The organism is Microbulbifer maximicatervae (SeqCode), assembly GCF_052467615.1.
In genome coordinates this window covers 5,010,575-5,125,917 of sequence record NZ_CP174319.1, presented here as the reverse complement: position 1 = coordinate 5,125,917, position 115,343 = coordinate 5,010,575, and the positions used below count along the sequence as shown (strand labels likewise).

Annotated in this window: 99 protein-coding genes, 1 tRNA gene and 1 pseudogene (2 of these 101 running past the window's edge); 44 read left to right on the top strand and 57 right to left on the bottom strand. The window is 50.5% G+C overall.

Features of this window, described 5'->3' with window-relative positions:
* Together ACJJIM_RS22560 and ACJJIM_RS22555 are read left to right on the top strand one after the other, a co-directional pair.
* On the top strand, window positions 1-71 hold the 3' end of the coding sequence (locus ACJJIM_RS22560) for a YeaH/YhbH family protein (RefSeq protein ID WP_413664237.1). It extends 1,207 nt beyond the left edge of the window; 71 of the gene's 1,278 nt are visible here — the last part of the coding sequence; its start codon lies beyond the left edge, outside the window; it ends in the stop codon at window positions 69-71.
* On the top strand, window positions 71-1,660 hold the full coding sequence (locus tag ACJJIM_RS22555) for a SpoVR family protein (protein ID WP_444912041.1): 1,590 nt from the start codon (window positions 71-73) through the stop codon (window positions 1,658-1,660). The genes ACJJIM_RS22560 and ACJJIM_RS22555 overlap by 1 nt, the downstream gene beginning before the upstream one ends.
* A gap of 76 nt (window positions 1,661-1,736) precedes the next feature.
* Here the strand turns inward: ACJJIM_RS22555 and ACJJIM_RS22550 are convergent, their stop codons facing one another.
* The gene (locus ACJJIM_RS22550; RefSeq protein ID WP_413664235.1) at window positions 1,737-2,309 is read right to left on the bottom strand and encodes a helix-turn-helix domain-containing protein; all 573 of its coding nucleotides are present in this window, start codon (window positions 2,307-2,309) and stop codon (window positions 1,737-1,739) included.
* A gap of 531 nt (window positions 2,310-2,840) precedes the next feature.
* Between ACJJIM_RS22550 and ACJJIM_RS22545 the strand changes: the two genes are divergently transcribed.
* From ACJJIM_RS22545 to ACJJIM_RS22525, 5 genes are all read left to right on the top strand, one after another.
* Entirely contained in the window at window positions 2,841-4,061 is a 1,221-nt protein-coding gene (locus tag ACJJIM_RS22545) for a multifunctional CCA addition/repair protein (protein WP_444912040.1), read from the top strand.
* Window positions 4,045-4,782 (top strand): pteridine reductase, encoded by a 738-nt coding sequence (locus ACJJIM_RS22540; RefSeq protein WP_444912039.1) that lies wholly within the window; start codon window positions 4,045-4,047, stop codon window positions 4,780-4,782. Before ACJJIM_RS22545 ends, ACJJIM_RS22540 begins: the two co-directional genes overlap by 17 nt.
* A gap of 108 nt (window positions 4,783-4,890) precedes the next feature.
* Window positions 4,891-5,586 carry a response regulator transcription factor gene (locus tag ACJJIM_RS22535; protein ID WP_444906520.1) on the top strand — a complete coding sequence of 232 codons (696 nt, stop codon included), beginning with the start codon at window positions 4,891-4,893 and terminating at the stop codon, window positions 5,584-5,586.
* The gene (locus ACJJIM_RS22530; RefSeq protein ID WP_444912038.1) at window positions 5,570-6,817 is read left to right on the top strand and encodes a hypothetical protein; all 1,248 of its coding nucleotides are present in this window, start codon (window positions 5,570-5,572) and stop codon (window positions 6,815-6,817) included. Before ACJJIM_RS22535 ends, ACJJIM_RS22530 begins: the two co-directional genes overlap by 17 nt.
* 202 nt (window positions 6,818-7,019) lie before the next feature.
* Window positions 7,020-8,078: a type 1 glutamine amidotransferase domain-containing protein gene (locus tag ACJJIM_RS22525; protein WP_444912037.1), complete on the top strand. Its 1,059-nt coding sequence runs from the start codon at window positions 7,020-7,022 to the stop codon at window positions 8,076-8,078.
* A gap of 20 nt (window positions 8,079-8,098) precedes the next feature.
* Here ACJJIM_RS22525 and ACJJIM_RS22520 read toward each other — a convergent pair whose 3' ends face one another.
* Entirely contained in the window at window positions 8,099-8,560 is a 462-nt protein-coding gene (locus ACJJIM_RS22520; RefSeq protein WP_444912036.1) for a winged helix-turn-helix transcriptional regulator, read from the bottom strand.
* Between the two features lie 148 nt (window positions 8,561-8,708).
* Between ACJJIM_RS22520 and ACJJIM_RS22515 the strand changes: the two genes are divergently transcribed.
* A complete protein-coding gene (locus ACJJIM_RS22515; protein ID WP_444912035.1) occupies window positions 8,709-9,821 on the top strand; it encodes an NADH:flavin oxidoreductase in 1,113 nt (370 codons plus the stop codon).
* A gap of 68 nt (window positions 9,822-9,889) precedes the next feature.
* Here the strand turns inward: ACJJIM_RS22515 and folK are convergent, their stop codons facing one another.
* Genes folK through tsaD form a run of 3 tightly spaced genes read right to left on the bottom strand, consistent with a single transcriptional unit; the run spans window position 9,890 to window position 11,852 of the window.
* Window positions 9,890-10,381, bottom strand: coding sequence for a 2-amino-4-hydroxy-6-hydroxymethyldihydropteridine diphosphokinase (gene folK / locus ACJJIM_RS22510; protein ID WP_444912034.1), 492 nt, complete (start codon window positions 10,379-10,381; stop codon window positions 9,890-9,892).
* Window positions 10,382-10,383: 2 nt separating this feature from the next.
* A complete protein-coding gene (folB, locus tag ACJJIM_RS22505; RefSeq protein WP_444912033.1) occupies window positions 10,384-10,773 on the bottom strand; it encodes a dihydroneopterin aldolase in 390 nt (129 codons plus the stop codon).
* A gap of 44 nt (window positions 10,774-10,817) precedes the next feature.
* Window positions 10,818-11,852, bottom strand: coding sequence for a tRNA (adenosine(37)-N6)-threonylcarbamoyltransferase complex transferase subunit TsaD (gene tsaD / locus ACJJIM_RS22500; RefSeq protein ID WP_444912032.1), 1,035 nt, complete (start codon window positions 11,850-11,852; stop codon window positions 10,818-10,820).
* A gap of 173 nt (window positions 11,853-12,025) precedes the next feature.
* On the opposite strand from tsaD, the gene rpsU reads away from it, so the two are divergent.
* The 9 genes from rpsU to ACJJIM_RS22455 all read left to right on the top strand — a co-directional run bounded on the left by rpsU (window position 12,026) and on the right by ACJJIM_RS22455 (window position 21,614).
* Window positions 12,026-12,241, top strand: a complete 216-nt coding sequence (rpsU, locus tag ACJJIM_RS22495; RefSeq protein WP_020411530.1) for a 30S ribosomal protein S21 — start codon at window positions 12,026-12,028, stop codon at window positions 12,239-12,241.
* Window positions 12,242-12,438: 197 nt separating this feature from the next.
* Window positions 12,439-12,885, top strand: coding sequence for a GatB/YqeY domain-containing protein (locus ACJJIM_RS22490; RefSeq protein WP_108731584.1), 447 nt, complete (start codon window positions 12,439-12,441; stop codon window positions 12,883-12,885).
* Between the two features lie 15 nt (window positions 12,886-12,900).
* Window positions 12,901-14,865, top strand: a complete 1,965-nt coding sequence (gene dnaG / locus ACJJIM_RS22485; protein WP_444912031.1) for a DNA primase — start codon at window positions 12,901-12,903, stop codon at window positions 14,863-14,865.
* Between the two features lie 196 nt (window positions 14,866-15,061).
* Window positions 15,062-16,930: an RNA polymerase sigma factor RpoD gene (rpoD, locus tag ACJJIM_RS22480; protein ID WP_444912030.1), complete on the top strand. Its 1,869-nt coding sequence runs from the start codon at window positions 15,062-15,064 to the stop codon at window positions 16,928-16,930.
* 90 nt (window positions 16,931-17,020) lie between these two features.
* Window positions 17,021-17,440, top strand: coding sequence for a diacylglycerol kinase (locus ACJJIM_RS22475; protein ID WP_444912029.1), 420 nt, complete (start codon window positions 17,021-17,023; stop codon window positions 17,438-17,440).
* A 285-nt stretch (window positions 17,441-17,725) separates the two neighbouring features.
* Window positions 17,726-17,802, top strand: a tRNA-Ile gene (locus tag ACJJIM_RS22470).
* A gap of 289 nt (window positions 17,803-18,091) precedes the next feature.
* The gene (locus ACJJIM_RS22465) at window positions 18,092-18,757 is read left to right on the top strand and encodes a hypothetical protein (protein WP_444912028.1); all 666 of its coding nucleotides are present in this window, start codon (window positions 18,092-18,094) and stop codon (window positions 18,755-18,757) included.
* A complete protein-coding gene (locus ACJJIM_RS22460) occupies window positions 18,700-19,977 on the top strand; it encodes a helix-turn-helix domain-containing protein (protein WP_444912027.1) in 1,278 nt (425 codons plus the stop codon). The genes ACJJIM_RS22465 and ACJJIM_RS22460 overlap by 58 nt, the downstream gene beginning before the upstream one ends.
* Before the next feature lie 623 nt (window positions 19,978-20,600).
* Entirely contained in the window at window positions 20,601-21,614 is a 1,014-nt protein-coding gene (locus ACJJIM_RS22455) for a zinc-dependent alcohol dehydrogenase family protein (protein ID WP_444912026.1), read from the top strand.
* A gap of 58 nt (window positions 21,615-21,672) precedes the next feature.
* Here the strand turns inward: ACJJIM_RS22455 and ACJJIM_RS22450 are convergent, their stop codons facing one another.
* On the bottom strand, window positions 21,673-22,617 hold the full coding sequence (locus tag ACJJIM_RS22450; RefSeq protein WP_444912025.1) for a GlxA family transcriptional regulator: 945 nt from the start codon (window positions 22,615-22,617) through the stop codon (window positions 21,673-21,675).
* A 506-nt stretch (window positions 22,618-23,123) separates the two neighbouring features.
* Here ACJJIM_RS22450 and ACJJIM_RS22445 point away from each other — a divergent pair.
* Entirely contained in the window at window positions 23,124-24,212 is a 1,089-nt protein-coding gene (locus ACJJIM_RS22445; protein WP_444912024.1) for a hypothetical protein, read from the top strand.
* 128 nt (window positions 24,213-24,340) lie between these two features.
* Window positions 24,341-24,616: a hypothetical protein gene (locus tag ACJJIM_RS22440; RefSeq protein WP_444892674.1), complete on the top strand. Its 276-nt coding sequence runs from the start codon at window positions 24,341-24,343 to the stop codon at window positions 24,614-24,616.
* Window positions 24,617-24,678: 62 nt separating this feature from the next.
* Here the strand turns inward: ACJJIM_RS22440 and ACJJIM_RS22435 are convergent, their stop codons facing one another.
* The 5 genes from ACJJIM_RS22435 to pepB form a co-directional block, all read right to left on the bottom strand.
* Window positions 24,679-25,395, bottom strand: coding sequence for a CARDB domain-containing protein (locus ACJJIM_RS22435; RefSeq protein WP_444912023.1), 717 nt, complete (start codon window positions 25,393-25,395; stop codon window positions 24,679-24,681).
* 292 nt (window positions 25,396-25,687) lie between these two features.
* Complete coding sequence (locus ACJJIM_RS22430; protein ID WP_444912022.1) at window positions 25,688-26,734, bottom strand: DUF3667 domain-containing protein; 1,047 nt, start codon at window positions 26,732-26,734, stop codon at window positions 25,688-25,690.
* 67 nt (window positions 26,735-26,801) lie between these two features.
* Window positions 26,802-27,956, bottom strand: coding sequence for a DUF3667 domain-containing protein (locus ACJJIM_RS22425; RefSeq protein ID WP_444912021.1), 1,155 nt, complete (start codon window positions 27,954-27,956; stop codon window positions 26,802-26,804).
* A 233-nt stretch (window positions 27,957-28,189) separates the two neighbouring features.
* Window positions 28,190-29,344, bottom strand: a complete 1,155-nt coding sequence (locus ACJJIM_RS22420) for a DUF3667 domain-containing protein (protein WP_444912020.1) — start codon at window positions 29,342-29,344, stop codon at window positions 28,190-28,192.
* Window positions 29,345-29,577: 233 nt separating this feature from the next.
* Window positions 29,578-30,867 (bottom strand): aminopeptidase PepB, encoded by a 1,290-nt coding sequence (pepB, locus tag ACJJIM_RS22415; RefSeq protein WP_444912019.1) that lies wholly within the window; start codon window positions 30,865-30,867, stop codon window positions 29,578-29,580.
* Between the two features lie 165 nt (window positions 30,868-31,032).
* Here pepB and ACJJIM_RS22410 point away from each other — a divergent pair, with 165 nt between their 5' ends.
* Window positions 31,033-32,451 carry a hypothetical protein gene (locus ACJJIM_RS22410; RefSeq protein WP_444912018.1) on the top strand — a complete coding sequence of 473 codons (1,419 nt, stop codon included), beginning with the start codon at window positions 31,033-31,035 and terminating at the stop codon, window positions 32,449-32,451.
* 57 nt (window positions 32,452-32,508) lie between these two features.
* Here ACJJIM_RS22410 and ACJJIM_RS22405 read toward each other — a convergent pair whose 3' ends face one another.
* From ACJJIM_RS22405 to ACJJIM_RS22350, 12 genes and pseudogenes are all read right to left on the bottom strand, one after another.
* Window positions 32,509-32,874, bottom strand: coding sequence for a thiol-disulfide oxidoreductase DCC family protein (locus ACJJIM_RS22405; RefSeq protein WP_444912017.1), 366 nt, complete (start codon window positions 32,872-32,874; stop codon window positions 32,509-32,511).
* A gap of 35 nt (window positions 32,875-32,909) precedes the next feature.
* The gene (locus ACJJIM_RS22400) at window positions 32,910-33,377 is read right to left on the bottom strand and encodes a cupin domain-containing protein (RefSeq protein ID WP_444912016.1); all 468 of its coding nucleotides are present in this window, start codon (window positions 33,375-33,377) and stop codon (window positions 32,910-32,912) included.
* 53 nt (window positions 33,378-33,430) lie between these two features.
* Window positions 33,431-34,834, bottom strand: coding sequence for a rhomboid family intramembrane serine protease (locus ACJJIM_RS22395; protein WP_444912015.1), 1,404 nt, complete (start codon window positions 34,832-34,834; stop codon window positions 33,431-33,433).
* Between the two features lie 138 nt (window positions 34,835-34,972).
* Entirely contained in the window at window positions 34,973-37,135 is a 2,163-nt protein-coding gene (locus tag ACJJIM_RS22390; protein ID WP_444912014.1) for a mechanosensitive ion channel domain-containing protein, read from the bottom strand.
* A 99-nt stretch (window positions 37,136-37,234) separates the two neighbouring features.
* On the bottom strand, window positions 37,235-37,819 hold the full coding sequence (locus ACJJIM_RS22385; RefSeq protein WP_444913414.1) for a DUF6515 family protein: 585 nt from the start codon (window positions 37,817-37,819) through the stop codon (window positions 37,235-37,237).
* A gap of 115 nt (window positions 37,820-37,934) precedes the next feature.
* A complete protein-coding gene (locus ACJJIM_RS22380) occupies window positions 37,935-39,191 on the bottom strand; it encodes a PepSY-associated TM helix domain-containing protein (protein ID WP_444912013.1) in 1,257 nt (418 codons plus the stop codon).
* Window positions 39,192-39,268: 77 nt separating this feature from the next.
* Window positions 39,269-40,501, bottom strand: a pseudogene (locus tag ACJJIM_RS22375) (TonB-dependent siderophore receptor); the annotation flags it as partial.
* A 24-nt stretch (window positions 40,502-40,525) separates the two neighbouring features.
* Complete coding sequence (locus ACJJIM_RS22370) at window positions 40,526-41,353, bottom strand: TonB-dependent siderophore receptor (protein WP_444912012.1); 828 nt, start codon at window positions 41,351-41,353, stop codon at window positions 40,526-40,528.
* A gap of 238 nt (window positions 41,354-41,591) precedes the next feature.
* Window positions 41,592-42,710, bottom strand: a complete 1,119-nt coding sequence (locus ACJJIM_RS22365) for an efflux RND transporter periplasmic adaptor subunit (RefSeq protein WP_282934509.1) — start codon at window positions 42,708-42,710, stop codon at window positions 41,592-41,594.
* A complete protein-coding gene (locus ACJJIM_RS22360; RefSeq protein ID WP_444912011.1) occupies window positions 42,707-45,802 on the bottom strand; it encodes an efflux RND transporter permease subunit in 3,096 nt (1,031 codons plus the stop codon). The genes ACJJIM_RS22365 and ACJJIM_RS22360 overlap by 4 nt, the downstream gene beginning before the upstream one ends.
* 231 nt (window positions 45,803-46,033) lie before the next feature.
* The gene (locus tag ACJJIM_RS22355; protein ID WP_444912010.1) at window positions 46,034-46,849 is read right to left on the bottom strand and encodes a LytR/AlgR family response regulator transcription factor; all 816 of its coding nucleotides are present in this window, start codon (window positions 46,847-46,849) and stop codon (window positions 46,034-46,036) included.
* Window positions 46,850-46,853: 4 nt separating this feature from the next.
* Window positions 46,854-47,942, bottom strand: coding sequence for a sensor histidine kinase (locus ACJJIM_RS22350; protein ID WP_444912009.1), 1,089 nt, complete (start codon window positions 47,940-47,942; stop codon window positions 46,854-46,856).
* A gap of 121 nt (window positions 47,943-48,063) precedes the next feature.
* On the opposite strand from ACJJIM_RS22350, the gene ACJJIM_RS22345 reads away from it, so the two are divergent.
* Complete coding sequence (locus tag ACJJIM_RS22345; protein ID WP_444912008.1) at window positions 48,064-48,534, top strand: EVE domain-containing protein; 471 nt, start codon at window positions 48,064-48,066, stop codon at window positions 48,532-48,534.
* On the opposite strand, the gene ACJJIM_RS22340 is transcribed toward ACJJIM_RS22345, so the two are convergent.
* The 6 genes from ACJJIM_RS22340 to ACJJIM_RS22315 all read right to left on the bottom strand — a co-directional run bounded on the left by ACJJIM_RS22340 (window position 48,531) and on the right by ACJJIM_RS22315 (window position 54,739).
* A complete protein-coding gene (locus ACJJIM_RS22340) occupies window positions 48,531-48,722 on the bottom strand; it encodes a DUF3094 family protein (protein ID WP_413664201.1) in 192 nt (63 codons plus the stop codon). The genes ACJJIM_RS22345 and ACJJIM_RS22340 overlap by 4 nt on opposite strands.
* Before the next feature lie 109 nt (window positions 48,723-48,831).
* Window positions 48,832-50,613: an acyl-CoA dehydrogenase C-terminal domain-containing protein gene (locus ACJJIM_RS22335; RefSeq protein WP_444912007.1), complete on the bottom strand. Its 1,782-nt coding sequence runs from the start codon at window positions 50,611-50,613 to the stop codon at window positions 48,832-48,834.
* Window positions 50,614-50,788: 175 nt separating this feature from the next.
* Window positions 50,789-51,154, bottom strand: a complete 366-nt coding sequence (locus ACJJIM_RS22330; protein WP_444912006.1) for an HIT family protein — start codon at window positions 51,152-51,154, stop codon at window positions 50,789-50,791.
* 575 nt (window positions 51,155-51,729) lie between these two features.
* Entirely contained in the window at window positions 51,730-52,737 is a 1,008-nt protein-coding gene (locus tag ACJJIM_RS22325) for a S66 family peptidase (protein WP_413664197.1), read from the bottom strand.
* Window positions 52,738-52,820: 83 nt separating this feature from the next.
* Entirely contained in the window at window positions 52,821-53,711 is an 891-nt protein-coding gene (locus tag ACJJIM_RS22320) for a hypothetical protein (RefSeq protein ID WP_444912005.1), read from the bottom strand.
* On the bottom strand, window positions 53,708-54,739 hold the full coding sequence (locus ACJJIM_RS22315) for an amino acid--tRNA ligase-related protein (RefSeq protein WP_413664195.1): 1,032 nt from the start codon (window positions 54,737-54,739) through the stop codon (window positions 53,708-53,710). Before ACJJIM_RS22315 ends, ACJJIM_RS22320 begins: the two co-directional genes overlap by 4 nt.
* 212 nt (window positions 54,740-54,951) lie before the next feature.
* On the opposite strand from ACJJIM_RS22315, the gene ACJJIM_RS22310 reads away from it, so the two are divergent.
* A complete protein-coding gene (locus tag ACJJIM_RS22310) occupies window positions 54,952-55,551 on the top strand; it encodes a 3'-5' exonuclease (protein ID WP_444912004.1) in 600 nt (199 codons plus the stop codon).
* A gap of 65 nt (window positions 55,552-55,616) precedes the next feature.
* On the opposite strand, the gene bioD is transcribed toward ACJJIM_RS22310, so the two are convergent.
* Window positions 55,617-56,315, bottom strand: a complete 699-nt coding sequence (bioD, locus tag ACJJIM_RS22305) for a dethiobiotin synthase (protein WP_413664193.1) — start codon at window positions 56,313-56,315, stop codon at window positions 55,617-55,619.
* A gap of 232 nt (window positions 56,316-56,547) precedes the next feature.
* Here bioD and ACJJIM_RS22300 point away from each other — a divergent pair, with 232 nt between their 5' ends.
* A complete protein-coding gene (locus ACJJIM_RS22300; RefSeq protein ID WP_282934516.1) occupies window positions 56,548-57,036 on the top strand; it encodes a L,D-transpeptidase family protein in 489 nt (162 codons plus the stop codon).
* A 46-nt stretch (window positions 57,037-57,082) separates the two neighbouring features.
* On the opposite strand, the gene bioC is transcribed toward ACJJIM_RS22300, so the two are convergent.
* From bioC to bioB, 3 genes are read right to left on the bottom strand one after another with little or no spacing between them, the layout of a single operon-like run.
* Complete coding sequence (gene bioC, locus ACJJIM_RS22295; RefSeq protein ID WP_444912003.1) at window positions 57,083-58,627, bottom strand: malonyl-ACP O-methyltransferase BioC; 1,545 nt, start codon at window positions 58,625-58,627, stop codon at window positions 57,083-57,085.
* Window positions 58,624-59,817 carry an 8-amino-7-oxononanoate synthase gene (gene bioF / locus ACJJIM_RS22290; protein WP_444912002.1) on the bottom strand — a complete coding sequence of 398 codons (1,194 nt, stop codon included), beginning with the start codon at window positions 59,815-59,817 and terminating at the stop codon, window positions 58,624-58,626. The genes bioC and bioF overlap by 4 nt, the downstream gene beginning before the upstream one ends.
* Window positions 59,814-60,863, bottom strand: coding sequence for a biotin synthase BioB (bioB, locus tag ACJJIM_RS22285; protein WP_413665834.1), 1,050 nt, complete (start codon window positions 60,861-60,863; stop codon window positions 59,814-59,816). Before bioB ends, bioF begins: the two co-directional genes overlap by 4 nt.
* Before the next feature lie 180 nt (window positions 60,864-61,043).
* Between bioB and ACJJIM_RS22280 the strand changes: the two genes are divergently transcribed.
* Entirely contained in the window at window positions 61,044-61,736 is a 693-nt protein-coding gene (locus ACJJIM_RS22280) for a ComF family protein (protein WP_444912001.1), read from the top strand.
* Window positions 61,737-61,895: 159 nt separating this feature from the next.
* Complete coding sequence (locus ACJJIM_RS22275; RefSeq protein WP_444906554.1) at window positions 61,896-63,041, top strand: beta-ketoacyl-ACP synthase III; 1,146 nt, start codon at window positions 61,896-61,898, stop codon at window positions 63,039-63,041.
* A 135-nt stretch (window positions 63,042-63,176) separates the two neighbouring features.
* Here ACJJIM_RS22275 and ACJJIM_RS22270 read toward each other — a convergent pair whose 3' ends face one another.
* Together ACJJIM_RS22270 and ACJJIM_RS22265 are read right to left on the bottom strand one after the other, a co-directional pair.
* Window positions 63,177-63,665 carry a DUF1203 domain-containing protein gene (locus tag ACJJIM_RS22270; protein WP_444912000.1) on the bottom strand — a complete coding sequence of 163 codons (489 nt, stop codon included), beginning with the start codon at window positions 63,663-63,665 and terminating at the stop codon, window positions 63,177-63,179.
* 96 nt (window positions 63,666-63,761) lie between these two features.
* The gene (locus ACJJIM_RS22265) at window positions 63,762-64,307 is read right to left on the bottom strand and encodes a PadR family transcriptional regulator (protein ID WP_444906556.1); all 546 of its coding nucleotides are present in this window, start codon (window positions 64,305-64,307) and stop codon (window positions 63,762-63,764) included.
* Window positions 64,308-64,549: 242 nt separating this feature from the next.
* Between ACJJIM_RS22265 and alaE the strand changes: the two genes are divergently transcribed.
* The 5 genes from alaE to ACJJIM_RS22240 all read left to right on the top strand — a co-directional run bounded on the left by alaE (window position 64,550) and on the right by ACJJIM_RS22240 (window position 69,152).
* Window positions 64,550-65,047, top strand: coding sequence for an L-alanine exporter AlaE (alaE, locus tag ACJJIM_RS22260; RefSeq protein ID WP_413664185.1), 498 nt, complete (start codon window positions 64,550-64,552; stop codon window positions 65,045-65,047).
* 40 nt (window positions 65,048-65,087) lie between these two features.
* Entirely contained in the window at window positions 65,088-65,789 is a 702-nt protein-coding gene (locus ACJJIM_RS22255) for an aspartate/glutamate racemase family protein (protein WP_444906557.1), read from the top strand.
* Window positions 65,790-66,163: 374 nt separating this feature from the next.
* Window positions 66,164-67,537, top strand: coding sequence for a response regulator (locus ACJJIM_RS22250; protein WP_444911999.1), 1,374 nt, complete (start codon window positions 66,164-66,166; stop codon window positions 67,535-67,537).
* A 168-nt stretch (window positions 67,538-67,705) separates the two neighbouring features.
* On the top strand, window positions 67,706-68,059 hold the full coding sequence (locus tag ACJJIM_RS22245) for a DUF4870 family protein (protein ID WP_413664182.1): 354 nt from the start codon (window positions 67,706-67,708) through the stop codon (window positions 68,057-68,059).
* A gap of 373 nt (window positions 68,060-68,432) precedes the next feature.
* On the top strand, window positions 68,433-69,152 hold the full coding sequence (locus ACJJIM_RS22240) for a cysteine hydrolase family protein (protein ID WP_413664181.1): 720 nt from the start codon (window positions 68,433-68,435) through the stop codon (window positions 69,150-69,152).
* A 562-nt stretch (window positions 69,153-69,714) separates the two neighbouring features.
* On the opposite strand, the gene ACJJIM_RS22235 is transcribed toward ACJJIM_RS22240, so the two are convergent.
* Entirely contained in the window at window positions 69,715-71,022 is a 1,308-nt protein-coding gene (locus ACJJIM_RS22235) for an NAD(P)/FAD-dependent oxidoreductase (RefSeq protein ID WP_444911998.1), read from the bottom strand.
* Window positions 71,023-72,247: 1,225 nt separating this feature from the next.
* Window positions 72,248-74,122, bottom strand: coding sequence for an MFS transporter (locus ACJJIM_RS22230; RefSeq protein ID WP_413664179.1), 1,875 nt, complete (start codon window positions 74,120-74,122; stop codon window positions 72,248-72,250).
* Window positions 74,123-74,444: 322 nt separating this feature from the next.
* Between ACJJIM_RS22230 and ppc the strand changes: the two genes are divergently transcribed.
* Window positions 74,445-77,108 (top strand): phosphoenolpyruvate carboxylase, encoded by a 2,664-nt coding sequence (gene ppc, locus ACJJIM_RS22225; protein ID WP_444911997.1) that lies wholly within the window; start codon window positions 74,445-74,447, stop codon window positions 77,106-77,108.
* 71 nt (window positions 77,109-77,179) lie between these two features.
* On the opposite strand, the gene ACJJIM_RS22220 is transcribed toward ppc, so the two are convergent.
* Window positions 77,180-78,424: a DUF945 family protein gene (locus ACJJIM_RS22220; protein ID WP_444911996.1), complete on the bottom strand. Its 1,245-nt coding sequence runs from the start codon at window positions 78,422-78,424 to the stop codon at window positions 77,180-77,182.
* 682 nt (window positions 78,425-79,106) lie between these two features.
* On the opposite strand from ACJJIM_RS22220, the gene ACJJIM_RS22215 reads away from it, so the two are divergent.
* From ACJJIM_RS22215 to ACJJIM_RS22205, 3 genes are all read left to right on the top strand, one after another.
* A complete protein-coding gene (locus tag ACJJIM_RS22215; RefSeq protein WP_282934530.1) occupies window positions 79,107-79,493 on the top strand; it encodes a hypothetical protein in 387 nt (128 codons plus the stop codon).
* 135 nt (window positions 79,494-79,628) lie between these two features.
* Complete coding sequence (locus tag ACJJIM_RS22210; protein ID WP_444911995.1) at window positions 79,629-80,567, top strand: NADP-dependent oxidoreductase; 939 nt, start codon at window positions 79,629-79,631, stop codon at window positions 80,565-80,567.
* Between the two features lie 47 nt (window positions 80,568-80,614).
* A complete protein-coding gene (locus tag ACJJIM_RS22205; RefSeq protein WP_444911994.1) occupies window positions 80,615-81,214 on the top strand; it encodes a DUF1287 domain-containing protein in 600 nt (199 codons plus the stop codon).
* 27 nt (window positions 81,215-81,241) lie between these two features.
* Here ACJJIM_RS22205 and ACJJIM_RS22200 read toward each other — a convergent pair whose 3' ends face one another.
* From ACJJIM_RS22200 to ACJJIM_RS22190, 3 genes are all read right to left on the bottom strand, one after another.
* Window positions 81,242-82,096, bottom strand: a complete 855-nt coding sequence (locus ACJJIM_RS22200) for an AraC family transcriptional regulator (RefSeq protein WP_444911993.1) — start codon at window positions 82,094-82,096, stop codon at window positions 81,242-81,244.
* A gap of 80 nt (window positions 82,097-82,176) precedes the next feature.
* Window positions 82,177-82,479, bottom strand: a complete 303-nt coding sequence (locus ACJJIM_RS22195) for a DUF1330 domain-containing protein (RefSeq protein WP_444911992.1) — start codon at window positions 82,477-82,479, stop codon at window positions 82,177-82,179.
* 58 nt (window positions 82,480-82,537) lie between these two features.
* Entirely contained in the window at window positions 82,538-82,969 is a 432-nt protein-coding gene (locus ACJJIM_RS22190) for a DUF4345 domain-containing protein (protein ID WP_143729557.1), read from the bottom strand.
* Between the two features lie 209 nt (window positions 82,970-83,178).
* Here ACJJIM_RS22190 and ACJJIM_RS22185 point away from each other — a divergent pair, with 209 nt between their 5' ends.
* The 4 genes from ACJJIM_RS22185 (at window position 83,179) to ACJJIM_RS22170 (ending at window position 88,948) form a co-directional block, all read left to right on the top strand.
* A complete protein-coding gene (locus tag ACJJIM_RS22185) occupies window positions 83,179-84,093 on the top strand; it encodes an SDR family NAD(P)-dependent oxidoreductase (RefSeq protein WP_413664173.1) in 915 nt (304 codons plus the stop codon).
* Between the two features lie 117 nt (window positions 84,094-84,210).
* Window positions 84,211-86,118, top strand: coding sequence for a multicopper oxidase family protein (locus tag ACJJIM_RS22180; protein WP_444911990.1), 1,908 nt, complete (start codon window positions 84,211-84,213; stop codon window positions 86,116-86,118).
* A gap of 572 nt (window positions 86,119-86,690) precedes the next feature.
* A complete protein-coding gene (locus tag ACJJIM_RS22175; RefSeq protein ID WP_444911989.1) occupies window positions 86,691-87,725 on the top strand; it encodes a Mut7-C RNAse domain-containing protein in 1,035 nt (344 codons plus the stop codon).
* A gap of 2 nt (window positions 87,726-87,727) precedes the next feature.
* Window positions 87,728-88,948 (top strand): SDR family NAD(P)-dependent oxidoreductase, encoded by a 1,221-nt coding sequence (locus ACJJIM_RS22170; protein WP_413664170.1) that lies wholly within the window; start codon window positions 87,728-87,730, stop codon window positions 88,946-88,948.
* Between the two features lie 91 nt (window positions 88,949-89,039).
* Here the strand turns inward: ACJJIM_RS22170 and ACJJIM_RS22165 are convergent, their stop codons facing one another.
* The 7 genes from ACJJIM_RS22165 to ACJJIM_RS22135 all read right to left on the bottom strand — a co-directional run bounded on the left by ACJJIM_RS22165 (window position 89,040) and on the right by ACJJIM_RS22135 (window position 97,448).
* Window positions 89,040-89,939 carry a hydroxymethylglutaryl-CoA lyase gene (locus tag ACJJIM_RS22165; protein WP_444911988.1) on the bottom strand — a complete coding sequence of 300 codons (900 nt, stop codon included), beginning with the start codon at window positions 89,937-89,939 and terminating at the stop codon, window positions 89,040-89,042.
* Complete coding sequence (locus ACJJIM_RS22160; RefSeq protein ID WP_444911987.1) at window positions 89,939-91,939, bottom strand: acetyl/propionyl/methylcrotonyl-CoA carboxylase subunit alpha; 2,001 nt, start codon at window positions 91,937-91,939, stop codon at window positions 89,939-89,941. The genes ACJJIM_RS22165 and ACJJIM_RS22160 overlap by 1 nt, the downstream gene beginning before the upstream one ends.
* Before the next feature lie 5 nt (window positions 91,940-91,944).
* Entirely contained in the window at window positions 91,945-92,742 is a 798-nt protein-coding gene (locus ACJJIM_RS22155; protein WP_282934596.1) for an enoyl-CoA hydratase/isomerase family protein, read from the bottom strand.
* A gap of 72 nt (window positions 92,743-92,814) precedes the next feature.
* A complete protein-coding gene (locus tag ACJJIM_RS22150; RefSeq protein WP_371838961.1) occupies window positions 92,815-94,422 on the bottom strand; it encodes a carboxyl transferase domain-containing protein in 1,608 nt (535 codons plus the stop codon).
* A 118-nt stretch (window positions 94,423-94,540) separates the two neighbouring features.
* Entirely contained in the window at window positions 94,541-95,710 is a 1,170-nt protein-coding gene (locus tag ACJJIM_RS22145; protein WP_444911986.1) for an isovaleryl-CoA dehydrogenase, read from the bottom strand.
* A gap of 110 nt (window positions 95,711-95,820) precedes the next feature.
* The gene (locus ACJJIM_RS22140) at window positions 95,821-96,237 is read right to left on the bottom strand and encodes a MerR family transcriptional regulator (protein ID WP_444911985.1); all 417 of its coding nucleotides are present in this window, start codon (window positions 96,235-96,237) and stop codon (window positions 95,821-95,823) included.
* 98 nt (window positions 96,238-96,335) lie between these two features.
* Window positions 96,336-97,448 carry a hypothetical protein gene (locus ACJJIM_RS22135; protein WP_444911984.1) on the bottom strand — a complete coding sequence of 371 codons (1,113 nt, stop codon included), beginning with the start codon at window positions 97,446-97,448 and terminating at the stop codon, window positions 96,336-96,338.
* A gap of 310 nt (window positions 97,449-97,758) precedes the next feature.
* On the opposite strand from ACJJIM_RS22135, the gene serB reads away from it, so the two are divergent.
* Complete coding sequence (gene serB, locus ACJJIM_RS22130) at window positions 97,759-98,868, top strand: phosphoserine phosphatase SerB (RefSeq protein WP_444911983.1); 1,110 nt, start codon at window positions 97,759-97,761, stop codon at window positions 98,866-98,868.
* A 427-nt stretch (window positions 98,869-99,295) separates the two neighbouring features.
* On the opposite strand, the gene ACJJIM_RS22125 is transcribed toward serB, so the two are convergent.
* Window positions 99,296-101,239 (bottom strand): M1 family metallopeptidase, encoded by a 1,944-nt coding sequence (locus ACJJIM_RS22125; RefSeq protein WP_444911982.1) that lies wholly within the window; start codon window positions 101,237-101,239, stop codon window positions 99,296-99,298.
* 311 nt (window positions 101,240-101,550) lie between these two features.
* Between ACJJIM_RS22125 and ACJJIM_RS22120 the strand changes: the two genes are divergently transcribed.
* A complete protein-coding gene (locus ACJJIM_RS22120; protein ID WP_444911981.1) occupies window positions 101,551-103,212 on the top strand; it encodes an alkaline phosphatase D family protein in 1,662 nt (553 codons plus the stop codon).
* Window positions 103,213-103,281: 69 nt separating this feature from the next.
* Here ACJJIM_RS22120 and ACJJIM_RS22115 read toward each other — a convergent pair whose 3' ends face one another.
* From ACJJIM_RS22115 to ACJJIM_RS22105, 3 genes are all read right to left on the bottom strand, one after another.
* Window positions 103,282-105,369, bottom strand: a complete 2,088-nt coding sequence (locus ACJJIM_RS22115) for an EAL domain-containing protein (protein WP_444911980.1) — start codon at window positions 105,367-105,369, stop codon at window positions 103,282-103,284.
* A 381-nt stretch (window positions 105,370-105,750) separates the two neighbouring features.
* The gene (gene epmB, locus ACJJIM_RS22110; protein ID WP_444911979.1) at window positions 105,751-106,791 is read right to left on the bottom strand and encodes an EF-P beta-lysylation protein EpmB; all 1,041 of its coding nucleotides are present in this window, start codon (window positions 106,789-106,791) and stop codon (window positions 105,751-105,753) included.
* A gap of 211 nt (window positions 106,792-107,002) precedes the next feature.
* Complete coding sequence (locus ACJJIM_RS22105) at window positions 107,003-107,230, bottom strand: hypothetical protein (RefSeq protein WP_444911978.1); 228 nt, start codon at window positions 107,228-107,230, stop codon at window positions 107,003-107,005.
* A 577-nt stretch (window positions 107,231-107,807) separates the two neighbouring features.
* On the opposite strand from ACJJIM_RS22105, the gene ACJJIM_RS22100 reads away from it, so the two are divergent.
* From ACJJIM_RS22100 to epmA, 4 genes are all read left to right on the top strand, one after another.
* Entirely contained in the window at window positions 107,808-108,518 is a 711-nt protein-coding gene (locus tag ACJJIM_RS22100; RefSeq protein WP_444911976.1) for a TenA family transcriptional regulator, read from the top strand.
* A 202-nt stretch (window positions 108,519-108,720) separates the two neighbouring features.
* Window positions 108,721-109,515, top strand: a complete 795-nt coding sequence (locus ACJJIM_RS22095; protein WP_444911975.1) for an aldolase — start codon at window positions 108,721-108,723, stop codon at window positions 109,513-109,515.
* Window positions 109,516-109,827: 312 nt separating this feature from the next.
* Window positions 109,828-110,400 carry an elongation factor P gene (efp, locus tag ACJJIM_RS22090; protein ID WP_108731510.1) on the top strand — a complete coding sequence of 191 codons (573 nt, stop codon included), beginning with the start codon at window positions 109,828-109,830 and terminating at the stop codon, window positions 110,398-110,400.
* A gap of 53 nt (window positions 110,401-110,453) precedes the next feature.
* On the top strand, window positions 110,454-111,407 hold the full coding sequence (gene epmA / locus ACJJIM_RS22085; protein ID WP_444906576.1) for an EF-P lysine aminoacylase EpmA: 954 nt from the start codon (window positions 110,454-110,456) through the stop codon (window positions 111,405-111,407).
* Here epmA and ACJJIM_RS22080 read toward each other — a convergent pair.
* The 5 genes from ACJJIM_RS22080 to ACJJIM_RS22060 form a co-directional block, all read right to left on the bottom strand.
* Window positions 111,394-112,206 carry a GNAT family N-acetyltransferase gene (locus ACJJIM_RS22080; RefSeq protein WP_444911974.1) on the bottom strand — a complete coding sequence of 271 codons (813 nt, stop codon included), beginning with the start codon at window positions 112,204-112,206 and terminating at the stop codon, window positions 111,394-111,396. The genes epmA and ACJJIM_RS22080 overlap by 14 nt on opposite strands.
* 92 nt (window positions 112,207-112,298) lie before the next feature.
* Entirely contained in the window at window positions 112,299-113,126 is an 828-nt protein-coding gene (gene cysE / locus ACJJIM_RS22075; RefSeq protein ID WP_413664156.1) for a serine O-acetyltransferase, read from the bottom strand.
* A gap of 1 nt (window position 113,127) precedes the next feature.
* The gene (locus tag ACJJIM_RS22070) at window positions 113,128-114,114 is read right to left on the bottom strand and encodes a serine/threonine protein kinase (RefSeq protein WP_444911973.1); all 987 of its coding nucleotides are present in this window, start codon (window positions 114,112-114,114) and stop codon (window positions 113,128-113,130) included.
* A gap of 159 nt (window positions 114,115-114,273) precedes the next feature.
* Entirely contained in the window at window positions 114,274-114,744 is a 471-nt protein-coding gene (locus tag ACJJIM_RS22065; RefSeq protein WP_413664155.1) for an ankyrin repeat domain-containing protein, read from the bottom strand.
* Window positions 114,745-114,800: 56 nt separating this feature from the next.
* Window positions 114,801-115,343, bottom strand: the final stretch of a protein-coding gene (locus tag ACJJIM_RS22060; RefSeq protein WP_444911972.1) for a catalase. 957 nt of this gene lie beyond the right edge of the window; 543 of the gene's 1,500 nt are visible here — the last part of the coding sequence; the start codon falls outside the window, past its right edge; it ends in the stop codon at window positions 114,801-114,803.

Sequence of the window (115,343 nt, the reverse complement as noted above, 5' to 3'; positions counted from 1 at the left end):
AGCAGATTGTCGATGTACAGGATATTTATCCGGTGTTCCGACAACTATTCCGCCAAAAGGTGACTGCCTGATGCTCGACAAATTTGCCAGTGGCGCTGAAGCATCTGAATCTGAGTCGCGTCAGCCCATATCAACAAGCTCAGAATGGACTTTTGAATTAATTCAGGAATATGATCGCGCCATCGGCGCACTGGCAGAAGAGTTTGGGTTAGATACCTACCCAAATCAGATTGAAGTTATCTGCTCAGAGCAGATGATGGATGCCTACTCCTCGGTAGGAATGCCAGTGGGTTATCACCACTGGTCTTTTGGCAAGCAATTTATCAGCGTGGAAAATAATTACCAGCGCGGATTGATGGGGCTGGCTTATGAAATAGTCATTAATTCTAATCCCTGCATCGCTTACCTCATGGAAGAAAATACCATGACAATGCAGGCTTTGGTGATTGCTCACGCCTCCTATGGGCACAATTCTTTCTTTAAAGGGAATTACCTGTTTCGCTCCTGGACAGATGCCAGCAGTATTATTGACTATCTGATCTTTGCCAAAAATTATATTTCCCGCTGTGAAGAGCGCTACGGGCTTGATGAAGTCGAGGCCATTCTCGACTCCTGTCATGCCCTAATGAACTACGGTGTAGACCGCTATAAACGCCCTTACCCAATCTCGGCTATTGAAGAAGAACGCCAACAGCAAGAGCGAGAAGAGTACCGCCAGAGACAGCTCAATGATTTATGGAGGACCATCCCAAAACTCGGTGACGGTATAGAGGAGACAAAGGAGAAACGTTTCCCCGAAGAGCCTCAGGAGAATATCCTGTACTTTGTTGAGAAAAATGCCCCTCTCCTGGAAAACTGGCAACGGGAGCTGGTGCGTATTGTACGTAAGCTGGCCCAATATTTTTATCCACAGCGGCAAACCCAAGTAATGAATGAGGGCTGGGCTACCTTCTGGCATTACACTCTCTTAACCGAGCTGTACAAGCGCGGGCGGGTGACTGAAGGCTTTATGATGGAGTTTCTTCAAAGCCACACCAATGTTATCTACCAACCCTCTTTTGACAGCCCTCACTACAGCGGTATCAATCCCTATACCCTGGGCTTTAGTATTTTTACTGACTTACGGCGTATCTGTGAAAGCCCCACTGAAGAGGATCGCCGCTGGTTCCCAGACATTGCTGGAAGTAATTGGCGTGAAACCCTTCAATTCGCCATGCGCGACTTCAAAGATGAAAGTTTTATTTTACAATTCCTGTCTCCCAAGGTTATGCGAGACATGAAACTGTTTTGTATCAGCGACAACGATAAAGAGAACGATATCATTGTCAGCGCAATTCACGATGAGAGCGGTTATCGCCAGTTAAGAGAGAACCTTGCGGGACAGTACAACCTGGGCAATCGGGAACCGAACATCCAGGTATATTCAGTAGATACCCGTGGTGACCGTTCACTGACCCTGCACCACACACAGCACCGCCGTCGCCCTCTTGGTAAAGATACAGCAGAGGTATTAAGGCATCTTCACCGGCTATGGGGCTTCGATGTTCACCTGAACAGTTTGAACGGGGATCAAATAACGGCCAGTTGTCACTGCCCGGAGCAAGGTCGGGACCGACCGGAGGGTGAAGAAGAGTCTATGTTAATACCAAAACCCATTTAGGTTTCAGCGCGGGAACTGTTGAAATACCAGCCCCGCACAGAATGGGGAAATAATACCCACTAGCGAATCGCGCTACTTAGGCATCAGCTTCCAACAAAAGCTTGGCCTTTGCAGAAAGTTCACCGTGCTCAGAACGGTGAGTTAAAAGAGCATCAGCTCCAGCATCCAGCCAACGGGCTTTCTCGCCATCGTCATCAGAAGGCACAACCAGAATGCTCAAATTTGAATACTCACTGCGGGACCTGAGGTAGTCCAGCACCTGAAACCCACTCTCCCCAAGCAATCCAGTGTCAACTACTAACAACGCCGGCTTGGCACTCGCCATCAAGATACCGGCGGAAAAACTATCACTGGCTACTTCTACTTCACACCCCATCTGCTGAAGCGCCTGGCGTCCACCTGAAGTCAGCTCAGGATCAGTCGTTAACAAAAGCACTTTTCGACTGGGAACTGCCAGGTCGTTCGGAACTGGCATTGAGTTGTCCCGCAGGAAGCCCACGAAATCCTCAACACAGATACGGTGGTCACCACGCCCTGGAAGTTTGTATGCCTTGAGCTGGCCACGCTCAATCCAGCGAATCACCGTTCGGAAGTTAACACCGCAGTACCTGGCTGCTTCCCCGGTGGTTAGCACATGTAATTCGCTCATCTTTATTCTCCCCAACAACTGCGATTAAAAAGAAGAACAGTCAACTTCCCGAAAGTATCCTCTGCCCCACAGAGTTACACGTGAAATTATCCTGCCCAGCTGAACCGCCCCTATAAATTATGCTGTTTAATGCTGCAAACCCAGCCCGAAATTCGGTCCATGTAATTTATTAACGAACAGCGGAACAACCCCCTCAAAAAATACTAATAGATATAGTTGACAGGTAAGACAGGTTTCTTAGAATGACACTAGATTCGTGACTTGGGACTTGTCACGCGATCCTTTCCAGTGGTGTGGCCGTTAAGTCAGAGCCCCACAGTTGGCAAAGAAATGTTTGCTAAGCGAATACCCTAAGACCCTGGGCCCCCTTGTTTTTTCGGGGCCTTTTTTTTATCTTGCCGAAGCTTCTTACACTCCTACCGCTCATCCTCCGTCCAGCAGACAAACCTGGAACAACGCCGGAACAAATGGACTTATGGCAGTACAATCACCTATCAGATCAGTGGTCCCTCCAGCTCTGGAGCAAATGCTTTGAAGATCTACCTTGTTGGCGGCGCAGTGCGCGACAGACTTTTGAATCGCCCAGTCACCGAGCGTGACTGGGTGGTGGTTGGGGCAGATGCAGATAGAATGCAGGACCTCGGATACAGCCCAGTCGGCAAAGATTTTCCAGTATTCCTACACCCTGAGACCGGTGAAGAATACGCGCTCGCTCGCACCGAAAGAAAGAGCGGACACGGCTATGGCGGTTTTACCGTTAACGCTGATGCCAATATCACCCTGGAAGAGGATCTTCTGAGGCGAGATCTCACTATTAATGCCATTGCAGAAGACAGCGACGGCAATCTAATTGACCCCTACGGAGGGCAGGAAGATCTTGGAGCTCGGCTTTTGCGCCATGTTTCCCCTGCTTTTGCAGAAGACCCGCTAAGAGTTCTACGAGTCGCCCGCTTTGCCGCCCGCTACCATCACCTTGGCTTTAGCGTTGCCCCTGAAACCATGATACTCATGCGCCAGATGGTAGAAGCGGGTGAAGTGGAATATCTGGTGGCCGAGAGAGTCTGGAAAGAGGTAAGCCGGGCGCTTACCGAGCCAGACCCCGATATTTTTATTCGGGTACTGCGAGACTGCGGTGCCCTCTCGGTACTGTTACCAGAACTAGAGAATTTGTTTGGTGTTCCCCAACCGCCCAAACACCACCCCGAAGTGGACACTGGAGAACACGTACTACTAGCCCTGCGCGCCGCCCCGGTAGAGCTCCCCTTGCGTTTTGCAGTACTGCTACACGACCTGGGCAAAGGACTGACTCCCGAGGAGATTCTCCCCAGCCACCACGGCCACGAGGCCGCAGGCGTGCCCCTGGTAAAGGCCGTCTGTGAGCGCTGGCGTACCCCAAAAGACCTGACTGCACTAGCTGTCGGGGTCTGCGAATATCACCTGCACTGCCACAGAGCCTTCGAATTGCGCCCACAGACCATTATGAAAATGATCCGCAGTCTGGATGCCTTGCGACGTCCCGAGCGATTTGAAAACTTTCTTCGCGCCTGCGAGGCAGATGCCCGAGGTCGTGAGGGGCTGGAGAATCGAGATTATCCACAGGTGGACTTTTTACGCGCCGCTCGAGATGGGGCAGCGGCAGTAACTGCCGAGGAGTTGATTAAACAGGGCTACCAGGGTGCGAAACTGGGGCAAGCACTGGACCGGGAGCGCATCAAGGCAATCGCCAGAGTAAAGGATGACTACATTGCGTAATGTGTTGATTACCGGTGCCGCCGCACGCCTGGGCCGTGCTATTGCTGAAGAGCTGCATAGAGATCACAGAGTTGTTATTCACTATCGCAACTCGGCTGATGCTGCCAAGGCCCTGGCAAACGAGCTGAACCAACGTCGCCCCAACTCTGCCATAGCGTTGCACAGTGAGTTGAATAGCGCCGAAGCCTGTTCCAATCTGGCCCAACGTGCACAAGAGGCCTGGGGCGGTATTGATGTTCTGGTCAACAATGCCTCAGCATTTCACCCCACACCTGTGGGAAGTGCAACCGAGGAGGACTGGGATCGGCTGGTAGGCAGCAACCTCAAAGCCCCCTTCTTTCTCACTCAGGCCCTGAAAGAAACACTCAGCCAACAGCTGGGTTGCGTTGTTAATATGGCGGATATTCACGCCGAGCGCCCGATGCCCAAGCATACTATCTACTGCGCCGCCAAGGCTGGGCTGGTAATGCTGACAAAAAGCCTCGCTCTGGAGCTATCGCCCCAGATTCGGGTCAATGCAGTCGCCCCCGGTGCCATTCTTTGGCCAGAACAAGAGGCAACTAACGAAGCCAAGAAAGCAAAAATCACCCAGCGCATTCCTTTGGCCCGAACCGGTGACCCCAGTGATATCGCCAAGACCGTGCGCTTCCTTGCCTGTGATGCCCCCTATATCAACGGTCAGGTTATTGCCGTTGACGGCGGCCGCAACCTCAATATCTAGAGCACTCCAACCAATACCTAAAACAGTTCAACAACGGGGCTTCACTTCAATTTCACCGGCACTCTGTCAGAATGTTTTGTAACTTCCTCTGCCACAAGAGATTTTCCGGTGCGCTCACTGAAGATATTGTTGATTGAAGATAACCCCACTATCGCCCGCCAGCTTGCCGAATTCCTACATGCTGAGGACTGGCAGATAGATTATGCCCACCGGGGTCGCCAGGGCTTACAGCTGGCCCTGGAACAAATCTTCGACCTGATCATTCTCGACCTGGGCCTGCCGGATATGGACGGCTTGGAGGTCTGCGAAAAGATCAAGGCACAAGCGCCAGTTAACATGCCAATCCTGATGTTAACTGCCCGAGATGCTCTCGCAGATAAAGAACGCGGATTTGGTATCGGTGCCGATGACTACTTATGTAAGCCCTTCGAACCAAGGGAACTGATACTGAGATGCCGCGCCCTGGCACGTAGACACCAGCTGCATACCAGTGAAGAAATTAAGGTCGGTGATTTACAGATAAACCAGCGCCAGCAAACGGCCTACCGGGATAAACAACCTCTGCCCCTGACAACTATCGGTTTTCGCATTCTCACTATGCTCGCCCAGGCGTCGCCAGCACCAGTAAGCCGCTCGGCAATAATCCACCATATTTGGGGTGATGAACCCCCAGAAACAGACGCCTTAAAATCCCACATTTATAGTCTTCGCCAAACACTGGATAAGCCTTTCCAGGCCCCTATGTTGAAAACCATCACCAATCTCGGTTATCAGTTGGAAACTCCCAATGCGCGAAACCAGTAATTTACAGAGGAAGGTCTTCGCTATTTTTGGCAGTTTTACCCTGCTGCTATGCTTGGTGTTTTTTGCCATTTGTATGATGGTCGCCTATGTAGTTGAAGACCATTTACTCGATAACTTATTGGCCGGAGAAGTCCGCTACCTCGAACAGCAGGCAAGACTGACTAATACGACCCCAGAGCCACGCCTACCCTATTTAACGCTATACACTGAAAGCAAAATAATTCCGGCCGAACTGCGCACTGCCCTACCAAGCTATGCAGAAAAGGCTGAGTGGTTTAGTGATACTGAACATCACTTCCATTTACGCAGAGTACATTTTCCGGACAACCATTCCGCCGTTCTCGTAGCTGAAGTCAGTGAATTGCTCACTGTTACGCGACAATCTTCAAAACTTCTTTGGCTCTTTGCCAGCGCCTGTATCTTGACCCTACTCTTAGCCCTCTATTGTGCTTTTCGTATTTCCCGTAAAACCATCGCTCCTGTAGTAACCCTTGCTAAAGCAGTTCAGCAGCAGAGAAACTGCGATTCTCAAATTTCCCTGCCCTATAACAATGAACAAGATGAAATCGGTTATCTCGCAAGTACGTTGCAAGATACACTTAACCAGCTCAAGCTAACATTGCGCAGGGAAACTGAGTTTACCCGGGATACGAGCCATGAGTTGCGCACCGGGCTAACCATTCTGAAAAGCACACTGGCTCTCAGTCAAAATCGGGAAATGACTTTAGCTGAGAAAAGTGAGCTATTAGAAACTGTTACCGGTATGGAAAAAACCGTTAAGACACTATTAGCCCTCGCCCGCTCTGAGTCTCTACAGTCGGAAGATATCCCATTGCGTGCTTTACTAGAGGAGCGTCTTTTAACTCAACACCAGCTAATTGTACAAAAGAATTTTAATGTTGATTTAAAATTAGGGCACAAAGCCAGAGCCCTGGCTAATCGACACCTGGTAAGTCTGCTATTCGACAACTTGATCAGCAATGCATTACAGCACGCTACCAGCCCTGAGTTGGTTATTACCTATAAGGGGGACACACTCTTTTTTGAGAACGCCACAGATAACCAATTAGATTTAGAAACCTCCCTCTTACCCGGCCAAAAAAGGGAAGGCAGTGACGGTATTGGTCAAGGCCTTTTCCTGGCCAAGAGAATCTGTGAAGCCTTAAATTGGACCATCTCTATCCAATGTCGGAACAATATTTATCAGTGCGCTCTGTCTTTTACACAGTAGCGTTCTAAGATTCAAATTTTTACCGTATGCGCTCGAGATGCACAGTGAATCGGCATCCATACCTTATACGATCTCGAGTGCAGCTTTTTCTTTCTTCCTAAATAGCAATTACAATCTCACCTGAATTTCACCTTCCGTCCCTTATTCTCCTACGAACTCACTAGAAGATTTTCCGTCTACTACTGCAATTTTGGAGATTAATATGTTGAAGAAAATTGTTATTTCCCTGGCACTGACTTTGTCTGTATTTTTTGGTTTTATTATTTGGATTAAGGGCCTAATTCCACCCCAAGATCAGGACTTTTCCACTACGACAGTAAGTGACCTGCCGTATTTACAACAATTACCCAGGGAAAGCCGAGGAAAAATCTTAGCTGTTGTCACCAGTACTGAAACGATGGGAGATAGTGGCAAGGCGACTGGTTATGAATTAACTGAACTGGCACGCCCCTATTACATCTTTTCAGCCAACGGATTTATTGTCGATATTGCCAGTCCCAAAGGCGGCAAACCGCCTGCGGTGATCGATAAAGATGATCTGGGGCCTTTCGACTATGCCTTTCTCAATGACCCGGAGGCACAACAAAAGGTCAACAACAGTATTCCTATCGATCAGGTATCAGCAGAGGATTACCAGGCCGTATTTTTTGTCGGCGGTAAAGGCACCATGTTCGATTTCCCCGACAATCCCCATATCCAGTCCCTGGTGCGGGAAATCTATAACAGCGGCAAAATTATCGGAGCGGTATGCCACGGGCCAGCAGCCCTTGCCAATGTCACCCTGGATAATGGCAAGCCCTTAATCGCCGATCGGCAGATCAGTGCTTTTACTAACGCAGAGGAGCTTTTTCTTATCCCTGACGCCGAGCAACGATTTCCATTCCTGCTTGAGGATCGCTTACGTGAGCAAGGCGCGTTTTTTCAGGCTGGGCCCACTTACCTGGAACAAGTCAGCGTGGATGGCCAGCTTATTACCGGGCAAAACCCCTGGTCCACCTGGCTGGCGGCTGAGAGTATGGTAAGCGCGATGGGCTATACCCCTGTTCCACGCCAAGTCACTCCAGCGGAGCAGACCGTCAAATTACTACTCACTTATGAGCAACACGGCTTTACCGAGGCCACGGAGAAATTGCATAAGCTTCAGGAGGAAGGGGAAATAGACAAGCGCCTACTGGCCATGCATGGCGTTGTCTCTGCAATGCGTTGGGAGCCGGGTAGGGCATTGGACATAATCAGACTGCTGTCCAAGAGCCAGGATTGATAGAGCCCCTCAAAAGCCAGCTAGCCAGCCTGATCCAGGGGCTGGCCATTTTCATCCACAAATAATACATCGCGGATACTGAGTTTCTGTCCCTGGACATTCTGCACAGCCACTTCGGAGATTGGTTCGCCACTGATTTTATCGACCAGATGCATCCCATCTTTATTGCCATTCCAACGCAGGTTCCACTGACGCAGGGCGATTACCACCGTAAACAGGTCACGGCCTTTTTCTGTTAAGCGATACTCGTAGCGAGTGCCGTGTTCGCCCGCATCAAAGCGCACTAACACCTCGTTTTCCACCAAACGGGATAACCGATCCACAAGGATATTCTTGGCGATTCCAAGGTTTCTCTGGAAATCCACAAAACGGCGGGTACCCAGCATCGCCTGCTTAATTATCAGCAGGGACCACCAGTCCCCCACCTCATTCAGAGCGCAAGCCAGGGAGCAATTGAGATCATCAAAACGTTTACGTGACATACCCCCAGTATACCGGTAAAAAGGTTGCAATACGAAACCAAATGTTGAACTCAACTTCAAAATAAGGTCTTATAACGCAACCATTTTAGTTGTGACCTAGTGGGACCAGTGAGTCCCAGTGTTGAATCGAGACATTCAGGAGAGAAATATGAGTGGTTCCCTGGACAACCTACTGCGTCCCTTCGAGCATAAATCCCTAAAGCTGCGCAACCGGGTTGCGATGGCTCCCATGACCCGCACTATGTCACCGGGCTATGCAGCCAATGATCAAGTGGCCGGCTATTACCGCCGCCGCGCCGAGGGCGAAGTGGGACTGATTATTACCGAAGGCACCTTCGTTAATCATAAAGCTGCAAACGGCTACGAGAATGTTCCGGCAATCTACGGTGAGGCCGCTCTCGCCGGCTGGAAAAAAGTGGTAGACGAAGTACACGCTGCCGGTGGCCAGATTATCCCGCAGTTATGGCACGTAGGCTCCGTGCGCAAAGAGGGCATAGGCCCGGATAAATCAGTGCCCGGCTACTCCCCCTCAGGCCTGTTCAAACCCGGCAAGCCCAATGGCCAGGCGATGAGCAAAGAGGACATCCAGGAAGTTGTACAAGCTTTTGCGGACGCGGCGAAAGCAGCCAAGGAAATCGGATTCGACGGCGTAGAGATCCACGGCGCCCACGGCTATCTGATCGACCAGTTTTTCTGGGAAGGTACCAACCAACGCGATGACGAGTACGGTGGCTCCATCGAAAATCGCACCCGCTTTGCAGTGGAAATTATCAAAGCGGTACGTGAAGCCGTGGGCGAAGATTTTGCCATAGTGCTGCGCTACTCCCAATGGAAGCAGCAGGATTACGAAGCCAAGTTGGCGCAAAACCCGGAAGAACTGAAACGCTTCCTGACACCGCTGGTTGAAGCCGGCGTTGATATTTTCCACGCCTCTACAAGACGCTTCTGGGTGCCAGAATTTGAGGGTTCTGATCTCAACCTGGCAGGCTGGACCAAGGAATTGACGGGAAAACCGGTAATTTCTGTCGGCAGTGTCGGCCTCGACGATGATTTTATCGGCGGCAATAACCAGGGCATGGGCGGCACTGCCAATCCTACCGATTTAGCCGAACTGACCCGCCGTATGGACAACCAGGAGTTCGACCTGATTGCCGTTGGCCGCGCGCTATTACAAGACCCACATTGGTTCGCCAAGGTGCGTGAAGATCGCGCGGAGGAAATCACTCCGTTCACCAAAGAAGCGCTAATGAGCCTAAGTTAATTATTCCTAACAAAAAAGCAGCCTCAAAGGGCTGCTTTTTTATCTGCATTTTTAAAAATTTATTGGAATCACGGCCAAATAAATTCTACCGGCCACAATTTTTGTGAAGCCTGGTCGTACTCATCCCACAACTGGCGGTATGTTTTCTGCTCGACCGGATGCAATACTTCTGGAGCAATTTCTGCCAAGGGCTGTAAAACAAAGGCATTTTTTACAATCTCACCTCTAGGCAATTTTACCCCATCGACAGTTCCCGTCAGGTGATCATAGGTGAGAATATCAATATCCAGGGTGCGCGCGCTGAACTTGGGACCGGAGCGCAGGCGGCCGTTGGCATCTTCAATACCGCGCAGACACAGGGCCAGCTGCCCTACCGGCAGGTCAGTCTGCAGCCCAACCACCAGGTTGTAAAAGTTATCACCCTGGAAACCTACCGCTTCACTTTCGAAGACCCGGGACACCTGTAATTCGCCAAACCGCCCGGTCAGGGCATCCAGCGCTGCGCGGATATATTGCGCGCGATTGATATTACTGCCGAGGCTGAGATACACCTGAGCCACGTTTACACTCCCGCAGACATCGCTGCTGCACCTTTTGCCGGCCTCTCGCCGCGCTCAATAATGACACCCACATCCCTGGACCCTCTGACCGCACCCGGCTTGGACAACCGCAGTCGCAGCCAGTTTACAGAAAACTCTTCCCTGACAATTGCCGCAGCCTGCTCTGCCATGGTCTCCACCAACAGAAACTCACTGCTTTCAATAAAAGCGATCAAGCGCTTGGCCACCGCTTTATAGTTAAGTGTGTACTCGATATTGTCTGTACGCGCCGCCTCACTAATATCGAAGGCCATCTCCAAATCGAGACTGACCGTCTGGCGCACTTCCCGCTCCCAATCGTAAATACCAATAATGGTATTCACCTTTAAATCCCGTATATAAACAATATCCATTTATCGGCTCTTTTCTTTTTAATGCCAGGCTATCCCTGGGATTTTTAAAGTTCGGTCTTGGGCAATTCTGTCATGGGCCAGCGCGGACGCACATCTACCGCAAGGCTCGTCTGCTCCCCTGCTTTTAAGCGCAAACTACCGGCGTAGGCGATCATGGCCCCGTTATCAGTGCAGAATTCATGGCGGGGATAGTAGACGCTGGCGTTATCCTTTCGCAGGCTCGTTTCCAAACGCTCACGCAATAATTTATTTGCGGAAACTCCACCGGCAATCACCAGGGTTTTATAGCCGGAAGCCTTAATAGCGCGACGGCATTTAATCACCAGGGTGTCCACTACCGCCTCCTGGAAAGCCGCAGCAATATCTGCGCAAGTCTGCTCGTCTGGTAAACCATCCTCGAGGGCGTGCTTGCGCACCGTCGTCAGGGTGAAGGTTTTAAGGCCTGAAAAACTGAAATCCAACCCCGGTCGATCAGTCATAGGACGCGGGAAGGTAAAGCGCCTGGCGTCTCCTTTCTCCGCCAGGGCAGCCAAACGCGGGCCACCGGGATAATCCAAATCGAGCATTTTGGCGGCCTTATCAAAGGCTTCGCCGGCGGCGTCATCCAGGGATTCACCCATCAGTTTGTAATCACCGAGCCCCCGCACCTCCACCAGCTGGGTGTGTCCGCCGGAAACCAGCAGGGCCACAAAAGGAAAGGCGGGCGGATTATCCTCCAGCATTGGGGCCAGTAGGTGGCCTTCCATATGGTGCACCGCCACCGCCGGGATATCCCAGCCATAGGCCAGAGCACGAGCCGCGCAGGCCCCGACCATCAGCGCTCCCACCAGACCGGGGCCTGCGGTATAGGCGATGCCATTGAGGTCTGAAGGGCTGGTCTCGGCCTTCTTCATTACCTGGCGAATCAGCGGCAAGAGCTTGCGCACATGATCACGGCTCGCCAGCTCGGGGACTACACCGCCATAATCGGCATGCAGGTCCACTTGACTGAACAGGGCATGGCTGAGCAAACCGGACTCAGAATCGTAAATAGCGACGCCAGTTTCATCGCAGGAAGTTTCTATACCAAGGACGCGCACTTGATCTCATTCTCGTGACTACTTCGAGGGGTGGTTATCATACTGGAAAATGGGGTTGCGATCCCGTATAGGAGTGTTTAGAATTTGCGCCCTCGCTGTGAACCGGCCACCGGATGCAACTGCGAGAGCATTGCCGGAATGGCCGAGAGAAACGAATTTTAACAGGTATCCTAATGCCCTCTGTACGAATCAAAGACAACGAACCTTTCGATATCGCCCTGCGCCGTTTCAAGCGCTCCTGTGAAAAAGCAGGCGTACTGTCTGAAGTACGTCGTCGCGAGTTCTACGAGAAGCCCACCGCTGTTCGTAAGCGCAAAGCTGCTGCCGCTGTAAAGCGTCACGCTAAAAAGCTTCAGCGCGAAAACCGCAAGTTCCAGCGTCTCTACTAAGAGCCGCAGGCTGCATAAGCCTGTCGCAGCGAGGCGGCCGGACGGGCTTAGCCCGTAGCGGAGCTATAAAGAACGGCGTGCGAGCCATACTCGCGCGCCGTTTTTCGTTTGGGCTAACGCATTTCCCCCGCCCAGCAGACAAGCTATCCTAAGCCCCTGATCCAAAATTCATTGCCAACAATCCCGGAACACTCATTATGAGCACTCTCAAGGAAACCCTGACCCAAGCCACTAAAGACGCAATGAAAGCGCGAGACAAAGAGCGCCTGGCCACCCTGCGCCTGATCAACGCCGAGATCAAACGCGTTGAAGTCGACGAGCGCATCGACCTGGATGACGCCCGTATCCTCGCCCTGCTGGACAAAATGACCAAGCAGCGCCGCGACTCCATTACCCAGTACGAGAAAGCTGGCCGGGCTGAACTGGCAGCAGTAGAGCAGGCTGAAATTGAAGTTATCCAGGAATTCCTGCCGAAGCAGCTGAGCGAAGCTGAGATTACCGATATCGTTGCCTCCGCCGTCAAAGACACCGGTGCCAACAGCATGGCGGATATGGGCAAAGTCATCGCCCAGGTTAAACCCCAGGTGCAGGGCCGTGCAGATATGGGCGCGGTGAGCAAACTGGTGAAGGCCCAACTGGCCTAAGCTGAGCGAATCCCCATGGCCGGCAAGATACCCCAGCACTTTATTGACGATCTGCTCGCAAGGGCAGATATCGTCGAGCTGGTGGACAGCCGGGTCAAGCTGCGTAAAACAGGCAAAAACTACTCTGCCTGCTGCCCCTTCCACGACGAGAAAACCCCATCATTTACCGTGAGTGCGGACAAGCAGTTTTATTACTGCTTCGGCTGCGGCGCCAATGGCAATGCCATCGGCTTCCTCATGGAGTACGACCGCCTGCCCTTCCCAGAAGCGGTGGAAAAACTCGCGGCCACCCGTGGACTGGAAGTTCCCAGGGAACAACTGGCACCGGGGCAAGAAAAGCGCCAGCGGGAGAGTCAATCTCTCTACCAGCTCACAGAGAAAGCCGCCGACTACTACCGTGAACAACTGCGCAACCACCCCGCCGCAGGCAATGCGGTGGCCTACTTGCGCAATCGCGGCCTCTCCGGTGAGATTGCCCGGGACTTTGGTATCGGCCTTGCGCCCCCAGGCTGGGACAACCTGCTCAATGCATTAGCCGATACCCCCGAGAAAGCGGATCAACTGGAACTGGCAGGCCTGGCCATTCGCCGCCAGGACAGTGATGGCAACACCAAGCCCAACGCGCGCCACCACTACGACCGCTTCCGCAGCCGTATTATTTTCCCGATCCGCGACCAGCGCGGGCGCGCCATCGCCTTTGGCGGGCGGGTACTGGGCGACGACAAACCCAAGTACCTGAACTCTCCGGAAACCCCAATTTTCCACAAGAGCCGCGAACTCTACGGCCTGTGGGAAGCGCGCCAGGCCAACCGCAATTTAGAGCGCCTGATTGTGGTTGAAGGCTATATGGATGTGGTGGCCCTGGCCCAGTTCGATATCCGCTGCGCGGTCGCCACCCTGGGCACCGCTTGTGGCGAAGACCACATTCAACTCGCCTTCCGCCACACCTCGGAACTGCTGTTTTGCTTTGACGGCGACCGCGCCGGCCGCGCTGCCGCCCGCCGCGCTCTGGAGTCGGCCCTGCCGCAGATGCAGGACGGGCGCAGCCTGCGCTTCCTGCTGCTGCCGGAAGGCGAGGACCCGGACACCCTGGTACGCCAACTGGGCGGTGAACGTTTCCAGCAGTTAATTAAGGAGCAGTCCCTACCGCTGGAAGATTTTCTCTTCGATCTACTGAGCGAAGATATCAACCTGCAGACCATGGACGGCCGCGCGCGCCTGTCCAAGCTCGCCGCTCCCCTGCTGGACCTGCTGCCCGATGGCGTCTACCGCCAGCTGATGTTCCAACAACTGGCCTCGCGCACCGGGCTCGATAAGGAAACCCTGCAAGAGGTTATCCGTACAGAAAAAGCTCGCACGCCGCAGCAGCCCCACCCGCAACCTATAGCTGCACCGGGAGAGCCACACCAAGCACCCTCCCCTCACGAAGAGCTGGAGCACCGCACACCGCCGGAACCCTGGCAGCGCGACAACAACTTCAGTGAAAGTGCAGCACCGAGTTACGACAGTCCGCGCCGCCAGAGCCAATATCTCCTGCCGCCAGAGCGTATGCTGATCGCCCTGCTGTTGCACCACCCGGAGCTGGCAGCACAAATTGAAAATCCACAGCAATTCCCCATTGAGGGCAATGCAGACCTGGCATTGTTTATCCAGCTGGTAGAGCTGTACAAAAGCCGCCCCCAATTAAATTTCTATCAATTGATCGGCCACTGGCGTGCACATCACAGCGCAGAATCTTGCGATACCCTGGCCAAGCTCGCTATTTCTCCACTGGTATCGGTCGCGCGGCAACTCGCCCAGGATGACAGCAACCTGGAATACGATCCGCACACCGAATTTAACGACTGTCTGCTGCGCCTGAAACAAGCTGCGGACAAACAGCGCAACCGCGATTTACTCGATCAACTCAGGAATAGCGCTCAGTTGAGCCCTGAAGAACAACTGGCTCTATTAGCCAATTGGCGAAAAAAGCAGAATTAATAAGCGCCAACCCCTTGAAAACTGCGGGCTCAGCACTATATTCACTCACCCCCGCCGGGCGGGATCGGGAACCCCAGCACCCTAAACATCGCACCTATGCCGTTACTTGACAGCTAGAGTGGTTATTGCTAGTGCAAATACGCTATAATCCCGCGTCTTTGTCCCGTATTTTCATTCCCAGAATTCAGGGTTGTGCATGACCGACAAAACCCAGCAACAGTCCCGCATTAAGGAACTGATCGCCCGCGGTAAAGAGCAGGGCTATCTGACCTATGCCGAGGTAAACGACCACCTACCGGAAGATATTTCCGATCCCGATCAGGTGGAAGACATTATTGGCATGATCAACGACATGGGCATCAAGGTGTTTGAAACCGCACCGGATGCCGAAGAGTTGTTGATGGCTGAAGGCGACAGCTCCGCTGATGAAATCGCCGCAGCCGAAGCTGCCGCTGCCCTGGCAGCCGTAGAGTCCGACGTAGGCCGAACCACCGATCCAGTACGCATGTATATGCGCGAAATGGGCACCGTAGAGCTGCTCACGCGCGAGGGCGAGATCGCCATTGCCAAGCGTATCGAAGAGGGCCTGCGCGAACTGATGGCCGCCCTGGCCTACTGGCCGGGTGCAGTGCAGCAGATTATCGATGAGTACGCTCTGATCGAAAAAGAAGAGCGCCGCATCCCCGATATTATCTCCGGTTGGCTCGACCCCGCCGACGAGGTTCCGCCCGGAGCCCAGGCCGGCCAAGCCGCCGCCGCTGCCAGCGCGCCGGAGTCATCAGATTCCGATGACGACGCCGAAGACGACGACAGCGATGACGACAGCAGCGACGAGGAAGAGGAAGCTACCGGCGGTATCGACCCCGAAGAACTCGCCGAGCGCATGAACGCGCTGATCGCCGCACAGAAAGTTGCCGACGAAGCCATCGCCGCCCACGGTCGCGATTCCAAAGAAGCTGGCCAGGCCCTCGAAGCCGTTGGCGATGTATTCCGCTTCTTTAAACTGGCTCCCCGCCAGTTCGACCCGCTGTACGGCGAAGTTCGCTACGTACTCGATAGCGTGCGCGAGCAAGAGCGCGTGGTTATGGCCATGTGTATCAAACGCGCCCGCATGCCGCGCAAGACCTTTATCAAGGAATTCCCCGGCAACGAGACCAATGATGATTGGATTCCCGCAATCATCAAGAAAAAGCGCGATTACTCCGATGCCCTGCGCCACGTCGTAGACGAAGTTGTTCGCGCCCAGCGCAAACTGGCTCAGTTCCAGGAGCGCGCTAAGCTGGACGTAGGCCAGATCAAAGAGATCAACCGCCGCATGTCCATTGGTGAGGCCCGCTCACGCCGCGCCAAGAAAGAGATGGTCGAAGCCAACCTGCGTCTGGTTATCTCTATCGCCAAGAAGTACACCAACCGCGGCCTGCAGTTCCTGGACCTGATCCAGGAGGGCAACATCGGCTTGATGAAGGCTGTGGATAAGTTCGAATACCGCCGCGGTTACAAGTTCTCCACTTATGCCACCTGGTGGATTCGCCAGGCCATTACCCGCTCTATTGCGGACCAGGCCCGCACCATCCGTATCCCGGTACATATGATTGAGACTATTAATAAGCTCAACCGTATCAGCCGCCAGATGCTGCAGGAAATGGGTCGCGAGCCCACTCCGGAAGAACTGGGCGAGCGCATGGAAATGCCGGAAGACAAGGTGCGCAAAGTCCTCAAGATCGCCAAAGAGCCGATCTCCATGGAGACGCCTATCGGCGACGACGAAGACTCCCACCTGGGTGACTTTATCGAGGATCAAAATCAATCCTCGCCGGTGGATACCGCCACTCAAACTGGCCTGCACGACGCCACCCGCTCCGTACTCTCCGGCCTCACCGCCCGAGAAGCCAAGGTACTGCGTATGCGTTTCGGTATTGATATGAATACCGACCACACTCTGGAAGAGGTGGGCAAACAGTTTGACGTAACCCGCGAGCGTATCCGTCAGATCGAAGCGAAAGCATTGCGCAAACTGCGACACCCCTCCAGGTCGGAGCATTTACGCAGCTTCCTCGACGAGTAAGCGCTAGACTAAAGCCCGGTTCAACCGGGCTTTTTTTTGTGACATAAAGATGACCTCCCCGCGCAGGCTTAGTGAAAGCAGGAGATAAGCATGCAAAAAGAAATGGCGAATAAGCAGGAAAAATCTGAAGAGATTGCCAACAAGCCCGGCAAGAAGGGGTTTGCTCGCCTCCTGGCTGCCACTAGCTACTCCAGTCAGGGGCTCGTCGCTGCGTGGCGCAATGAGGAAGCTTTTCGCCAGGAAGTAATTGCCGCCTGCCTAATGGTGCCTCTCGCACTCTGGGCCGGGGAGACACCTACTGAGCGCGCCATATTGATTGCAGCCGTGATGTTTGTCCTCCCAATCGAACTTATCAACAGCGCTATTGAGGCGACCGTGGACCGCATCGGCCCCGAGAAACACCCGCTGGCCAAGATTGCCAAAGACACAGGCTCCGCCGCCGTCGCCGTCGCCCTCTTCGCTGCATTCCTGGTTTGGTGCTGTATCCTCATCCCTAAACTGCCGATTTAAATACTTTAGTATGAGATTTTGACCTCAATTTCGCATAAACAAGACAGCTGTACCAATTACAACCTCTAATTAATACTATCGAGCCAATTAAGGTGTTTGGCAGCTTTCGCAAGGTGGACGTCTACTCGATAAAGATTCAGTTGTTGGCGAAAGCTTGAGCAACAGGGAAAGAAGATTTCTAGAATTTGCCCATATCAGCCTTGAGTGCTAACAAAGGCATTGATTTGCAAGGGAAAATCTTGTACTTTTCCCAACCGCTTGCAACGATCCTCGCAAGCAATGTGTGGGCCCTTAGCTCAGTTGGTTAGAGCATCCGACTCATAATCGGCAGGTCCTGGGTTCGAGTCCCGGAGGGCCCACCACTTTCCTCTTCTAAAACTCTAAATACTTTACAGTGTTTAAACAGGCTCTCCTTAACCGATAACCACTCTTCAATTAATTTGAAAAAATTACCCCTATTAACCCTGTAAAGATTTACGCCCCGTTCCATATAGGGACTTAGATACCTAGCCTTCTTTATTTTCATAAAAATTCGACTAATAGTTACCACAGCCACCCAGAAAGAAATAGAGCATAAGCTACCCTAGCACTTGCAAAACTAAAATATTCAGGCAACAATTCCGCTTAACTAAACACAATGGACTGTGACAAATGACTGAACTCTTGAAGTCTCGCTTAATCCGCTATATAGCCAAGCACTTAGATAGAGAACTAATTCTTTCTATAGATGACGCTATACGTACCGCGTATGCCAAAGCGAACGCCAGGGTCCAAGAAGACATCAAGAATACCAGTCAAACTCGCCCCCGCGCCCAACTGAGACGCTATTATATTGATGATGCTTTAGCTGGCGCGCTGGCGAAAGGAAAACCATCAGTACAGCAGACCGTTCCTCGTGGTGAGCACTATATCGTGATCTGCTCAGGAAATATTACTCTTAGCCACATCGAACTCCATGGAAATTCTCGGGCGAGGCGCGCCAAACACAGAGCACTTCTCACTAAAAAAAATGCAATTTTAGAACCTGTAACACTTGACCTGTTTAAAGAAGCTCCTCCTAAATTTGACGATGCTTTACACGTGGTTGCAGTAGTTTTACACCCCGCTCCAGAGGTTCAAAACCAGTCTGAGCCGGGCGAGATATTTATTACAGTGCCTTATACGGACTGGACTGGCTACCATTTAGAAATTCCAATTCAAAAACTACTTATGGAGTATGAAACAGAGACAGAACATGATCCAAGCCTAAAGGACGAGGCTTGGCCAACACTGAAAGACGACTTGCAAAGAGAAGAAAATACGTCAAAGAGAAATTAGGTAGCGTTATGAGAACCGGAGTCAGCGGATTCCAGCCTGAGAGATTACTCCAGGCTAGAGAATCATTAGGTATAACAAGGGTCGCACTAGCGACCCTTGTTGGTGTTTCCCCTGCAACCATCTCAAATTGGGAAAAGGGTAGTCAGTTACCGGAAGAAGATAAGCTTCGTGCACTAGGAGAAGCTGTAAAGTTTTCAATGAGTTGGTTTTTAACAGACTCACCCAAGCACGGTGGCGCTCCCTATTTTTTTAGATCACTCTCATCATCAACGAAAACTGCAAGGGAGATGGCAAAAGTTCGATTAAATTGGGTGGCAGAAATGGCCAACATATTAGGTCAATGGGTAAACTGGCCTAAAGTAAATGTCCCCACCATATCGGAAGAAGCATTCCTAAAAATTACAGATTCTGAAATTGAAATGCTAGCTGCTGAGTGTAGAAAAACTTGGAAGCTAGGTATGGGGCCTATCTCTGACGTTGTTCTTACCTTAGAGAATGCTGGGGTAATATTTGCGCGTGACGAAATAGGCCACTTAAAAATGGATGGGGTTTCTCACTGGAGCCAAATAGACGATAGGCCTTATGTTTTTGTGACAGCAGATAAGGCAAACGGAATTAGAAGTAGGTTTGATGCAGCCCATGAACTAGGTCATTTAGTGCTTCATAGGAATATAGATGAATCTATGTTAAAACAACACTATAAAGAAATTGAGCGACAAGCTGACCTTTTTGCAGGTTGTTTTTTGTTACCAGCAGAATCTTTTTCTTTAGAGGTAAGTTGGCCAACATTAGAAACTTTACTATCTCTAAAACCTCGCTGGAAAGTATCAGTAGCTGCAATGATTATGAGATGCTACCAACTAAAAATAATAGATGAAGACCAAAAACTGAGATTATTTAAGGGGCGATCAGCAAGAGGGTGGACGAAAGGTGAGCCCTATGACGACCAATTTGCGTTTGAAAAACCTAGGTTACTGAATAGAGCAGCCAGAATGCTTGTAACAAAAGGTATTCTGAATCAGTCTGAACTTTCTCACAAGCTTGGCCTTTCAGAGTATTTAATAGAGTCATTGTGTGGATTGCCTTCTAACTTTTTTTCCTCTCAACCAATTGAAAATAATTTAGTAGAGTTAAAAGAGACGCTAAAAGAACGTACCGGCAATCAAAAAACAAATAACACTGGGAGTATTCTAAAATTCCCAGCAAACAAGATAAGATAAGCCTGCATATTATAAAAATGGTTGAGTGTAGGTAAGGCCCTCACTCGACCGAGTGGCACTGAAGAATTCTCACTTCTCCTTTAGCATCAGAAAATGGAATTTTTTCAGGAACCCCAGAATTTTTCAGATATAAATACAAAATATGCTCGCTTGTTGAAAATGTCGAAAAAAAATACGCGCCAATACAAATAAAAAACCGTAGATTACGGTCCTCATCCCCTGAAATATCACAAGCACTTTTTAGAGCCTCAATCAAGACCGCCAAGATCACACACCTAAAAGCTCTCATCAATATCAGTCAAACAACAAAGAAAACTAGTGCCAGAGGTGTCACGAAGTCTGAACCCTTAAATTATGCTTCAATAGAAATCAGTAATATATTAATACTCTGAGAAGGATATTAGCTTAAAAGATCGAAATAATTATTGATGATTACAATTTTATCCAACTCAGTTAGATGCCCTTACTCTAAATAATGTCAGATTCACCTACCTGAAACGACCTTTCCTTTAGACGTAGAAGGGCTATCCCTCAATTAATCTAGAAATTCCTCAGTTTATCAAAAGTGCCAAAGTTGATTTATTCTCTAGTGAACTAAGAAACCAATAAAAGGAAGGAAAACTATGAAGGCATTGACGCTAAAAACACCAGGCGGGCTAGAAAATATTTCGGTTAGCGACATCGCTGACCCGGGAGCACCCGGCCCAGGCCAAATCCGTGTTGCAATTAAAGCCTCCTCTCTCAACTTCCACGATCTTTTGGTCGCCAATGGCAGTATTCCCTCAGAAGACGGCCGCATTCTGATGTCTGATGGCGGTGGTATCGTGGATGCAGTTGGTGAGGGAGTTACCGATTTTCAGGTCGGCGATTCTGTTGTGTCATGCTTTTTCCCACAGTGGCCAGCAGGTACGCCTATGGCTTCCGTGGGTAATTTTGCCAATACGCCTGGTGACGGTATCGATGGGATGGCCGCTGAGTTTGTTGTGCGCGATCAGAGCGCTTTTACCCTTGCCCCAAAAGGCTGGAACCACGCTCAGGCGGCAACCATTACTACCGCGGGCCTTACTGCTTGGCGGGCATTGGTAGTAGACGGCAAGGTAAAACCTGGCGACACAATATTGACTCTAGGAACTGGCGGAGTATCTATTACGGTAATTCAGATTGCCAAAATACTGGGGGCCAAAGTTATTGTTACTTCTTCTTCCGATGAAAAACTGGAGCGCGCCAAAAAATTAGGCGCCGATCATGGCGTCAACTATCGCACCCATACACAGTGGTCAAAAAAGGTTATGGAGCTGACGGAAGGCAAAGGTGCGGACCATATTATTGAGCTCGGTGGCCCCGGTACACTAGAGCAATCGATCCATTCAGTCAGAGTTGGCGGCCATATTTCATTGATTGGTGTTTTGACGGGCCGCTCGGGAGAAGTGCCCACAGCACTGTTGATGGCCAAGCAGGCCCGGTTACAGGGCTTGATCGTTGGAAGCCGTAGGGATCAACGGGAATATGTCACCGCATTGGAAGCCAGCCAGATACAGCCAGTGATTGATAAGTCTTACCCTATGGAGGAACTGGCTGCGGCATTTGAGTACCAGGCCAGCGGGTCGCACTTTGGCAAGATCTGCGTCGAGTGGTAATGGAATAGCTCTCAATCTCGCCGCACTCTTAAAGCTAAGACACTTGTGAGAGCGCGGCTTAACGATTCCTACTGAAATATGAGGGGGACACACCAAATTGGCCATAAAAAGCCCGGCGAAAGCTATCATAGCTTGCGAACCCCACCTGCCGAGCTACCTGAACAAGGCTTGCTGATTCACAGGTGATTAAATCCCGCGCCCGGTTTAAACGGAGTTGGTTTAGATAATGTCCGGGGGTGCTATTAAGATGTTGCTTGAACAAGCGAGTTAACTGGCGATCGCTAACAGAAATACGCTCCGCCATATCGGAAACGCTGATTGATTTCTGGTAATTCTCCGACAGCCACTCCAATAGAGGATTGAGCCTCATACTGTCACTGGATTGCACTTTAAGCAGATCAGAGTACTGGGACTGCCCTCCCCTGCGTTGCAGATAAACCACCAGGTCTTTAGCCACACTGGCTGCAATAGTATTACCATAATCCTGGCGAATCACTTCCAGGGCCAAGTCGACTCCAGATAGAATTCCCGCTGAAGACCACAGTTTTCCGCTTTCAATAAACAAAGGGTCCTGCTCAACCTGATAATTGACTGCTTGCTCGGCAAGCTGCCGGCAATGCCGCCAGTGAGTGGTAATACGGTGCTTTTGTTCCGGAAATATATCTGCTAGTAAGAATGCACCTGTACAGATACTCAAGACACGCTCTGCTTTGTCTGCAATTGCACGCAGCGCATTTACCTGCTTAGGACTTAAGCGCAGCTGCCGCATCCCAGTACCGCCAGTAATGACCAGGTAATCAATTTCCCTATCCTGGTAAATATCAAAATCCACTGATAGGGCTTGGCCGTACGCGGTTTTAACTGATGCATTGGTTAAACCTATCAAACGACTTGTATAGGCCTCACTAACGAAACTATTAGTCTCCATAAAGGCATCCAAGGGCCCAAAAAGGTCTAACGCCTGGAATCCATCAGCAACAAAAAAACCTATCTTCTTGGTCATAGCATCTCCTCCACACAGGGAATTGTACTCCAGTGGGTACGTCTGCTATGACACACTTACGACATAAAACGACATTGGTGCTTCACCTGAACTAGCTCAACATAGAACTATCTCCATGAAACTGAACCACCCAATCTCATAAGGCTGACAGAAAATTAGCTAGTCAGTCCAAATCCCACAGCAATTAAAACTCTCACATTCAGCTGCTCAATATTTGTAAGCTTCTTATTGTCTAAACTGTTCGTACCAAATTGTTCAGCTCTTATCCTAAGTAGGAAATTTTACTCAACAGCAAATAATCATTGATAAAATACTCATGGCGCAACTGAACCAACCATGATGCCGGTCAAGTAAAAAAAATTAATTTAGAGTTAACCTTCAGTTTTATTCACCAAACAAACTGCAGTTGTATTTTGCACCTACACCAAGTTTCCACTCTATAAAAAAATTATTACTCCAAAAGTACCAATACCTAAAGCACAAGAAATACAGTAAGGATGTATTAAATGGCGTTACAGAAGCCCCCCGGACAAAAAAGAAAATCAGTGGTACGTACAGTATGTATTTTAGTTTTCCTTATTCTGACTTACTTTCTGTCAAACTATTACTCTCGTGCCAACAATGAATCATTAAGTTGGGTCGAAAATCATCAAGCTCTAGATGCTGAAGTAGTAGCGTTAAGAGAGGAGGAAGAAGAGTACCGGGGCCGCAAAGGTAAAAAGCGCTATCGTACAAATTACTATATTGACTACCAGTTTAACTATGAAGATGAGGACTTTGAATCCTCCGCAGAGGTTTCAAAAGTAATTTATAGTCAATATGAACAAGGTCAACCTATCGAAGTATGGTTTCCAGAGGGCGACATCTACGGGCATGTATTAGCGCAAAATGCTCAAAGAGATGTCGAAAATAACACACCTGTAGGAAACCTGATTCAAGCAGCACCTATCACTATAGGTATCTGCCTCGTCTTATATTGGATTTTAAGCTTCTTGTTTGTAAGGGAGTCAAAAAAAGCACTACCCGAGGGCTTTTATACTGAGACGTCCTGGCTTGATATCGATGATAACTACCTCGTCGCCTTAGAAGGAGATGAACTCGTCTATTTTGATATCCCGAAAAAACAGGCTTCAACTGCTCAATCCGCCTATCAAGCGGGGAAATCCCCTGAAGAAATATATCATTTGTGTAAACCTGATACCGCAGCACGAATCCCTCTCAATGAAATAAGTTCACTTAGCAGTGACCATAATTCAGATGTAATAACTATCAAGCACGGGGATAAGACCCATTCTGTTGAGTTCTTAAATCAAACAGTAAAAGCGCACGCATTAGAACGTATCGAGAAACAACTACCTGAGACAATGGATTATCAGTATATTCAGCGGTCTCGTTTGCAAGCCACTCTACCGTCACTTGTGATAGCAATACTGTTAATAGGCCTTATCTACTGGCTTGACTCATTTATTTTCCGTGCGATAGTTGGTTTTATTGGGCTAACCTCTGTGGCCCCGAACCTTTTGTCCAAATTAATTAGTCCGACAGAGACACGCCTCTGGGAGAAAGTCGAAGAAACCTCTGTAGAGCACGCATAGTGCAGAAGATGGCCAGCTTCGGCTGGCCGCTTTAATAGAGCTATCTGTTGCTCATAATCAAGCTCAGCTATACTGTCCCCAGAATAAACATAACGTCAGTCTGAAGACCCATTGGGATAGCAGAGATTATGAACTTCTCTTCATTAGCTTTTGCCATGCTCACCACAGCTACTACTCCTAATAGTTGCACAGATGGTATCGCTTTACTCCGTGGAGTAACAGCCATTGCCGCTGAATACCCTTGGCTGAGTGCAGATAAAAAAGATTATATAGTCCGAGACTATCCACGAATGTATCTCGTGCTACCTAAAATACCAGGGGAGCAAACAGTCGGTAATGAACAGCCTAATGCTGCGGTGGATAAAGAAAGCTGCCAGGTTATTAATGTGTTTCTTTCGAGCTGATCTTATTTAGTATCTCAAAGCTCCCTACGGCTTAGTTCCGGAAGCTCTCCCCCTATCTACTACTACCCTTGCTCGGCATAAGTCAGTGTATTGTTATTTTCGTTACACTCATCGACGAGATTGGTAAAGTCAGCAGTTACCTCTAAAACCGCATCCGGATCAAAAACCCAGTAACCCAAAGTAAATACAATACTTACAGTGCCACCTGCTGGAATTGCAGGCGTCGCCTGTACATCGTTGGCTAGTGTATCAATATCTAAAAGGCGAGCCTGGCTGATTGGCGCTGCAAGAGCACCTATATTAGTGATATCGACTACGATGATGGATTGCCCGGTTCCAGGATTCCAGATCGGATCATAGATTTGGCTCACTATCAGGTCAGGTTTATTACATACACACAGACACATATAGTGATCATCTTCTTTGACACCATAAGGAGTTCCGACATAGCAAACCGACTTATCGTCAAACTGATTACCATAGAGCCAGTGAGATGATGGGTCATTGACAGGTTTCTCGATTATTTCAGGGTCGCGAGTTACCTTACAAACACTGGTAGATTCAAAATCATCTATCAGGTCAGTAGCAACCTCTGACTCAGGCACCCCTCCAACCCAAGTTGCACAAGTCCGACGACATGTCAGTGGACCCTGTCCCTGCCAATAATTTGGAAACCAACCCGCTTCATAGTTTTGCATACTTAAATCTTGAATTGGATCTGCATAACTGCTAGAAGCTAAAATCCCTAAGATAACTACACGCAATATAGATTTAAACATAACGCCCTCCATTTAAGTGAATACACCTATAAATTTACCCATTCCAGATTCATGTAACTTAGACTGAATTTATGGGTAGAGCGATTGTAAACTGTGCTTAATGAATATCTATGGAAACAGTAAATTTCTGGCGGGCATTAATTTTGCTTTCTATTGAATGAAAACAAAAAACAAACACCTTCAAACCGCGTATTTCTAATAATAATTAGAATAGAAATCCATCTATCATACAATTATAAATAACAAAATTACGCAGCTGGATCAAGAATCACAAATTGGAATAACCAGAAATTTATAATTCAGCCAAACTATAAAATGCGGCCATTACCGTACAGAGTATAATTAGTGGCAGATAAACAAAATTTAAAGCCGAGTATTTAATACAGGTCGAGACCCACCCCTCTTTATAGATATTCTTTTGCATCACTAGTAAATTTATTGGCATCCAAAGGAAAAGCAGCAGCAAAATCCCATAACATAAAATTTCCATCCAGAACAAAGGCTCAACAAATTCTTGCAAGAGAAAAATAGCAGTTCCTAGCAACAACGTTAGGCTCACATAGGCATGACTATGGAGCGATACAATAACATGTTCCATATACAATTTTTCTCTACATGCATAAAGTAGCCACAATATACCTGAGTATATTGGCAGCATAAGTAACAGCATTGTAGGAAGAGATCCGAAGAAAGCTTTGGCAAAGATTGTAGGGTTTTCCGACACTCGCTCAATATTACTTCTCGCCTTTTTGAATTCGATATCAAACCAATGACGCCATGACTGCGGCATAATTTCTACGGCATAGACTTTTTCTTCAATAATTGAGAGTACTCGATTAAAAGATATCGACCATACTTCTTGCTTATTTTCTGCTCCACGAACTTTCAATTTCCTGCCACCAGGCAGATCCCAGTCAAATTGTTTTTCTGTATCACCTGTGGATGACGGAACCATTTTTGCGGCAACATTCTCACTAGTACGGATAGACTGCTCTTGAGCAATACTCCAATCACTACTAATACGAATCAGAAAAAAGGCACTTACGCAAAGAAAGATAAACAGCTTTACCGGGCTTACATATCGTGCTCGCCTTCCAGATAAATATTCTATCGTCAAAAATCCTGGGGATAACAGTAAAGCCGGCAGTGTTCTCCACAAACGTGAATCAAATGCCACAAGGGTATTTAGAAAGTCTCTAATCACACTTGATAAGCGTCTCACAATACCTTCTGCTGACTGTCCACAGCCATAACAGAAATGCCCCAATAAAATTGTATTACAGTTAGAGCAATAATCTTGCCTCTCTACCGAGGCTTCCTTTCGACTTTTAATACCCACTATATCTTTCGATTATATATAACTGTAAACTTTAAATGTCCATCAATTTATATCGCTAAAACCGTTATTACAATCCAGCCAAGCTCCAAACGATGGCAAAAACCGCTCCAATTGATAATAGACACAAGTAAGCCATCCCCAATACTGAATATTTACAAAAGGTTACAAACCAGCCTTGCCTATATATACGCTTTTGCATCCAAAGGAGATAAACCAGAACCCAAAAAATCAATAAGGTTATCAGGGCCTCTAAAGCTAATGTTATAGGAGTATACCCAGCCATGTTAACACTTAGCACGTATAAGATATTTCCAATCAGGATACTTAGAAATATAAAAGCATGACTATGTAAAGCTACAATTAAGTGCTCCATATATAGTCGACGCTTAAAGATATAGAGCACCCATAACATCATGGCAAACATTGGCAACATGATTAACAGTGCATAAGGAAGCGTCTTAAGAAATGCTTTCTTGAACCGATTTGGATTTTCAGTAACTTGCTTAATATTCTGGTTAGCATTTTCAATCTTGGCATCCATCCAGTCTTGCATGGGCTTTGGTAGGCCTTTGATATCCATTCTTATCAATTTATTATCTGGATCATTGGCTGATGACTGCCAAACCGGCTCCGAGTCCTCTTGAGAAATTATTCGCCCCTTATCACTGCCTTTAACAATCTCATTTTTAATACCTCTTTTAATACCCTCTTCAACCTCCTCTTTAGCTTCGATAAGACTTATTTCAGCCTTCTTAATTTCTCCTAGCAGGCCTTTTTGTTCAGGAATTTCAGTATGTACTGGCCGATCTGCCTGCAAAAGGAGGTCGACACCCGACGCTTCTAGCTGAGGTCCTTCATTTGAAGCATCAGCATCCATAAAATTGATTGTCCAGTCTCCACTCAAACGAGTTACAAAAAGACTGGTGATACAGAGAAAAATAAATAGCCGTACAGGGCTTACATATCGAACACGACGACCAGAAAAATACTCTGTTGTTAAAAACCCTGGTCGGAAGAATAGCGCAGGTATGGTTTTCCATGTTCTGGAATCAAACGCCAACAAGGTATCTAAGAAATCACCGATTACAGATGAAAAATGCCGTACCATACCTTTAACGGGTTGACCACAAGCATAACAATGGGGACCTAACAACGGTGTACAGCAGTTTGCGCACTTATTATCTTCATTACAAACACTTGCTATTGATGTCGTACTACTCAAGACCTACTTCCTTCGATATTCCCTTTAACTACTTACCACAAGTAATCCGAAAGTCCAATTTTCTAAACTGAATTACGGATATAAAAATTTGCAATACAATATTCTGAATATAGACGGTGCTGCGAACGAACTCTTTAGCTTGAATAACTTAACATCTAAACAGCACAGTTTCACCAACACCAACCATTTAACGCTTATGCGTTTAATGGTTGGAATCCTATTAGGATATATCCTTATAACTCTGCCAAACTCCAAAATACAGTAAGAGCCGCACCAACAGATAATAAAACTAGATAGACCAACCCCAAAAAAGAATACTTAAACAGGGTCATGATCCAACCCTGCTGATATACACGCTTTTGCATCCAAAAAAGATATATAGGAACCCAAAGAATTAATAGTGCCATCAAGCTGTTAAAAGATGAGGATATAAATGCGTACCCTTCCAGTTGACTACTTATACTATAAAACAGGTTGCCAATCAGAATACTCAGGCAGATAAAAGCCTGGCTGTGTAACGCTACAATCAGGTGCTCCATATAAAGTCTGCGTTTAAAGACGTAAAGCACCCACAGCATCATGGCAAATATTGGCAGAATGACTATAAGAGTTGACGGAAGAGCTCCCAAGAATGCTTTTTTGAAACGATTTGGATCATCGGTTACCCTTTCTACATTTTTATGGGCGCTCTCTACTTTACGGTTAACCCAATCTTCTAATGGTTTGGGAAGCCAATCAACTTGAAGAAACTCTCTATCTAACTCACTAATAGTCTCATTCAACCCTGAGGCCAGTTCCTCTTTAGAAAGGTTTTCCGATCCATTCTGGCCTCCATCAATCTCGCTTAAATCTTCATTGAGTTTATGCAAATCATCGGTAAGCTTCTCTTGTCCGCTAATCAGTTCTTTCTCAACATCTTCCAAAACAGCGACAGCATAACTATTGTTAACGTGCTTTTCTTTGCCTTTTCGAATATCTTCAATGGCGTCGTTATAACCTTGGCTCGCTTTTTCAACATCGACTGACTCAACGTCAACATTTCCAAAATTAATAGCCCAATCACTGTTTATCTGGGTTACAAAAAAGCTGGTGATACATAGAAAGATAAACAAGCGTACAGGGCTGACATAACGCACCCGTCGACCAGAGAAATACTCAGCGGTTAAAAATCCAGGTCTAAAAAACAGAGAGGGTATTGTTTTCCATGTGCGGGAATCAAAAGCAAGCAGGGTATCAAAAAAGTCTCCAATTACTGAGGAGAAATGACGAACCATGCCTTTAACCGGCTGACCACAGGCATAGCAATGGGGCCCCAATAGCTCTGCATGACAATTGGCACAATGGTTTGGATTATAATCCGAATTATTTGTAGAGGTTGCAGTGCTCATTACCGCTCACCGAATCACTGATTATCTTATTTACCTGGCAAAAGCTTCCAGGCCCAAGTATCTGCTAACGAACCAGAACCGAAATACCTCAATTAGCAGAACTCTACTAATATCCCGATTATCAGCTGGAGTACAATTTTTTTTAATGACTTATAGGTATTAAGGGAGAGGTAAAAGAAACGCGCCGACTATTAGGCGCGTTTCGAAGGGAAATTGGCATAAATTGCCGGTTGCTAATTATCCAAAAGGAAGCGTGCAATTGTACGCAGGCCGTGCCCTTTAGCACCTGGCGCCCACTGATCATTGCCACTGGGCTGGTAAGAGCCGGAAAGGTCCATATGCACCCAATTGCGCCCTTCATCCCGTACAAAGCGCGCCAGGAAGGAGGCTGCCGTAGATGCACCAGGACTTCCCTCAATACCAACATTGGCGATATCGGCGAAGTTGGATGGGGTTTGCTCAAGGTGGAAACGCTCTAAAGGAAGTCTCCACGCCTTTTCATTTTCCTCAGAAGCTGCAGACAATACCTTTTGAGCTGCTTCATCTTCAAAACTAAAGACAGAGTTGAAATCCCGACCTACAGCCATCTTTGCTGCACCGGTCAGAGTAGCGGCATCCAATAACCAGCGAGGATCTTCTTCCGAAGCTGCAATTAAACCATCGGCCAGTACCAAGCGCCCTTCAGCATCGGTATTCAGTATTTCTACACTCACTCCGTTTTTATATTTAATAATATCGCCCAATTTAAAGGCATGACCGGAGATCAGATTTTCTGCGCAGCAGAGATAGAGTTTGACCCGCTTGTTGAGACCTCTGGCTATTGCAAGAGCCAAGCCTCCAGTTACCATGGCCGCGCCACCCATATCGGATTTCATTGTGGCCATGTTGTTGGACGGCTTAATGCTGTAGCCGCCGGAGTCAAAAGTAATTCCTTTACCCACCAAACACATATCAACCGGCGCCTGGTCATCACCCGTCGGGTTGAAGTCCACTTGTAACATCACCGGCTCACGTACACTACCACGCCCAACGTTATGGATACCGACAAACCCTTCACGCAGCAGGTCATCCCCGGCAACTATACGGTAAGTTACCGCACTGGGAGCCAGCTTTTGCAGCATTTCTGCAGCGCTCTCCGCCAATACACGCGGAGACACATCATCAGGAGTACCATTAGTAATTTCACGAACCCAGCGACTGGCATTTTCACGGGCGGCGAGTTCTTTTAACTCGGCGCTGTCATCAGTCCCCCAGTCAATTTTGTTGGATTTACGCGGGTTAAAAAAACCTGCCCAAAATGCCCAGCGGCTTTCAATGCTCCAGCCTTCTCCTTTGAGGACAACATCATTGACCCCCATACCATCGAGCTTTCGGGCAGCTCGCTGCGCTGCAACCAACACAGCACCTTTCGCAGCGCTAATATGAATATTGGCAGCGCTACCATCAAAGCTCAGCAGTGCTGATTCTCCCCAGGGTTCCGGCGCAAAACCCTCAACCAAATGAATATGCATAGCCTTTGTCATACAACACCTATTTTGAAACTTGTGTACCAATTTTATCGGTATTTCTCCTGCATTCTAACAGGACATTAAAAATACTTGATGATTGCACCGCCACCGAGTCGACAGATAAACTGTGAACCAAGACAAAATAACTATTAAGTAGAGAAATTCGTTAGGGAAGAATAAATGGCTGATTCCTGCCACTATCACACTAGCAAGACTGCATCCTGGCAGTGCCAGCCCTGCAACCGTCAGTTCTGTGGCGAGTGTATTCCGGGTTCGAGTACCAATTACCATGGGCAGGGTCCCGAATGCCCGCTCTGCCGCGATAGCCTGGAATATATTGGAGCCAGTAACAACGCCAAGCCTTTTTGGCAAATGGGGCTATTTTACTTTCTCTATGCTTTTAAGCCTGGCCCTCTAACAATCATGGCTGTTGCAGCAGCGGGCAGTATGGCAATAACGTCAATGGGTCTTCTGACCCTTGTCGCTTTGGTGGCCATTGTAGCTGTTGTATCCCGCTACAATCTCTTGGTCATCGAAAGACTCGCAGGAGGCCAACTGGAAGCCCCTCCACTGGCAGATGCACTTGATGGCAATGGTGCAATGTTATTTCTAAAAGTCATTGGAATGACATTGATCGCCGGTTTTGTTGGCTACAAACTTGTACAATTTACTGGAAGCCTCAATGTCATAATGATTTATGCGGCCGCCCTATCATTTTTAGCGCCGGCTGCAATGATTGCCTTAGCGCTTACCCATAGTTTGAGGTCCGCAATCAACCCACTCAAATTATTGGAATTTACCTTAATCATTGGCTGGCCCTATTGGTTGCTGTTAATTATTACCAATATCATTTCTTTCGCACCCAATATACTAATGGCCGTGGTCAGCGATAAACTGCCGGCTTGGGCAATTTTCCCGACCACGGCAGCCATTGTCTCTTACTTTTCCATCGTCTCAAGTGCTGTGATGGGATATATCTGCTTAACTCGACAGCAAAAACTGGGAATAGCTTCAATACAAGAAGATGATGAAAATTACTTAGAAGAAAATGAATTCCTGTGTAAGCGCGCTCGGGCTGAAGCGCAAATATTTTTACGCGAAGGGGACTTCAAGGGCGCTCGCCAGGCTTTGGTTGAAGGGTTGCGCCGCTTCCCTAACGACGAAACTCTTAATGAGCGCTACTACCGCCTTTTACTTGCTACTGATGATAAAAAAGCCCTTCAGGAGCTGGGGCCACATCTATTAGAAAAATTTGTACAGATAAATCGCCCACATAAGGCAGCTGAACTGTATATGGCCACAGAGCCCAGCCCGCCTGTGGCTAAGCCCGAGATACGCCATGCACTAGCCAAGGTGCTATACCAACAGCATAAGTACCAATTGGCAGCACAGCTGCTCAATAATTTACATAAAGAGGCCTATCCACAACTCGATGCTGCCTATCTGTTATTGGCACAAGTGTATATGGATGGATTGGGTAGAGAAGACTTGGCAAAAAAACTACTGCACTTTGTCCGACAGAAATTTCCAGAGAGTGCTTTGCGCTCTGAAATCGATACCCTGTGGAAAGTACTTAACAGCACTGCCGAAATTCACTAAATAGCAAAATATGGGTAGCCATCTATGGTGGCTACCCTAAACCTAGCCCGACATTCGCTACCAATGCTTTAGCGCCCGATTCCATAGATACAAACCTCGCGCAAAAACGTTGTAACTTTTATTCAAAAACCACCTAAGGCCGGCTAGTTTCGACACTCTAGCCTTCCATTGCTCCTTGGGAGAGTTCTCCCAAATTGTAATAAAAGCTTCGTAGCCTACTTTCAGATTTCCATCCGCATCCAATACATGCAACCGCTCACGGACGAACTCTAAATCTGTATTCAGTTCCTTCGCTTTATCTTCATCAATATGAACATCCTCCCAATCTACTTGGCAGGAGACGGACTTTTTCTTTTGTGCTGAAATTCCTGCGTTACAGACTGGACAAGCAGAATTATAAAAAACCCGAATCTTTTCAGGCATAAGCTAAAAATCCATTCTTTTTCTACTGGCGAAAACTACTTAGGGTGCTCAATATTATCGCGGTTCACCAACTCCCAGGGTAAACCATTATTTCGGTAGATCCGCTGATTTTTTTCTGGGTAGTCGGCAACATCATGTTGCAGTCGCTGGCCTACAACTATGCAACGCAAGGTCACTTCTCCCACATTGCGCATCACATGAGCTGGGCCACCAGCGGGGTAGCCAATAAAATCCCCTACAGAAACCTGGTGGTGATCGTCACCAATACGAACCTCGGCCCTACCCTCCAGGATATAAACACATTCGTCTTCAAAATAGTGACAATGGAATTCTGTGGATTCATAACCTGGCTCGATTTCGATCATATGAAAACCAAAGCCGGATATGCCGGTAAGATCACCCAGGGACTTGTTTTTACGCACCGCATTGGCATTGAGGAAATGTACCTTGCGCTCCCCTTCCATCCCTGCAATTTCGGTCCCGGTCAAAATATAGCGACTCACTCTGCCCCCAATACATTACTTAATTATTTATAAGACATACCAAATTATGTTCTTCAACCTGAGGCAGCCATATCTTGGGTCATCTCTTTCACCTCGCGCGCGCGGCCTTCCTCACCCAGGCGACGATAGTAATTGACCAGAACCATTCCCAGCTTGGGAATCAAGGGGTGATTCACTCGCTGCTGTTTCAAGTGGCGCAGTAATTCCTCTAGCCACGGCCAGTCCTTTTCTTCCGCTGCACGCCGTGCCATCAGTAAGTTTGCCTTTCCGGTGAGCGCCTTCGGACTTTTTGTTGCCGCCAAGTAGCGGCGATAGCCACTTGCCAGGGTACGGCCATCGATCTCCAGATTTCCTGCCTGGGCAAATAAAGTGAGATTGGCCCGGTGGTAACCTTCACTCTCTGGCGCCGCTGAGGTCAGTTCTATATAGCGCTCAATCAGTGTCAACGCCTGTGGATATTGCCGCACCGCTGAGGCTGCCGCTTCAGTGGCTTCCAGGATTTTTCCCTCTTCTAAAAAACGATCAATCCGTGCCAAGGCTACCCTTTGGGGGGACGGGGCCTCCTCTTCCTCCGGCATAGGCTCCACCATCGGGCGCCAATACAACACCGCCAAAGTCAGGGCAAAACCCGCAAGTAAACCACCAGTATGGGCCCAGTAGGCAATGCTGGCATCTCCATACAAATAACCGAAAATCTCTTTACCCAACCACAGCGGTAACACCAGCAGCGCCGGTGCACTGAATTCGCCAAACATAAAACCAATGGTGTAAAAGAAACGTAGCCGGCGCACACCGTAAACCGCGACGAACATGCCCATAATTGCCGAGACCGCACCGGAGGCACCCACCATCGGTACATGGCTGCCGGATTCCACCAGCACATGCAGACCTGCTGCCGCCAATCCTCCCACCAGGTAGAGCCCTATAAACCACAACCCTCCCAGGGCCAACTCAACAGACAAGCCAAACAACAGCAGAAACACCATATTGCCGATAAGGTGATCCCAGCTTCCGTGTAGAAACATATGGCCAAAGGCTCCAGCAATACTCGGGTCTGCCGGTATCAGCCCCAGTGCGTTGCTACTGACCCTATCCCGCAGTTGGGCAAACTCCTGCCTCTGTCTTAACCATTCGGTCTCACCCTCTGCTTCGAGCTTCGGCAACAACCAGTGGTGGAATTCAGGGTTACCCAGGGATTCCCGGTAAAAAAACTCCTCCCCTTCCACACCCATCTGCACTCTCCACTCTGGGTGCATTTCATTGACATACACAAGAAAGCGTTGCTCTTCGAGGTCCGGTAAGTCACTCTCAAAATAGTAATCTTCAGCTTCCTGCCAGCGAGCTTCATCCCCCCCTTGATAGAAAACAAACATCAGTAAGTTAAGGGCAATCAACGCAAAACACATTAATGGCGGCCGGCGCCAGTCGGGTTTGTTTTGGATGGGGATGATCAGCACGGGCTTCCCTTATTGTGATTTCATCAGCGCCCTGAGAGAAAACGCAGTAACACAGGTAAATGAACTTGCACCAACACAAAGGCCAGTAGACTGAAAATACTATGAAATCCCGGAGGTGTCATGCCAGCCGGACTCCAGTTACTTCCTGGCGGTACGGCCAATGATCGCCGGAACATCCCAACTGCGCAGATGCAGATCTCTCTGAGGGAAAGGTACCTCAATACCCTTATCGCGAAATTCCCGCAACAACTCCAAGTTGTACAGGGCATAGGAGTCTCCCAGGGAAGTCACCATATTACTGTTGACCCACACCACCAACTTGAAGTCGAGGGCATTATCCCCGAACCCCATCAGCCACACCTCGGTTTTTCGCTTCCAATCGGTATGGGTGATATTGACTCGAGCGGCAGCTTCCAGGGCAGCTTCCCGCACCAAATCTGGGTCCGAGGCATAAGACACACCAAAGGGTACATGAATACGGCGCACAGGATCATCCAGTGTGTGGTTAATAACCCGGCCCGCAACAAACTCAGTGTTGGGCACCAAGATATCCACATTGTCCCGCGTGGTAATACGGGTTGAGCGCACGCTGATATCGCGGATGCGGCCAAAAACGCCCGACTCCAGCTCCACCAGATCACCCACTTTGAGAGGGCGCTCAAACAGCAAAATCAAACCGGAGATAAAATTCGAGAAGATCGCCTGAAGCCCAAAGCCAATACCGACCGACAGGGCTCCAGCGACCAGGGCCAACTTGGAGGTATCCAGGCCCAACATGCTGAGCACCACAATCAGGGCCGCGGAAATAAAGATGTAATGCAGCACCCGCCCAAGATTGTACATGGAGGATTCACTGGCATGCTCCCTGCGCACAAGCCGGCGCAGGAAGGCCTGGGTGAGTCCAGACAATAGCCAGGCCCCCACCAGGACCACGATCATCTTGGCGATCAAACGCAGGGTTATCGGATTCTGGGCAACGGTAAATAGCTGATAATCCGCCAACTTACGCCAGCGGTTATAAGCTTGTCTTGCGCCCAGTGCCACTCGTTCGCGCACTGTTGCCCACCAACCCTGGCGCTCCTTGTAAACCTCCAGCTGGGCCTTTTCATAGCGCTGAATATCCTGCTCGAGGTCATTGGCGCGGGCCAGGCCACTGCCAATACGCTCAAAGTAAGACCACCAGCGACTCAGGTCTTCATTCTCTTCATCTTCGCGCCAGGCCACCACTTGACGCTGGCGCACTGCCAGCTCCCGCGACGCACTTTCAATCACAGAGTTGGCATTTTCCAACAAATCCCGACTGATAATCAGGGGGCGCTCTTCGCCCTCTTCATTCAGGACCTCATTGATGGATTGCAGCAACTCACTTTTGCGTTTTTCCAGCTGCTCCTCCAACAAGTCCACTTCAAGCTGCATCAGGGTGAGGTCTTTCTGCATATTGATGGTGGGGTCAGTGGAGGGTTCTGTAGTGCTTTGAATACTGGTACGGGTCGCAGAAATACGTTCGATTTTCTTTTCGTTCGCGGCAATATCCTTATCTATTTCCTCTGCATCTTTACTGGAGTAGACGAGGGTATCCAGAAGTCTCCGCAATTTAATTTCTGCGCTGTTAATCTTTTCCCGCCAGGTTCCCAAGAAAGTATTAACGGTACTCAGCTGCTCAATAATATTTAGGTGATTTATTTGGGCTAAAAGTAGGGCCTGCGCCGCCTCATCCTCCTCTCGTCCACTGGAATCCCGCAGTACAATCACTTGTTTACGCAGTAAAGATAGAGACTGGGACTGGGTTGATTTAAGTTGGCGAGCCTCCAGTTCTACGCCTTTCAACCTACGTCGGCCACGGCTAATGGCAGAATCAGCCTTGGCCCAGTTCAATACCGTTGGGTTTTCTGGAAAATCCACATCCGGCATTAAAGGAACTTTCAGGTACTCCTCTCGTTTTTTCCAGGTAATTGCGATCCCTTGTAAACTTTGGCTAATCTTTTCTGCGCCTTCCTGTAAGGCCTCATCCTCCGGCAAATCCTTTTCCCACTCCTCCCAGCTCTTTGTGACCAAGCTAAGCCATTCTCGTCGCTCTTCGGGAGAGGCACTGGTCCACCCAGTCCACCAATCGGCAGAGGGGTCAGCAAAATCCGGAACTTCTGGCTTAAACTCCTTGGGTTTACTACCGGGAAGCTGCGCGACACTGGAAACAGAGAGACAGGCGACGCTAAAGAAAAGGAGAAATGAAAGGGCGAGGTGAAGAAAAGAAAATTCTTTGCCGGCACTACAACGAGGGATAAAAAGGCTGGCACCCGGCATAAAATACTTCTATCCGTGAAAAAATACGGCACTAATAAAATAGGCGCCTACTGGGCCATATTGTTCAGTGTAGCCCAGGGACTTCCCTGCCCCATGCATTTACCTGAAGCGCCGACTTTGACGCAAACATTTTCTGTATACCTTGCGATATTCACGCATAGCCCGCCTGGTTGTTTTACCAGGCTCACCCGTACTGCGCAGCAAATTTGCCGCCCGGGCTTCACAGTAAATATCCCAATCCTTACGATCGACTCGTTTACCCTCTGAGCGGTGCCGCAAATGGCGGGGCGGATACGCTCGGGGATATATTTTCTTTTTCGGAGCTAGGGGATTGCGATTAACATGCTGCCAATTGGGAGGAGGCGCGACCACCACATACTGATTGTCTCTGGGGTCTAATAAGAAAAAGGTACCATTACCCGCAAGCATATAATGCTTGTTACCCAATGTAATGGGGGTTCCAAAAGGTACTCGGGAGACCCGAGCTCCCAGAGGCGGCTCAATCCGGGTATAGGCGTCGGGGCCTTTGCGGTAGAAATAACCATTTTTATAAAAAACTGTCTGGTTATTCACTTCGATAGACTCAGCTCCGGGAGGCAGGTGGCCCGATCGAACCTGAGACTCCGAAACAGAACAGAAGAATACAAGAAATAGGGTAAGCAGGGATCGCATGGCTAATGTCATCAGCAAATTGCAATCCGCTAAGGGTATGGTGCGAACAAGTCATCCCCAAGGCTATCCCAAGCGGTAACTAGAGCGCCATTAATTGCTCCAATTACCACTGGTCTAACCAATAGAGTTATACAGCAGTACTCGGCAAGGGAGACCTGCTATCCACCCGACTACTGACTGCCACACGACGTTTACGTAACCAGATTAAAACTCCAGTCACACTCAACATCGCAATCACCACCCCCATAATTGAAATCAGTATGCGACCAGGGAGACCGAGGATCCTACCGGAATGCACTGGGAATTGCGCCTGTACAAATAAGTCTGCTGCCGTCCCTTCCCAGGGGATAAAGTCTCCGAGATATTCGCCGCTGTGGCCATCAAAAAATAGAGCCTTGTGACCAACCCCCCCGGCACCATGCCCTGCGCTGGCATCAAAAAATTCAGCCCGATATATCCCCCACTCCCGGGCATACCACAGGGAATTCAACGGTTGCTGCCAGCCAATCTGCGCAGCTTGGTTTTCTCCAATCGCGGCTATATCCCGAAAAGACAACGAGGGGGTAATTGGATTGCTGTGATCGTTGGGTGTGCGCTCTTCCAAGGGCGACGGAGTCACATCTGATACCAGCGACATCAGAGGAAAAAACACTTCTCGATAGAGATTCAGTGAGAAGGCCGTAAATGCAATTGTCAGCAGCAGCGCCCAGGTCCACAGGCTGAACGCACGATGTAAATCAAATGTGAGCCTGGCACGCCCAGCGCCGGCCTTAATCATCCATGCGGGCTTCCATCGCTGCCACCAAGTCCGAGATGGCTTTCGGGTGGATTTCTTGCGACGAGGTAAAGTCACCGCTAGTCCCACAAAGCAATCGATTGTCCATACCAGTGCAATAACGCCCAGCAGCCAAATCCCCCAGTGATCAGTGCCCCAAAATTCAGGAATATGAAAACTGTAATGCAGCTTGTACAAAAACGACATCAGTGTTTCAGTTGTTATCGGCCAGACACGTCCCCATTCGCGCTTACCAACAATTTCCCCACTGGTCGGATCGACAAATACCTGGTTGTAATCCACCGCAAAGAATTGACCGGTAGCGGGGTCAATTCGAGGCTCTACCCAGAAATACTGGGTATGCCCAGGCTCCTGTACTAATTCAAAATAGGATATTTGGACTTGCGGCAAGGACTCTTCAAGCCGTTCTGCCAACTCGATAGAGGCTAAGGGTTCGCCGCTGGAAGTAGTTTTATATAAGTGGGGATTGAGCCACTCATCCAGTTCGTGATCCCAGGAGATAATAGCGCCGGTTAGCCCGGTGACTATCAGGAAGACCGCAGTAGCAAGCCCCAGGTAACGATGTAAAAGAACCAGGGTTTGACGCATAACATTTACCTAAAACTAAAAAACAGAAAACCCGGCACAAGTACCGGGTTAAACTGCAACGGAGTTAACTAGGCGCCTTAGTAGCGCCAGCTCACACTCAACTGTGCCTGACGCGGAGCGCCGTAATAGCCCTGGGTCCAATAGAGGCTGTTGATATATTTCTCGTTGGTCAGGTTATCAATATTGAGGCCAACCGTTAAAGCATCAGAAATATCGTACTTGGCAAAGGCGCTGAGCAACGCATAGCTATCCTGCTCTACACGAACACCCTCGGCAGGCTCAGTGTAAATATCATCCTGCCAATTGATACCGCCGCCGAACTTCAAGCCTTGAACTTGAGGTAAATCGTAAGCCACGGCCACCTTCAGGGTGTTGCGCGGAATATAAGTGCGATCTTCCTCACCGTCTTTATTGACTACTTCACTTAAGTGGGTAAAGCCAAAGCTGATATTGAAATTCTCGGTAATTGAACCGATTAGCTCCAGCTCAACGCCCTTTGTAGTGAAATCACCACTCTCGTAAACATTCTTTCCATCAACCTTATCTAGGTATTCACCGAGATTATTCAGGTTGGATTCAAATAGCCCAACACTAGCCGTTGCTTGTCCACCCGCAAGGGAGTACTTAAACCCCACCTCGGAACTGTCTCCCTCTGCGGCGCCCAGTGGTTTAAATTCAGGGTTAACCCAAGACTGCGGGGTAAAGACTTCAGTATAGCTACCGTAGAATGAGAAACTATCGTTCAAATCAAAAGTGGCCCCTACATAGGGAACAGTTTCATCCGCCGAAGTGTCAGCATCAACACCATAATTGTAGCCGGATTGTTCCACTTCCATTTTACGCGCGCCGGCCAATAAAGACAGACTGTCGGTAATATTCAAACGAGTGGCAAAGTACAGGGACTTGTGTTCTTGATCGTCTTCGTGGCCATCTTTATAAGGATCAAAATCAACAAAGTCAGGCCGCGCCGTTGTGCCATTAGCCCAGTCACTGCCAAGAACCGGATAACCGTCGGAGTAGCTGTAGAAAGACTGGCCGGTTAGTTCGATATCCGCATAGTTGGCTCCCACCACCAACTCGTGATCGCGGCCGAACAAATTGTAAGTTCCTGACAGGAACACATCGGCAATCTTTTGCTTTTCATCCAACTTATAGCCAAACGCATAACCATGTAAACCCAGTTCGGTTTCTCTGTCTGGAGTACCGTAGACATACATCTCCTCGACATCCATATCGATTTCATTCTGGGTCAGTAATGCAGTGACGGACCAGTTTGCGGAAAGATCCTGCTTCAGTTCAACAAAAGTCTGGGTTCTGTCTACATTGCGGAAAGCCTAGTCCGGTGCCGTGCTTGTGGAATTATCGTAATCGGTAGCGCTGCCATTGGTATAGAAAAGTGGCAGGGCACCAGACATACTGCCATCGGCTTCACTGCGATTTTGGCTGTGGCCTAAGGTCAGGGTGGTGGAATCAGTCAAATCCGCTTCCACAATACCGTAGTAGACACTGCCGTCAGTTTCGTAGCGGTCAAGATAAGAGTCGGCCTCATCCTCTGCAACCACCAACCGGCCTCGGACGTTATCGCTGATAGAACCTGAGATATCTCCCTGGGTGCGCAAACGTCCCTCTTCACCGACAACCAGATCTACACCCGCCTTGAACTCTTCTGTTGGACGCTTACGGATAAAGTTAACCGTCGCGGAGGGGTTAGCCAGACCTGTGGTCAGAGCTGCTGCGCCCTTCACCACTTCAACCTGATCAAATATCGCTGTGTCTTGATGCCCATGGGATAAACCAGAGGAAAAGGGAACACCGATACCATCGTATTGGAAGTTCACAATATCAAAGCCGCGAGCAGTGTAATAAGTACGATCCGTCTCTACGTTCTCTACGGTTACCCCAGGGGTATATTTCAGCAGCTCATTAATATCCTGTAGGGCAAAGTCCTGGATTTGAGCTTGGGATATAGTTGTTACCGTTTGCGGAGTATCGTAAACAGATAGGCTTAGGCGAGAGGCGGTACTGGTCTCCTCCTGCTCTCCGTAGACGCTGACTTCTTCCATGGTTTCAGCAGACCAAGCAGAACTTCCCAGCGGGGCGAGCACGGCGGCAGCAATCCAGGCTGACAGCGCTTTTTTCTTCATTAAGCCGTTACTTTTCATCGGCTAAAACCTCATTCCAAATCAGCGAACGGTGCAGGGGCACCATAAACGGAGCGGATGATATTTGAAGAAATACTCGCCAGTCAATGCGAATGATTATTACTTAATCGATGTACCCACAAATAGTTTAGATGGGGAGAGGACATCATTGCTTGGCGGAAAATTAGGAGGGCCAGGGCGATCACAAGCAGCGAGTCACCCTGTATTTGATCAGAAGGCCTTCAGGGAAAATCAGGAATTAGCCACTGCCCGCCTGTAATGGCTCTTTATCTCGCACCACTTCCGACAGCACTTTAACTTCCTGTCCAGGCTGCAAGCGCTCAGCACCACGCACTATCACACGATCGCCCTTAGTGAGATCACCGCTTACCGACACCCATTCACCATCACCACTGCCGATGCGCACAGATAATCGCTCAGCCTTATCCCCCTCGCCCACTCGATATACGAAGGTATCGCCATTTCTTAAAACCAAGGCATCCCTTGGCACAGACATGGTGGCCTGCGCCTGCGCAATGGGCACAGAGACCTGTACCGGCATACCGACAATCCAGTCCCACTGCTCCGGCGCACTCTGTGGCAAAGTTACCATCAGCTTAACTCGCCGGGAGCGATCGCTGGCCACAGGCACAAATTGACGTACCCGTCCGCTAAATAATTGATCATCCACCCGAGCCTCTCCCGGCAGAGAGACAGAATCACTGCGCAGCGCCACTGTGTCACCAATGCGAATCAGCGGCAGGGCCGTCAGGGGAATATCCGCCTCCACTTCCATCTGTGACATATCCAGGGCTCGCAGTAATTCCGAACCTGTGCGCACATATTCTCCCGCCTGTAATTCGCGGCTCACCACTAAAGTATCAAAGGGTGCATCAATGGCTGTTTTAGATAATTCATAGGCCCGTCGGTCGCGCTCAATTTGAGCCGCAATCAGGTCCTGAGCCATTGCCTCGCGCTCAGCCTGCTGCTCTTCCAGTGCAGCTCGGGAGGTACTATTGGTTTCCGCCAACTTACTCAGTCGATTTAACTGAGCATCCATATAGGTCAACCGCGCACGCAATTGTGCAATACGGCTGTCACTATTGCGCAGCTGTAATCGCCAATGAGTACTGTCCAACTCGGCTAGGCGCTCACCCTTTTTAATAAAGCTGCCGGGTTCAGCAACAAATTCCAACACACCATCCAGTTCAGAAGAAACCAGGATATCTCGTCGGCTCACCACCTCACCTGCAGACCACTGGCTCGGAGCAATTTCCCGAACTTGGGCCCGATCCACCAATACCGCAATAGGATCGCCCTGCGCCCAAACGCCATTGGCGCCCAGAGATAAAACGATACCTGCGAGTAATTTCTTCATTGTGAACTCCTCAGGGCAAACCTTTCGCGCATAGCCGTAAATTTGGGTAGTGGCAGGCTGCCGGTTTGCAGTAATGCCGGCAATAAAACCAGGGTAAAGAGCGTGCTCACTGCCATGCCGCCCACAATCACTGCGGCCAGGCCGCGGTAGATAACACTGCCCTCACCGGGAGCAACCAACAGTGGCAACATGCCAAACACGCTGGTCAGGGTACTCATAAAAATAGGGCGCAAACGCAGGCGCAAGGCCTGCTCTACAGCGTCGACCCGAGTGCTACCCGCCATCTCTGCCGCTCGTGTCTGGTGTACCAGCAAAATAGCATTATTCACCACCAGGCCTAGCAGTATCACAAAGCCAATCATGGTGAGCAGATCCAGTGGTTGGAAGTCGATTAAGTTTAAAATTTGTAGCGCCAACACGCCGCCCACTGTCGCCAGGGGCACGGTGAGCAGTACCAGAGAGGCATCTCGCAAGGAGCGGAACAGTGCGCTCATCAGCAGGAATAAAATTAGCAGCGCTAACAGGAAATTCTTGGAAAGCGAAGCCAGGGCCTTATCCAGGTCACTGGCATTGCCTCCCACCAAAATACTCCCATCAGCGGGCAGAGCTTCGCGAATCTTCGGCAATACATCCGCCTCCAGCTGTGCGCGCACCTCTTCAAGGGACACATCTTCCGGCGGTACTATATTCAGTGTAATGGTGCGCCGACCATCGACCCGGCGCAAACTGCCCGGCCCCACAGTCCGCTCCACACTGGCCAGCTGACTGAGCGGTACCACTTCTCCACGGGGCGTTACCAACGGCGTATTTTGCAGTTGTTCGGGAGTACTCCAGGGCTGCGCTTTAAAAATAATATCCAGACGCTTTTCACCGTCAAAATACTCGCCAACATAGAGACCATTGCCCAGCGTTCGAACCAGTCCGCCCATATCCTGGCGATTCCAGCCCTGCTCCAGCATTGCGCGATCATTGGGGCGCACTGTCAATTCAGGTTCTGATAAAGATAAGCCCGGGTTGGTCTGCACCGGTGTCCCCGGCATCACCTCTTCAACAACTTCAACCCCAAGGGCCGCCGCACGCATCAATGCTTCGGCATCACGGGATTGCAGATGTAAAGCAATGTTGCGGTCACCACCGAATTGGCCAAACAGATTACCCCGCGCAGCGAATCCCTGGAAATCGGGAATATCCACCAGGATTTCTTCCCGCAGGATTCTCTCCATCTCCTTGGCTTGATCCATATCCTTAACCCGCACTCCCATAGTGCCGCCATTGGGCCAGGTGATCACGTAGTAGTTCTTCAGGGCTGGTTCGCGCTCACCACTCATGTAGGGTGCCATGCGCTTATCCAACTCGTTGACGATTTCTGTTTCTAAAGTTTTGGTATTAGTGGATGCGGGGAAGTTCATCCACACATCAACTGCATCTCTTTTTACCGGCGGTAAATAATCCAGGTTTGGTAAGAATAAATAAGTCGCAACCATGGGCATTAATAAAAGCCCCCCGATCACCTGCCAACGGCGGGTCCTGGTACTCGTCAAAGCCATTACCCGCGCAGTTATTTTTTCCCACACTCGGGAGAGACGGTCTTCAGTAGAGATAGAGGGTAGCCACAGACGCGCAGCCAGGGGAACCACAGCCACCGCAACCAACAGGGAAAACACCACAGCCACAGCAATAGTCAGGGCCAGGTCACCGAAGACCTGCCCTTCGACACTGTTAAGGAAAAATACAGGAAGGAATATCGCAACGGTTGTCGCAGTACTGGCCAACAGTGCACCCCACACCTGGCCTGCACCCTGCTCCGCAGCCTCCTCTGCCCCCCGACCTTTTTCTCTCAGGCGCACAATATTTTCCAACACTACTATCGCAGCATCGAGCACCATACCGGTAGCAAAGGCCAGTCCCGCCAGAGAAATTACATTCACGCTGCGGCCTGCGGCCGACAGCACCACAAAGGTCGAAAGTAATGAAATTGGAATCGCTGCGGCAACGATCAAGGTCGCACGCATGCGTCGCATAAACCACCAGAGCACTCCGACAGCTAATACGATACCCAAAATCATATTACCGCCGAGCAAGTTTAAAGCCCGATAAACAAATACTGATGCATCAAATGATTGCACCAGCACAAGCTGCTCAGCTTTCAATTTAGTTTCATTCAGCTCAGCGACTTTTTGCTTAACCCGCTCCAAAGTAGCCAGCATATTGGCATTGTTGGTACGGTTAATACGGAGAGAAACTGCCGGGTTGCCATTCTGCGTGGTGACACCGCGCGATTCGGAAGGCCCCACCTTGACCTCGGCAATATCGCCCAGGCGCACCGGCTGTCCATTGCGCCACTCCAACACCAGTTCGGATAAGTCTTTGGGTTCATACTCGCCGACAAAGCGCAGGGTATAGCGACGCCGCCCCACGTCAGTAAATCCGCCGGAGACATCCCTGGCCGACGCCAGCTGCCGACTCACTGTAGGCAGCTCTACTCCCAGTTCAGCTGCTTTCCAGGGATCAAAAATAATCTGTAACTCTTCCTGTGCCGCACTCCCAGACTGGGCCTGGACACTGGCAACCCCGGGCACCGACTCCAACTCCGGGCGCAGTACATCTTCAATCAGGCCGGCGTAGTCATCCAGGTTATTTTGGTTATCAGGTAATTTTTGCAGAAAGAAATAGGTCAGTGCTGTGGCATCACCACCCCAGCCACCCAGCATTACTCGCGGTGGCTCCGCATCCCGGGGCAGTGGCGGCAGGCTGCTCATACGACTGATAACATCAATCAGCACCTTGTTCATATCGGTGCCCATGGCAAATTCCAGATTTGCCCAGGCGCCACCGCGACCGGCGTTGACTTGCATCATTTCCAGACCAGTGAGGCCCTGTAATACGGATTCGATCGGCTCGACAATTTCCGCCTCCACCTCTTTCGGTGCGGCCGCTCTCCAGCCCGCCTGAATAGCGATACGAGGATTGTCGATATCGGGGAAAAGTTGAACCGGCAGCTGGCTGGCGAGGAAAGCTCCAAGCAGAACAGCCATAACCACTGCGACCCCCGCAGCAGCGGGATTTTTTAAAGCGGCGCGCGTTAATGCCATTACTTCAGCCCCAGTTTTTTATTGGGACTGAAGGCTAGCGGAATATGAATTCCTTACAAGGCAGTTGCGACTAGTTGCCAGGAAAATTCGATCAGGCCATGAAGAGCCCGTTTATTCGCCGGAAAGAAAATAAAAATTCACAAAATGAAATCCATGCCTTAAGAGGCAGCGTTACAGTGGAAAACCCACCTGCTTTGCTGCCTCACCTGAGAGCCATAAAAAATTTATGGATCAGAGGAAGTGCTGGACTTTATTTTTATAGCTGCGGCTCATTTTTAAACACTCGCCGCTATCTAATACCAGATGGTATTCGCCATTAATATGGGCACGTATTTCCCTTACCCGACTTAAATTGACGATTGTTGACCGATGTATGCGCTGGAAAAGTTTCGGGTCCAACTGCTGCTCCAGCTCTTTCATGGTGATACGCATCACATGGGTCTCACCCCGAGCGTGCACACACATATAATCACCAGCAGCATCGATCCAGTCGATCTCACTGGAGGGCACCAAAGTGATTTTGCCCGCATCTTTCACTGCAATTTTGTCCGGATAGGCACTGCCGGCAAATTGCCCGCTAACCAGCTTCTGCTCCAGCACCTCAGGGGATTCCTTGGTCAAATCGGCAACAGCTTCGAGTAATTGCTCTCGTTGGTTAGCGATATCAGCGTTGGCTCTCTGTTCCCTGACTCGGGTAAGAGCCAACTCCAAGCGCTCTTCTTCGATGGGTTTTAATACGTAGTCCACCGCATTGATTTCAAAAGCCTCTACCGCATACTGGTCGTAGGCCGTGACAAATACCACATGAGGCAGAGAGTCCAACGGAATCAACTGAACCAGTTGCAAACCGTTTACGCCGGGCATCTGGATATCCACAAATGCTACATCGGGCCTCAGCTCCAGTATTTTCTCCAATGCATCGCGACCATTGCCGCTCTCTGCAACCACCTCGATATCAGCCATCTGCTCCAGGCGCAGCCGCAAGCCGCGACGAGCCAGGGGTTCATCATCGACAACGATCGCCCTCAGGATCTCTACTCCACTCATTTCTTTATTCCTGTTCAAAGGGAATACGAATATTTACCGACAAGCCCCCTTCCGGACGATTGCGGAAACGCACTCTCTGGTCATCGCCATAAAGGGCCTTAAGGCGCTCACAGGTATTGCGAATGCCCACTCCGTAGCCTTTGCCAATCAGGCGCAGCTCCTCTTCCGACATACCGGGGCCGTTATCGATAACCTCCAGTAACAGTTCGCCGGCGAAAACCCGTGACTTGATGCCAATCTCACCGCCCCACTCCAGTTGTGCAATCCCGTATTTGATCGCGTTTTCAACCAACGGTTGCAACAACAGGCTCGGCACCAGGGCCTGGGGGGACTCCCCCTGTAAATCCAGATTCACCCCCAAGCGATCGGCGAAGCGCACCTTTTCAATGTCCAGGTACAACATCAGCGCCTCAACTTCCTTCGCCAGGGTGACCTTCTGCATGGGGTCATTATCCAGGGAATGGCGCAGGAATTGAGACAGGCGCGTCACCATATTGTTGGCCGTGCGCCCGTCCTTATCGAGGATCAAGGTGGAGATTGCGTTGAGTGTGTTAAACAGGAAGTGAGGATTCAACTGGTAACGCAGCATTTTTAATTGAGCCTGATGCGCCATTGATTCCGCCCGCAACGCCTTCTCCTGCTGCGCCTGAGAGGAGCGGTAATACTTGATGCCGTAATAGAGCGCCGCCCAGGTCATCAGAATCAGAAATGAATAGGTGAACCAATAGATGGCCAGGAGTGCCGGGTGCTCATCACCATCGTGACCATACAGCCACAGAGAGCCGCTGAATTTTATTGCCGCCCAAATCACCGCCGCCATCACTACCAGCAATAAAGAACCTATTAATCGCAGCGCTGGAGGCTTACTCCACAGGCGGTGAAAACCCAAACGCATACTCTCGCTGAGAACAACTCCCGCAGTAGTGGCAACTATGATGTAGCCAGAGTGAATCCAGTGATCATTCACCCAAAAAAAACTACCTACAAAGGTCAACAGCGTATAGCCCCCCCAACCAGAGAACTGCAGGGCCCAGTATTGTGAACGACGACTGGCCAGCTTCTGTGAAAGCCACTGAAGTGTTTTGCTTCCCATAATCTCCCGCTTATTGGGTAAAAATCTATGCGCCGATTTGACACTAATCGGCAGCTTCATACTAAATGGCGCCGAAAGCCGGCGAAACACCACCCGGCGCAGCAAAGAGACAAACTGCCGCATGACCTACTGGTTATTTAAATCTGAGCCCGATGAATACAGCCTTCAGGACCTCGCTGCCGAATCCAGCGGTTGCGGTCGCTGGGATGGTATCCGCAATTACCAGGCACGCAATTTTTTGCGCGATAAGGTGAAGGAAGGAGATGGCGTGCTGTTTTATCACAGTGCCTGTAAGGTGCCGGCTGTTGTGGGCTCCGCCGAAGTGGTTCGCTCTGCCTACCCCGATCCGGCCCAGTTCGACCCGGAAAGCAAGTACTTTGACCCCAAGGCCAGCGAGGATAAACCGCGCTGGTACTGCGTCGATATTCGCTGGCGAAGTGAGTTCCAGCGGCCGGTGCCCCTCGCAGAAATCAAGGGCATCCCCCAGTTAGCAGAGATGGTGCTGGTAAAACAGGGGCGCCTGTCTATCCAGCCAGTTTCCGGTGACGAATGGCAGCTACTCCAGCACTTGGGAAGCTCCACACCGCGCTAGACGATACCTTTTGTCTGGGCGATGTACAGGCTCAGCAACGATAGCAGCGTCAATAACGCTAACAAGCCTAGTAACAATACCCAGGGACGGAAAGGCTTGCGTTCGACACTGTTGATGCCGGACTGCAGGTATTTATCGACCTTGGCTTGGTCTTCATCGGAGAGTTTCTTTTCGGAGGGATCTAACATGGGCACTTTCGCTCGTTATTTTTGTGCCCTGAGTTTAGGAGAAAGCTTTCTACAGCTCCACAAAAAAGCCCCGCGATGCGGGGCTTTTTAACACTTTCTTTGGGGGCTGTTAGAACAGCTCTTCCTCCAAGTCCATCAAGCTAGCGCTGCCTGCATTGACACTGCCGGCCAATGCCTGGGTACGTGGCAACAGGCGAGCAAAGTAGAAGCGCGCTGTCTTTATCTGGCCGTTGTAGAAGCTATCCGCTTCTGCTTTCGGCAGCGCCGCAGACACAATTTGCGCCCACATAAAGGCGTAAGCGACGTAGCCGAACAGGTGTAGGTACTCTACAGAAGCCGCACCCGGTGCGTGGGGGTCTTGCTGAGTGGCGGCAACCATATTCTCAGTTGCTTCACGCAGGCGTTGCATCTCAGCGATGAGCGGCTGGATAAACTCGGCCATTTCCTCACGATCAATCTGGGCATCGATAAAGCCCTGTACATCTGCAGCAAACAATTCGAATAGAGCACCGCCAGTGGCTACAGTCTTGCGGCCCACCAGATCCAGAGCCTGGATACCATTGGTTCCTTCATAGATCTGGGTAATACGCACATCGCGCACCAACTGTTCCTGGCCCCATTCGCGGATATAACCGTGGCCACCGAAGACCTGCTGACCGAGGATGGTGCAATCCAATCCCATATCGGTAGTAAAGGCCTTGGCCACCGGGGTCAGCAAGGCAACCATATTCTCCGCGTTCTTTTTCTCTTCACCCTCGCCGAACTTGGAAATATCCAACCACTTGGCCACGTAAGTGGACAGAGCGCGGCCGCCGTTGACCAAGGCTTTTTGGGTGAGCAGCATACGGCGCACATCCGGGTGCACAATGATGGGGTCTGCGGCTTTCTCTGGCTGCTTGGCGCCCGCTGGAGAGCGGCTTTGGATACGGTCGCGAGCGTATTCAACAGCATTTTGATAGGAGCGATCTGAAGCGCCGAGGCCCTGGATACCGACACCCAGACGCTCGTAGTTCATCATGGTAAACATGGCCGCGAGTCCTTTGTTCTCCTCGCCGACCAGCCAGCCTTGGGCGCCGTCGAAGTTCATCGCACAGGTAGCGGAGGCCTTGATACCCATTTTGTGCTCGATTGAGCCACAGTTCACATCGTTGTGTTCGCCGATGCTGTTGTCTTCGTTCACCTTGTATTTGGGCACCAGGAACAGCGAAATGCCTCTCGGCCCCTTGGGTGCGTCCGGCAATTTTGCCAATACCAGGTGGATAATATTTTCGGACAGATCCTGGTCACCGCCGGTGATAAAGATCTTGCTGCCGCTAATGCTAAAGCTGCCATCGCCACGGGGCTCGGCCTTGGTGCGGATAATACCCAGGTCCGTACCGGCGTGAGGCTCGGTAAGGCCCATGGCACCAGCCCAGGTGCCTTCATACATCTTGGGCAGGTATTTTTCTTTCAGCTCATCACTGGCGTGGGCATCAATTGCCAGGCAGGCGCCGTTAGTCAGAACCGGGTAGAGAGCAAAAGAGATATTTGAAGCATTGATCATCTCTTCAACCTGAGCGCCCAGCATTTTCGGCATACCCATGCCGCCGTACTCCGGGTTGCCCAGCAGTCCACCCCAGCCGCCTTCACAGAAGGTGGCATAGGCCTCTTTAAAGCCTTTCGGCGTGGTCACCACACCGTCATTCCACTGGCAGCCCTCTTCGTCGCCAGTGCGATTGATCGGATCCAGGGTGTTGGCAGCCAGCTTGGCCATCTCTTCGAGAATCGCATCTGCGGTCTCACGATCTACCGCCCCAGCCAACCCGGGCAATTCCGCCCAGAGTTTTTCCGCAGCAAATACCTCGTGAAGTAGGAAGTTCATCTCCCTTAGTGGCGCCTTATAGTCGGCCATGCTCCCGGTCCTCATTCAAGTGTTTCAAACGCTCGTTTGAATCTAGGGCCGAAGCGCCCTAATGTCAACAGTCTCGGGCCTTGAGGAACCTGACAAGCACTCAGTTCTAAAGAGTGGGAACAATCTGTTGAATGAGTGCTGTACCGCTCACTAGAGCCGGCTGAAAAAACTGCTGCTAGTCTACATTGGCGCTCCTTCGCAGTAGAACGCTGACGAGTTCGGCTAACTTATCCTCAGCTAATAGTGGAATCTCATCACTGGGTACAAATGAATAGGGCTCAGCTGCATATCGCGGGATGATTTGCACATGCATGTGATCTTCAGACTGGCCTGCGGACACTCCGGAATTGCAGAATGTATGAATACCATCTGGCTGAAATGCCTCTCGCAGAATATCAACACCCGTTAGGATCAAATTGCTGACATCTGATAAAACTACCGAGTCACAAGCGGTAAAATGATTCGTGTGCAAAGAAGGGATTACTAACAATGCGCCTTTACTGCGCTGCCTCGGATTTACCGCCAGGCAAGCGTGCTTCATCTCCTTTACCAGCGGAACATTCGAATGCATCAGTGTACATAGCGGGCACGGCCTTCGAACTCGAAACGTATAAGGCACAGCAAACTCAATACAAGTTATGATCGTTTTATAATAGGGGCTATTTCGAGCAATTGAGAGCATCGCGTAGACGTGCAGCTTCCTTCGCCCTCTCCGGCGAACTCCATTGCGGACACGAAAAAATATCCGTATAGCGATATTTTCTACCCGCTCTCCTGTCACTCCTGGGGACAATCTCCCAAACTAAGTGAAGATAGGATCGCCCCGTAATTTCCCCCCAATCACACCAGACATTGGTGCCATCAGGATCATAGAGGTTTTCTACTGCAAAAGTAGACTCCCTGACACACTTAAATAGATCGCGGAACTCACTCTGATTGAATGTGGAAAAATCCGTATGATAGACGTGAGGCACCACCACCACATTCCCCCTAATTCTCGGCCGTATCGGTATTAGTGCGGTCGCAACATCATTTTGGCAGACAATAAATTGCGACCTCTCCCCCGGGGTACTCAAGCAATAACCGCATGGGCATCCCTGTTTTGATAAAAGTAAGTTAGACAATTGTGATACGGGCCTCACTACCTTTCATTACACAAACATTAGCCAAAACACCGATTGGCAAAGTCAACATGGGATCTGTGTGCCCAAAGCTTAGATTCGCCACTATTGGAAAGTCGAAATCCGCACAAGCCTCAAGAACCGTATCTTTTAGCGTGACGCCGGCTATATCAGTGCAATATGGCGAGCGTCCAATAAGCATACCTCTAACGTGAGAGAGTATCCCTGATTGACGCAAATGGGTAAGGGCACGACGAACCCTCTCTAGTCGCGCTTCTTCAGCATGGGCCTCCCAGAAAAAAATAATATCTGAGGGGATATTAAGATATGGCGTACCCACAAGCATATTTAGCGTCTCTATATTCCCTCCAAACAATATCCCCTCACCCAGCCCTTCTCGATAAACTATTCGGTGACTGTCTTTTTCCATCAAACGACGACGTTGCGGACTTTCACCCCAGTCCGTAAATTCACGAGTCCATGCAGCAGGATCTCTTAGCTCTGTCAAGGTCTCATTATTACCGATGGCAGAAAAAAGGTTCTCGTCCGTAAAAGCAAAAGGCTGTGGGTATTCGCCAAACTGAGGTAACAGTGTGGGGCCAAAATAAGTAGTCCATCCACTCAAACTATAAATACCTAAAATCAAGGCTGTCGCATCGCTGTTGCCAATTAACACTTTGGGGTGTCGGCAAACAATATCTCGATTCAAGTGTTCTAATATTTCAGCTGAGTTAAATCCTCCAATTGAGCACATGATTCCCGCAATCGAGTGATCGAGTAATAAACTCTCAAGCGCCTGAGCCCGCTCCAATGCAGTCCCTGCCGTAAACCCTCTTGAAAAGCACACCTGCTCCGGCAGTACAACCTTTGTATTCAAGGTTCGCTCCAAGGCTTTAACGCTCCGAATTAATCGGTCAGGATATTTACTTGCTACATTTGAGGAGGGTGAATATATTGCTATCGCCTTTCCCGGTATTAGCTTAGGATAAAACCTGTTATTCATGTTGATAGCGTGAACTTTTCATTTCAAACATTGTTTCTCTGGGCTTATGCCCAGAGCGTCCAAAGTTTACCGACACTGCATCATTATTTAGGCCAGTCAATGGTTAGCCCCTGCCGTCGTAACACATCAACAAGCTGATTATATTTTTGCCCCTCTAGTAACAAATCAGACTTTCCTATTTCATTAACCGCTCGCAGGAAAATTTGATGAAGACTAGCTTGACTCAAATAAAGATCCTCAGACTTCAAAGTACGAGGGTGAGTGTTATGAAGTTGTTCTACCCAGTCGGTCGGCAATCGCTGCTCTAATCGCCGATCCCCTTGTAATTTAACACCTGTAGCCTGTTGAATAAGTGGAATAATGGCATGTTTACGTGTAAAGGCGAGAGAGTCACAAGCCGCCAAATTTTCACCTCTTTTAATTTTTGCAAATGTATACCAAAGCCAGCCACAGTAGCGCGGGATAATCTCCTGCACTGACATTGATTTCGCACCAGACATGGTGTTTTGGCTGATAGGAATATCTTTACGCAAGACGATGAATGGTTCTGGGATACAGCAAGGTGGATCTGCACAATACAAAAAGCTTATATCTAACTTTACAATCCAGTCATCTTTTCGAGTGTAGAAAACAAGTAAACTTGGAATTCCCGCATGCACAGCAGAGAATGTCACGCAAATATTAAAATGCTGTGTGAACATCTGCTCAAATTCAGCTCTGGCCCTATTGAGTGGATTAGTCGACATATAGACTGCCGTGACATCCAAATCACTAAAAGCATCGGCTTCGCCAGATGCGATGCTTCCACCAATAGTTATAGTCACTGGTGCATCTTGTCCATTTGCCCATGAGTTGATAAATGAAAATATGGGGCGTAAGTGCTGAGGCAATTTATCTTCAGGTAATCCCAATGAGCTTATTCTTACCTGCTTAGAAATATTGTAACTTGAAGGGTCCCTATCGGAAGAACTCATGGTGACAATTCAAATCCGTTTCTGCGAGGCAATATCTGGAGATCCCGAATATCATCGTGTTGGAGCACCCACATTAAAAATCGTTCAACACCCATGCCAAACCCAGCAGTTCTCAATGGATAAACCCGCTTCATATTCGTATACCACTTATAGGATTCTGGATTTACCCCATGCACCTTCATAGCTGTGAGAACAGCCAAATCGTCAACATGTCTTTCGCCACAACCGACCACTTCGCCACACCCAAATAAGAGATCACTATTTAATGCGCTATAGCCATTTTTATCCATGGCTTGATAAAAGGGAACAACCCCATGATCCCACTTGGTAACCCAAACAAAGGGGCCAATAGTTCTGATAAGCTCTCGTTCTCCCGCTCTAGTAAGATTTCGCCCGTAATCAGTTTTATCGATAAACTCAGGCTTGTCCTGAAGAAGCTTGGCAGCCTCATCAAAAGTAACAGAATTAAAAGTTAAATCTCCGTTTGCCACTGACTCTAAGTGACTTAGACTGCCGGCTGCTCGTGTAATCGACTCAGCTTGCTCCCTAAGCATCGCTTTGCTGAGCGCGCGGATATACCCTTCAGCCAAAGACATAGCCTCAGCCAAGTCCCCACTAATTTCTACCTCGCTGTGCATAAACTGGCAGAGATGTGTAGCGTCCCAGTCCTCCCCACGAAATGACGGCATTAGATAATAAGCGCCTCGGGGCTTCATTCGACAACACAACTCAAGCTGAAACTGCATGGAGTCGGCTAAATATGTTTCCTGACCATTTAATTGAATACATACAGGAATTGAGTCACTTCCCAGCCCAACTGGACTTGAAATACTGCCAGTCGTAACAGGTAAGTGAACGGTGCCAATCCCCTGGTTCCACCAAAACACAGCTGTCTCTCGAGTAAGTATGTCTTGTAAATCTACCAGTAAGTTAAACCAAGGATTATTTGCGAGTTTCAAATATCTGCTGGGATCTTCAAGAATCGGTGGTTGCCAGCCATTTGTATGCCCATTCGTAGTCAATTTCACAACCCCAATCAGAGAGATATCCCCATAAGAATATATCCATCTACTTTTTACTGCCGGGTGATACAAATTTTTGCTGCGTGTTTTAGCTCCCCCTTTAAAAATTCAATAACTGCAATAGCCGAGTAAGGAAATAATGAAAAATTAGAAAAAATCACGACAGTTTTATCAGAATAACTACATAGACTATAAATTAAACATTGCCATGAATATTCTTGCAAAAAGTTTCTCAATTAAAGATGAAAAATCAAACTTACATTCTTTTGGTTGATCTCGAATGTACTTGTGATAACGAGCCGCCCATCCCTCCAGAGGAAGCCGAAACCATAGAGTTGGGTGCGATAGTGGGAAGTTTGACACAAAAAGCTTTTGTTCAATTAGATGAAAGGCAGCTTTACGTAAAACCCACTATTCACAGAGAATTGACACTATTTTGTACCGAGTTAACGGGTATTACTCAGGAGCAGGTTGATAAGGCCTCGTTGTTACCCGGGGTACTGGATAAATTCAAAGATTGGCTTTCCAACTATGAATTAGCCGCATGGGGCAGCTGGGGAAATTTTGATGCATGGCAATTGCACATGGAAACAGGCGGAAAGGAAATAGCAAACCCCTTACAATACCTGCCTCACATTAATGTGAAGCAAATATTCGCTGACAATAAAGGATACCGCGTCGACCTAGCCAAGGCTATTCAACTATCGGGGCTTAAATTTAAAGGGCGACAGCATTCCGGTATCGATGACACACGAAATATCGCCCAACTTCTGGAAAATGATATCGCCCTGCGAACTAGTTTTTTAAATCAGATATAATCAGGCCTAGTAATATCACCTTGTAAGAACAGCATTCTGCGTCTTCTCCTTACCCTACCGCCCCATCAGTGATCGGCTTGGGCAATTAACCCATCGATATCCAGGTACTGGGCAGCATTGCGATAGTTCGCGGCGCTATCGAATGGAAGGGATCCTAGAAGAGGAGCCGGCAGTAGAGCCTTAAGGGTATGCAGATTCTCCTCTGCGCGAGCCATACCCTCACCACGTACAAAGTTGGCTACCCAACCCACTAACGGAAGCCCATCACGGCGGATTGCCTCTACCGTGAGTAATGCATGGTTGATACAGCCAAGTTGCATTCCCACCACGAGTATGACCGGTAGGTTTAGTTCCCGGGGCAACTGGGACAGAAAGCTTCTTGGACCCAACGGGGTGCGCCAGCCACCAGCACCTTCGATCAAAACCAGGTCGGCCCCTGCAGACATCACTCCCCGACAGACGCCAGCCATCCGCGCAACATTTAACTGCTTACCCACCTCTGCGGCCGCTATATGCGGAGCAATAGCGGGCTCCAGGGCAAAGGGGTTTACTTGCTGGTAAGGCAGCTTCAGAGTCATCGCTTCCTGGAGCAAAAGGGCATCTTCATTGCGCAGGCCATCATCCGTGTGCTCACATCCAGATGCCACAGGCTTCACTGCCGCCGTTTGCAAGCCTGCCTCCGCCGCTGCCGATAGCAGTGCGGCGCTCACATATGTCTTGCCGACCTCGGTGTCAGTACCGGCGATAAAATAGGTTTTTGCCAAGGCCTAACCCCCTCCTCCAATTAAAGTTAACTTTTTTCATAACGTGACTTTTCACGCCACTCAGATGGTGATAAATTAACCCGGTAGCGCAAATTTTGAACAGATCAAGCCGTACATCGATAAGAAGGCACGGGGTTGCGCTCACACAATAACCCCCTCTTAAAGGGGACAGACAGCAGGGATGCGGTGTCATTGCGAAATAACCGACAACTACCCGAACTGCTTAAAGACCATGCGATACCTGACCTTTGCCCTGCTCCTGCTGGTGCCAATCTTTGCTTCAGCGAAAGTTGATCCCGTTGACCACGTCGTAGTTTATAAGTCCAAGAAACTCATGCAGCTGATACGGGACGGCCGTGTCGTGAAAAGCTATACCGTGTCTTTTGGGGATAACCCCAGGGGACACAAAGTTCGCCAGGGGGACGAGCGCACCCCTGAAGGCCGCTACACACTGGACTGGAAGAATCCCAACAGCCGCTTTTACCGTTCAATCCACGTGTCCTATCCCAACAAGCAGGACCGTGCACGGGCAGCCAAAATGGGGGTCAGTCCCGGCGGTGACATTATGATCCACGGTATCAAGCCCCAGTGGTCCTACATGGAAAGGCACCTGCGCCGCACCAACTGGACCGATGGCTGTATCGCCGTGGCCTCCAATCGTGAAATGGACGAAATCTGGGCTCTGGTGAAGACGCCAATCCCTATCGACATCTACCCCTGATCTCTTCAATCTTGCACCCGGCTCCCTGCGTTGCGATAGGCGCAGGTCAGCCGGATTTTTTTGCCCTGCAAGCGGTGAGATTCATATAGATCACCTCGTAAGTTACCGGCAATCCTCGCTCTTCCCGCTTATTTTCATAGGCTACGGACAAGTGCTGCAGTTTGCGACGACCTGTCATACCTTTATCCGCCGCCCGGTTAATATTGTGTGCACCCACTCCCTTAAGCTCCCGCATCAACTGCCGCAGGCTATCAAAGTGCAGTAGGCGCAATTCATCCGTAACCAATCCGCTGAGGTCACTGTGCAGTGCCGCTTCACGCCATTGCTCGGCGGGCAGGAACTGATTGACATGTACACCCCCATCCACTTGAGCCCAACTCTGTTTCAATTCCACCAGGGTTTTAGGGCCAAGGGTGGCAACCAGGCACCGCCCTTCAGGGGCCAGTATTCGCTGCAACTCAGCAAACAATTGCGGCAGGCGGTAGCACCATTGCAGCGCCATACTTGAAAACACCAAATCAATACTACCCGCCGCCAGGGGTAACTGTTCGGCATCGGCCACAATGTAACCATCAGCTTCGGGTCTTTGCGTCCGGGCAAACTTCAGCATCCCCTCCGCCAGATCCAGGGCAATAATTTGCGACTGAGGAAAATGCCGCCGCAACAGTTCAGTACCGAATCCGGTGCCACTGCCCAAATCGAGGATCATACGGGGTGCACAGCTGTCATCGGCTTGGGCCAACAGTTGCCGGCAGACTGCCCGCTGCAGATGGGCGCAATCATCGTAGCCCTGTGCTGCCCGGGTAAAAGAGCGAGCTACCGCAGCCTTATCAAACGGATCAGCCGGGGGATTTCCAATAGACTCGAGAAGCTCGAATAGATATTCAGCGACGATGTCAGCTTTGGTGCAATGGGGTAAATGGCCCGTCTCGGGTATGACTTTGACGGTGCCCCCACACGCCTCAATGGACCGAGCAGCTTCAATGGGAACCAGGGCATCCCTGTCACCAAACAGGTGCAGTGCCGGCACGGACAGATGTTCCAGGTATTGGCGATTATCCAGCTCTGCCAAGCAGCACAATGCTCCCCGCCAGGCATCACTATTTATTTGTGGTTTTTGTGCCTTAAGGTCCTTAAGCAAAGAGCGCATGGAGCTATCACCCCGCGCCTGTAGTGAGCAAAAACGCTCCCAGGTACTCTCCGGAGATGATGTAAAAGCATCGAAAAATGCCTTGAAAGTGCTCTCGGCCATGCCTGGCCAGCCGTCTCGTTCCACAAAGCAGGCATTGGCAGCTATGGTCACTAAACCCAGAACTTTGTCCTGCTTCGCTATAGAAGCCAGGCGAACGGCCAGCATACCGCCGAGGGAGTGGCCAACCAGGACACAGCTAGGGGGAAGTTGCTGGTAAAGCTTCTGCAGCAAAGCTTCTAGTGGGGGCCAGTCTTCAGCACCTTGTGTAGCAAATCCAGGTAACTCAATACAGTGGAGTTGCAATTCTGTACGACGCGCCAGGGATTCTATAAGCGGCTGCCAAAGATCTGCACTCCCGCCCCACCCGTGCAGGAAAACCAAGTGTTCAACCCGTGTCACTTATCCAGTACCCCTGCGCCCTGCAAAATCTGCTGCAGTGCGCCTAGTAGCTCATCAATATCCTCGGCCCGGTGAGCCGCGCTCAGGGTAATGCGCAAGCGTGCAGTGCCCAGCGGCACTGTAGGCGGGCGAATGGCACCCACCAGGAACCCGCGCTCCTGCAATTCTCTGGCAACCGCCATCACAGTGTTTTCACAGCCCAACACCAGCGGCTGTATCGCACTGGCTGACGCCTGAAGAGGTAGACCGAGCTGTAGTGCCCTGCGGCGGAAATAAGCGATATTTACCCGCAAGCGCCCTTGCAACTGAGGCTCATCGCGAATCAATTCGATAGCAGCCAAGGCACCGGCAGCCACTGCTGGCGTCATTCCGGTGGTATAGATATAGGGCCGCGCAAACTGGGTGAGGAAATCTATCAGTGCCCGGGAGCCCGCAATAAAGGCACCGGCATTGCCAACCGCTTTACCCAAGGTACCCATCACAACCGGGGCTTGTTCCTGGGTCAGCCCCGCCAGGGCACAGCTGCCCGCCAGCGGGTATGCTTCACTACCCATTACGCCAAAGCCGTGGGCCTCATCAACCATTAACCAGGCGTTGTATTGCTTACACAGAGTGGCAATCTCAGCCAGAGGGGCCAAATCACCATCCATGCTGTAAACGCCATCCACCGCTACTAAAGTAGCGCCACCCCGGCTAGTAGCGCGCTGCAATTGGCGTTCAAGGCCAGCGAGATCGTTATGGGCAAAGCGCAGACTGTTGGCGCCACTCAAGCGGGCACCGTCAATCAGTGAGGCGTGATTAAGCCTGTCCGAAACAATATTGTCGGCTCGCCCCAACAGGGCACAAATAGTGCCGATATTCGCCATGTAGCCACTCGAGAATATCAGCGCCGCTTCTCGCCCACTTAATTCGGCGATGCACTGCTGCAAGCGGTGATGAATATCCAGGTGACCATTAACCAGGTGAGAGGCTGTGGCGCCTGCACCACACTCTGCTCCCGCCTTCTGTGCTGCGATGACTTCCTCGCGGCTGGCAAGCCCTAGGTAGTCGTTACTGCTAAATACCAGTAGCTCCCGCCCATCGACCCGGGCTCGCGGCCCGGGTGCGCGATCGAGGGTTTTTAGTTCCCGGTACAGATTCTGCTGGCGGCGCTCGGCGAGGCGCTGTTGCAGGACTTCATTCAGGGTCATTTGGCCGCGTCGTAGAAGAAGGCATCATTTTGCTGTTCGGTGATCTGCGCGTTCAATTCCGCTTCCACCTCAGCCTCATCGGCGTACTGCTGATACTCTTCTGGCTTAATACCCAGGCGACTGAACAACTGCATATCTTCGTTAGCTTCCGGGTTCGCGGTCGTCAGCAGTTTTTCACCGTAGAAAATAGAGTTGGCGCCGGCGAGGAAAGCCATTGCCTGCATCTCATCGCTCATCTGCTCGCGACCGGCGGATAGGCGCACATGGGATTTCGGCATCATGATACGAGCCACAGCAATGCAGCGAATAAACTCGAAGGGATCCAGGTCCTTTTGTTCTTCCAGCGGGGTACCTGCGACTTTTACCAGCATATTGATGGGCACTGATTCGGGGTGCTCCGGCAGGTTCGCCAATTGCATCAATAACCCGGCGCGATCTTTATCGCCTTCACCCATTCCCACAATGCCACCAGCACAGACCTTCATTCCCGCTGAGCGCACTCGCCCCAAGGTTTCCAGGCGATCCTGGTAAGTGCGAGTGGTAATAATCTCACCGTAATATTCCGGCGAAGTATCCAAATTGTGGTTGTAGTAATCGAGGCCTGCATCCGCCAACTCCTGGGCCTGATCATCATTTAACATGCCCAGGGTCATACAGGTTTCCATACCCAGCGCCTTTACTTCACGTACCATCTGGGTCACGTAAGGCATGTCTTTTTTCTTGGGGGAGCGCCAGGCGGCCCCCATGCAGAAGCGGGTAGCACCGCCGGCCTTAGCTGCCCTTGCCTCCTGCAACACCTTTTCAACCTTCATCAGTTTTTCCCGCTCCAGCCCGGTGTCATAGCGGGCACTTTGGGGACAGTAGGCACAGTCCTCAGGGCAAGCACCGGTCTTGATAGAGCAAAGGGTACTGACCTGTACCCGATTGGCGTCAAAATAAGCTCTGTGCACTTGCTGCGCGGTAAACATCAAGTCGCTAAACGGCATGGCGAAGAGGTCCAGTACCTGCTGGCGGGTCCAGTCGTGGCGGATCTCTGCGGCGGGCATTTGCTGGGCGGCAGTCACAGGGCGTACTCTCTCTGTTGCTTATTAAAATCGGATACTCACAGCCTGTTAGCAGGCTCTAGTGGAATCGATCAGCGGGCTCTAATTCAGCCTCTGCCGTTCAATCCACCAGACTGGCCAGTTTAGCCACGGCCAAACCGCTGTCAACTCGGAAGAGACGATATGGTTTACAAGCTTTTCAGTAGAAAACTTGCCCAAAGTCTGGCCCGCTGCCTGCTGTGCGGCGGAGTATCGGGAGAGGTTGGAATCTGTTCTGCCTGCACCCAGGAACTACCGGCGCTAGGCCGCGGCTGCCGCTACTGCGCCCTACCCTTGGCGGCGGCAAAAGATAATATTTGCGCGGCCTGTTTACAGAGGCCACCCGCCTTAAAGAAGATCAGTGCTGCCTGGCAATACGCTTACCCGATCAACCACTTAATCCAACATTTCAAATACCACCGGGACCTGGCCGCCGGACACAGCCTTATACAGCTAGCAGCCCGCCAATTGGGGCTTCCAGAGGATATGCCTGACATACTTACCCCGGTTCCTCTGCACTGGCGTCGCTATTGGCAACGCGGTTACAACCAGGCTCAACTTATTGCCAGTGGTCTGGGGCAAAACTGGTGCCTGCCAGTAGATCTGCAACTACTGCGCAAAACAACTTCCACCAAAACCCAGTCTCAACTCAGCCGCAACCAACGGCTGAAAAACCTGTCTGACAGCTTTGCCGTGCGTGGAGGAATATCGGGTGCCCATATCGGCCTGGTAGACGATGTTGTAACCACGGGAGCGACCCTAGAAATCATCACTCGCCAGCTACTCACAGCCGGGGCAAAACAGGTCAGCGCCTTCGTTTTGGCCAGAACGCCATGACTGTTCGGCGCGACTACAAATAGACCCATAGTCACCCCGACGTCACAATAGCTTACCTTGCCGTTCTGGCGCCTCAGTCCCTCACCTGCCAGCACTGCTAAGGTTCTAACAGCGACTAAATTGCCCGCATTTCTGTTGTCGCGGGCCAGGAATTCAGCGATGAGTGAATACAAGTTGCCACGGGGCATTGTCATCAGCGGCACAGGCCTGTGGACCCCACCGGAATCTATTAGCAATGAAGAGTTGGTAGATGCCTATAACACCCATGCCGAGCAGTACAATCTTGAGCATGCTCAAGAGATTGAGGCCGGTGAGTGCGCGGCAAAACCTTTCTCTTCTGCAGAATTTATCGAGAAGGCCTCAGGCATCAAGAGCCGCTATGTGGTGACCCGCGATGGCATCCTTGATCCGAAGCGCATGCGCCCCCTTATTCCCGAGCGCGCAGATGACGAGCTGAGTGTACAAGCCGAAATGGGCTTAAAGGCCGCCAGACTAGCTCTGGAGAAAGCCGATAAGCAGGCGTCTGACATTGATTTGGTCATTGTCGGTGCCTCCTATATGCAGCGCGCCTACCCCGCTATTGCTATTGAAATCCAAGGTGCACTGGGTATCGATGGTTTTGCCTTTGATATGGAAGTGGCCTGCTCCTCAGCCACCTTCTCACTTCAGCGTGCGGTGGATGCGATCTGCTCAGGCTCAGCCAAAACTGTACTGGTCATCAATGCCGAGCTGGCCTCACCACAAGTGGATTACACCGACCGAGACAGCCACTTTATCTTTGGCGATGTAGCCGTAGCCAGCATTATCGAGCGCAGAGAAACCTGTACTGTCGAAAGCGCCTGGGAAATTCTCGGCACCAAAGCGAAAACCGTTTTCTCCAACAATATCCGTTCGAACTTTGGCTACACCGCTCGCGCCGCCGATGTGGACCCTTTTGGCCCCGGTAAGTTGTTCCGCCAGAATGGGCGAAAGGTATTTAAAGAAGTTTGCCCCATGGCGGCGTCCCATATTGAGGCCCACCTGCAAGAGACAGACACCGATCCTCACAGCGTGCGCCGCTACTGGCTCCATCAGGCCAATATCAATATGAACAACCTGATCGCCAAGAAGCTAATGGGTGACAATGCAAGCGTTGAACGCGCGCCCATCGTTCTGGACCGCTACGCCAACACGGCAAGTGCCGGCTCAGTTATCGCATTTAATTTGCACAGCGATGACTTGCAGGTCGGTGACCGGGGAATTATCTGTTCCTTTGGTGCAGGCTATTCTATTGGCAGCTTGGTATTGGAAAAAATCTCCATTTAATTTTGAAATATTTTCGGAGTTCGGGAATAAATACTGAACTCCGAAACAACCACCAAAAAGACCGGTGGTTCTCACTACCACTGACACCAGGATTTTATTAACCGGCGACCTGGCCTTCACAAATATCTATTAAAACTATGCGCGATCCAGCCGCAGCGCATAGCAACCATAAGCAGCGAAGCGCAGCAGAGCGAAATCAATCTGATCCTGCATAAAATATTCACTCACTTCTGTTTTTATTTGTTCAGGGCCCACCAATTTCGCAGACACGATATGCTCTTCAGCGCTATAGGCGCGAAGCACTAGTGGCACACCATTCTTGAAATAATCTTCCGCATTATTATTTAGCGGGGGGAAGCTGTTCTGTACTCTGAAGTTTTGTTCCGGCTGTGGCTGCGCCAGTACAAATACAGGCCCGTACTCCCGATAAGGACCGGCAAAAGAGAAAGGGCAGTAGCTGGCCAGGAGGATTTTCTCCCCGGGCCGTGCGCGCCGCCGCACATCACGACATGGCTCACCGCCCTGGGCGCTCAGCTGCCGTACCGGCTGCCCTAGATCATCTAGACCTGCTTGACGAACCTTTTCTAAAAAATCTTCGCGGATAGGTGTTACGGTAAAAGTCATGGCTAAGGTCACCCCACTTGCTAAAAGAACGAGGTTACTGAACACCAAACAGCATCGCTGGCCAGATTCGGGCGCGTCATTCCAAGTGAGTAGCAGTTATTTTTTTGCGGACTCTTCAAGCTCACTCAACAGACCTTCCGCCCAACTGATCCAGGTCTTTTCCGCCTCAATACCCAAAAGCAGGGTTTGATGTGCCAACCAGTAGCGCTCCTGGAGCGCTGTATCACTCTTTAATACGCGCTCATTTTGCTCCTGGTAACTTTCCAGAGAGCTGCGATGTTGGCGCAGTTGGCCCTCCAGAGCATCTCGCATTTCATCCTTGCTCAGGTTGTGACCGGCGAACATACGCACCAGAAAAGGCTCGCGAATCTTCTGCGGCGCACTGGGCTGAATGACCCAGTCACGCAGCTCGGCGCGGCCTAGATCCGTGAGGCTATAGACCTTCTTGTCCGGCTTGCCTTCTTGGGCCTGCTCCTCACAGTCCAGCAGGCCCTCCTCATGTAACTTGTGCAGCTCGCGATACATCTGCTGATGGCTGGCACTCCAGAAGTGGGAGACGCTGCGCTCAAAGCGCCGCTTAAGGTCATATCCACTGCCGGGCTCAATATCCAGCAAGGTGAGAACGGCAAAGCGCAGAGACATGAAAACTCCAACTCATCTTATGCAAAGAGTTGCATATTAACCGGAGCCAGCCATTTATGACCAGCTGCCGGGTTTTCATAACAAGATAATTAGATTAATAAAACATTAAAAAATAGGACAAATGTATCGACAGAAACTAACAGTCGAGATGTAAGGCTAGCTTTTATGCAAATTGGAGATATAATCGCCGGCTTGTCGCCAAAGTCGTTTAGGCGACCACTGTCTACGAGGTTGTTTGCCCAATGTCCGCGCCCGCACTATCCCCATCCAGTCCAGATGCCCCAGATGAAAAGGCTTCTGGTGCGCGCCGCTGGGACTTTATGCTGGACATCTTCGCCATGAATAGCTTCTCTTGGGCTGTAGCGATCCCCATCGAGCTGGTTCTGGCGGGTATGAGTTGGAACGAACACCTGAAAGTTCGCCTGATGGCCCTGGTATTCAATACCCTTATCGCCCGCCCATTCAGTATGTATCGCAACTGGATTGTGAACCGTTTTGGGGGTGGCGGCTTTATCAATGCCTACCTGGTAGACACCTTTGTATTCCTCAGCTTCCAGTTCCCGCTATATATGGCCAATATGCGCCTCGGTGGGGCCAGCTGGGACGAAATTGCCACCGCCAGTATTACTTTTATGCTCATCGCGGGAGCTCTTGGCCGCCCCTACGGAATTTATCTCGACTGGGTGCGCCGAGTATGGATTAATACGCTTGTCCCCCTGTGGAGCAAACGCGCTGCCTGAGGGGTCACCGATACTCGATTAGGCATTACGAGAGAGGAACATGACTGTGTTGACCGATAACGCCATTGAAAACAGTTCCATGACCGTTGGCGTGGTCGCCGGCACCCCCACAGATACCCGCTTCGGGTTGGACTTCCTCGCCGCGCGCCAACTTCGTGGCGTGGGCCTGTCCCTATCCTCGTCTCCCCAGGCCCAGACTCAATTGCAGGCGCTGGAGCGCGACGCCCTTACCCAACAATTGATCGAAGCCATTGAGCAGCTGTACCAGGCCGGTGCAGAAGCGGCCATGATCTACTGCAACTCTCTTTCCGGTGCTGTGGATATGACGGTGGTAAAAGCTGCCTCCCCCATTGAGGTGGTATCCCCTCTCGAGGTCTACGCTGAGCTTACCCAGCGCTATCGCAACTTTGGACTGTTGGCCGCCAACTGCCAGAGCTGCGCCAATATCGAGCGGGAAATACTCGAGCGCAATACAACCGCCAAAGTCATCGGTATTGGCAACTTGCAAATTGTGGAAGATATCGAGGACGGCCTCGCCGCAGAAATGATTGTTCGCCAACATGCCCTTGATGACTTGGTCGCGGCATTGGTGAAAAGCGGCGTACAGATCCTGATTTTGGGCTGCACCCATTTCGATTATTTTTATCGGGAATTGCTCGCACACTGCGATGGCATTCGCCTTTTCCTTCCCTCAGAGCGTATGTTGCAATTGCTGCAAGAGCGCATTCCCCAAGCCGCCTGAATACTATTTCCTCACGGCAGCTCCCGCGCAATTTGTTCTGGAGCTGTCGCTAAACTACCCATCCAACCTAGTAAATTGCTGCTAGATCCCTCTATGTAATCAGATGCAATCTGTGGATTAACTCCCTGCCAACAACCCGGCTACCCGATCCAAGGGCTGAACAGACGGGGCTGGCAGGCTACTTCTCTATTGGTACGTTCACTGAAGCGCCTCTGCTCCCCCCACAGCAGAAGGAAAATTTTTCTTGTACCAAAAGCGGGCTTATTGCAGTATCAAAAATCTCCGATGTGCCTGGGTATCCATTACAACAAGTCGTATTAAAACCTTTTTGGACTGCAGGATTTAGTCCAATTTAAATAACGTTGGTTACAAGGATGATAGAAACCACTTTGTCTGGGGGAATTCCCTCTCGTCACGTATTCTTGCGTGCCATATGCCTCGGCCTATTGGTCTCGGGTTCGGTATTTTTATCGAGTACTGCACAGGCCGATGTTATTACCACACTAAAAAGTCAGGTCCCGCTCTTTTGGGTGGGAATACCCGCTGTACTTGTACTGCTAATTTGTGCGTTTGCAATAAATAGGCAAGTTAAATTACGCCAATTAACCCTCGATACCAATGCTCGGCTTAAAAATTTGAGCAAGGAAAATAGCAATCTTTTCCAACAGGTACACAGTCGTAACAGCGAATTTGTCGCACTGGAAAAACAACTTGCTGATGCCCTTAGTGAGCTTGAACAATTGCGCCAGGAAAAATCTGATCTCCTCACCATAACCCGGCACCATTTACAGCATCCCCTGGATACACTTCTCGGCACTTTGAATTTATTAGCTCGCAGCGAAGACAACAATACGCGCGCCCTGGTAGAAATCGGGAAAAGACAATTAAACAGCGCCCTTAAATCCCTGGAGAACTTACATCAGTGCGGTAATGTTGAGACAGTAGAATTAAAACTCCCCACTGAAAGCCATCGTGCGCCCGGCAAACGGCTCTCTGTTTTACTCGTTGAAAACAGTAAGCATGACTCCCTTCAACCCACCCTGGAAACCATGGGCCATAACGTACAGCGGGAGTGCAATGGGATCGATGGGAGCAGCGCTGCACTGCAAAAAAACTTCGATCTTATTTTGGCAGATACCCATCTTCCGTTGATGGATGGCGTTGAAGCAGTGCGGGAAATCCGTAGGGAGAGAGGTGCTGAACTACCTATTTTTGCCCTGTTACAAAATGCCAGCTCTGGCGATAAGGAGCGCTACCAGGCCAGAGGCTTTACCGGGGTATTGACCCACCCGATCGGCGACCGACAGCTGATGCAATTATTGAGCTGGGCTGTTCGCCGAAGCCAGGGCATTGCAGGCCCCCAGGGAGCAAAGCCCACTCGACTCCTTAATACCAATACCCTATTTCGCCTGCGGGATACATTGGACCACCATACGTTTGCCGAATTACTCAGCGAGCGTACCGCCACCCTGCCAAAACAAATAACGTCATTAACCAGCGCTATTACTGGACGCCACTGGCTTGATGCAGAACAGCAGGCACAAAGACTGGCTCGCTCAGCTATTGAGGTCGGCCTCGAAACAATAGCTTCTCGCTTACGTACCCTGGCCGCAAACCTCTCTATCGATAGTGAAAGAGAACACTGTCGCCAACAGCGCACAGAGCTGTTACAGCTTATGCGCGAATCTGTGCGCCAACTAAAGGCCTGGCGCGAGCGCAATGTTCACACTGAGTGGGCATTAAAATAAACCACCCTACTGTGGCCCGATTTCGAGTCACAGTACTCTTACTGGGAAACAATGGGGCGGAAGAGGCGTCTGCAGTCCACCGCGCAAATAACACATCCCAGCGCAGCTAAGTTGAAATGCACTATTTGCACCACACTATATTGGAGTGAATAGTAGAGAGAACAAGTTATGTCAGAGCAGTATCCCGAACGCAGCCACGAAGCCCGAGAACAAAGCGGGCGCGACCTGGCCATCATGGTTTACCTGATCCAGGCGATCAGCTTATTTACCGCAGTACCATTTTTTATCGGGGTATTAATCAACTACTTTAAGCGCAGCGATGTTCGCGGAACCCTGGCCGAGTCCCATTTCCGCTGGCAGATTCGCACCTTCTGGTTTTGGCTGCTGTGGACCATTGTTGGCTCCCTAACCATTTGGGTACTGGGGCTGGGCTATCTGATTCTGGCAATTAACTGGGTGTGGGTAATCTATCGGGTTATTCGCGGCTGGCTGATGCTGGTAGACAGACGTCCGACCTATTAAAAGTAAGCCTTCAATTTGGGGCCCGAGTGATTGTGGGCCCTTGTAAAATTCTGAGTTATTTAAATAAATTCCCCACTTCGAATATTTAATCCACTTTCACACTTCAATACTTCGGACAGTTTTAAGAGATGAAATGGGTAGGAATTATGGGCAGGTATTGCCTAACGTCTCATGGACACAACTTTCAACGACTTAGATCTAGGTCTAAGATGTAGAAAAGTTGCCAGTATTTATGAACGGTATAGTGACTACGGGGCTATAGCTGGATAAAGCCTTCCGAAGTGTTACGATTTAAGAATTACAAGATAGTACTGCTGTGGGGCTGCTATAACAGTTTTGTCTCATCGATAACCCCAACAACTAAGACTTGAGTATGGCTGATGATGGAGATGACAATGTGGTAAATTATCTGTCAACGAATATCAGCGCGGCTCTGGTTGTTGTCGACATGCAAAACGATTTTTGTTGCGCGGGGGGCTATTACGACCGTAGGCGACAGGGTTCCAGCAATATTGAGCTTGAAACTCCGTCACCAAGTAGAGATTGGAGTCCGCGGATCATCCGCAAAGGTGATGATCTGAAAAAGGTAGTTAATAATATTATTTTATGTATGAGGGTTGCCAAAGAGAGAGAGATTCCTATTCTTCTGTTAAAGACAGTTATTAAGCCAGATCATAAATATCTTAATTCTTTTCTTCGTGGCGAGGAAAATAGAGGTAGGTGTTACTATCCGTGTAAGTTAGGTACTTGGGGTGCGGAAATTATAGAGCCTATTTGGCAGATGGCAGAAGAGGGGGTAATTGTAGTTGAAAAGCATGTTTATAACGGCTTTGTTGGTACCTCCCTGGAAGAGGAATTACTAAGTTTAGGGGTTGATACAGTTTTTATTGTCGGTGTGGAAACACACATATGTGTCCTGGCTACTGCACAAAGTGCTTCATTTCGCTTCAAGACGTATGTTTTTGAAGATGCTGTTTGGAGTGCCAATTGTGAGCTTGCTAAGCATGCACTTTCAATATTTAAAGATGGTTATGGTTATATCGCTGACCACAAGATTTTGTATTTTGTGGGGGTATCACATGGCTCTCCATAAACAATATTTTAGAGTTGGTTTATCTTGAATTTAGTTTTCTGTCTAAACTATTTCGAATAGCTTGCCATATCCTAAAAATTTCGCGCAGTTTTAGGCTGTAAAACAGGCCGGCCCTTGGGTAGACCCTGAGGAAAATAAGGTTCGGCCCTTCCGGGTATCTCGCTAAGATAGTAAAACTGTCAAGCGAGGTTAAGTATGAAAACAAAAAGTACACGAAGGAAATTCAAGCTGGAATTCAAGAAAGGGGGCTGAGTTCTAGTCTCTGAGCAAGGATATTCATTTTCTAGGACTGCAGAGGCTGTAGGAACCAATACCTGCGACGTGAGGTAAAGCAGTTGTGTATGGAGAAAGAAATCATAATTTTTTTCATGGGGAGGTTGTCTTCCTGTCGATATTACTAATAAGCCAACTCCCCGATCCCTGAAGACCTTTTGCCCTGCTCGCGCCTCAGTATCCTATGCATTGTCACTACTTCAGTGCCCCCCGGTGAGGATTAACCTTAAACAGGGCGACTTCGGTGTGTAGTCATCTTTTTGTCGTGATAGTTTTTTATTTATCCTTATCAGTGCATTTTAAGACCGGGATTCAATGCTCGATTGGCTTGACTAAGTAAATAGAGCAGTATGGCCTTGGGCCAGCCGTGGATTGCCGCCAAGTGCATTTGGTAAAGGGAGTGGTAGGCCAAACTGGCAATACGGCCCTCAAGAGTAAGGTTTCTTCTTACAAAAGACCCCCTTAAGTTTCCTACAGCAGTGTTTGTACTAAGAGAAACCAGCGAACCACGATCCCGGTAATAGAAGTGCCCCAGGGATTTTTTTTCTATCAGGGCGATCAGGTTGGTGGAACAGAGCTTGGCCATCTGTTGTGCGGCGAGTGCGCGTGATGGTACACGCCGTTTGTTACCGTCGATGCAGCTGGCACAATCCCCTATAGCAAAGACATGGGGGTCATTTTTGCTTTGCAGGGTGGTTTTCACCTCTATCTGGTTGAGTTGGTTGGTGAAGAGACCATCCAACTGAGTGAGGAACTCCGGTGCCTTAACCCTGGTGACCCAGGCTCGAATTGCTGCGGGGATCTCTTTGCCGTCATCGGTAGTGAGGCTGTTGGCACTTGCAGTCTTAATATGGCAGTTGGTAAGTATACGAACCCCCATTTTAGATAGTTCTCGCGCGGCGCTGTTGCCTAATCTTGCCGGTAATCCCGGTAGTAACTGAGGCTCGGCCTCGACTAATGTAATGTCAATGGCACCGGTTCGGATACGCCCATATTGACTAACCTGTCTACTAGCAGCCATCAGCTCCGCAGAAAGTTCCACCCCAGTACAGCCACCGCCGATAATGGCAATTTGTAATGTTCTATCGGGGTGTGTTTCTAGGCATAAAAAGTAATCGAGCAGTTGCTTGTGAAATTTGTGTGCCTGCTCAATGCTGTCGAGAGGAATGCAGTGCTCGCGCACTCCTTGTGTATTGGAGTCATCGCTTATGCTGCCAACGCAGATCACTAGATAGTCGTACTCTAGCTCGCGCGGAGGTATTAGTTCGCAGCCTTTGTCATTCAGCACCGCCCCTAGGGTCAAAATCTGGCGCTTCCTGTCGAGGGATTGTAGTGAGCCGAGCTGGAATTCATAGCCATTAGAGCTGGCGTGAATTTGGTAGTTAAGAGCATCCATGCTGGTATCTAATGTGCCAGTGGCCACCTGATAGATTAGGGGCTTCCAGATATGGGTGCGATTCTTATCGACTAAAGTGATCTGAGCAGATGGGGCCTTACGCTTAAGCCCAAACATCCGAGTAGAATTGAAATGGCGTCCAAGTCGAGTTGCTAAATGAAGGCCGCTGGCTCCGCCACCGATGATCACAATCTTTTTCATGAAGGTTGGTCATCCTGTTTATTACTTAAAAAGTTGACTCACTAATCTTTTTATAACTCTTGTTATATATAGGTGCTTGTCGGCGTCAATTTTGACGTCATAAAACTCAGAATTAACGGCGATAAAGTAATTTAGGCTAGTACGGGATTATCACACTTGGCTGTGTTCCGCTTCGTTATCGCGGGTAAGTAACTGCCGTCATTAGCCATTTCTACGCAGGTTTACCTTTGGGTGTGGCTTCTCATTGCTACTGATCACATCAATGATAGAGGCTTGGCTGCAACTCTCTACGGTAGTGCGCACACACAGGGCTCCACTTTGTCTGCCGCCTCTGCAACGAACAGGCCACCACAGTCCTATGGATCTATGAACAGGGCCCAATGTCGCAGGGATTGCCATTCTCGCAGGTTTTATACAAAAGCCGCGATACAGGTACGCGCCCGGCAACGGATTAGTAGCCCACATTTACAACGCTATGGCGTGGGCGTGGGAAATCTATCTCTATTGAGTAGACGCCAACCTTTTGGATAGGGTAGGAAAAAAATGGTGAAAATACAGAGTGAAGAACATGTATATCGAATACTCAAAGGATTTCAAAGTTAGAGTGGTAGTTCTCATTAATCAACTGAAAGTAGAGAAGGCAAATTGGTCGAGAGGCCCAGCCGTAGAATAAGTATGACAAAGACAGCGAAATCTCAATCTCAATCTCAATCTCAATCTCAATCTCAATCTCAATCTCAATCTCAATCTCAATCTCAATCTCAATCTCAATCTCAATCTCAATCTCAATCTCAAAATGATGATAATGAGATAAAATGTTTAAGAAAATAGGTTAAGAAAATAGGTTAAGAAATTATAGAAGGAGGAAGCTTCCCTAAAAAGTGGGAAGTATTTCTGAAAGATTCGCGTGGGCAGCCCTTAATCCGTAGGGAATTGGTGTCAGGTACCTATGTAGATATTTGAGCGATTCACCCCAGGAGTTTTATAAGTGGCTTCACCGTGATGAGAGTGATCGAGACATAGAAAATTGGCGAACTCTAGAAAGCACTTTCTCTCATGAGAATGCTATAGAAGGAGCGCGCGTAGCTTCCTACTGTGAGTATGAGTCAGTTAAATATACAACTTGGCTTCAGGTAATATAAAGGAATTATTGATTTTCTGAGCTAAGAATAACTAAGCCTCTGTACGCATTCTCGTTTCTATCGTTCCTATCGTTCCTTCCTTATTAATTTTCCTTAAGATCTCGCATTTGTTTTTGTAGGCTTTCCGAATCTGTATTAATACTTTCTACCGGTTGCCCTGCGATAACAAGAACTTCGGGAAATAAGCGTCGTTTTCTTTTCTTTTTAAACTGCTGCACTGAATTCTCGGCTTGGGAACCGGCTCCATGTAAGGCAATGGGAATAACCGGAACAGACTTGCGCTTTAAAATTTCCTCAAGGTCTTTCAGAAATGGCTGCAACTCGCCATCTTCGCTGATTTTTCCCTCAGGAAAAATACAGAGTAATTCCCCATTTTCAAAACTTTCCACTATGGTTTTGTAAGTGCGTTCACGGCTGTTTGGATCATCGAGATCCAAACCTATGGGAATAGCATCGCTCATATGCAATATACATCGCAGTAAGCGGGATTTATAGATTTTAGGGTGTGCGATAAAGCGCACATAACGCTCGATGGTGTCCGCTAATATTACTGGATCTAGAAAACTGATGTGGTTACTGATAATGAGGGCGGGTCCCTCTCTGGGGATTTGATCCAATCCTTTTAGGCTGACCCGATAGAGGATTCGTGCAGGCAGCAATAGCAGCCCGCGCATGATGAACTCTGGTAGCTTGGCAAAAATCAGGGCGACCACAATCAGGTTTAGTAAAGCGATAATGATGAAATATGTGGGGATAGAGATCTTTAGGATATCCAGGAAAGTGATACTCACGAGAGTAGCGGCCACCATAAACAGTGCATTGACCATATTGCTGATCGCGATAATCTGCGAGCGGATCTTTACACTTGAGCGGTCTTGGATCATTGCGTACAAAGGAACAGTAAAAATACCGCCAAAAATACCAAGGAGCGCCATATTGAGAAGGATCCAATAGGAACCATGATGATTAAAAAATTGAGTCAGGTTTGCGTTGGGAAGTGTATGAAAACTATTGGATTGGAGACCCAGCGCCAATCCAGCGCAAGTGATGCCAATAGCACCCAATGGCACTAAACCCGATTCGATACGACCTCGGGATAGCCAGTTGCACAGCAACGACCCCAAGGCAGTGCCCACAGTGAGGCTGCTCAACAACAAAGTGATAACATCTTCATTTCCACCAAGAGTATCGCGGGTAAAGTTGGGAATCTGCGCAAGGAATGCGGTGATTGTCAGCCAGAACCAGGAAATAGCGAAAATGGAGTAAAACACTGGAGGTGTCTGCCATGCCAAGTACATGACACGCACGACGTGTGCCACCGGGTTCCAATTGATGTGCAGTTTCGGAGATGAAGGCGGGGCCTTAGGAATTGCACAACTTGCCAGAAAACCAATGACGGCCATGAATACCAAAATGACCGCGATAAATGTCAATCCGTGTTGGCCGGGATGGGTGAATCCGACCAATATAGTACCGACAATTGTTCCGGTCAGGGTACCAATAAAAGACCCCATTTGGATTAACGCATTGCCAGCGAGTAGCTCACTTCTATTTAATTGCTGGGGTATCAGGGAAAATTTTGCCGCACTGAAAAGTGTAGAGGAAGTGCCATAGCAGAAAAAGACCACCATGCTCAGGGCATAATGCTGGGTAAACATAGCAATAATACCCACGATACCTATGCCTATTTCGGCCAATTTGTAGATTCTGATGAGCTTACTTTTATCGAACTTATCGGAGATTTGGCCTGCCAAGGAGGAAAAGAGGAAGTAGGGCAGAATCATCAGGCTAAAGGCAATATTGATCAGCGTGTTAGCTTCTTCTTCAGCCATACGGAATGCGAGTAGAACTATTAACCCATTCTTGTACATATTACGACTGAAAACTGCAAGAACCTGGGTTACAAACAGCGGTAGAAAACGCCGCGTACCGAGCAGCTTAAACTGGTTTTGAGCCATTACTTATCGCTCTTGTGGGCAATGCTCCGCATGGTGGCTGTGGCGCTATAGATTGCTGCTTAAAGATCCAATGATGCCTATGCAGCTATGGATCTATCGGCTGAAATCCGAATCTGTACCTGAATATAGCGAATTCAGTAAACTGTCCGAAATGTTGACACTTTAAAACCGCCACAATCTGGCTGGACATTAACGCACCGATATTTCCCGTTATTTTTCCGCCAAAAGTTGCAGCTGCAACATTGCATGCTTCAGCGCAAAGTGTGCGAATATGCCTATCCGATTGACTTTCACCGCGTTGTTAACAGGGAGAAATAGATTCGTGAACCAGGACCAGAATGCCCCCTTGCGGGAAGATGTACGCCTGCTGGGTGAAGAACTCGGCGCAGTATTACGAAACCAAGTTGGCGAGCCACTATTTGATACCGTTGAAAATATTCGTCAGGCGGCCGTTGAAAGCCGCAGCAAAGGGGCTATGCAGGCCGACCACTTGCGAGAGCTACTCGACCCCCTGGATGATGCGACCCTATTGGAAGTTGCCCGGGCATTCAGCCAATTTCTAAACCTGGCCAATATTGCCGAACAGCGCCACCGCGAGAGACTGCACCGCCAGCACCAGCGCTTTCCCGGAGATCCCGATACAGACCGCGGCCTGCGACAGGTACTGGCAGAGTTAAGCAAAGCGGGTAAGTCTCCCGAGGAAATCCACGGAACACTTAAAGAGCTATCCGTAGAACTGGTCCTAACCGCTCATCCCACCGAAGTGACACGCCGTACCCTAATTCGCAAATACGATCGAGTCGCAGACCTGCTCAACACACTGGACAGGCCCGACCTGACCCCAGAAGAATCCCAGGATTTACGTCGCCACCTACAAGAGCAGATCCTTTCTGCCTGGAGCACAGACGAGATCCGCCGCTCCAGGCCCACCCCAGTTGATGAAGCCAGGTGGGGCTTTGCCACCATTGAACAATCCCTGTGGCAGGCACTTCCCAGAAGTATGCGGGAAATAGACAGTGAATTGGCCCTGGCCAAGCTGCCCCCATTACCGGTGGATTGGGTTCCCATCCACTTTGCCTCTTGGATGGGGGGAGACCGGGACGGCAACCCCAATGTCACCGCGAGCGTCACCCGGGAAGTCCTGCACCTAGCCCGCTGGATGGCCGCCGACCTCTATCTGCGCGATGTGGAAAACCTGCTCGCAGATTTGTCCATGCATCGCGCCAGCGAAGAACTTTTACAGCGCACTGGGCCCAGCCACGAGCCCTATCGCCTGGTGCTGCGCCAGGTTCGCGACCGTCTCAAAATAACCCGGGAAAAAATGGAGGCCCGCATTGGTCGACGCGCAGAGCCTTCCGGCCTCGCGTTTAGCAGCAGCGAGCAGCTGGCCGACGAGCTGCGACTGATCGACCGCTCCCTGCGCGCTGTGGGCCTCTCAGCCATCGCCGATGGCCAACTTAAAGATACCCTGAGGCGACTCAACTGCTTCGGCATCACTTTATTGCGCTTGGATATACGACAGGAATCCACCCGCCACGCTGACACCCTGGATGCCATTACCCGCTATCTGGGTATGGGCAATTACAGCAGTTGGAGTGAAGAGGAGAAACAGGAGTTCCTGGTGTCCGAGCTAGACAGCCGCCGCCCACTGGTGGACGAAAGCTTTTACCGCAGTGACTTTTGTGACGAAGAGGTAAGCGAGGTCTTACAGACCTGCAAGGTCATTGCCGAACAGGGTCCCGAGGGATTAGGTGCCTACGTTATCTCAATGGCAACCACACCTTCCGATGTTCTCGCAGTAATGCTGCTGCAAAAAATTGCCGGGGTGCAGGTGCCAATGCGAGTGGTTCCCCTGTTTGAAACCCTCGACGATCTCGATGGTGCAGCTACCACTATGAGTACCCTGCTGAATATCCCCCTCTACAAGCAGCGTGTCCTAGATGGCCAGGAAGTGATGATCGGCTACTCGGACTCCGCCAAGGACGCTGGCTTCCTGGGCGCCGCCTGGGCCCAGTACCGCACACAGGAAGCTCTCACCGGAATATTCCGCAACCACGGTATCCCCCTAACTCTGTTTCACGGCCGGGGCGGCTCCATATCCCGGGGCGGCTCGCCTACTCGTATGGCCCTGCTGTCGCAACCACCGGGATCAATAGCCGGGCGTATTCGCGTTACCGAACAGGGAGAAATGATTCGCTTCAAATACGGCCGTCCCTCTGTAGCCGCCTACAACCTGGAGCAGTATGTCGCCGCAACTCTGGAGGCGACACTGATGCCCCCGGCAGAGCCGCGTTCGGAGTGGCGCGCAGAGATGGACCGGCTCACGGAAGTCTCCGTCGGCAACTATCGGGAAGTCGTGCAGGATGATCCAGCCCTGGTGGCTTACTTGCGCACTGTCACCCCGGAAACCGAGCTGAGCCGCCTGGCCCTGGGCAGCCGCCCGGCAAGGCGTAAACCCGGTGGCGGTGTCGAATCACTGCGGGCGATTCCGTGGGTGTTTGCCTGGACCCAGATACGACTGATGCTACCGGCCTGGCTGGGCACTGGCGCCGCCTTGGAGAATGCCCTCAAGCACGCAGATGAAACTGATATCTTGCGGGATATGAGCCGCCAATGGCCCTTTTTCCAAGGCGTTGTGGATATGCTAGAAATGGTACTGGCCAAGGCCGATCCCCGCGTTGCCTCCTGGTACGAAGAACGACTCACCCAGGATGCAGACCTAATCCAACTGGGTGTCAGTTTGCGAGAGCGACTGGCTCACACCGTAGAGGCGCTAAAACAGCTCACCGGGCGGGAGAGCTTGTTGGATAACAATCCCGTGATGCGTTGGTCCATCCGCGTGCGCGATCCCTACACTGACCCTTTGCACCTATTGCAGGCCGAGCTGATGGCACGTTTGCGCGAACGGGAAAGTGATGCGGTATTGGAAAGTGCGTTGATGGTCACTATCGCGGGGATTGCAGCGGGCATGCGCAATACGGGTTAAAAGACCTCGGCAACTGCGATGATACAGGGATTTGAGGCCTGCTCTTTTCACAATAGCAGGCCCCCAAGCAATCAAAACCTGCCGGTAAGTGCCATCACGAACAAGTCTGCCGGCAACTGCTCTCCATTCACCTCCAACTGGCCTCGGTTGACCTTGAGATACATTTGCAGCTCACCCTTGTCTTCGATCAGCAGACCATAATCTCGCAGAAGCATTGCCTGCCCTACCAGGGGGGACTGCAAAAGCGCCTGCTCTGCAGCGCTAACGGTCATACTACCTACCAGCGGTTTGAGCCACTGATCGATCTCACTGGCACCTCGGCGGGAGGATTTGCGCATACCCCGCCAATCGATATCAGCATCTACTAACACAGGGCCATTGCGAGATTGAATCGCCAGCTGTTGCTCCAGGCGCAGCGGGCGACTCATTTCACGGGCCCAATTCCGTTCAGGGGCCGGCAACAATACACGCAGGTAGTGCCCCAGATCCGCAGTCTTAATTCTCGGCAAGGTCATCTGCTGGCGCACAGAGGTAATCGGTGTTGCCGAATCCACCGTGGGAAGCTTCAGGTCACTGATAATTTTCAGGGTCTGTGCCGCCAATTCTTCCAAGGTCAGGTCCAGGGTAACATCGCGCAATTGAACCGGCCCGGAATCTGATTCTGCCCTCAGCAACGACAATCGCAGCTCCGCATTACCGCCCTCGCCGGGCATATATTCAAACTCGCCTTCAAGGGGCTCGGTAAACAGTACTTCGATACCTTCACGAATATGGCGCAAGCTTCCCAGCTCCACGACACCGTTCAGCACAGCACCGCTGTAATCCGTAGATACGGCAATCTCCCCACCGTCAAACTCCAGCTCCCCGAGTGGGCCGGTATTTTTGAAAGGGTCTAAGCGCAGGGTATTCAGCACCCGGTTGTCGGCGGTAACCAGGGTTTCCAGAACTACCGGACTCGCCTGTAAAGCGCCATAAATGGACTCCAATTGAGCGCGCAATTCAGGCTGTAGTTGATCCAGCTCTAGCCGGGTCTCGGTATAAACCACACCCAGGCGCGGCCCCTTAGAGGTAAGCAACACCGGCCCATGATGGATCTCTGTATTGAGCTGGGTAGTGCCATCCGGCAATGCCACCTCAGTATTGGTTTCAGCACCAAACCATCCGCGTTCGTAACCCGTGGAATTCCCCCCCTGCAAGCGGCCCAACTGCTGCTTCCAAATTTCCTCTACTTTGGGGCCGATAAAACCCGGCGCAGCCAGGGCAGATATCACCATTAGGGCAAGCACAATAAATAGAAGTGAACGCAGTAGTTTCATAAAAAATCATCTAGCGAAGGGGTTTGCGCCGATGGTATCAGATTATGCAGCTATTAGTGCGACAAGAGCCTCGTTATTTGGTACGAGTGCTGAACATTCATCAACCACGGCATAAGGACCTACGACCCATTTCTAAAGAGCAGAATCTCGGCTTGTAAATTAGTAAATCTATATTTCAAAAGCTCTGATCAAGCCTAAGAAGAGGGGGTTGTAAGCGGCCATAAATTGAAATTGACCATTATCGCTAGAGATCAGCTCACAAGTCTCTTGATCTCCTGTGGCACGCCTGAGTAATTTTATGGCTCGATGACAGTTTTAAACAACAATGTAATTTTTTAAACCACCCTTTAACTTCCCCTTAATCAGAGCAATTTAAAATGGTAGGTAACAATCTATTTTTCTTGTATTTCAATCTAACCCAGATTCTTATCTCCACGATTTAGCTTTCTTACAAATACCTCCGCAAAATAAAGGTCCTGATTACTATAAGAAAACCGCTATCTAGGAAATTTTTTTGTTTTCTACCTATTCATGTAAAAAATAATTATTGAATTCATAACCGTTATCTCGATCGGATCTTAAAAGATACCTTTACAACAACCGAAACTTCCATTACCGCACGTTGGGACACTCCCCCAGTTTGAGTAGACTTGTGGCCAAACTAGGAGAAGGAGAAGACGTTATGCGATATCTTGTTTCAATGGTGCTCTTGTGTTCTCTCGCAGGTTTCAGTTATGCAGATGACCGCATGACGCGCCTCCCATCCAACGCTGAACCCGTGCAGATTCTCGGCAAGACTTATTATCAAAGTGGTAATACTTTCTATGCCTTTAATGAGCAGGGCCGTTATTTCTACAGAGTACAGCCCCCCACCTCTATTCGTAGTTATGAGAATCCTCGGGATATGTATATCCGAGGCTCACAACCCCGCCCCCAAACTTGGGGTCTGACTAGAGATCAGGTAGAAGGCTGTATGAATGCCGCTGCAGATATGGCAAATGCTAACCCTGCGGTAGGTGGTAAGATTTATATTCGCGAATATAACCGCTGTATCAGTAACTTGCGCTAGCCATTGTGGCTATATTTACTGCTACAAGGGGCCTTCGGGCCCCTTTTTTCAATCGTTATTTTTTTACAGTTACTAAACTAGCAAGTCTTTCAACACACTAAAGCTATCAATCCTCTAATTTTAGAGCTGTGAAATATGCAAGCCGCTATTATCAGGTCTTATGGCAGCCCCATCGAAATTGCGCAGATGCCTAAACCTTCACCGGATAAAAATAGTATTTTAGTAAAGGTACAATCGGCCAGTATCAACCCCCTCGATAACTGGGCAATATCGGGGGCTTTAAAAAACGTAATGCCTGTAAAAATGCCGCATATTGTCGGGTACGATGTTACTGGGAAAGTAGTAGAAATTGGCAGCGCTGTCAGAAATTTTAAAATTGGCGATCTGATATTTGCACGCCCCGATACAAATCAAGCGGGTACGATTGCCGAATACACTTCAATCAAAGCAATGGACGCATCTATCCGCCCCTGCAATCTTTCCAACAATGAGTGTGCCGCTTTCCCTCTCGTGGGTTTAACAGCCTGGCAATCTCTCATTGAAGTGGGAAAATTACAGAAAGGGCAAAAAGTCCTTATTCATGCCGGCTCTGGCGGAGTCGGTACTATCGCTATTCAAATTGCCAAATATATAGGCGCCTTCGTAGCCACAACCACCAGTGATGCCAACTTTACATTAGTCAAACGGCTCGGTGCCGACACTGTTATCAATTATAAAACCGAAAAATTTGAGGAATTACTCGAGGATTATGACCTTGTACTCGACTCTTTAGGCGGAGAAGTATTAGAAAGGTCTGCCAAAGTTCTTAACAAACATGGTCTATTAGTATCAGTCTCCGTCAAAGCTAAAGGGTCATATACCTTAATTGAAAAGATGAGGCAGCGTCTCCAACTAGTCTATTCATGGCCAAGTGGCACTACTCTCGCAGAACTTGCTTCATTACTTGAGAAAGGATTTTTGAAACCGGTTATTGATAGAGTCTACCCCATACATGAAACTCAAGCCGCACTCGACTACCTAAATAAGGGAAGAGCCAAAGGTAAAATAGTTATTGATGTGTTGCAGGGTAAATAAACGATAGTATAGGATTTCAACCTAGACTCAAAAAAACTGGAGCCCTAGTGAAACGGATATTTCTATTTTTGGGTACCCTGATTTCTGCCGCCAGTTATGCACAAAATATAACTTTGGCCGAAGCTGCTCTGGAGCGAACCTATCATAAGGTACGCTACGATCCTGCTTATGTGTCTATCCCCTATCCAAATGGAGATGTGCCGGCTGATACCGGTGTTTGTACCGACGTAGTGATTCGATCATATAGGAAGCTGGGGATCGATTTGCAAAGAGAAGTTCACGAGGATATATCGGGTCATTTTCAAGCCTACCCGTCTAAACGCATTTGGGGACTTTCAAGGCCAGATAAAAATATTGATCATCGGCGAGTACCCAATCTACAGGCTTTTTTTACTCGCAAAGGGCAATCGCTCTCAATAAGTGACAAGGCAGAGGATTATCTACCAGGAGACATCGTTACCTGGATGCTTCCCGGTAATTTACCACATATCGGTATTGTGACTGCGAAACGCTCTCAAAAAACCAACCGGTACTTGGTCGCACACAATATCGGGGCTGGACCCGTGCTCGAAGATATGCTGTTTTCCTTTAAAATTACCGGGCATTACCGATACAACGCCGGCCAGGCAACCGAAAAGATTGAGTAGCGAAAAAACTACGCTATTGCCAAGTGATTACAGCCTTTCTTTGACCGGAATATGGAGAAACATTTCCGCTGTCGGGCTGGTAACCTGATATCTGGGTGGGTACAGCTCAAAGTCTGGCCTCTCAATATAGTCGTAATTGGACTTTGGCAACCAGCTTCCCCAAATATACTTCAATGTCTGTTCCAGGGTGGTAATAGATCCGCGGTGAACAAATTTTGCATATAGCTGCTCCGGTAGTTCCCGCGCCACCATTCCCTCGGGTACCTGAGTCAGGTCGGCAACCGACGCACAGCAGACATACTTAAACTGAATTTCATCACCCGCTTCCTCATAACATTCATAGATACCAAAAGATTCATCGCTGATACGATTGGGGATTTTATCCCTGTAGGGCCGAAATGCAGACCAGAGCTTTGGCAAGCTGAGATTTTCATGGTCGTATTCCTGCGCTACCCCCACCAATTGCATCGCTGGCCGCGAAATAATTTGTGGCTCCATGGACAACTCATTTTGCAAGAAGTGCAGCATATGAGGGCTAAATTGATCCTTATATAACAACCGAAAAGGATCCTGCTGCTTTCGATACTGTGCCGGGGTTACGTTAAATAAAGCTTTAAACGCGCGAGTAAACGCTTCTTGGGAGTCAAATTGGCACTCCATGGCAAGCTCAAGAATACCAATATCTTCACTCAACAACCTCTTTGCGGCGACGGTCAATCGGCGCTTACGCAAATACTCTTTCGGTGAGTCCCCCACTAATGCCTTAAAAATACGGCTGAAGTGGTAGGTGGAGTAATGAGAGGCAGCAGCAATTTCGTGAACAGAAATTTTGTCATATAGATGCTGCTCTACGAAGTTAATACTTTTAAAAAATCGCTGCATGAGAGGCTCCTTTACTGCCAGTCTACGTTGGGACGGTGAAATTTTCGAACAATACCTTCCCGGTTTAGTATGCCTTTAAATTAAATTCGCTCACTAGTGATGAAAAAGCGTAAATGGGCAAATGCTTTGTCCCTCAAAGGAATAATCGCCTGATAGGCTGGATCATTAAAGAATGCATAGATCGCCTCCCGACCCGGAAAAGATACCACAACAAATGCCCTTGGTGACCGACCCCCGTCCAGGGCCTCTTCCACATCATAAGAAGCAATAGGCACCCCCCCATACTGTTGCATTAATTGCGGTGCCAGACCTATATACTGCTGAAGAGCCTGCAATTCCTGTAAGTTTGGTGAAGACTCTATATGTAAAAATACTGGTAACAAAGTAATAACCTCTTAAGTGTAAATAAATTTTAGTTGCTTAACTAAAAGCTTCTAATGACTAACTTTGAGAGGCTACTCGCCTATGCCAAAAAACCAGAAGTGGAACTATCGCAAGCTCAATAATCGTAGGGGGTAAGACCTGATCATCCACCAATCCAAATTCCAGAATATTGCTTAAGCGGCCCAGACCGCCAATAAAGAGGGATAAAGCCACGAAGTAAAACAATGCTTTATGTTTTTCGATATTGCTCAGGAAATACAGTAGAACCAACCCCTGGGCAAAGAAAACACCAAAGGCAAATCGATATTGATTATCCCCAAATCCTCTCAAGGGGCTATCCGGGCCAAAAATCATAGCACCACCACTCAGGGCAGCACTGCCATTCAGCCCTCCAAATGCACTGATACCACCGGGTACAAAACAGATCACCGCTAGTGCTACCACTAACAATTGGAAAATTTTTCTTTCTATAGAACTCGCCTGATTCATAGTGTCACCTTAGTTTGCCGTATTTGGAGTGATGACCTAATCATATTGGCCAGTAAGGCCCTATTTTTGATATTTCTTGCGGTCTTGGTATCCCACTAAGACAGCAAGAAATGTCAAAAGACGAGGCGCTTAACCGCTTATCTTTCCCTCCAACAGCCGGGTATATCCATATCCGGGCACCAGTTCCCAATATCCACAGAGACAGAAAGATGATTAAGAGTGTTTTGATTACCGGAGCGAATGCAGGCTTAGGCAGGGAGTGCGCCAAGCAACTGGCGGAATACCAGCAGATTAACAAGATCTATCTCGGCTGCCGCAATCTGCACAAAGCCAAGGAAGCCCAGGCCGAGCTAGTGTCGGAAACAGGCAGGAATATCTTCGAAGTATTGCTGATCGATGTCGCGGATCAACAATCTGTGAAAGAGGCAGTTAACAACCTGGACTCCCCAGTTGATGCGCTGGTTATGAATGCTGGCGGTACCGGGGGGAAAGAGTTTTACAACAAGACCCCCGAAGGAGTCACACAAATTTTCGCCGTCAACCTGCTTGGACATGCTCTACTGACTAACGAGTTACTGAAAGCCAATAAATTAACCCAGACTGCTATCTATGCCGGCTCCGAGGCCGCTCGCGGTGTAAAAGAGATGGGTATGAAGCGACCAGAGCTGAAAAGCGCCTCTGTGGAGGAGTTTATGCAGATCTGCGAAGGAGAGCTCTATGCCAGTACCAAAGACGCTACGGTACCCTATGGTCCGATAAAGTATATGGGCGCCCTATGGATGTCTTCCATGGCGCGAGAATTCCCCCATATCCGCTTCGTAACCATGAGTCCAGGGGCTACTGTAGGCACAGAGGGCTTCAATACACTGTCGTTATTCAAGCAATATATGATGAAGGGCATGATGCGGATTATGCTGCTACTTGGCAAAGTCCACAAAGTAGAAGTAGGCGCCAAGCGCTATATCGATGCCCTACTGGATACAACATCCTTCCGCACAGGTATTTTTTACGGCAGTGAACGCGGATTGACTGGACCTCTTGGTGAACAGTGGAAGCTTTTCCCGGACCTGGACAATCCTACCTATCAAGACAATGCCAAAACGGCGATCAATCGCTTTATCTAATGAAGGGTCGCATCTGGGAAGGGCCCTGTACACCCTTCCCTGCCCCCAAGTTAACGCCACCGATACCGCTTGTTTACCTATACTTGACTGTTAAATACTTACTGCTAAAAACAGCCAATGTTTCGGGTAATCTTTTCCCTGCTGTTGTTAATTCCCCTTGCCCTGACTGCTGCTGAAGATGTAGCTAAAGCCACTCCCCTGCGGCTGCTGGATCCAGCAACTGTGGATAAGTTCATCAATGAACTGCCAATACCCGCAGAAATCCGCCCTCAGGGCTCAGCCCCGATTAAACTACCCGCCCGCCCCACTGAAGTTTGGATGGGGCTACGGGATAAGGAAGGCAAACGTTTAATGACAAAAGCCTGGGGTTTTGAATATGCAGGTCGCATCCACTCTCCTGGCCCTACTATTCGCGCCCGAGAAGGCCAACCGGTATTTGTACACTGGGCCAATGAGCTACCGGGTCCACATCTATTTCCTGTGGATCGATCCATTCACCTCGCCGACGTAAAAGATCCAAAAGCTGTACCTATGGTTATCCACCTTCACGGCGGGCATACAGAGTGGAAAAGTGACGGCAATCCCCTCGCTTGGTACACCCGCAATTATCGTGAGACGGGACCATTATTTGAGAAAAGGATTTACGAATACGACAACTCCCAGGATGCCGCCACTATCTGGTATCACGACCACACCCTGGGCATGACGCGCCTTAATGTTTACGCAGGTCTATTCGGTTTTTACCTGGTTGGCGATGACAATGAAGACCATTTGATACAGGAGAAGCTGCTCCCTGCAGAAGAGCGCACTTTTGTAGCCGCTATTACAGACAGCTTGTTTAGCTCCGATGGGCAGCTGTATTTTCCTGGCTGGAGGGACCAGCCTCCATCACCGGTTTCCCATGAGGTGGTTAAGGCCAATTGGCCCAATCCGTCCCATCTCGACGAATTTTTTGGCAATTTTATTCTGGTAAACGGTATGACCTGGCCCAAAGTCAGTGTCACTCCACACGTCTATCGATTGCGATTACTCAACGCATCCGATACCCGCACACTGATACTCAGGATCGACGAAAATACACCCTTTGTACAAGTCGGCGGTGACAGCGGATTTCTCGATTACCCTGTAAAATTGAACGAGTTGATATTGGCACCCGCAGAGCGAGCAGATGTTTTAGTAGATTTCAGCGGTTATGAAGGGCGTGAACTAACACTGCGAAACTTTGGACCGGATGTCCCTTTTAAAGGCTTTGTAGAGGCCAATGACCCAAAGAGTTCGATTCCACTTGTCTACAACCCGGGAGGTAAACGCGTATTAAGCGATGGACGCGGCGGCATCACACCAACTACCGATCCAAATACTACAGGCCAGATCCTACAATTTCATATTGCTTCAACACCGATACCCCCCCCTTCTAATAAACAGAAATCAGAGATTAAAAATACCACTCGAGACTTAAAACTCAGCCTAAATACTCCCTTGCGCACCCCACTTAATAGGCTTAACCATGCCAGCCGCACACGACAACTTGCCACCTATCGGTTGGATGATCCCTATGGCCGCAATCTGCTCATGTTAGGTCCAGTAAAGGAGGGCTCCCTATTTTTTGAAGACCCTACTACAGAAATAATCCAACACAACGCCGTTGAGATCTGGGAAATATACAACCCTACAGTATCGGCTCATCCAATCCATATTCATCTGGTGGAATTCCAGGTACTGGATCGCCAGCCTTTTAAAGGAAAACTTATTGCCAAGCAGCAGAAATTTATGCATACAGATAAGATATTTCAGGGTGCACGCCTGGAAATAGAATCTCTACAAGGGAAACCCCTTCCACCACAACCAGAAGAAAGCGGCCCCAAAGATACGGTCATCGCCCTTCCCGGCCAAGTAACACGGGTAATTGCGCGCTTTGATCGAGAAGGCCTCTATGTATGGCACTGTCATCTGCTCTCCCATGAGGATTACGATATGATGAGGCCGTTTAGAGTTTTAGCGCCCAAATCAGAAAATAAACACTAAATAGTCATTCTTTAATCTAAAGAGTCCATCAAGAAGTTAAAACTTAATTGATGAAGTGAATAGTAGACAATAGAACAAAAAGCTACGACACAAAAACTCTATAAATCACTAAAAGATAAATAACCGAAAACTGAAAATGATGCCAGATATATAGAAAAATAGATCATACTCAAATATCAATCCATGCAGTTTGAGCATTAAACATATTAAAATGCCCCCTTAATGACTTTGCTATCTTTGTTCTTTGAGGCAAATCGCTTTCAAAATTTATCGAAGCTTGAGGGCAATCGACAAGCTGATCAGCCAACCTATTTGTGTTAAGAATACGCTAAGCACCTCGCTTCACTGGATAAGTGAGCAACATAACTGATAAATTACTCTTTACATCAACCATAATGATTGATTATTATCACCTCAAGGTAGCTTCAACCCTTTCTTCCCACAAGAGCAGATCAATAGATCACGAAGCCTGAACTCTCAATAAGAATTAGTTCATCAATAGCTTATTCTCAAAAATCAACGCGAAATACCATAGAGTGGGACAGGTACTGATCGCAAGGTTGAGAAATAAGATGTTGTACGCTATAACAAGCCGAACCCTCAAACAGCAAGTCAAGACTGCAACCAAATTTTGGCCCTTCGCAGGTGCAAAAGCCTCGCGCACAAGAGAAATCCTGTGCATCCTATACGGTTATAAAAACTACCACCATTTTCAAAAAGTAGAATCACAAACTAGCTGCGATAAGAAGCCCTTAGATGCCAAAATTGTCGCAATGAATCTACCTGAGTGGTCGGCCAAGCTTGCCACACTCGGAAAAATGAATCAGGCCCAATCAAAGCAACTTATCATCAAGCTTTGGTATGGATATTTAAAAGAGTACAAAGATCTTCTTTTATACCAAAGTAAAGTTCACCTCTACGGTGAGTGCCTAGACTTTACTGACAATAAAGAATCACTTATCTATCATTTTGATGCTAGTCCTAGTGTTAAGGATTGCATTGAATCCTTAGGCGTTCCTCACACCGAAGTAGGTAGTATTCGTATTAATGGAGTTTCCTCTAATTTCGATATATTGATTCAAGACAAAGACTATATTGAAGTCTTTCCCTGTAACCAAGATAGTTATTTTTCCTACAAACCATCAAAAATTACTTTTTTACTAGACGTTCATTTAGGAACTCTTGCCCGATACCTTCGAATGGCAGGATTTGACACTCTTTATAATCCACAAGATCAAGGTGATAAACTTTTAGCAGAAGTAGCGGCACTTCAAAATTGCGTACTTCTTACCAGAGATATAGGTCTACTTAAACACGCTAAAGTCAACTATGGTCGCTGGTTACGGAGTCAAGATCCTGAAACTCAGTTTCTTGAAGTTATAAAACACTATAGACTTTCGAAAGAGTTCAAGCCATTTAGCCGGTGCATTAAGTGTAATGGTGAAATTGAAAAGGTGACGACTGAAAGTATTGTTGACAAAATTCCTACAAGTATCCTTGAAACACAGAAAGAGTTCAGTCAGTGCCAAACGTGTAAACAAATTTATTGGATAGGCTCCCATTTCAAGCGAATAAAGTCATTACTTGCAAAGGCGAGGGAGGCTTAAGCATGTTTTCAAGGAAGCTCAAACAAAAATCCCATGATTCACTTCTTCTAGCTAGTACACAAATAGTTAGGAAAAGTCAGATTTTTTCACCTATAGGAAAAAGGCTGATCAGCCTTCCTCCTAAATTAAAAGGTACTAGAACTCTTTTCAAATCAAAGAAATGTTACATTTGCAAAGAGCCGTATCGAAAAATTGGAGAAATCTATCATTCCCTTTGTCCCTCTTGTGCTGATTACAACATCAGAAAGAGAAATTATACCCCCTCCATGCAAGGATATCGTGCCCTAATAACTGGAGGTCGTATAAAAATTGGTTTCGAGACAGCACTTAAATTGCTTAGAGGTGGCGCTGAAGTATTGATCACAACAAGGTTTACCAATGACGCAGCCAGGCGATTCCAGCAGCAAAATGACTTCTCAGAATGGAAACACAGGCTATCCATATACGCTTTAGACTTAAAACACCTACCCTCGGTGGAATCTTTTATCCAGTATCTTATTGATATAGGAAAGCCCCTAGACATACTGATTAATAATGCAGCGCAAACGATTAGAAAACCTGATTCATACTATATTTATATGGCTAGGCAAGAGCTTAAGCTAAAAAGTAAAACTCCATGCGAACTTATCGCTGGATTTTCTGATCCAGATCTAAAGAAAAATCACTCTCGCTTCTTGCTAGGCTCTATTCAAGAGATTGAATTTTTGGATGAAAATGATGAGCCCATTGACTTTGCCTCAAAAAACTCTTGGTGCTTAGCTTTGGACGAAATAGCCCCTTTAGAGATGGTAGAAGTAATGATTATAAATGCAACTTCCCCTGGTATTCTCTGTGCAAAACTAAAACCACTACTGCTGAAATCACAGAATAAGTATAAATTCATCGTAAATGTTTCAGCTATGGAAGGGCAGTTCTCCCGAAAAAATAAGACCCATAGGCATCCTCACACCAACATGGCCAAGGCAGCCTTAAATATGATTACTCGGACTAGTGCCAAAGACTATGTCCAGGACAATATTTATATCACTAGCGTAGATACGGGGTGGGTGACAGAAGAACATCCATTCCCAATACGGCAAAAAAATAGAGCAAAAGGGGTTGTTCCTCCATTGGACTGTATTGATGGGGCATCCAGAATCCTAGCGCCCATCTTCAATACCATCAACGGCGATAAAGCTCTATATGGAGTATTTTTAAAAGACTATGCTCCTACCGATTGGTAATATCTTGGCCAAATTCGAGTTTTGGTGAAAAGTAAAATCATGCCCCTCTCCAAGACAAAGGCTTTTGTTCTGTAGGGGGCATTCAAAAAACTCAGTAGGACTCCAAAGCCTTGGCCACACGGGAGTTAGTCTCCCGCCCCAGCTGTTCAGAAATAAAGTTCCCAGCCTCTGCCAGCAACTGTAAATCCACGCCGGTTTCAATACCCATGCCATTGAGCATATAAAGCACATCCTCACTGGCAACATTACCGGAAGCGCCGCGGGCATAGGGGCAGCCGCCCAGGCCGGCTACGGCGGAATCTACTACTGCAACACCCATTTGTAAGGCCGCGTAGATATTGGCCAGTGCCTGGCCGTAGGTATCGTGGAAATGCACAGCAAGTTTTTCCACGGGCACGCGGGCCATCACCTGCTCCAGCATACGCTTGGCGGCTTCCGGGGTGCCGACACCAATGGTGTCGCCGAGAGAGATTTCGTAGCAGCCCATTTCCAATAGAGCAGCACTAACTTCTGCCACTTTGGCCGGATCAATATCGCCTTCATAGGGGCAACCGAGCACGCAGGACACGTAACCGCGCACGGGTATTCCGTCTTGCTTCGCTTTTTCCACCAGCGGGCGGAAGCGCTCCAGGCTCTCTGCAATACTGCAATTAATGTTTTTCTGGGTGAAGGCTTCTGAGGCCGCGCCGAATACGGCGACCTCATCCGCTTTGGCTTCCACTGCGCGCTCATAGCCTTTTAAGTTTGGCGTGAGTGCGCTGTAGATAACACCGTCTTTGCGCTGGATACCCGCCAGCACTTCCTCGCTGGCGGCCATTTGCGGTACCCACTTGGGGCTGACAAAACTGCCGGCTTCAATAACCGACAGCCCACTGGTACTGAGCTTGTCCACCAGAGCGATACGGGTCTCCACAGAGATAGGCTGCTTTTCATTTTGCAGCCCATCGCGGGGGCCCACTTCGACGATTTTGACCTGTTTGGGCAAAGTCATTATTGCTCCTCCCCGGCAAAATCCACCAGCAGACTACCGCCATCCACTAATTCACCTTCGGCACAGAAGAACTGCTGCACGGTGCCGGCGGCTGGAGCCCGCAGGGTGTGTTCCATTTTCATGGCTTCCATTACCAGTAGCGGCTGGTCTTTTTCCACCGTAGAGCCGGGCTCAACCAGCAACGAAATTATGGTGCCGTTCATGGGGGCATCGAGGCCGTGGGCCTGGTCATTGCTCTCACCGATATCCGGTGGCAACAGCTTGAATTCCACCTGAGTGCCATCGATAAATACAGCACCGCCATCGCGGGTATCCACGGCGGAGAAACTCATGCGGCGGCCATCCACCAACATCAAGTCACGTCCCAGGAGCAGGCGAATCTCACCGCTGTTTTGTTCCTCAGGCAAGGCATCGCAAGTCCAGCGCAGGCTATCGCCCTCCGCAACAAAGCGAATTTGAGCGTGCTGGCCACGGTAGTCCACCGTCTGGGTGCGACTGCCAGCCAGAGCATTGCGCCAGTTATCACCATTGTGCCAAGGAGAGAAAGGATCCCGCTGAGGTGCGCTATTGCGCAGATCGCGCTCTTCACGCTGCTGCAAATAACCGGCAATAGCAGCACATTTCAGCGGCGTCAGTGTCTGCTCCTGGTGCAGTACTTCCGCCTCGTAGTCCTCGATAAAGTGCGTCGAAATACAACCGCTGGCAAATGCCTGGTGATTGATCACTCGGCGCAGGAATTCAATATTGTGGCGCACACCGGCAATTTGATAATCACGCAGTGCGCGATCCAATTTGGCCAGGGCTTCTTTGCGGGTGCGGCCGTGGCAGATTAATTTGGCGATCATCGGGTCGTAATGCACGCTGATTTCATCGCCGGTCTGCACACCGGTATCCACTCGCACACCCTCGCCTTCCGCCGGGGGCTGGTGGCGCACCAACACGCCCGTTGCCGGCAGAAAATCATTGTCCGGGTCTTCGGCGTAGATCCGCACTTCCATAGCGTGGCCGTTGATCTGCAGCTCATCCTGGCTCATGGGCAGGGTATCGCCAGCGGCAACTGACAGCTGCCAGGCCACCAGGTCCTGGTCGGTGATCATTTCCGTCACCGGGTGCTCCACCTGCAGGCGGGTATTCATTTCCATAAAGTAGAAGGCACCGCTGGCATCCAGCAGAAATTCCACCGTGCCGGCCCCCACGTAACCAATCGCGTGGGCCGCGCGCAGGGCCGCTTCACCCATGCGGGCGCGCAGCTCCGGAGTCATACCCGGTGCGGGAGCTTCTTCCACTACTTTTTGGTGGCGGCGCTGCACCGAGCAATCCCGTTCAAACAGGTAGACGCCATTGCCCTGCTGATCACAAAACACCTGGATTTCCACATGGCGGGGACTCACCACATAGCGCTCTAGCAACATAATGTCGTCGCCAAAGGCATTCATGGCCTCACGCTTGGCAGCGGCCAGAGCTTCGTGGAATTCATCGGCACTGTCGACACGGCGCATGCCCTTACCACCGCCGCCGGCAGCAGCTTTCAGCAATACCGGGTAACCGATGCGATTGGCATGGCCTTCCAACAGCTCTTCATTTTGATTGGTGCCATGGTAACCGGGCACCAGGGGCACATTGGCCTCTTCCATAATACGCTTGGCTGCGGACTTGGAGCCCATCGCCTCAATCGCGCCGGTGGGTGGGCCGACAAAAATAATGCCGTTGCTATCGCAGGCGCGGCAAAACTCCGCGTTTTCCGACAGGAAGCCATAACCCGGATGGATGGCATCGGCACCAGTCTGCTTGGCAGCACCCAATACTTTGTCGATATCCAGATACGAATCCCTGGCCGGGGCCGGACCCAGGTGCACCGCTTCGTCCGCCATCTGCACATGCAGGGCGTCGGCATCTGCATCGGAATAAACGGCGACAGTGGCCACCCCCAGGCGGCGCGCGGTCTTGATAATGCGACAGGCAATTTCGCCGCGATTAGCTACTAACAGTTTGCGAATCATAAAAATTACCCTTCGCTACCATTCATCCAACTGGGTGCACGCTTTTCCAAAAACGCACTCAACCCTTCCTGTCCTTCCGGCGACACACGCACGGCAGCGATCAGCGCGCTGGTCTGGCCCTGCAATTCATCGTTGATAACCCGGTTGGACATGGACATAGCCAGTTGCTTGGCCATGGCGACTGCCTTGGGGCCATTGTCGGCAATGGCATTCACTAATTTCTGCACATGCAGGTCCAGATCAGCCTCGGCACAGACTTCGGATACCAAACCGATCTGTTCCGCGCGTTCAGCGGGGAAACGTTCCGCTGTGACAAAGTAACGACGCGCATGGCGAGTGCCGATAGCATTGATGACATAGGGACTGATGGTGGCGGGCAGCAACCCGATTTTGACTTCGGACAAACAGAAGCTGGCGCGCTCAGAGGCCACGGCCATATCGCAGCAGCTCACCAGGCCCACGGCCCCGCCAAAAGCGGCGCCCTGTACTCGCGCAATGGTGGGCGCAGGAAAAGTGTCGAGCTTGTACAGCATGGCAGCGAGCGCAGCTGCGTCGCGGCGGTTTTCCTCTTCTGAATAAGTCGCCATGCGCTTCATCCAGTTGAGGTCGGCTCCGGCAGAAAAGCTCTTGCCATTGGAGGCCAGTACCAACACACGTACAGCGGGGTTTTGCGCCAGGGTATCAAAGGTGGTGGCCAGCTCGTGGATCAGTTCATCATCAAAAGCGTTGTGGATTTCCGGCCGGTTCAGGGTGACCGTGGCCACGCCCTCGCTATCCACTTCGCACAGCAATTTATCGCTCATTGTAATTCCTCGATTGGGGCGTCTATCAAAAGCGGCACCGGAACATTTCGCTGGCGCCGCAACCACGGTTCCTTACATGCGGAACACGCCGAACTTGGTCTCTTCCGGTTCCTTGTGGCTGGCCGCCGCCAGGCACAGACCGAGCACGCGGCGGGTATCCGCCGGATCGATAACGCCGTCATCCCACAAGCGCGCGGAGGCGTAGTATGGGTGCCCCTGGTGTTCGTAGTTATCCACAATCGGCTGCTTAAACTGGCGCTCTTCCTCTTCGCTCCAGGATTCCCCTCGGGCGGCCATCTGGTCGCGCTTCACCTGGGCCAATACGCCAGCAGCCTGTTCCCCTCCCATAACCGAGATACGCGCATTGGGCCACATAAACAGGAAGTTGGGATCGTAGGCGCGGCCACACATACCGTAGTTACCGGCGCCGAAAGAGCCGCCGATAAGGATGGTAATTTTGGGCACCTTGGCGGTAGCGACAGCGGTCACCATCTTGGCGCCGTGTTTGGCGATACCGCCCGCCTCGTACTGCTTGCCCACCATGAAACCAGTGATATTTTGCAGGAAAACCAATGGAATCTTGCGCTGCGCGCACAACTCAATAAAGTGCGCGCCCTTCTGCGCACTCTCCGCAAACAGGATGCCGTTATTGGCAACAATTCCCACCGGATAGCCCTGGATACGGGCAAAACCGGTTACCAGGGTGGTGCCGTACAACGCTTTAAATTCATCGAACTCAGATCCGTCCACAACCCGCGCGATAATCTCGCGCACGTCAAACGGCTGGCGCGAATCTTTGGGCACCACGCCGTAAATGTCTTCCGGTGGATAAATCGGCTCCACAGGCTTTTGGATATCCAGGCCAGGATTTTTGATACGGTTCAGGCGAGCTACAGAGCGGCGCGCTAACTGCAGGGCGTGTACATCATTATTGGCGTAGTGATCGGAAACCCCGGAAGTGCGACAGTGCACCTCGGCACCGCCAAGTTCCTCCGCGGAAACTTCTTCACCGGTGGCCGCTTTCACCAGGGGCGGGCCCGCCAGGAAGATGGTGGCCTGCTCTTTCACCATAATGGATTCGTCTGCCATGGCCGGCACATAGGCTCCACCGGCGGTGCAGCTACCCATAACCACCGCGATCTGCGGAATATTCTGTGCAGAGAGATTGGCTTGGTTAAAGAAGATGCGACCGAAGTGCTCACGGTCTGGGAAAACGTCGTCCTGGCGCGGCAAATTAGCACCACCGGAATCCACCAGGTAAATGCATGGCAGATTGTTCTGCTCGGCGATGGTCTGCGCGCGCAGGTGTTTTTTTACTGTGAGGGGATAATAGGTTCCACCTTTTACAGTGGCATCGTTAGCTACTATCACACAGGGCTGACCGGAAACGGTGCCAATACCGGTAATAATACCCGCGGCCGGAACATCCTCACCGTAAACCTCGTGAGCCGCCAGCTGGGAAAATTCCATAAAAGGGCTACCCGGATCGAGCAGCGCATCGATACGGTCCCGTGGCAATAATTTTCCTCGCGCCAGGTGTTTTTCCCTTGCGCGCTCGCCGCCGCCCTGGGCGATGGCTTCCACTTTCTCGCGCAGGTCTGCCACCAGCGCCTGCATCTGCTCGCGGTTTTCGCCAAAGGCGGCGTCGCGCGTGTTTATTTTGCTCTGCAACTGATTCATAAAGTCCGATTCACTTTCCCGGAGAAAAGACCTCCACAGGGCGCAGCTTATTGCCGCAGTGCCCGGCTGGAGACAGCTGCCGCCGACAGGCGCCGGCGGCGAGAAGAAATGCCCAGCCTTAGCGGGTCTCTTTAAACAGCTCGCGACCAATCAGCATACGGCGCACTTCAGAAGTGCCCGCGCCGATTTCGTAGAGCTTGGCATCGCGCAGCAGACGACCAGTGGCGTACTCGTTGATGTAGCCATTGCCGCCCAGTGTCTGGATAGCCTGCAGGGCCATCTGTGTTGCGCGCTCCGCAGTAAACAGGATTACAGCGGCGGCGTCCTTGCGCGAGTCCTCACCGCGATCACAAGCCCGGGCCACAGCGTACAGGTAAGAGCGGCTGGCATTCAGGTCAGCGTACATATCGGCGATCTTGCCCTGCATCAGCTGGAACTCACCGATGGCCTTGCCGAACTGCTTGCGCTCGTGAATATAGGGAACCACCACATCCAGGCAGGCCTGCATAATTCCGACAGGGCCTCCAGAGAGAATCGTGCGCTCGTAGTCGAGACCGCTCATCAATACGCGTACACCGCCGTTCAGTTCACCGAGGATATTTTCTTCCGGCACTTCACAGTCTTCGAACACCAGCTCACAGGTGTTCGAACCGCGCATGCCCAGCTTGTCGAGCTTTTGCGCCTGGGAGAAGCCGGCGAAACCGCGCTCAACGATAAATGCAGTAATACCACCGGAGCTGATGCCCGGCTCAGTGCGAGCGTAGATCACATAGGTATCGGCATCGGGACCGTTGGTGATCCACATTTTATTGCCGTTCAAAATAAAGCGATCACCGCGCTTCTCGGCGCGCAGTTGCAGACTTACCACGTCGGAACCGGAGTTGGGTTCACTCATGGCCAAGGCGCCTACATGTTCACCGGAACACAGCTTGGGCAGGTATTTGAGCTTCTGCTCGCGGGTACCATTTTTACGGATCTGGTTTACGCACAGGTTGGAGTGGGCACCGTAGGACAAGCCCACAGAAGCAGAGGCGCGGGAAATCTCTTCCATGGCCACAGCGTGTGCCAGGTAACCCATATTGGAGCCGCCGAACTCCTCTTCCACGGTCATGCCCAGCAGACCCAGCTCGCCAAACTTTTTCCACATGTCCGCTGGGAACAGGTTCTCTTCATCGACCTGCGCCGCGCGCGGGGCCAGCTCCGCCTGGCAGAACTTGTAAACCATGTCACGGAGCATATCGATGTCTTCACCGAGACCGAAATTCAGGGTTGGGTAGGAGGTGTTCATAACGGCTCCACTGATATTTAAAAATGTCTTTAATTCAAATAACCGCCTTGGCGGCTGTTCAATACCACATGAGGCAACTGCGCCACTCTTGGCACAGTGCCGAAATCTGTTTAGGAAACGCTGCTGTCATCGCTTTGCGCCAGGGACTCACGGGCCCTGGATTCAGCTTCATCCAACTCTTCCATCAGGCTTTCGATATCCCGCAGTTGCTGTTGTAACTGCAGACGCTTTTGCGCGATGCGCTCCAATAGACGGTGCAACTGCTCCACATTGCCGTGGGCCGGGTCGTACATATCGATAATTTCACGGCTCTCATCCAGGGAGAATCCCAGCCGCTTTCCGCGCAGGATCAGCTTTAGGCGCACACGCTCTTCGGGACTATAGACGCGGGTCTGGCCGCGACGCTCCGGATTGAGCAGGCCCTTGTCCTCATAGAAGCGGATGGCGCGAGTAGTGATATCGAACTCCCGCGCCAGCTCGGAAATGCTGTAACTATGGGGCTCCATTTGGCTTGCTTCTGCTTTCATAACGACTTCCTCAAGATGCCATCAAGCCTAGCAAGAGTTTACGTTAACGTAAACGTAAAGCACGCGCCAAAAAAGAACCCTAAGGCACTTCTAGTCACTTAGCCCACGGGGGTCCTGTGGGGAGTAGACTCAGCGCCGAGCAGCTGTTGTAGCTGATTGTTGAGAAGTTTTTGATAGGAAGGGGTTAGGCCAGTCACCTCCAATGCCCAACCGGCACCGTGGTGCTCAATTCGCCCCACCAGGGAACTGTCTTCAAGAAGCTCTGGGTGCAAAAACAAGCCGCGGGACTGGTTGAGTAGCTGATCGGCACAGAAATCCGGACTCTGTGGCTGGGATGGGACTACCGCCAGAGCCAGCTTCAAACCGGTCGCACGGCTAACGCTCTGCATCTCCCGCAGTAATAAACCACAGCAGACTGCGCGGAAGGCCGCATCAGTTCCAGAGAAATCCAGGCCGATCTGTGGCCCGGCGCAACTCAGGGGGGTGGCACCGTATATGCGCTGCAGCAAACGCATACGTCCATCTAGCTCCCGCTGCAAACCCTCCAGGGCGCTGCGACTTAACTGGTTGCCCAACTGCGCCCAGTTAAGAGGGCGAAGATAAAGCCCAACGCTGGGCTCGGTAACTTCAGCTACAGCTTGAGCAGACTCAGTAACTTGTGCGGGCAATTTGCGCTCCCGGGACAAGCTACCGGTAAGCAGGGCCGCAGCTGCACTAAATGGCAGGGCAAAAACGAGGGTCAGCAACAAGCTGGCCCAAGGGAAGGCAACGGAATTACCAGGCTCAAACGCCACAGTAATATTGCCGGCAATACTATCGTGCAGGACCACTGGCTCGGTGATCGTCTCCCCCTCTTTCAGGTCACCCACTTCGGCCAGGGAATTCGATTCCACATCCTCAATTAAAATGCCGGAAACCACTGGAAGCTCCAGCAGCTGGCGAGCGATCAGCTGTAAGCTGATACGATCCCCGGCCACAATACTCTCCAGGCTCTGCCCCGCGAGAATAGTCGCTGCCGCCTTCGCGGTAACTCTGTCTCGCTCTATCTGGCCGGTGCGCTGCTGACCATAAAAATGCCCCAGTGCCGCCGCACAGAATATTGCCAGTGTTAGCCAGATAACCAGTGCCAATAAACGCTGGCGGGCGCGTTTGGACAACTGTGCTAATTGAGCCGGTATTTTGCGAAGAATAGATACAATGGAAACTGACATAAACGGCGGCAGACATCTTGCGTATTGTTTTTTTACTATTGCCCCAGCTGTTTTGGAGCAGCGAGCATTTTAACGGTAGGCACCAAAATTGTGCATACCCAATTAACTCCTGAGCGATTGGTAAAGCAGACGGCGAAATAGTTCAATTCAACTCGCACAATTCGAAAAGGAATTTTACTCCCCATTCGAACTGAGCCCATTAAAAACCCTGCTGACCGGCAATCAATGAAATTAAAGCCCGGCAATTTTAGCGAAGAATCTCATAAGAGCTATAATGCGCCGGACATTTAATTCAATCGGGACAGAGCTTATGGGTGATCAAATAAATTCACAGGAATTCCACCTCTCCCTGAAACAGATTTCCCAGGCTTCAGGAAGTGGCACCCTGCGCTACCTGAGCTTCCGAGATCAAGTCGCCAAGCTCGGCCTGGAGTATTCCGGTGCAGCCCCTTTTCCCGGTGAGGCTACGGACTTTACCCCGCCCCCCGAAGAACCGAGTGCACTTGAAGCCATTTGGTGTATCATCCTGCTGAGCCCCTCTATCTCCCTGGCCCAACTCCAATACCTTCTGCGATTTTTTGATGAACAACAGTGGAGCCTATTCGCCGCTGATACTTTGGCACAAAGACGCGATCGCACCGTTATCCGCTTCCAAATTGATGGCGACCTCGATTTTGACAGCGCGCGCCTGGCCTGCCTTGGAGTGGCCGATGAGTTGGGAGTAGACCTAACAATCCAGGCTTCTGTTACCCAGAGAGTGCCAAAGCTGGCGGGCTTTGATATGGATTCAACCCTGATTGATGCTGAAGTCATTGACGAGCTGGCAAAAATTACTGGTATCGGTGATCAGGTTGCCGCTATCACCCAATCTGCCATGGCCGGGGACATAGATTTCTGCGAGAGCTTTAAGCGGCGTATGGCCCTGCTAAAAGGTTTTTCCGAGCAGCGTTTGGCAGAAATTGCCCGGGAATTGCCGTTAAAAGAAGGGGCCTATGAGTTACTGGCAGCCTTGCACGCACTGGGCTGCAAAACGGCACTGCTTTCCGGCGGCTTTACCTACTTCGCGAAATTCCTGCAGCGAGAGCGCCTGCCCCTGGATTATATCCATGCCAATGAACTGACATTTGCCGAAGGGGCCCTCACCGGCGAAGTAGTGGAACCCATTATTGATGGCGATCGCAAACGCAAGTTACTGCAGGAAATTGCCGGAAGCTTAGATTTGGCACTGGAAAGTGTGGTCGCTATGGGTGACGGCGCCAACGATATTCCCATGTTGAATTTAGGGGAACTGGGTATCGCCATTCACCCCAAGCCCAAGGTGAGGCTACAGGCCCCCCAGGCCATCAATCTGTTTGGCCTGGACGCCGCCCTCTACTTATTTGGTCTCAATGACCAACAAATTGCCAAGCTCGGGGTATAACGCGGCTTAGCTCTTAAAGCATCGCGTGAGGGAAAGGGAAACTCGGCCGCTTATTGTGATCCGTGCAAGCACTGGGCCCGGGTTTCTGCCCACAACTGGCAAGAAAAAGCCCCAGGACGACTATTAGTAAAGCCCGTTTATACATAGGTGCCTCCCTTCCTGAGTAAAATCTCTGGGCAGCAGAGTACGCAAAGGCAATCCATTTGAACAGCCGTTTAATGATTTTTATGCCAGAAATCTGGCGTATTAATCACGCTATCGTACCAGTTCACTTAGCTATAAAAACAAACTGAAAGAATGCCCATAAAAAATATTTTGTGGAGCAAACTTTAGCATTAGCCAAAGTGGAAGGGAAAAAGAAAGGGGAGAGTTGCCGCAACTCTCATATTGATCTATGGGAATTGCGACAACTGGGAAAAGAGAGCGATTAACTCTCTTTTTTACCGTAAATAACCAGGCTATTTACTTTTACAGTCAGCGGGTGATAACCCACCTTGGCGCGCTCAAAAATGCGTGCAGCCACGTCTTTTTTACCAGTCTCAACCATATTGCGATATAGCGGGCGCAGGAACTTATTGCGACCGATACTGGTGAGGAAATTCTCAAGGCGCTCGAAGGCCGGCTCGTAGTCGTTGCGCACTGCGATCATCAGCCAGCTGAAAGCCACTTCGTTATTGCGGGATTCGGTCAGGCCAAAGGCGCCGTCCAATTCCTTCAACTGAGCTTCCGTCAGTTTTTCCGGCATACCATCGAGGAAGTACTTCCACTGGTGGAAAGTCCAGCCTTTGGTATCGATATCCTTCGCCGCCAGTTTGCCGTCCAACCACTGTTGACGCACTGGATCCAATTTAGTGAAGGCATCGGACTTCGGATGCGGCGCACCTTCGGGAATACCCGGATCGAAGATCCACTGAAGGATGCGGTCGCGGTCCAGCTTATCGGCGTGCTCAACCAACAGGGTCTTGTCTAGATACTTAACGAAGTCCTCGGTGGTGATGCTCTGGAAGGAGAAGTGGTTGAAGTACTCCATAAGGAAGCGGTCAAACGCTTCGCGACCTACTTTCTGCTCCAGCTCATACAGGAACAGGGAGCCTTTCTCGTAGGGAATATTGGAGAAAACTTCATCCGGGTCACGTCCGCGCAGGTCGATCGCCATAATCTCATCGCGGGGCTCTTTATCAGCCAGATCCGCTTGCAGGTCGTCATAGCCCAGGGCCATTTCCATCTGATAGCGCTCATCACCGTAGACGAACTGCATAATGCGGTTAGTCAGGTAGGTGGTGAAACCTTCATTCAGCCAAAGGTCTCGCCAGCTGGCATTGGTCACCAGGTTGCCGGACCAGGAGTGGGCCAGTTCGTGGGCAATCAGGGCTACCAGGCTCTTATCACCGGCGATCACCGTCGGAGTGATAAAGCTAAGGCGCGGGTTTTCCATACCACCGAAGGGGAAGCTGGGTGGCAGAATCAGCAGGTCGTAACGATCCCAGTGGTAGGGGCCATACGCCTTTTCGGTCACTTCCAGCATGGATTCGGTATCGGCAAACTCCGCCGCTGCAGATTCCAGCATGGAGGGCTCAGCGTAGACACCGGTGCGCTCGCCCATGGGCTTGAACTTCAGGTCACCAACCGCCAGGGCAATCAGGTAGGAGGGAATGCGCTGGGGCATTTCAAACTCGTAGACGCCATCTTTAGCCGCCTGTGGGTCATTGTTCGCACTCATGACTGCGCGCAGTTCTTTCGGAGTGCGTACAGTGGCGTTGTAAGTGATACGAACTTTCGGGGAGTCCTGCAGCGGAATAAAGCTGCGCGCGTGAATCGCCTGGGCCTGGGTAAACAGGAACGGATGCTTTTTACCCGCAGTCTGCTGAGGCTCCAGCCACTGAACGCCGGAGGCGCCCGGCGCAGTACGGTAGCGGATAGTAATGCTGTCGGCATCTTCCGGCAGCTCAATATTCAGCGGAGTGCCCAGGTGACTGTCTTTCTCGCCCATGGAGAATTTTACTGGTGCGCCATTAGCGGATACAGAAACCACTTCCAGCTCGCGGGTATCCAGTACCATCGGCAGGTTCTTGTCGTTGAGACGCTTGAAGTCCAACTTGGCTTCACCTTCAAGAACCTTGCGGGAGAAGTCGACAGTCAGGTCCAGATCCAGGTGTTGCACCTGGTAGTCATTGCTGTTAGCAAAAGAGTGGTAATCCACTCCGGACTGGGGCGCTTTTTCAACACCCGGCTTCTTCTCGATCACAGCGGACGCCTTCATCGGCGCGCTCGCACTGTCTAATTCGGCCTTGGAAGGCTCCGACTTGGAACAGCCACCGGCAACGGCAAGGCCGCCAACGATCAGACTGGTACACAGTAAACGGGGCAACATGGGTCTACTCCCTGAGTTCAGCTTTTCAATTTGCGCCACAGGATACCTGACAGAGCGCAGATGAGAAACGACAGGGGACTCTGCACCCGCCGTAAGGGGGCACACCGATTACCCGCTCGAGCCACGGGTACCGACGGTCATGCCGCGTTTTGCCAATAAACCAGATTAATGTCTCAGTTTCGTCGCCTTAGGACGAATTTCATGACTAATAGCAGCAAGGGAAGAAAAATACTGACCGTGAATTAATACATCGTTCACTTTCCAGATTCAGACTGCGGTTCTTTTATAACAAGCACTATAAGGAGAACCCCATGTCTCTGTCCCGGAGGCGGTTTCTACAATTTTCCGGCGCAAGCCTGGCGGCCCTGCCCCTACTGAAAGCCTACGGTTCCGGCCAGGAGCCCTTCCAGCACGGCGTAGCCAGCGGTGACCCCCTGGCAGATCGCGTAATTCTCTGGACTCGTATCACTCCGTCTGCAGATCCAGAATTCCAGTCCATGGTGCCCTACACCTGGCAGGTCGCTCTGGACCCGGAAATGGCCATGGTCGTCAATAGCGGCAGCGGTATTACCGGGCCCGATGTGGACTACACCATCAAAGTGGATGCCAGCGGTCTGCAACCCGGCACCAGTTACTATTACCGCTTCTACTCTAACGGTATCGACTCGCCCATAGGCCGCACCCGCACACTGCCCATCGGCCATGTGGATAAGCTGCGCTTTGCGGTAACCAGCTGCTCCAACTATCCCATGGGTTATTTCAATGTTTACCGGGAAATTGCCCTGCGTGCAGACCTGGATGTGGTACTGCACCTGGGGGATTACATTTACGAGTACGGACCCGGTGGCTACGGTACCGGCACGGGCCTGGGGCGAGAGCCAATCCCCGCCAAGGAAATGGTGGATATCCAGGATTACCGCCTGCGCTACGCCCAGTACCGCGCCGACCCCGATTTGCAGGAAGTACATCGCCAACACCCGTTTATCTGCGTCTGGGACGACCATGAAACCACTAACAACGCATGGGCTGGCGGTGCCGAGAACCACAATGTCCAAGATGGCGAGGGCGACTGGTTTGTACGCCGCTCGGTGGCCAACCAGGCTTACTTCGAGTGGATGCCCATCCGCGATAACGGCATCTTTGATCTATTTGGTGACAGGGCCATCTACCGCAGCTTCCGCTTCGGCAACCTCATGGACCTGATGATGCTGGATACCCGCATCGCCGCACGCTCCGAGCAGGCCAACTGGTTCGATCAGCAGACCGCCGACGACCCGGAGCGCAGCATCCTCGGTACCCAGCAGGAACAATGGCTGCACAGTAGCCTGACCCAGTCCCAGTCGGATGGCGTACGCTGGCGGGTATTAGGGCAACAAGTAATGATGGCGCAACTCACCCTGGCTCGGGATTTGTCTGTGAATATGGACCAGTGGGATGGTTACACCGCATCCCGCGAGCGTCTGTTCGACCATATTGCCGACAATAATATCGACAATTTTGTCGTCCTCACTGGAGATATCCACAGCTCCTGGGCCTGGGACCTGGCCAGCAATCCTTTCAGTATTTTGAAATACGGGCGCCTGACCGGACGTGGCGCCCTCGGCGGAGAATTTGTCACCCCCGGAGTAACCTCCAGCTTCCTGGACAAATCCCACCTGACTGATGTTGCAGCGATTGCTATGGACGGGTTAATACCACACCTCAAGTGGGTGGAGATCACCCAGCGCGGTTACCTGTTGATGGATGTTTCCCACTCCCGCGCCAAGGCCCACTGGTATCACGTGGATACAGTCACCAGTCAGAATTACAACGCCAGCCTGGCAAGGATTTATAAGCAGGAAGCGGGGCAGAACCATATCCAGCGCGCCTGGAGTGAAAGCACAGCTGATGAGTTGGTACCGGCACCGGCACCGCAGTACGGCGCCCTAGCGCGCAATACCATCGCCGCCCTACGCAGCCGCTACAACGTCTGATTTGCAGGCAATAAAAAACCGCACCCCTGTTAAGGCGGTGCGGTTTTTTAAAAAGCTTACAGAGAGAAATTATTCGAGACTGAAATCGAAGTTCATATCCTCCGCCGGCGCCTGCACATAGTACCCCTGAATATAATCAGTACCGGTCTGCCACAAAGTCGGCAGCATACTGGCCTGCTCAATATGGGGCACTATCACCTTGGTATCCGCCTCACCCAAGCGCTGTACCAATCCTGCCAGGGAGTCACTGCTCTCGCCTTCATCCTGGACCTCGCGCACGAAGGAGGGATCGATCTTGGCGATATCCACTTTCACATGCTCAAGAGCCTTGAACGGATTGAGTCCGGTGCCGAAATGACAGACCGAAACGCGACAACCCAATTGCTGGACCTGAGTGGTAAAGTCCCGGGCCGCGTGCAGGTTGCTGTTGATATCCTCCTGACGCAACTGGAAGATCACCGTTCCCGGCGCCACCTTGGCAGCTTTGAAGGCAACCCCCAGCCAGCCGGGTAAGCTGCTGTCCACCAGTGAAGCAGTGGTGATATGCAGCATCAAAGAAATATTCTTGCCCTCAGCCCTGGCGGCTGCGGCGGCCTTGATCGCGGTAATAATTACCCAGCGATCCATTTTCGCCGACAGGCCCGCATCGCCGAGTTCCTGCAGGAAGGCCAGCGGTGCCAGCTCTTCCTTGTCATCGAGCATACGCACCAATACTTCGTACAGCTGCTCGCCAGTTCCCTGCAAACTGAGAATTGGCTGGTAGAGCAACTTCAGATTGCCAGCTTCCAGCGCTTGTACCACCCGTGCACGGTGATAGGTATCGGCGTCGGCACCACCTTCAGTATCCGGCTCGTAGAGCGCAAAATTCCCACCTTTCTTTTCTTCACCCAGAGCCTGCTTGTGAGCAGATAACGCTTGGTCCAGCACCTGTTGCGCACCGCTGGAGGCCTCACTCATCAGAGAAATACCGATAGAGGCGGTAATTTGCAGGGTTTTGCCATCTGCATCGAAGATGGTGTCGGAAATCTTCTTCAATATATCCTGCGCGCGTTGCTCGATGCTGTCCGGAGTTGTATTCGGGCTGAGCAGGCAGAAAGCATCTTCACTGTAGCGGGCCAGGGTATCGCCACTGCGTTGGCAGGACTTGAGTAATTCCGCCATGCCTTTTTGCAGAGCATCGGCACCGGCCACCCCAACAACTTTTAACACTTCATCTTCAAAGCGATCCACTTCAATCAGCATCAGACCGCCGGTATTGTGGGAGTCCGCTGCAGATTTGATGCTGGAATCCAATACCTGCAGGAAGTGCTGACGATTGAAAAGCCCGGTCAGCGGATCGCGGTTCTTGATATCGCTGAGCTGCGCTTCCAATTGCTCCGTATCACCCCGGCGCGAGGCAATACGCACCTGCAGACAGCGCTCATCGTCGTAGGTGGTGCTGAGTACTTCTGCGCGAGTGGGCAGGGATTCGCCAGAGGCGGTCTTAGCGGTAAATTTCCACTCTTTCGCCTCCAGCTCATTGTTGTCGATAGCGCAGCTTTTGAGGAATTCACGCCCCTCTTCCTGCTCATTTTCAGCCAGCATATCAATCAATGGCTGGTATTCAATGTCCTCGCCAGAGTCGTAACCAAAGCGCTCTGCAAGGGAGTCATTGGCGTAGACGATCAAACCATCAGATATATAAGCGATGGCATCTTTGGAGCTATCGAGTAGCTCCTTGGCACGGTTAAGGGTCGCGTGATAGCGGCGGTCGTGCAGGCGAGCCTGGCGGCGATTGGCGAGCGCCCCCAGCTCCCGCTGTATCACAAAGAGAAGGTGTTGGTCTTCATCCACCACTACGACATCGCGGGCTCCGAGCTTCAAACCTTCCACCACAGGTTGGGCACCGGTGCGCTCGGTCAGCATAATTACCGGGACATCTTTTTGCAGCTTGCTGATGGTGCGCAACGCCACTGAGGGGGGCACCTGAGTACTGCTTTCAGCCGCGATCACTAAATCCCAGGTTTTATCCTGGAGCAGGCGGTTAAACACAGCCTCGCTGGCCACATGCTGTGCTCGGTTGGGACGACCTGCGTTGTGCAGCATACTCACAAGGCGCTGGGCTTCCGACGGGGTATCGTGAATCAGGAGAAGTCGTATTGTGTCGTTGCTACTCATTATTTGCTCTATTTTTTTAATGGCGGCACACAGCTACCGCTGGCGGTAATTTTAGGGGGCGTCAAGGATGGCATACAAGGGTAGATCAAACTGGTACCTGTGATCTAAATCACACAACGCTCCCCTATAAAAGCTTCCGCCTTTCCCATTTGCGAAACCACAACCGCTAATCAAGCTTTCCCAACCTAAGAAGCCCCTGAATACAGCGCTTTAAAGCGAAATAGCAGCTGCTGAATAGGTCGACCGGACAACTATATCTGGCACTGGCGTTACGGGGTTAGCCTAGATCAATTTGGCGGTATTTATTCGTCCAACCTATCTCTCTTTATGAAAATCCCTGTCGAATACACAAAGATAACCCATACAGCTATCAGCTGAGGTTTAGCTATGTTCAGCAACTATCGGGGATTTTGATGGGACGCCGGGGATTTCACGCACCAGTTTTGGTACCAGATAACCGGGTAACTGCTGGCGGAGATGTTCGATTAGCTCCAGCGCTTTCGCATCAGAGACTTCAAAATGTGCGGCACCATTTACTCGATCCAGCTGATGCAAATAGTACGGAAGTACTCCTGCTGCAAAGAGGGCTTCGCTCAACGCACCCAGCGCCTCGCGACTATCATTGACGCCTTTTAATAGCACCGCTTGGTTGAGCAGGGTGACCCCTGCGCTTCGCAACTTTTGCAGAGACTCTCGCACCTCACTATCAATTTCATTGGCGTGGTTGCAGTGCAACACCAGCACGGGCTTCAAGCGGGAACCGGTAAACCAATCCAACATTTTCTGGTTTACCCGGCTGGGAGCAACTATCGGGAGGCGGCTGTGAATTCGCAGCTTATCCACATGGGGAATCTCGGCCAGCTCATCGGTGAGCCAGGCCAGTTGACGGTCACTCATAACCAAAGGATCACCGCCGCTCAGAATCACTTCGCGCAGCTCAGTGCGCGCGCGAATGTAGTCTAGAGCTGCCAGGCCCTGTCTGCGAGTTAGGTGGTTGTCGCCGTAGGGGAATTCACGTCGGAAACAGTAACGACAATTGACCGCACACTGGCCCGCAGTGATCAGTAGTAGGCGCCCGTGGTATTTGTGAACAACTCCAGGCAGAGGGTTAGCCTCTGCCTCTTCAAGGGGGTCTGCACTAAATCCCGGCACTTTCTTCAACTCATCCGCACCGGGTAAAACCTGTAACAACAATGGGTCTTCGGGATCGCCGCAACGCATGCGCCGGACAAAGTGGCGCGGCACGCGCAGGGAAAAGCCAGAAGCTGCTCGCAAGGCCTTGGGGAGCTTACGCGGGTCTAGCTGTAGTAATTGAATCAACTCTGCCGGATCAGTGACCAGATCAGACAACTCATCCTGCCAGCAGCGGGATTCCTGTGTGTCGATAAGCTCTATACCGGGGGCCGATGATGACGCCATCATGGAGATACACTACAAAATAAGAGATTGTATCAGATCCCCCACTGCAATCTCCCGCCACCACTGACAGTGATGCCCCACAAAGGGTGCCGTGACCAGGTAGATATGGGAATTCGCACAACCCCATTAGAGAAATGGCATCTGTTTCAGACCCTATCTAGTGAGTTAGTTGAACCCTCAAATCGGTTCCCTAGGGTAATTACATAAACTGAATTTATTTTTGCAAAAACCCTATAAACATAATCAAAAAATATTCACCAACCTTCTGTGGAAAAATATCAGATAGTTGGACTGTATCTTTAAGCAGCCAGAGCCTTAAGGAGCCTCTAAATAACTCCGTAATGCCTCTGCGGGTCTTGAAGGCTGCAGATGTTAGGCGCAGCTCGCCGCGAATGGCCGTAGCCCTTTGCAAGAGCTGCAACGCAGCAGCTGTGGCCTTCAAGGCTCGCCCTTCGGGGCTTGCAGAGCGATTCACACTCCGCGTTGCGACTTCTTGAAAGGTCTAGACATTCCTGCAAAGCCGCGCCTTGATTGTGAACCGCTCTGCATGCCAGAGGTATCATGGAGTTATTTAGAGGCTCCTTAACTCTTCTTTACCTGAATTTAGGAATAGACTCATTATCGGCGAAGCAAGTATTCACTCTACCTACCAATAAAAACCCTTACCCCACAAAACACTCCACTGCAACAAAGAAAATCTACACAGTCGACATTTCCACAGTGAATTCAGGGAGCAAAAAACAATTTCCTTAAGAAATTCGGCAAGGATAAAGCAAAGCAAAAATTCTTTATTAATAAAATTTTTATCACTAGAAAAAACATCCCCCAAAAACCATCAACAAATATCAAAAAATTCATAATTCCCTTATTCACAATAGGGATAATTCGGTGTTAATTTAAACGCCGGCAAAGAAAACCATTTTGTCGACCCCGCCAAAGGCGGGCACTATCAAGAAATAAATAAAACACCTAAAAGGTGTTCAAACAGTAAGTTTAGAATTACAAAAAGGAATTACCCAATGGAAATGCAGCTTGAATTGCTTGAAGCCAATAAAGACCTACTGATTGAGCAAACTCGCGCACATCCTTTCTTGAAGCGTTGCCGTGAAGGCTCCATTACGCTGGACGAATTAAAAATATTTTTGGTTCAACAAGGTATTTACAGTGGATTCTTTGTTAGATATCTCTGTGCAATGATGGCAAACCTCCCGAGTAACCACGAAGTCCTGGAGCTTGCCGAAAATCTAATGGAAGAGCTGGGCCTGGAACCAGACAGCCCCAAACCCCACGCAGAAATCTATCGCGAAACCCTCGAGCGTTTTGGTTTGACCCTGGAAAACGCAGAAGTTTTACCAGGCACTCAGCACCTGATCGATACCATGTTCAAAAACTGCCGGGACCTCAGGGCCAGTGCAGGATTGGGCGCCCTATGCCTGGGAGCCGAAGCCCTGGTACCCGATTTATATACAGATATTGTTGCCGGATTCCGCTCTTGCGGCGTAACCGATGCAGAAATGCAATTTTTCCTGCTGCATATTGAATGTGATGACGGCCATGCAGAAACCATTCGCGATATTATGGTAGATATCGGCTCCAAGGATCCCAGCCAACTGGACATAATGCTCGAAGCCGGGCGCCACCTTGTAGAGGCCCGCTTACAATTCTTCGATTCTATTGAAACCGCCTACCACTCCACTAAACATAAAAAAGTTGAAGCTGTTACAGCTTAATGAGCAAGCACTTATCAACCCACTCACAGGTGTTGTTGGAGAAAGCACGGGCATAGGGAAATGCCACCAACATAAATTCGACAGAGATCGAATCATTTTGAGTTAGGTTTTTAAAAATTATTCTGCGATAAGAAAATAAAAAAGGAAAATTTATTAAATATCGCAGAATTAATATGACTTGCTGTGAGAATTGGAGATAACAATGGCTGAAACACTATCACTGGCAAAAAACGAACTGGTTGAACGAGCCAGTGAAGCAATGAAACAGCACCTCAGCACCCCCGAGTGGTCTCTGAGAGAAAAGCTTGCGCTGACTTGCCGAATTTTATTTAACGATGGTCACGACTCCGGCCTGGCTGGGCAAATTACCGCCCGCGCGGAAAAACCCGGTACTTATTACACCCAACGCCTGGGCCTCGGCTTCGATGAAATTACCTCATCCAACTTATTGGAGGTCAACGAAGACCTCGAAGTACTGTCCGGAGAGGGCATGGCCAATCCGGCCAACCGCTTTCACTCCTGGATCTACCGGGCGCGCCCCGATGTGAACTGTATTGTGCATACCCACCCCATGCACGTATGTGCACTTTCCATGCTGGAACGCCCGCTAAAGATTTCCCATATGGACGCCTGCATGTTGTATGAGGATATTGCCTTCCTCAAAGACTGGCCGGGTGTACCCGTGGGTAACAGCGAGGGCGAGCTGATTTCCGCCGCTATTGGGGACAAGCGCGCAATCCTACTGGGACACCACGGCCTGATTATGGCCTGTCGCTCTGTAGAGGAAGCCTGTGTAATGGCGGTTCAGTGCGAGCGCGCTGCCAAACTGCAAATATTGGCTGAATCAGCCGGCACCATCCAGGATATTGATCCCGAACTGGGCCGCGAAGCCCACGACTGGATTCTCCAGGAAAAACGCACGCAAGCGACTTTTGCTTACTTTGTGCGCCGCATGCAGAGAAAAGGTTATGGCGGCGGGGACGACCCATTAAGTTAAGTGCTTTTGTGCAATGGGCTAAAGCCCATTGCACTGCCGGCTGTCCCAATAATTACAGCTTGGCGATAACAACCGGAACGCCTCCCCTCCATTTCTCTCTGGTATTCGTTCAAGCTCCCACCCTCCTGTATAATCCCGCTCCATCATGCAGGGCTGGCGGTGAAGTCTCTTTTCCCCAGCCAGACGAGTTACCTGCGGCTACCATTTGTGGCGGAAGCGGAGGGCGTTAGCCCAGCCTTGGCCGGAATCGGCTAGAAACAAAAAACTCGTTAAAAATCATATAGATAAATGACTTAAAGGGCTCTATTTGCTATGGCTAGTTACTCCACTAACGAATTCAAGGGCGGCCTCAAGGTGATGCTGGACGGCGACCCCTGCTCAATCGTGGAAAACGAATTCGTCAAACCTGGTAAGGGCCAGGCGTTCAACCGCGTGAAGCTTCGCAACCTGAAAACCGGTCGCGTATGGGAGCGCACCTTCCGCTCCGGTGAAAGCCTGGAAGCTGCGGACGTGATGGATCGCGAAATGGAATACTTGTACAACGATGGCGAGTTTTACCATTTCATGGAGCCCGAGACTTTTGAACAGCACCAAGCCAGCAGCGATGCTGTGGGCGATGCTTCAAAATGGCTCAAAGAGCAGGATATCTGCACTGTAACCCTGTACAACGGCTCTCCGCTGGCAGTTACTCCACCCAACCACGTAATCCTGGAAATTACCGATACCGATCCGGGCCTGCGCGGAGACACCGCCCAGGGCGGCACCAAGCCGGCCACTTTGGCTACCGGCGCCGTTGTGAAGGTTCCTCTGTTCCTGGAAATCGGTGAAACCATCAAGGTAGACACCCGCACCGCCGAATACCTGGGCCGTGCCAAGGAAGACTAAGTACCTCCTCCCCTCGAGCGGCCTACGGCCGCTCGTCTCCAGAGCTACCCCCCATGAGCACAGATACCTGGCGCCCCACCGCCACTATTGCAGCCCTGCGCCAACGCGCTGCGCTACTCGCTGAAATACGCACATTTTTTGCTGAACGAAACGTTGTGGAAGCCGAAGTTCCGGTGCTATCCCAGCGCGCCACCAGCGACCCCCATATCGAGTCCATCACCACAGAGTGCCGGGGCAAAAACGCCTACCTGGCCACCAGCCCTGAATTTGGTTTAAAGCGTTTACTCGCCGCAGGACTCGGAGATTGCTACTACTTGGGCAAGGCTTTTCGCCAGGGCGAATCCGGCGGTCGACACAACCCCGAGTTCACCATGTTGGAGTGGTACCGCTGCGGTTGGGACGATCACCAACTGATGGAGGAGGTCGCCAAGCTGCTCTGCGGTATTTTGGCGACGGACCAGGTTCAGTCCCTCAGTTACCGGGAATTGTTTTTAAGGGAGCTGCAACTGGACCCCCACAGTGCCAGCGAAGCCGAGCTGATTTCCTGCGTTAAGCGGGAAATGGAATTGTCTTTTGTACCCCGCGAACGCAGTGAGTGCCTGGACCTGCTGATGAGCCACCGCCTGGAACCCACCATGAGTGAGGGCATCACCCTGCTCTACGACTTCCCCGCAGAGCAAGCGGCACTGGCAAAAGTCGTGGCGGACGAACAGGAGACCCCCGTAGCCAGGCGCTTCGAAGCCTATGTGGGTGGATTGGAACTGGCCAATGGCTATTGGGAGCTAACCGACAGCGCGGAACAGCAGCGCCGCTTTGAAAAGGATCTGGAATACCGCCGTGCTAACCAGCGCCCTCTACACCCCTTTGAAGAGCGTCTGGTTGCGGCCCTGGATCAAGGCATGCCCGAGTGCGCAGGGGTCGCGTTGGGAGTCGACCGACTACTGATGTTAAAAGCCGGCTACCAATCGATTGATGAAGTTATCGCCTTCCCTTTCAGTCGGGCTTAGCGGCCGCCGGCGCCGGAGTGTATTGATAGCGGGCAACCTCGCCAACTGCAAAAAAGCCACTATCGAGCAATAGCTGCTGACGATCCGCCGGCACTAAAGCTACAAGATTTTTATGGTGGCTACCCTGGGCAGCGGTTAGCAGATGCTTGAACAGGGCCCGACCAATCCCGCGATCCCGGTAATCCGGAAGTGTCACCAAGTCATAGAGCCCCAGTGCATCCGCTGCCGCAAACAGGCAACCGGCGGCCACCGGCACACCATCCAGGCTAGCGAGAAACAACTTCAACCGCCCGCGCCGCTGCTCGGGGATTTCCTGCAGGCCCTGATAGAAGTGCGTCAACTGTGCCCCCTCCAGCTCCCCTGCCGCCGCTGCCTGCACCGCGCCGTAATCAGGCAAGGCCTCCTTTTTCACCGCACTAATAGTCAGCTGTTCCACTACCGGAACCTCGGCAACGCTGAGTCGGGGTATCTCGGCGGCCATAGCTACCAGGGACTGGCGCCGCTTTAGCCCAAGTTCATCCAAAGCGTCATTGTCCAGGGGTTTGGTGGCACTGTGCCAAAGGGTGAAGGGGCTGTGCCGCTCGGCAAAATAATCCAGCGCAAAACGCTGAATAATGCGCGGCGGCATTACCATATTGGAAATCACCTGATTGAGCCCAATGGAAGGCAGGCCGCTATCACTGCGGACAATACCTGTAATTTCCTTGGTGCAATCCGGAGTTACAAGGCTCGCGCGGTAGTCCGCATAAGCCTCCAAATTTCGGCAGGTAAGATTTTTAGCGCTGAGACTATATTTCATGGGTCAAAGGATAGTGCCAAGAACAGTGCCGTTGCATCATTTCCCCAGTGATCCCAGCCCCGCAGCCGGTGTTCGCTACGGGGCCACATGCCTTACTTCTGTACTTGCGACAGGGCACACTGATCCATGGATAATGCCGGTTCAGCACAGGTGGCGGCCCCGACAACTTTTGCCGGCACTCCGGCCACTAACACCTTTGCCGGTACCGTTTTAAGAACCACACTTCCGGAAGCAATCTGGGCGCACTCGCCAATTTCAATGTTGCCCAGCACCTTGCTGCCCGCACCGATTAAAACCCCATGGCGGATTTTCGGATGGCGGTCCCCGCTCTCTTTGCCAGTGCCGCCCAGTGTAACGGACTGCATGATGGAAACATTGTTTTCCACTACAGCCGTTTCACCTATAACGATACCGGTCGCGTGATCCAGCAATATACCGTCACCCATACGCGCAGCCGGGTGAATATCCACACTGAATACGACAGAGACACGGTGCTGTAAGAACATAGCCAGGGAGCGGCGCTGCTGCTGCCACAGCCAGTGGGCCACACGGTGAACCTGCAAGGCGTGAAAGCCCTTAAAGTACAGGAAGGGCTCGTGCAGGGAGTGGCAGGCGGAATCCCGCAGGTAAATTGCGTTCAAATCCGCTCGCGCCGCATGCCCTATGGAGGGGTCAGCTTGTAGCGCCTCATCGATAACCTCGCGAATTAACAGCGCCGGTGCCACCGCATTGTCCAGCTTGTTGGCCAGGTGAAAGCTGAGCGCCGCCTCCAGGGAATTGTGGTTCAGGATGGTCGCGTGTAGAAAGCTGGCCAGGATCGGCTCCCGCTCTACCTGCTGCGCCACCTCTATACGAATCTTCTCCCAGATCAGATCCGCCTCAGCCTCAGTGCATGTCGCATCCATTATTGCTTTCTCCATGTTACACAGCCCCCAGGGTCAACGGGGGCTCCAGCAGCGCAGACTGCTGCTCGCGCAATGCCAGTATATGCTCTGCCCAGTAACGGGCAGTATTAAACCAGGGAAACGCCTGGGGAAAAGCCGGGTCCTGCCAGCGTCGCGCCAACCAGGCGGCGTGGTGCATCTGCCGCAGGCAGCGCAGAGGCTCCACCAGCTGCAACTGCTGGGGATCAAAACTATAGAAGGTTTCATAGCCTTCCAACACTGCATCCAGGTAAGCGGTTTGCTCTGCGCGATTGCCGGAAATCAACATCCAGATATCCTGGATCGCCGGCCCCATCAGGCAGTCGTCCAAGTCCACAAACCAGGGAGTCTCATCCCGCCACAGGAAGTTGCCACTGTGACAATCACCGTGCAAGCGCAGCATATCCCAGTCCCGCTCAAACAGCGGGGCTATCTGTTCGATAATGTGGCCCGTGACGGAAGCGTAGGCCTCGCAGTTCTCACGTGGCAGGAAATCTCCATTCAGGATAAATTCCCGGCTATCAATTGCGAATCGCTGCAAAGTGAGGGATGGGCGATAGCTGAAAGGTTTGGCGCTGCCGGCCGCATGAATGCGACCCAACATGGTCCCCACCTGCTCCAGGTGATCAAAGTTATCCAGCTCCAACTGGCGACCGCCCCGTCGGGGGAAAAGCGCAAAACGGAATCCAGCGGACTCCATCAGGGTGCGCCCATCAAACTGTATCGGTGCCACCACAGGAATTTCGGCCTCTGCCAACTCCAGAGTGAACTGGTGCTCCTCCATTATCTGCTCATCACTCCAGCGCCCCGGGCGATAGAACTTGGCAATCAACGGCTCGGCATCCTCAATACCCACCTGATAGACGCGGTTTTCATAACTGTTTAAAGGGAAAATACGCGCATCGGAAATCAGCCCGGTAGTCTCGACACAGTCGATCACCACGTCCGGCGTGAGGGCTTCATAGGGATGATGATTCGAGGTCATAGTGGGTACCAACTGGATTGCAGCTGGCTATGCTAACGCGGTCGCGGGGGCGGGGACAAACTGAGAAATGTGCCGCAAGCTAAAGCGGCCAACTCAAGGGGAGTTCACGCAGGACAGGAGCGGTGACACCACCCAATGCCAACCGCACAAAAAACTGGCTTAACCGCCATTTGCCCGCTGTTGCTGCAATAGCTGAACCATTTGGTCACGACCAAAGACTTCGGCAAAATCCTCTGCGGAGTGGCCGGCCTTATTCACCTGCTGTGAATCGCAATCCTGCTTTAGCAGGGTTCGTGCAAGGGCAAACTCACCGCGAAAAATCGCTGCCATCAGGGCAGTATTGCCACGGCGATCCTGGGCACAGGCATCTGCACCTCTCTGCAAAAGGTAATCCACAGCTTCCCCGTTGCCGTTGTAAGTGGCAATCATCAGTGCCGTATAACCTTTCGGGTTGCGTACATCCAGGGGGAAACCCGCTTGCGAAAATTCACGCAGCACCTCGGTATCACCAATCCTGGCTGCGGCAAAATAATACTGGGAGAGTTCGGTAAAATCAGATTCCGTTTTTTCCGGCTCCCCTGCTTGAACCCCCAGGGTAAGAAAGAGTAGTGCGAATAAAAATGATCTCATAATTTCACCTGTATAAATTTAGCGGGCGACAGAGGTCGCCCGCGCTTGGGTAAAAATTACCGGGCCAGTTTTTTCACGCGACTCAGATCGCCACCAACCGCTTTGGTTAAGCGCTGTCCGTAGTCCTTGTCCGCTTGGTAGAAGTGGCTCAGCATAATGTGCTTAGTGTTTTCATCACTCACTTTACCCAGATCACCAGCGAGGTTTTCAATCAGGTTCTGGCGCTCTTCAGGACTCAGGCTGCGGTAGAAAGCACCCGCCTGGGCAAAAGGCAGTTTCTTTTCAATGGCCTTTTGCTGGGTGCTGCCATTCAACGCCTTGTTGCTATAAAGACCTTTGGGGTCCTCGGTGCGCGCATCGATACGGCTCGGCTGATAGTTCACATCTGAAGTCTGTTGGCCGTAATTACCCGCCCCATCCTGGTTCCAGTTATTTACGGCAACACGGGGACGGTTGATAGGCAATTGCTGGTGGTTAGCCCCCAGGCGATACATTTGCGTATCGGAGTATGAGAATACGCGGCCCTGTAACAAGCGGTCTTCCGAAGGCTCAATACCCGGCACAATATTAGCTGGCGCAAACGCGGATTGCTCAGTTTC

Excerpts from the sequence above, each read along its gene's own strand:
- alaE (WP_413664185.1), top strand. The coding sequence starts at position 64,550 with ATGTCCGCGCCCGCACTATCCCCATCCAGTCCAGATGCCCCAGATGAA.
- ACJJIM_RS22525 (WP_444912037.1), top strand. The coding sequence starts at position 7,020 with ATGTTGAAGAAAATTGTTATTTCCCTGGCACTGACTTTGTCTGTATTT.
- ACJJIM_RS22380 (WP_444912013.1), bottom strand. The coding sequence starts at position 39,191 with ATGCGTCAAACCCTGGTTCTTTTACATCGTTACCTGGGGCTTGCTACT.
- ACJJIM_RS22515 (WP_444912035.1), top strand. The coding sequence starts at position 8,709 with ATGAGTGGTTCCCTGGACAACCTACTGCGTCCCTTCGAGCATAAATCC.
- ACJJIM_RS22440 (WP_444892674.1), top strand. The coding sequence starts at position 24,341 with ATGAACTTCTCTTCATTAGCTTTTGCCATGCTCACCACAGCTACTACT.
- ACJJIM_RS22210 (WP_444911995.1), top strand. The coding sequence starts at position 79,629 with ATGCAAGCCGCTATTATCAGGTCTTATGGCAGCCCCATCGAAATTGCG.
- ACJJIM_RS22200 (WP_444911993.1), bottom strand. The coding sequence starts at position 82,096 with ATGCAGCGATTTTTTAAAAGTATTAACTTCGTAGAGCAGCATCTATAT.
- ACJJIM_RS22255 (WP_444906557.1), top strand. The coding sequence starts at position 65,088 with ATGACTGTGTTGACCGATAACGCCATTGAAAACAGTTCCATGACCGTT.
- ACJJIM_RS22080 (WP_444911974.1), bottom strand. The coding sequence starts at position 112,206 with ATGAAATATAGTCTCAGCGCTAAAAATCTTACCTGCCGAAATTTGGAG.
- ACJJIM_RS22490 (WP_108731584.1), top strand. The coding sequence starts at position 12,439 with ATGAGCACTCTCAAGGAAACCCTGACCCAAGCCACTAAAGACGCAATG.
- efp (WP_108731510.1), top strand. The coding sequence starts at position 109,828 with ATGGCTAGTTACTCCACTAACGAATTCAAGGGCGGCCTCAAGGTGATG.
- ACJJIM_RS22550 (WP_413664235.1), bottom strand. The coding sequence starts at position 2,309 with ATGAGCGAATTACATGTGCTAACCACCGGGGAAGCAGCCAGGTACTGC.
- ACJJIM_RS22300 (WP_282934516.1), top strand. The coding sequence starts at position 56,548 with ATGCGATACCTGACCTTTGCCCTGCTCCTGCTGGTGCCAATCTTTGCT.
- ACJJIM_RS22150 (WP_371838961.1), bottom strand. The coding sequence starts at position 94,422 with ATGAATCAGTTGCAGAGCAAAATAAACACGCGCGACGCCGCCTTTGGC.
- ACJJIM_RS22245 (WP_413664182.1), top strand. The coding sequence starts at position 67,706 with ATGTCAGAGCAGTATCCCGAACGCAGCCACGAAGCCCGAGAACAAAGC.
- ACJJIM_RS22345 (WP_444912008.1), top strand. The coding sequence starts at position 48,064 with ATGACCTACTGGTTATTTAAATCTGAGCCCGATGAATACAGCCTTCAG.
- ACJJIM_RS22070 (WP_444911973.1), bottom strand. The coding sequence starts at position 114,114 with ATGACCTCGAATCATCATCCCTATGAAGCCCTCACGCCGGACGTGGTG.
- ACJJIM_RS22325 (WP_413664197.1), bottom strand. The coding sequence starts at position 52,737 with ATGAATAACAGGTTTTATCCTAAGCTAATACCGGGAAAGGCGATAGCA.
- ACJJIM_RS22540 (WP_444912039.1), top strand. The coding sequence starts at position 4,045 with ATGACTACATTGCGTAATGTGTTGATTACCGGTGCCGCCGCACGCCTG.
- ACJJIM_RS22120 (WP_444911981.1), top strand. The coding sequence starts at position 101,551 with ATGTCTCTGTCCCGGAGGCGGTTTCTACAATTTTCCGGCGCAAGCCTG.
- ACJJIM_RS22520 (WP_444912036.1), bottom strand. The coding sequence starts at position 8,560 with ATGTCACGTAAACGTTTTGATGATCTCAATTGCTCCCTGGCTTGCGCT.
- serB (WP_444911983.1), top strand. The coding sequence starts at position 97,759 with ATGGGTGATCAAATAAATTCACAGGAATTCCACCTCTCCCTGAAACAG.
- bioF (WP_444912002.1), bottom strand. The coding sequence starts at position 59,817 with ATGACCCTGAATGAAGTCCTGCAACAGCGCCTCGCCGAGCGCCGCCAG.
- ACJJIM_RS22420 (WP_444912020.1), bottom strand. The coding sequence starts at position 29,344 with ATGAGCACTGCAACCTCTACAAATAATTCGGATTATAATCCAAACCAT.
- ACJJIM_RS22445 (WP_444912024.1), top strand. The coding sequence starts at position 23,124 with ATGGCGTTACAGAAGCCCCCCGGACAAAAAAGAAAATCAGTGGTACGT.
- ACJJIM_RS22475 (WP_444912029.1), top strand. The coding sequence starts at position 17,021 with ATGCAAAAAGAAATGGCGAATAAGCAGGAAAAATCTGAAGAGATTGCC.
- ACJJIM_RS22135 (WP_444911984.1), bottom strand. The coding sequence starts at position 97,448 with ATGTCAGTTTCCATTGTATCTATTCTTCGCAAAATACCGGCTCAATTA.
- ACJJIM_RS22555 (WP_444912041.1), top strand. The coding sequence starts at position 71 with ATGCTCGACAAATTTGCCAGTGGCGCTGAAGCATCTGAATCTGAGTCG.
- ACJJIM_RS22320 (WP_444912005.1), bottom strand. The coding sequence starts at position 53,711 with ATGAGTTCTTCCGATAGGGACCCTTCAAGTTACAATATTTCTAAGCAG.
- epmA (WP_444906576.1), top strand. The coding sequence starts at position 110,454 with ATGAGCACAGATACCTGGCGCCCCACCGCCACTATTGCAGCCCTGCGC.
- dnaG (WP_444912031.1), top strand. The coding sequence starts at position 12,901 with ATGGCCGGCAAGATACCCCAGCACTTTATTGACGATCTGCTCGCAAGG.
- ACJJIM_RS22140 (WP_444911985.1), bottom strand. The coding sequence starts at position 96,237 with ATGAAAGCAGAAGCAAGCCAAATGGAGCCCCATAGTTACAGCATTTCC.
- ACJJIM_RS22230 (WP_413664179.1), bottom strand. The coding sequence starts at position 74,122 with ATGGCTCAAAACCAGTTTAAGCTGCTCGGTACGCGGCGTTTTCTACCG.
- ACJJIM_RS22125 (WP_444911982.1), bottom strand. The coding sequence starts at position 101,239 with ATGTTGCCCCGTTTACTGTGTACCAGTCTGATCGTTGGCGGCCTTGCC.
- pepB (WP_444912019.1), bottom strand. The coding sequence starts at position 30,867 with ATGACAAAGGCTATGCATATTCATTTGGTTGAGGGTTTTGCGCCGGAA.
- ACJJIM_RS22185 (WP_413664173.1), top strand. The coding sequence starts at position 83,179 with ATGATTAAGAGTGTTTTGATTACCGGAGCGAATGCAGGCTTAGGCAGG.
- ACJJIM_RS22175 (WP_444911989.1), top strand. The coding sequence starts at position 86,691 with ATGTTGTACGCTATAACAAGCCGAACCCTCAAACAGCAAGTCAAGACT.
- ACJJIM_RS22100 (WP_444911976.1), top strand. The coding sequence starts at position 107,808 with ATGGAAATGCAGCTTGAATTGCTTGAAGCCAATAAAGACCTACTGATT.
- ACJJIM_RS22155 (WP_282934596.1), bottom strand. The coding sequence starts at position 92,742 with ATGAGCGATAAATTGCTGTGCGAAGTGGATAGCGAGGGCGTGGCCACG.
- epmB (WP_444911979.1), bottom strand. The coding sequence starts at position 106,791 with ATGATGGCGTCATCATCGGCCCCCGGTATAGAGCTTATCGACACACAG.
- ACJJIM_RS22340 (WP_413664201.1), bottom strand. The coding sequence starts at position 48,722 with ATGTTAGATCCCTCCGAAAAGAAACTCTCCGATGAAGACCAAGCCAAG.
- ACJJIM_RS22405 (WP_444912017.1), bottom strand. The coding sequence starts at position 32,874 with ATGCCTGAAAAGATTCGGGTTTTTTATAATTCTGCTTGTCCAGTCTGT.
- ACJJIM_RS22240 (WP_413664181.1), top strand. The coding sequence starts at position 68,433 with ATGGCTGATGATGGAGATGACAATGTGGTAAATTATCTGTCAACGAAT.
- bioB (WP_413665834.1), bottom strand. The coding sequence starts at position 60,863 with ATGCCCGCCGCAGAGATCCGCCACGACTGGACCCGCCAGCAGGTACTG.
- ACJJIM_RS22215 (WP_282934530.1), top strand. The coding sequence starts at position 79,107 with ATGCGATATCTTGTTTCAATGGTGCTCTTGTGTTCTCTCGCAGGTTTC.
- ACJJIM_RS22350 (WP_444912009.1), bottom strand. The coding sequence starts at position 47,942 with ATGGGAAGCAAAACACTTCAGTGGCTTTCACAGAAGCTGGCCAGTCGT.
- cysE (WP_413664156.1), bottom strand. The coding sequence starts at position 113,126 with ATGGAGAAAGCAATAATGGATGCGACATGCACTGAGGCTGAGGCGGAT.
- ACJJIM_RS22250 (WP_444911999.1), top strand. The coding sequence starts at position 66,164 with ATGATAGAAACCACTTTGTCTGGGGGAATTCCCTCTCGTCACGTATTC.
- ACJJIM_RS22330 (WP_444912006.1), bottom strand. The coding sequence starts at position 51,154 with ATGAAGCACGCTTGCCTGGCGGTAAATCCGAGGCAGCGCAGTAAAGGC.
- ACJJIM_RS22160 (WP_444911987.1), bottom strand. The coding sequence starts at position 91,939 with ATGATTCGCAAACTGTTAGTAGCTAATCGCGGCGAAATTGCCTGTCGC.
- ACJJIM_RS22265 (WP_444906556.1), bottom strand. The coding sequence starts at position 64,307 with ATGTCTCTGCGCTTTGCCGTTCTCACCTTGCTGGATATTGAGCCCGGC.
- rpoD (WP_444912030.1), top strand. The coding sequence starts at position 15,062 with ATGACCGACAAAACCCAGCAACAGTCCCGCATTAAGGAACTGATCGCC.
- ACJJIM_RS22530 (WP_444912038.1), top strand. The coding sequence starts at position 5,570 with ATGCGCGAAACCAGTAATTTACAGAGGAAGGTCTTCGCTATTTTTGGC.
- ACJJIM_RS22465 (WP_444912028.1), top strand. The coding sequence starts at position 18,092 with ATGACTGAACTCTTGAAGTCTCGCTTAATCCGCTATATAGCCAAGCAC.
- ACJJIM_RS22275 (WP_444906554.1), top strand. The coding sequence starts at position 61,896 with ATGAGTGAATACAAGTTGCCACGGGGCATTGTCATCAGCGGCACAGGC.
- ACJJIM_RS22220 (WP_444911996.1), bottom strand. The coding sequence starts at position 78,424 with ATGAAACTACTGCGTTCACTTCTATTTATTGTGCTTGCCCTAATGGTG.
- ACJJIM_RS22170 (WP_413664170.1), top strand. The coding sequence starts at position 87,728 with ATGTTTTCAAGGAAGCTCAAACAAAAATCCCATGATTCACTTCTTCTA.
- ACJJIM_RS22095 (WP_444911975.1), top strand. The coding sequence starts at position 108,721 with ATGGCTGAAACACTATCACTGGCAAAAAACGAACTGGTTGAACGAGCC.
- ACJJIM_RS22065 (WP_413664155.1), bottom strand. The coding sequence starts at position 114,744 with ATGAGATCATTTTTATTCGCACTACTCTTTCTTACCCTGGGGGTTCAA.
- ACJJIM_RS22370 (WP_444912012.1), bottom strand. The coding sequence starts at position 41,353 with ATGAAAAGTAACGGCTTAATGAAGAAAAAAGCGCTGTCAGCCTGGATT.
- ACJJIM_RS22360 (WP_444912011.1), bottom strand. The coding sequence starts at position 45,802 with ATGGCATTAACGCGCGCCGCTTTAAAAAATCCCGCTGCTGCGGGGGTC.
- ACJJIM_RS22235 (WP_444911998.1), bottom strand. The coding sequence starts at position 71,022 with ATGAAAAAGATTGTGATCATCGGTGGCGGAGCCAGCGGCCTTCATTTA.
- ACJJIM_RS22390 (WP_444912014.1), bottom strand. The coding sequence starts at position 37,135 with ATGCCGGGTGCCAGCCTTTTTATCCCTCGTTGTAGTGCCGGCAAAGAA.
- ACJJIM_RS22410 (WP_444912018.1), top strand. The coding sequence starts at position 31,033 with ATGGCTGATTCCTGCCACTATCACACTAGCAAGACTGCATCCTGGCAG.
- ACJJIM_RS22270 (WP_444912000.1), bottom strand. The coding sequence starts at position 63,665 with ATGACTTTTACCGTAACACCTATCCGCGAAGATTTTTTAGAAAAGGTT.
- ACJJIM_RS22385 (WP_444913414.1), bottom strand. The coding sequence starts at position 37,819 with ATGACATTAGCCATGCGATCCCTGCTTACCCTATTTCTTGTATTCTTC.
- ACJJIM_RS22165 (WP_444911988.1), bottom strand. The coding sequence starts at position 89,939 with ATGACTTTGCCCAAACAGGTCAAAATCGTCGAAGTGGGCCCCCGCGAT.
- ACJJIM_RS22145 (WP_444911986.1), bottom strand. The coding sequence starts at position 95,710 with ATGAACACCTCCTACCCAACCCTGAATTTCGGTCTCGGTGAAGACATC.
- ACJJIM_RS22435 (WP_444912023.1), bottom strand. The coding sequence starts at position 25,395 with ATGTTTAAATCTATATTGCGTGTAGTTATCTTAGGGATTTTAGCTTCT.
- ACJJIM_RS22455 (WP_444912026.1), top strand. The coding sequence starts at position 20,601 with ATGAAGGCATTGACGCTAAAAACACCAGGCGGGCTAGAAAATATTTCG.
- ACJJIM_RS22115 (WP_444911980.1), bottom strand. The coding sequence starts at position 105,369 with ATGAGTAGCAACGACACAATACGACTTCTCCTGATTCACGATACCCCG.
- ACJJIM_RS22365 (WP_282934509.1), bottom strand. The coding sequence starts at position 42,710 with ATGAAGAAATTACTCGCAGGTATCGTTTTATCTCTGGGCGCCAATGGC.
- ACJJIM_RS22180 (WP_444911990.1), top strand. The coding sequence starts at position 84,211 with ATGTTTCGGGTAATCTTTTCCCTGCTGTTGTTAATTCCCCTTGCCCTG.
- rpsU (WP_020411530.1), top strand. The coding sequence starts at position 12,026 with ATGCCCTCTGTACGAATCAAAGACAACGAACCTTTCGATATCGCCCTG.
- ACJJIM_RS22280 (WP_444912001.1), top strand. The coding sequence starts at position 61,044 with ATGGTTTACAAGCTTTTCAGTAGAAAACTTGCCCAAAGTCTGGCCCGC.
- ACJJIM_RS22190 (WP_143729557.1), bottom strand. The coding sequence starts at position 82,969 with ATGAATCAGGCGAGTTCTATAGAAAGAAAAATTTTCCAATTGTTAGTG.
- ACJJIM_RS22335 (WP_444912007.1), bottom strand. The coding sequence starts at position 50,613 with ATGGCCGACTATAAGGCGCCACTAAGGGAGATGAACTTCCTACTTCAC.
- ACJJIM_RS22355 (WP_444912010.1), bottom strand. The coding sequence starts at position 46,849 with ATGAGTGGAGTAGAGATCCTGAGGGCGATCGTTGTCGATGATGAACCC.
- folB (WP_444912033.1), bottom strand. The coding sequence starts at position 10,773 with ATGGATATTGTTTATATACGGGATTTAAAGGTGAATACCATTATTGGT.
- ACJJIM_RS22450 (WP_444912025.1), bottom strand. The coding sequence starts at position 22,617 with ATGACCAAGAAGATAGGTTTTTTTGTTGCTGATGGATTCCAGGCGTTA.